Source organism: Bdellovibrionales bacterium, assembly GCA_016714165.1.
Classification (GTDB): domain Bacteria; phylum Bdellovibrionota; class Bdellovibrionia; order Bdellovibrionales; family UBA1609; genus JADJVA01.
The window spans coordinates 1-115,343 of record JADJNU010000004.1; the positions used below are offsets into that span (position 1 = coordinate 1).

The 115,343-nt window shown below is 45.5% G+C and carries 100 protein-coding genes and 1 tRNA gene (1 of these 101 running past the window's edge); 62 read left to right on the forward strand and 39 right to left on the reverse strand.

The features are described from left to right. Window positions 1–384, reverse strand: a 384-nt coding sequence (locus IPJ71_17040) for a hypothetical protein (protein ID MBK7845354.1), incomplete at its 3' end; no start/stop codon positions are given. A gap of 1,310 nt (window positions 385–1,694) precedes the next feature. Here IPJ71_17040 and IPJ71_17045 point away from each other — a divergent pair. From IPJ71_17045 to IPJ71_17055, 3 genes are all read left to right on the forward strand, one after another. Then, entirely contained in the window at window positions 1,695–4,382 is a 2,688-nt protein-coding gene (locus tag IPJ71_17045; GenBank protein ID MBK7845355.1) for an AAA family ATPase, read from the forward strand. Between the two features lie 99 nt (window positions 4,383–4,481). After that, on the forward strand, window positions 4,482–11,465 hold the full coding sequence (locus IPJ71_17050) for a hypothetical protein (protein MBK7845356.1): 6,984 nt from the start codon (window positions 4,482–4,484) through the stop codon (window positions 11,463–11,465). Next, window positions 11,462–14,722, forward strand: a complete 3,261-nt coding sequence (locus IPJ71_17055) for a SpoVR family protein (protein MBK7845357.1) — start codon at window positions 11,462–11,464, stop codon at window positions 14,720–14,722. The genes IPJ71_17050 and IPJ71_17055 overlap by 4 nt, the downstream gene beginning before the upstream one ends. A 63-nt stretch (window positions 14,723–14,785) precedes the next feature. Here IPJ71_17055 and IPJ71_17060 read toward each other — a convergent pair whose 3' ends face one another. After that, window positions 14,786–15,739, reverse strand: a complete 954-nt coding sequence (locus tag IPJ71_17060) for an HD domain-containing protein (GenBank protein MBK7845358.1) — start codon at window positions 15,737–15,739, stop codon at window positions 14,786–14,788. 79 nt (window positions 15,740–15,818) lie between these two features. Between IPJ71_17060 and recG the strand changes: the two genes are divergently transcribed. The 3 genes from recG (at window position 15,819) to IPJ71_17075 (ending at window position 20,232) form a co-directional block, all read left to right on the forward strand. Then, entirely contained in the window at window positions 15,819–17,888 is a 2,070-nt protein-coding gene (gene recG / locus IPJ71_17065; protein MBK7845359.1) for an ATP-dependent DNA helicase RecG, read from the forward strand. Window positions 17,889–18,057: 169 nt separating this feature from the next. Further along, window positions 18,058–18,216, forward strand: a complete 159-nt coding sequence (locus IPJ71_17070) for a hypothetical protein (protein ID MBK7845360.1) — start codon at window positions 18,058–18,060, stop codon at window positions 18,214–18,216. Between the two features lie 15 nt (window positions 18,217–18,231). Then, window positions 18,232–20,232 (forward strand): S8 family serine peptidase, encoded by a 2,001-nt coding sequence (locus IPJ71_17075; GenBank protein ID MBK7845361.1) that lies wholly within the window; start codon window positions 18,232–18,234, stop codon window positions 20,230–20,232. A gap of 64 nt (window positions 20,233–20,296) precedes the next feature. Here IPJ71_17075 and IPJ71_17080 read toward each other — a convergent pair whose 3' ends face one another. Together IPJ71_17080 and IPJ71_17085 are read right to left on the reverse strand one after the other, a co-directional pair. After that, entirely contained in the window at window positions 20,297–21,043 is a 747-nt protein-coding gene (locus IPJ71_17080; protein MBK7845362.1) for a DUF1275 domain-containing protein, read from the reverse strand. A gap of 4 nt (window positions 21,044–21,047) precedes the next feature. Beyond that, window positions 21,048–22,739, reverse strand: a complete 1,692-nt coding sequence (locus IPJ71_17085) for a glutamine--tRNA ligase/YqeY domain fusion protein (GenBank protein ID MBK7845363.1) — start codon at window positions 22,737–22,739, stop codon at window positions 21,048–21,050. Between the two features lie 58 nt (window positions 22,740–22,797). Here IPJ71_17085 and IPJ71_17090 point away from each other — a divergent pair, with 58 nt between their 5' ends. From IPJ71_17090 to IPJ71_17140, 11 genes are all read left to right on the forward strand, one after another. Further along, window positions 22,798–23,310, forward strand: a complete 513-nt coding sequence (locus IPJ71_17090) for an asparaginase (protein ID MBK7845364.1) — start codon at window positions 22,798–22,800, stop codon at window positions 23,308–23,310. Window positions 23,311–23,554: 244 nt separating this feature from the next. Then, window positions 23,555–24,043 (forward strand): CarD family transcriptional regulator, encoded by a 489-nt coding sequence (locus IPJ71_17095; GenBank protein MBK7845365.1) that lies wholly within the window; start codon window positions 23,555–23,557, stop codon window positions 24,041–24,043. Between the two features lie 108 nt (window positions 24,044–24,151). Then, window positions 24,152–25,645 carry a glutamate--tRNA ligase gene (locus IPJ71_17100; GenBank protein MBK7845366.1) on the forward strand — a complete coding sequence of 498 codons (1,494 nt, stop codon included), beginning with the start codon at window positions 24,152–24,154 and terminating at the stop codon, window positions 25,643–25,645. A gap of 65 nt (window positions 25,646–25,710) precedes the next feature. Next, window positions 25,711–27,168, forward strand: a complete 1,458-nt coding sequence (locus IPJ71_17105; GenBank protein ID MBK7845367.1) for a cysteine--tRNA ligase — start codon at window positions 25,711–25,713, stop codon at window positions 27,166–27,168. Window positions 27,169–27,219: 51 nt separating this feature from the next. Then, entirely contained in the window at window positions 27,220–29,361 is a 2,142-nt protein-coding gene (uvrB, locus tag IPJ71_17110) for an excinuclease ABC subunit UvrB (GenBank protein MBK7845368.1), read from the forward strand. Between the two features lie 39 nt (window positions 29,362–29,400). Continuing rightward, entirely contained in the window at window positions 29,401–31,299 is a 1,899-nt protein-coding gene (gene uvrC / locus IPJ71_17115; GenBank protein ID MBK7845369.1) for an excinuclease ABC subunit UvrC, read from the forward strand. Beyond that, complete coding sequence (locus IPJ71_17120) at window positions 31,292–32,326, forward strand: hypothetical protein (GenBank protein MBK7845370.1); 1,035 nt, start codon at window positions 31,292–31,294, stop codon at window positions 32,324–32,326. The genes uvrC and IPJ71_17120 overlap by 8 nt, the downstream gene beginning before the upstream one ends. Before the next feature lie 112 nt (window positions 32,327–32,438). Beyond that, window positions 32,439–35,384 carry a fused MFS/spermidine synthase gene (locus IPJ71_17125; protein ID MBK7845371.1) on the forward strand — a complete coding sequence of 982 codons (2,946 nt, stop codon included), beginning with the start codon at window positions 32,439–32,441 and terminating at the stop codon, window positions 35,382–35,384. 50 nt (window positions 35,385–35,434) lie between these two features. Continuing rightward, on the forward strand, window positions 35,435–35,923 hold the full coding sequence (locus IPJ71_17130) for a hypothetical protein (GenBank protein MBK7845372.1): 489 nt from the start codon (window positions 35,435–35,437) through the stop codon (window positions 35,921–35,923). A gap of 136 nt (window positions 35,924–36,059) precedes the next feature. Next, window positions 36,060–36,650, forward strand: coding sequence for a hypothetical protein (locus IPJ71_17135; GenBank protein MBK7845373.1), 591 nt, complete (start codon window positions 36,060–36,062; stop codon window positions 36,648–36,650). A 1-nt stretch (window position 36,651) separates the two neighbouring features. Next, entirely contained in the window at window positions 36,652–37,200 is a 549-nt protein-coding gene (locus tag IPJ71_17140) for a methylated-DNA--[protein]-cysteine S-methyltransferase (protein ID MBK7845374.1), read from the forward strand. A gap of 12 nt (window positions 37,201–37,212) precedes the next feature. Here the strand turns inward: IPJ71_17140 and IPJ71_17145 are convergent, their stop codons facing one another. The 6 genes from IPJ71_17145 to IPJ71_17170 all read right to left on the reverse strand — a co-directional run bounded on the left by IPJ71_17145 (window position 37,213) and on the right by IPJ71_17170 (window position 44,022). Then, window positions 37,213–37,779, reverse strand: coding sequence for a hypothetical protein (locus tag IPJ71_17145; protein ID MBK7845375.1), 567 nt, complete (start codon window positions 37,777–37,779; stop codon window positions 37,213–37,215). A gap of 28 nt (window positions 37,780–37,807) precedes the next feature. Further along, window positions 37,808–39,637: a DUF1152 domain-containing protein gene (locus tag IPJ71_17150; GenBank protein MBK7845376.1), complete on the reverse strand. Its 1,830-nt coding sequence runs from the start codon at window positions 39,635–39,637 to the stop codon at window positions 37,808–37,810. After that, window positions 39,594–40,277 (reverse strand): hypothetical protein, encoded by a 684-nt coding sequence (locus IPJ71_17155; protein MBK7845377.1) that lies wholly within the window; start codon window positions 40,275–40,277, stop codon window positions 39,594–39,596. The genes IPJ71_17150 and IPJ71_17155 overlap by 44 nt, the downstream gene beginning before the upstream one ends. Before the next feature lie 176 nt (window positions 40,278–40,453). Further along, window positions 40,454–41,917 (reverse strand): NAD(P)(+) transhydrogenase (Re/Si-specific) subunit beta, encoded by a 1,464-nt coding sequence (locus IPJ71_17160; GenBank protein ID MBK7845378.1) that lies wholly within the window; start codon window positions 41,915–41,917, stop codon window positions 40,454–40,456. 8 nt (window positions 41,918–41,925) lie between these two features. Further along, the gene (locus tag IPJ71_17165) at window positions 41,926–43,503 is read right to left on the reverse strand and encodes a Re/Si-specific NAD(P)(+) transhydrogenase subunit alpha (GenBank protein ID MBK7845379.1); all 1,578 of its coding nucleotides are present in this window, start codon (window positions 43,501–43,503) and stop codon (window positions 41,926–41,928) included. 267 nt (window positions 43,504–43,770) lie between these two features. Further along, entirely contained in the window at window positions 43,771–44,022 is a 252-nt protein-coding gene (locus IPJ71_17170) for a hypothetical protein (GenBank protein MBK7845380.1), read from the reverse strand. A 42-nt stretch (window positions 44,023–44,064) separates the two neighbouring features. Here IPJ71_17170 and IPJ71_17175 point away from each other — a divergent pair, with 42 nt between their 5' ends. After that, window positions 44,065–44,781 (forward strand): hypothetical protein, encoded by a 717-nt coding sequence (locus IPJ71_17175; protein MBK7845381.1) that lies wholly within the window; start codon window positions 44,065–44,067, stop codon window positions 44,779–44,781. A 14-nt stretch (window positions 44,782–44,795) separates the two neighbouring features. On the opposite strand, the gene IPJ71_17180 is transcribed toward IPJ71_17175, so the two are convergent. After that, a complete protein-coding gene (locus IPJ71_17180; protein MBK7845382.1) occupies window positions 44,796–45,941 on the reverse strand; it encodes a hypothetical protein in 1,146 nt (381 codons plus the stop codon). A gap of 685 nt (window positions 45,942–46,626) precedes the next feature. Then, entirely contained in the window at window positions 46,627–47,868 is a 1,242-nt protein-coding gene (locus IPJ71_17185; protein ID MBK7845383.1) for a M48 family metalloprotease, read from the reverse strand. A 638-nt stretch (window positions 47,869–48,506) separates the two neighbouring features. Between IPJ71_17185 and IPJ71_17190 the strand changes: the two genes are divergently transcribed. From IPJ71_17190 to IPJ71_17225, 8 genes are all read left to right on the forward strand, one after another. Next, entirely contained in the window at window positions 48,507–49,286 is a 780-nt protein-coding gene (locus IPJ71_17190; GenBank protein MBK7845384.1) for a hypothetical protein, read from the forward strand. A gap of 86 nt (window positions 49,287–49,372) precedes the next feature. Next, window positions 49,373–50,008: a hypothetical protein gene (locus IPJ71_17195; GenBank protein ID MBK7845385.1), complete on the forward strand. Its 636-nt coding sequence runs from the start codon at window positions 49,373–49,375 to the stop codon at window positions 50,006–50,008. Between the two features lie 119 nt (window positions 50,009–50,127). Then, the gene (locus IPJ71_17200; GenBank protein MBK7845386.1) at window positions 50,128–50,784 is read left to right on the forward strand and encodes a hypothetical protein; all 657 of its coding nucleotides are present in this window, start codon (window positions 50,128–50,130) and stop codon (window positions 50,782–50,784) included. Between the two features lie 116 nt (window positions 50,785–50,900). Then, window positions 50,901–51,773 (forward strand): tyrosine-type recombinase/integrase, encoded by an 873-nt coding sequence (locus IPJ71_17205; protein ID MBK7845387.1) that lies wholly within the window; start codon window positions 50,901–50,903, stop codon window positions 51,771–51,773. 157 nt (window positions 51,774–51,930) lie between these two features. After that, complete coding sequence (locus IPJ71_17210) at window positions 51,931–53,082, forward strand: ATP-binding protein (protein MBK7845388.1); 1,152 nt, start codon at window positions 51,931–51,933, stop codon at window positions 53,080–53,082. A gap of 19 nt (window positions 53,083–53,101) precedes the next feature. Next, window positions 53,102–53,386, forward strand: a complete 285-nt coding sequence (locus tag IPJ71_17215; GenBank protein ID MBK7845389.1) for a hypothetical protein — start codon at window positions 53,102–53,104, stop codon at window positions 53,384–53,386. 80 nt (window positions 53,387–53,466) lie between these two features. Then, window positions 53,467–53,540 (forward strand) — tRNA-Cys (locus IPJ71_17220). 85 nt (window positions 53,541–53,625) lie between these two features. Beyond that, window positions 53,626–53,784, forward strand: a complete 159-nt coding sequence (locus IPJ71_17225) for a hypothetical protein (GenBank protein MBK7845390.1) — start codon at window positions 53,626–53,628, stop codon at window positions 53,782–53,784. Between the two features lie 6 nt (window positions 53,785–53,790). Here IPJ71_17225 and IPJ71_17230 read toward each other — a convergent pair whose 3' ends face one another. Then, window positions 53,791–54,831, reverse strand: coding sequence for a hypothetical protein (locus IPJ71_17230; GenBank protein ID MBK7845391.1), 1,041 nt, complete (start codon window positions 54,829–54,831; stop codon window positions 53,791–53,793). A gap of 510 nt (window positions 54,832–55,341) precedes the next feature. Between IPJ71_17230 and IPJ71_17235 the strand changes: the two genes are divergently transcribed. The 8 genes from IPJ71_17235 to IPJ71_17270 all read left to right on the forward strand — a co-directional run bounded on the left by IPJ71_17235 (window position 55,342) and on the right by IPJ71_17270 (window position 60,027). Next, window positions 55,342–55,644 carry a hypothetical protein gene (locus IPJ71_17235; GenBank protein ID MBK7845392.1) on the forward strand — a complete coding sequence of 101 codons (303 nt, stop codon included), beginning with the start codon at window positions 55,342–55,344 and terminating at the stop codon, window positions 55,642–55,644. Next, on the forward strand, window positions 55,641–55,997 hold the full coding sequence (gene tnpB / locus IPJ71_17240) for an IS66 family insertion sequence element accessory protein TnpB (GenBank protein MBK7845393.1): 357 nt from the start codon (window positions 55,641–55,643) through the stop codon (window positions 55,995–55,997). Before IPJ71_17235 ends, tnpB (IPJ71_17240) begins: the two co-directional genes overlap by 4 nt. Window positions 55,998–56,029: 32 nt before the next feature. After that, on the forward strand, window positions 56,030–56,359 hold the full coding sequence (locus IPJ71_17245) for a transposase (GenBank protein ID MBK7845394.1): 330 nt from the start codon (window positions 56,030–56,032) through the stop codon (window positions 56,357–56,359). Window positions 56,360–56,432: 73 nt separating this feature from the next. Further along, a complete protein-coding gene (locus IPJ71_17250) occupies window positions 56,433–56,813 on the forward strand; it encodes a hypothetical protein (GenBank protein ID MBK7845395.1) in 381 nt (126 codons plus the stop codon). Window positions 56,814–56,822: 9 nt separating this feature from the next. Beyond that, window positions 56,823–57,269: an IS66 family insertion sequence element accessory protein TnpB gene (tnpB, locus tag IPJ71_17255; protein MBK7845396.1), complete on the forward strand. Its 447-nt coding sequence runs from the start codon at window positions 56,823–56,825 to the stop codon at window positions 57,267–57,269. After that, window positions 57,229–58,779 (forward strand): IS66 family transposase, encoded by a 1,551-nt coding sequence (locus tag IPJ71_17260; GenBank protein ID MBK7845397.1) that lies wholly within the window; start codon window positions 57,229–57,231, stop codon window positions 58,777–58,779. Before tnpB (IPJ71_17255) ends, IPJ71_17260 begins: the two co-directional genes overlap by 41 nt. A 4-nt stretch (window positions 58,780–58,783) precedes the next feature. Continuing rightward, window positions 58,784–59,449: an IS66 family transposase gene (locus IPJ71_17265; GenBank protein ID MBK7845398.1), complete on the forward strand. Its 666-nt coding sequence runs from the start codon at window positions 58,784–58,786 to the stop codon at window positions 59,447–59,449. Then, the gene (locus IPJ71_17270; protein ID MBK7845399.1) at window positions 59,446–60,027 is read left to right on the forward strand and encodes a transposase; all 582 of its coding nucleotides are present in this window, start codon (window positions 59,446–59,448) and stop codon (window positions 60,025–60,027) included. Before IPJ71_17265 ends, IPJ71_17270 begins: the two co-directional genes overlap by 4 nt. Here IPJ71_17270 and IPJ71_17275 read toward each other — a convergent pair. Both IPJ71_17275 and IPJ71_17280 read right to left on the reverse strand, forming a co-directional pair. Next, window positions 60,018–60,869 carry a transposase gene (locus IPJ71_17275; protein ID MBK7845400.1) on the reverse strand — a complete coding sequence of 284 codons (852 nt, stop codon included), beginning with the start codon at window positions 60,867–60,869 and terminating at the stop codon, window positions 60,018–60,020. The two genes, IPJ71_17270 and IPJ71_17275, sit on opposite strands and share 10 nt — an antisense overlap. A gap of 545 nt (window positions 60,870–61,414) precedes the next feature. Next, complete coding sequence (locus tag IPJ71_17280) at window positions 61,415–62,083, reverse strand: GNAT family N-acetyltransferase (GenBank protein ID MBK7845401.1); 669 nt, start codon at window positions 62,081–62,083, stop codon at window positions 61,415–61,417. A gap of 396 nt (window positions 62,084–62,479) precedes the next feature. Between IPJ71_17280 and IPJ71_17285 the strand changes: the two genes are divergently transcribed. From IPJ71_17285 to IPJ71_17295, 3 genes are all read left to right on the forward strand, one after another. After that, on the forward strand, window positions 62,480–63,637 hold the full coding sequence (locus IPJ71_17285; protein ID MBK7845402.1) for a hypothetical protein: 1,158 nt from the start codon (window positions 62,480–62,482) through the stop codon (window positions 63,635–63,637). Between the two features lie 862 nt (window positions 63,638–64,499). Further along, window positions 64,500–64,985, forward strand: coding sequence for a hypothetical protein (locus IPJ71_17290; GenBank protein MBK7845403.1), 486 nt, complete (start codon window positions 64,500–64,502; stop codon window positions 64,983–64,985). Window positions 64,986–66,016: 1,031 nt separating this feature from the next. Further along, window positions 66,017–66,988: a magnesium and cobalt transport protein CorA gene (locus tag IPJ71_17295; GenBank protein ID MBK7845404.1), complete on the forward strand. Its 972-nt coding sequence runs from the start codon at window positions 66,017–66,019 to the stop codon at window positions 66,986–66,988. A 36-nt stretch (window positions 66,989–67,024) separates the two neighbouring features. On the opposite strand, the gene IPJ71_17300 is transcribed toward IPJ71_17295, so the two are convergent. The 4 genes from IPJ71_17300 to IPJ71_17315 all read right to left on the reverse strand — a co-directional run bounded on the left by IPJ71_17300 (window position 67,025) and on the right by IPJ71_17315 (window position 73,112). Beyond that, window positions 67,025–68,326, reverse strand: a complete 1,302-nt coding sequence (locus IPJ71_17300) for a TolC family protein (GenBank protein MBK7845405.1) — start codon at window positions 68,324–68,326, stop codon at window positions 67,025–67,027. An 8-nt stretch (window positions 68,327–68,334) separates the two neighbouring features. Then, complete coding sequence (locus IPJ71_17305) at window positions 68,335–68,781, reverse strand: hypothetical protein (GenBank protein ID MBK7845406.1); 447 nt, start codon at window positions 68,779–68,781, stop codon at window positions 68,335–68,337. Then, on the reverse strand, window positions 68,778–71,912 hold the full coding sequence (locus IPJ71_17310) for an efflux RND transporter permease subunit (protein MBK7845407.1): 3,135 nt from the start codon (window positions 71,910–71,912) through the stop codon (window positions 68,778–68,780). The genes IPJ71_17305 and IPJ71_17310 overlap by 4 nt, the downstream gene beginning before the upstream one ends. A gap of 147 nt (window positions 71,913–72,059) precedes the next feature. Then, window positions 72,060–73,112 (reverse strand): HlyC/CorC family transporter, encoded by a 1,053-nt coding sequence (locus IPJ71_17315; GenBank protein ID MBK7845408.1) that lies wholly within the window; start codon window positions 73,110–73,112, stop codon window positions 72,060–72,062. Window positions 73,113–73,172: 60 nt separating this feature from the next. Here IPJ71_17315 and IPJ71_17320 point away from each other — a divergent pair, with 60 nt between their 5' ends. Beyond that, window positions 73,173–73,400, forward strand: a complete 228-nt coding sequence (locus tag IPJ71_17320; GenBank protein ID MBK7845409.1) for a hypothetical protein — start codon at window positions 73,173–73,175, stop codon at window positions 73,398–73,400. A 157-nt stretch (window positions 73,401–73,557) separates the two neighbouring features. Here IPJ71_17320 and IPJ71_17325 read toward each other — a convergent pair whose 3' ends face one another. After that, window positions 73,558–75,255, reverse strand: coding sequence for a hypothetical protein (locus IPJ71_17325; protein ID MBK7845410.1), 1,698 nt, complete (start codon window positions 75,253–75,255; stop codon window positions 73,558–73,560). Between the two features lie 308 nt (window positions 75,256–75,563). On the opposite strand from IPJ71_17325, the gene IPJ71_17330 reads away from it, so the two are divergent. From IPJ71_17330 to IPJ71_17365, 8 genes are all read left to right on the forward strand, one after another. Continuing rightward, window positions 75,564–75,749, forward strand: a complete 186-nt coding sequence (locus IPJ71_17330) for a hypothetical protein (GenBank protein MBK7845411.1) — start codon at window positions 75,564–75,566, stop codon at window positions 75,747–75,749. After that, on the forward strand, window positions 75,665–76,732 hold the full coding sequence (locus IPJ71_17335) for an outer membrane beta-barrel protein (protein ID MBK7845412.1): 1,068 nt from the start codon (window positions 75,665–75,667) through the stop codon (window positions 76,730–76,732). The genes IPJ71_17330 and IPJ71_17335 overlap by 85 nt, the downstream gene beginning before the upstream one ends. A 99-nt stretch (window positions 76,733–76,831) precedes the next feature. Further along, a complete protein-coding gene (locus IPJ71_17340; protein ID MBK7845413.1) occupies window positions 76,832–76,915 on the forward strand; it encodes a potassium-transporting ATPase subunit F in 84 nt (27 codons plus the stop codon). 11 nt (window positions 76,916–76,926) lie between these two features. Next, entirely contained in the window at window positions 76,927–78,618 is a 1,692-nt protein-coding gene (gene kdpA, locus IPJ71_17345; GenBank protein ID MBK7845414.1) for a potassium-transporting ATPase subunit KdpA, read from the forward strand. Window positions 78,619–78,628: 10 nt separating this feature from the next. Beyond that, the gene (gene kdpB / locus IPJ71_17350) at window positions 78,629–80,722 is read left to right on the forward strand and encodes a potassium-transporting ATPase subunit KdpB (GenBank protein ID MBK7845415.1); all 2,094 of its coding nucleotides are present in this window, start codon (window positions 78,629–78,631) and stop codon (window positions 80,720–80,722) included. A gap of 16 nt (window positions 80,723–80,738) precedes the next feature. Next, window positions 80,739–81,341: a potassium-transporting ATPase subunit KdpC gene (gene kdpC, locus IPJ71_17355; GenBank protein MBK7845416.1), complete on the forward strand. Its 603-nt coding sequence runs from the start codon at window positions 80,739–80,741 to the stop codon at window positions 81,339–81,341. 2 nt (window positions 81,342–81,343) lie between these two features. Further along, a complete protein-coding gene (locus tag IPJ71_17360) occupies window positions 81,344–84,034 on the forward strand; it encodes a sensor histidine kinase KdpD (protein MBK7845417.1) in 2,691 nt (896 codons plus the stop codon). Further along, window positions 84,031–84,714, forward strand: a complete 684-nt coding sequence (locus IPJ71_17365; GenBank protein ID MBK7845418.1) for a response regulator — start codon at window positions 84,031–84,033, stop codon at window positions 84,712–84,714. The genes IPJ71_17360 and IPJ71_17365 overlap by 4 nt, the downstream gene beginning before the upstream one ends. A gap of 20 nt (window positions 84,715–84,734) precedes the next feature. Here the strand turns inward: IPJ71_17365 and IPJ71_17370 are convergent, their stop codons facing one another. The 3 genes from IPJ71_17370 to IPJ71_17380 form a co-directional block, all read right to left on the reverse strand. Then, entirely contained in the window at window positions 84,735–85,355 is a 621-nt protein-coding gene (locus IPJ71_17370) for a DUF3095 family protein (protein MBK7845419.1), read from the reverse strand. Further along, window positions 85,274–85,849, reverse strand: a complete 576-nt coding sequence (locus tag IPJ71_17375) for a DUF3095 family protein (protein MBK7845420.1) — start codon at window positions 85,847–85,849, stop codon at window positions 85,274–85,276. The genes IPJ71_17370 and IPJ71_17375 overlap by 82 nt, the downstream gene beginning before the upstream one ends. Window positions 85,850–86,008: 159 nt before the next feature. Then, window positions 86,009–87,130, reverse strand: coding sequence for a trypsin-like peptidase domain-containing protein (locus tag IPJ71_17380; GenBank protein MBK7845421.1), 1,122 nt, complete (start codon window positions 87,128–87,130; stop codon window positions 86,009–86,011). A gap of 206 nt (window positions 87,131–87,336) precedes the next feature. Here IPJ71_17380 and IPJ71_17385 point away from each other — a divergent pair, with 206 nt between their 5' ends. From IPJ71_17385 to IPJ71_17415, 7 genes are all read left to right on the forward strand, one after another. Further along, window positions 87,337–88,641, forward strand: a complete 1,305-nt coding sequence (locus tag IPJ71_17385; GenBank protein MBK7845422.1) for an aromatic amino acid hydroxylase — start codon at window positions 87,337–87,339, stop codon at window positions 88,639–88,641. A 77-nt stretch (window positions 88,642–88,718) separates the two neighbouring features. After that, window positions 88,719–89,114 carry a hypothetical protein gene (locus tag IPJ71_17390; protein MBK7845423.1) on the forward strand — a complete coding sequence of 132 codons (396 nt, stop codon included), beginning with the start codon at window positions 88,719–88,721 and terminating at the stop codon, window positions 89,112–89,114. 192 nt (window positions 89,115–89,306) lie between these two features. After that, on the forward strand, window positions 89,307–90,044 hold the full coding sequence (locus IPJ71_17395; GenBank protein MBK7845424.1) for a hypothetical protein: 738 nt from the start codon (window positions 89,307–89,309) through the stop codon (window positions 90,042–90,044). 37 nt (window positions 90,045–90,081) lie between these two features. Further along, the gene (locus IPJ71_17400; GenBank protein MBK7845425.1) at window positions 90,082–90,444 is read left to right on the forward strand and encodes a hypothetical protein; all 363 of its coding nucleotides are present in this window, start codon (window positions 90,082–90,084) and stop codon (window positions 90,442–90,444) included. 132 nt (window positions 90,445–90,576) lie between these two features. After that, complete coding sequence (locus tag IPJ71_17405; protein ID MBK7845426.1) at window positions 90,577–91,506, forward strand: hypothetical protein; 930 nt, start codon at window positions 90,577–90,579, stop codon at window positions 91,504–91,506. Next, window positions 91,503–92,162, forward strand: a complete 660-nt coding sequence (locus IPJ71_17410) for a hypothetical protein (GenBank protein MBK7845427.1) — start codon at window positions 91,503–91,505, stop codon at window positions 92,160–92,162. The genes IPJ71_17405 and IPJ71_17410 overlap by 4 nt, the downstream gene beginning before the upstream one ends. A gap of 59 nt (window positions 92,163–92,221) precedes the next feature. Further along, window positions 92,222–93,526 (forward strand): cyclic nucleotide-binding domain-containing protein, encoded by a 1,305-nt coding sequence (locus IPJ71_17415; protein MBK7845428.1) that lies wholly within the window; start codon window positions 92,222–92,224, stop codon window positions 93,524–93,526. A gap of 52 nt (window positions 93,527–93,578) precedes the next feature. Here the strand turns inward: IPJ71_17415 and IPJ71_17420 are convergent, their stop codons facing one another. The 12 genes from IPJ71_17420 to IPJ71_17475 all read right to left on the reverse strand — a co-directional run bounded on the left by IPJ71_17420 (window position 93,579) and on the right by IPJ71_17475 (window position 104,873). Beyond that, the gene (locus tag IPJ71_17420) at window positions 93,579–94,736 is read right to left on the reverse strand and encodes a VWA domain-containing protein (protein MBK7845429.1); all 1,158 of its coding nucleotides are present in this window, start codon (window positions 94,734–94,736) and stop codon (window positions 93,579–93,581) included. A 4-nt stretch (window positions 94,737–94,740) separates the two neighbouring features. Next, on the reverse strand, window positions 94,741–95,859 hold the full coding sequence (locus IPJ71_17425) for a hypothetical protein (protein MBK7845430.1): 1,119 nt from the start codon (window positions 95,857–95,859) through the stop codon (window positions 94,741–94,743). After that, window positions 95,856–96,611, reverse strand: coding sequence for an outer membrane beta-barrel domain-containing protein (locus tag IPJ71_17430; protein ID MBK7845431.1), 756 nt, complete (start codon window positions 96,609–96,611; stop codon window positions 95,856–95,858). Before IPJ71_17430 ends, IPJ71_17425 begins: the two co-directional genes overlap by 4 nt. Beyond that, window positions 96,608–97,663 carry a hypothetical protein gene (locus IPJ71_17435; GenBank protein ID MBK7845432.1) on the reverse strand — a complete coding sequence of 352 codons (1,056 nt, stop codon included), beginning with the start codon at window positions 97,661–97,663 and terminating at the stop codon, window positions 96,608–96,610. The genes IPJ71_17430 and IPJ71_17435 overlap by 4 nt, the downstream gene beginning before the upstream one ends. 9 nt (window positions 97,664–97,672) lie before the next feature. After that, window positions 97,673–98,887, reverse strand: coding sequence for an AgmX/PglI C-terminal domain-containing protein (locus IPJ71_17440; protein MBK7845433.1), 1,215 nt, complete (start codon window positions 98,885–98,887; stop codon window positions 97,673–97,675). A 7-nt stretch (window positions 98,888–98,894) separates the two neighbouring features. Beyond that, entirely contained in the window at window positions 98,895–99,233 is a 339-nt protein-coding gene (locus IPJ71_17445) for a hypothetical protein (GenBank protein ID MBK7845434.1), read from the reverse strand. Window positions 99,234–99,236: 3 nt separating this feature from the next. Next, window positions 99,237–102,188 (reverse strand): tetratricopeptide repeat protein, encoded by a 2,952-nt coding sequence (locus IPJ71_17450; protein ID MBK7845435.1) that lies wholly within the window; start codon window positions 102,186–102,188, stop codon window positions 99,237–99,239. An 83-nt stretch (window positions 102,189–102,271) separates the two neighbouring features. Further along, window positions 102,272–102,631 (reverse strand): biopolymer transporter ExbD, encoded by a 360-nt coding sequence (locus tag IPJ71_17455; protein ID MBK7845436.1) that lies wholly within the window; start codon window positions 102,629–102,631, stop codon window positions 102,272–102,274. A gap of 17 nt (window positions 102,632–102,648) precedes the next feature. Next, a complete protein-coding gene (locus IPJ71_17460; protein ID MBK7845437.1) occupies window positions 102,649–103,083 on the reverse strand; it encodes a biopolymer transporter ExbD in 435 nt (144 codons plus the stop codon). Window positions 103,084–103,120: 37 nt separating this feature from the next. After that, window positions 103,121–103,789, reverse strand: coding sequence for a MotA/TolQ/ExbB proton channel family protein (locus IPJ71_17465; GenBank protein MBK7845438.1), 669 nt, complete (start codon window positions 103,787–103,789; stop codon window positions 103,121–103,123). A 196-nt stretch (window positions 103,790–103,985) separates the two neighbouring features. Then, on the reverse strand, window positions 103,986–104,396 hold the full coding sequence (gene arfB / locus IPJ71_17470) for an aminoacyl-tRNA hydrolase (GenBank protein MBK7845439.1): 411 nt from the start codon (window positions 104,394–104,396) through the stop codon (window positions 103,986–103,988). A 72-nt stretch (window positions 104,397–104,468) separates the two neighbouring features. Next, window positions 104,469–104,873 carry a hypothetical protein gene (locus IPJ71_17475; GenBank protein ID MBK7845440.1) on the reverse strand — a complete coding sequence of 135 codons (405 nt, stop codon included), beginning with the start codon at window positions 104,871–104,873 and terminating at the stop codon, window positions 104,469–104,471. Between the two features lie 1,153 nt (window positions 104,874–106,026). Here IPJ71_17475 and IPJ71_17480 point away from each other — a divergent pair. Both IPJ71_17480 and IPJ71_17485 read left to right on the forward strand, forming a co-directional pair. After that, entirely contained in the window at window positions 106,027–106,776 is a 750-nt protein-coding gene (locus tag IPJ71_17480; protein ID MBK7845441.1) for a Crp/Fnr family transcriptional regulator, read from the forward strand. A gap of 83 nt (window positions 106,777–106,859) precedes the next feature. Next, entirely contained in the window at window positions 106,860–107,810 is a 951-nt protein-coding gene (locus IPJ71_17485; protein MBK7845442.1) for a trypsin-like peptidase domain-containing protein, read from the forward strand. On the opposite strand, the gene IPJ71_17490 is transcribed toward IPJ71_17485, so the two are convergent. The 3 genes from IPJ71_17490 to greB all read right to left on the reverse strand — a co-directional run bounded on the left by IPJ71_17490 (window position 107,804) and on the right by greB (window position 109,721). Next, window positions 107,804–108,703, reverse strand: a complete 900-nt coding sequence (locus tag IPJ71_17490; protein MBK7845443.1) for a hypothetical protein — start codon at window positions 108,701–108,703, stop codon at window positions 107,804–107,806. The two genes, IPJ71_17485 and IPJ71_17490, sit on opposite strands and share 7 nt — an antisense overlap. After that, entirely contained in the window at window positions 108,700–109,086 is a 387-nt protein-coding gene (locus IPJ71_17495) for a hypothetical protein (protein ID MBK7845444.1), read from the reverse strand. The genes IPJ71_17490 and IPJ71_17495 overlap by 4 nt, the downstream gene beginning before the upstream one ends. A gap of 158 nt (window positions 109,087–109,244) precedes the next feature. Next, window positions 109,245–109,721: a transcription elongation factor GreB gene (greB, locus tag IPJ71_17500; GenBank protein MBK7845445.1), complete on the reverse strand. Its 477-nt coding sequence runs from the start codon at window positions 109,719–109,721 to the stop codon at window positions 109,245–109,247. Window positions 109,722–109,944: 223 nt separating this feature from the next. Here greB and IPJ71_17505 point away from each other — a divergent pair, with 223 nt between their 5' ends. Both IPJ71_17505 and IPJ71_17510 read left to right on the forward strand, forming a co-directional pair. After that, window positions 109,945–110,415, forward strand: coding sequence for a DUF481 domain-containing protein (locus IPJ71_17505; protein MBK7845446.1), 471 nt, complete (start codon window positions 109,945–109,947; stop codon window positions 110,413–110,415). Between the two features lie 39 nt (window positions 110,416–110,454). Next, window positions 110,455–110,733 carry a DUF481 domain-containing protein gene (locus tag IPJ71_17510; protein ID MBK7845447.1) on the forward strand — a complete coding sequence of 93 codons (279 nt, stop codon included), beginning with the start codon at window positions 110,455–110,457 and terminating at the stop codon, window positions 110,731–110,733. A gap of 65 nt (window positions 110,734–110,798) precedes the next feature. Here the strand turns inward: IPJ71_17510 and IPJ71_17515 are convergent, their stop codons facing one another. Beyond that, window positions 110,799–111,167, reverse strand: coding sequence for a hypothetical protein (locus IPJ71_17515; protein ID MBK7845448.1), 369 nt, complete (start codon window positions 111,165–111,167; stop codon window positions 110,799–110,801). A gap of 234 nt (window positions 111,168–111,401) precedes the next feature. Here IPJ71_17515 and IPJ71_17520 point away from each other — a divergent pair, with 234 nt between their 5' ends. The 5 genes from IPJ71_17520 to IPJ71_17540 form a co-directional block, all read left to right on the forward strand. Further along, complete coding sequence (locus IPJ71_17520; GenBank protein MBK7845449.1) at window positions 111,402–111,809, forward strand: hypothetical protein; 408 nt, start codon at window positions 111,402–111,404, stop codon at window positions 111,807–111,809. Between the two features lie 179 nt (window positions 111,810–111,988). Next, the gene (locus IPJ71_17525; protein MBK7845450.1) at window positions 111,989–113,425 is read left to right on the forward strand and encodes a hypothetical protein; all 1,437 of its coding nucleotides are present in this window, start codon (window positions 111,989–111,991) and stop codon (window positions 113,423–113,425) included. Between the two features lie 48 nt (window positions 113,426–113,473). Further along, the gene (locus IPJ71_17530) at window positions 113,474–113,950 is read left to right on the forward strand and encodes a hypothetical protein (GenBank protein MBK7845451.1); all 477 of its coding nucleotides are present in this window, start codon (window positions 113,474–113,476) and stop codon (window positions 113,948–113,950) included. A 60-nt stretch (window positions 113,951–114,010) separates the two neighbouring features. After that, complete coding sequence (locus IPJ71_17535; GenBank protein ID MBK7845452.1) at window positions 114,011–115,150, forward strand: phosphatidylserine/phosphatidylglycerophosphate/cardiolipin synthase family protein; 1,140 nt, start codon at window positions 114,011–114,013, stop codon at window positions 115,148–115,150. Next, on the forward strand, window positions 115,150–115,343 hold the 5' end (the start) of the coding sequence (locus IPJ71_17540) for an endonuclease/exonuclease/phosphatase family protein (protein MBK7845453.1). Its footprint extends 565 nt past the window's final position; 194 of the gene's 759 nt are visible here — the first part of the coding sequence; its start codon is at window positions 115,150–115,152; its stop codon lies off the right edge, out of view. The genes IPJ71_17535 and IPJ71_17540 overlap by 1 nt, the downstream gene beginning before the upstream one ends.

Sequence of the window (115,343 nt, forward strand, 5' to 3'; positions counted from 1 at the left end):
ACCCCGATATCCAGCCTGTCCAAATTCGCCGCCAGACAGCATTTGTTGTCCCGTCCCACCAGCCATCATGCCCTCCACAAAAGCCACACATTTCAAACCTATGGGATCTTTTCTTATCTCCTCCGGAACAGTCAGAAGGCCGGTATCACTATAATTTTTTAAGACTTCCTCCGGCACATCTTTAACCATGTAGGTACCTATTGCTAGATTAAAATACGGTTCAATATCAAAGTGATTTCTGCATTCCTCAATGCGTGGCCCCAGAATATCACCAAAAAAATCTACTACTTTCCACTCCACCCTATAAACCTCTTGCTTCTCCTCTGCAAAGCTAGAAAATTGCGTTGCAGCCAATATCGCTGCCAGTATCATTGATTTCTTCACAAAATGGTCTCCTTGTTATTCGTTGAAATTTGCTAATTCTGATCCACCAATACCCATTACTGGCAGTCCGATATCTCCTGCGGAGAATCTATACACGTAAGAAACTGAATTTTAATCTTTCACTGCCATATCCATGCCATAGTTTTTGCGGATGGAGGATAGCAGTGGTTCCCGGCGAGAGATTGAATAATGCCTTAATATCAGCAGCTTGGTGGGAAGGGCAAAAACAGCAATAGGATTCCCTCACTCAGCTTGGCTCTCCGTTTTTGAGCGAGGTGCTGCAAAATTGGTCCCTTTGCAAATAAAAATAGTTTTTTATGTGGCATTGCCCAGTCCAATGGACTTGTGAGGAATTTAAGGGATTCAAACCAAATGATGGGAGATTAAAACGGGGATTGATAAAACTATCTGAGCAATTTTATTCAAGTCCTGGTAATCCAGGACACTGCATTTATCAATTGTGCGACTCACAATAAGACCAAAGGATTAGGTCGAGTGGTAAAAATAATAAAGGAACCGAAACAAAAATTTTCATCGCACATACAGCACCGACATAGAACACCAATTGAAGAGTAGGAGATTCATCGACGGTTGCAGAGGTTAAAAGGATCTTTGATAGCGTCAACAATAAAGACAAATTTGTTACAGTTGGAGATAGGGAAGCTGATATTTACGATTTCATACTTCCAGACGAACGCGGCATTAAAACCCACAGATCTTTGAACTTCTCTGCTCGGGAGTTTCACAAAGGGGGGTTGCTAAAATCATAAGAGTCAGTCGTACCAAAGTTGTTCGAAAGCTTCTCATTTTTACCAATTGGTCGAAAATCAAAAATCAAGAGGCTTGGGGATCATATTGTATCGACCTATATGAAGAAAATCTCGATTTTAATACAGCGGCTGGCCGCAAGCCTTCGGTGAATTTGTTGTATCCAAGACACGCGGAGCTGGCTGAACTAAATCTCAGGGGTTCAGGATCGAGTTCGGCTTGGTGCAGTGCTCACAACGGGAGCGCTGCTGCCGGACGCATGTTTGAAGATCCTGGACCCCTAAGATTTGGTTCAGCCAGATACCCTTTGAGTTTGGAACAACAATTAAGCAGGCCAGTTCAAGTCATTTGAGCAGTGCTCTAATGAGACTCATAAATTCAAATTATCATTGGGTATCTTTTTACACTTTGATCAAAGCCCCAGTTCTAGAAAAAATTCATCTTGGGTGCTTGCCTTGACCATCGGTACCTAATCGCAATAGTTCATGCCCCAGGGTTAGGTTAATTGAAACAAGAGCAGCAAAACGGGTAAAGGAGAACTCATGATGGGCAATCGTGGGCAAGGGGTCTTTTTGTCTTTTGGGCTAATTTCAATCTCTCAAGTGGCGAGTCAATTCTTCCAGAAGTGGCTTGTTATCAGTTTTTTTGTAACGCAAATTTTTTTTCCGCAGTCCGGATTTGGTGCAGATGATCCGGTTCCAACAGAGGTCTCAAAGCCCTCAGCCGAGACAACCAAAAAGCCTGGAACTTGTCGGAAAACTGTGGCTTCCGCCGGTGAATCGCTGAAGCCCAAAAAGCCTGTAGGTCGGAAGGCGGCTGCTGAAGGCATTGACGGAGAAAAGGCATCAACGGGTGTTGCAAAACCAGAAAAGCCTTTGGCCCTTGTCAGAGATCCATCTAGTGAAGCACCGCAAATTCTTTTTGAATTAAAGGATCTACTGAGGTTGGAATCTCAAGCTGAGTTAGCCGATAACCCAGCTGTTAAATATCCATTTCTCGTTATGAATGCGGGGGAAAAGGCTGTTGCCTTAATTCATTCAACACCCCCCCAAGCTTCGCGTGATCCTCTTTTTAAGCGAAAGCCTGTCTTGGTTTATCCGACTCTTTCGGGAGTCTTACCTGAATCAGAGAATCGTGGGGTTGTTGGCCAAGAGGGGCCAATAGCGGCTGTTGTTCAATTTCTAATGGCCAAGGCCAGCGGGCAAAATGTTGGCAAGTCACCCGGATTACCAGGGCCGGCTGGGACGGGAAAAACGGAATTTCTCGTTGCCTTAGATAAGTTGCAGAAAAATCTGCCAAAAAAGTCTCCTGTATATCGAGAATACAGTTATGTTTGGAAGAATCTTGATAAGATTCCATCACTGGCTTCTCTGCGATTGAGCCAGACTGTTAAACCTCAGCTTCCGCGATCGCCGTTTACCCTTTTGAGATCAGATATCCAAGATGAAATTTTAAAGGGGGTACTACCTGAAATCAGGAGTCGTCATAAATTCATCGTTTCAACAGGATGGACGCAGCCCGAACCACATTCCACATATTACCTGACAGCTCTTTTTTACCATTTTTTTCCTAAATATAGTCTCGGTACGGCCAGTATCGATGATCTCAGTCGCGAGGAGTATCTTTGGTTTTTGGAGCAACTCAATGAATTTGTCGTTATCGTGCCCCGGTCTTCAGTTGTGCCGGAGTCAAAAGAGCCGTTGATGATTCGTGCTCAACCGGAGGAGGCAAACTTGACCAGAATTTTTGCATCTCCAAACATGAGAAACGTTGCACTGCTGGGAGCCAATCATCCATTGGCTACCGACTATAACGGCAGTTTCTTTAGGGCCGATGGTCGACCCGTTCTGGTTGATGAGATGTATCGGAATGGCAAGGATCTTCTTAATATTCTTCTTGATGTCGTCCAAAATGGGGATGTTCAGACGGATTACGGGGATGTGGTAAAGGCGGATACTTTGGTTATCTGGACATCTAACACCCAGAGCATAGAAAAAGCATCTGAGGATCAGGCTCTCCTTGCGTCTCTGGATCGAGCAGAGAAGAACCACATGAATTTGTTACTTTCCCCAGACCAAATCGAACAAATTGCAGTGACGAGGCAAGTAGGGGCGCAAATGTTTGACATGCGTCCTCTCGATTCAAGCGAAAAAGTGCCCTACAATGCCCTGGATATTTATCCCCTTCCAGATGCAGAGGGTAAGACAGCAACAGCTTATCGAAGATACGCCCTCTACTATAAAGGAGGCGCAAATCGATCGACGTTGGTGAGTCCTCTGACATTAAATTACATGGCTTGGTTGGCTGCAGCCTCAAGGATGGTTGTAGACATCCCAAGTCTTAGAAAACATCAGACCGAACTCAGTTTAGTCACGGCAAATCCACAGCAATTTTTGGATCCAATTTATAGATTGCGAGTGATTCTCGGAGAGATAGATCCTAGCAGTGAAGCAGAATTGGTTGAACTCTCCAGGATGCATCTTTTGCTTAACGAAGGGAATCAGGGTATTACTTCCCGAGATTTTGAAACCTGGATACGCTACCTCGTTCAAGTATCTCAAGAAAAAAATGTGTCGATTACTCCTTTATTGGCAGACATTGCATTTCAGGAGCTCCTGGATCGAAACAAAATTACTCCAGATAAACTTGAGACCAGGGCCCATTGGCAGAATCTCCGCAGAATGATTAAACATCAAGTTCTCTTGCCTCGTCTTGAAAATGATGTTCGGATTATTATTTCGGGTGAAGGTGAAAAAGCAGACCGCATCTACGATGAAGTATCGAGGGAGTTAATTGAGCTGGCGAATCGCCCAGAAGCTGACTACGTGAGTAGCGATTCTGGCGCTCAACAGATTCCTATTAATCGGGATCGGCTGAAGCTGATCTTGGATGCCTACCAGGTCAAAAACAATCTCAGGTTTGAGCCGAAATTCCTTCTCAGAACGATGAGGGGCGCCAACAGGGCTCCCATTCGTGATTCAAAACTAATGGAGGCGGTCAGGCAATTTCTTGCCGATCAGGATTCAAGAACGGCGGATTACATTTCATCATTTGATTCATTTTATCGTGGCGAGACCCATGATCCATCTGTTGTTGAACAGGTTGGAAGAAGCGAGAGAGTTCTCTTCAAATATGGCTATGATGTTCCGTCCTTTCAACAGGCCGTTGGATTTGTTGCTCAGATGAGATCAGAGAAGTTGTTAAAGAACAAAAAAGTAGATCAACCTTAAAAGCGAGTCGATGGCGACTTGAAGAATTAGATTCGATGGTTCAGTGCTCTTGAAGGAAGATTTTATTGTATCTCAAAATCATTTTTGAGTGAGGGATAAGTGATGCAATGGTTGTTCGGTCTTTTGGTTGGATTTGGTTTTTTGACCTACACTCTCAGTTCGGAGGCCGCTCGCTTCGCTTATTCTTCTCAAGGATCTGAAGTCTTCGAAGTTGTGGTCAGAGGGAACGAACCGGAGGATCTGGCTCCTGGCATTTATAAGCTGCATGCCAAATCGGGGGCCTTGGAAATTCTTGTGCCTGGCAATGTGACGGGAGTTCATCGCGCCTATAAGGGTGTGTTGGCTTTTCTAAGCTCTTCAGCTGGTATTGGCTCCTCAAATGAGGCATTGACGCTGGTAGATGGGCGGATGACTCTCTTTAACTACAACTCCCATCCGAAAAACCGTAAGTCATATCTTTCAATCGGCGAAAAGGGCGCGGGTGGAATTGCGTTGGTTGACGTCTTAAGTGGGAGAACGGTCGATTTGCCCCTTCTCGAACACCCGGATGAAATCGCGATTTACGATTCTGGAACTCATGTCCGAGGCTCTGTTACGGAGAGATTGCTTTTGATCTCTGTTAAGGCTCAGAGTTTATTGGGCAACGGACTTACATTTGCTCTTTTAATTCCACTCTCATCTGGTAGCGAAAAGGTGGCCGTGAGAGATGATCGGGCCGTTGTTTTGGCCTACGAACATATGAACGTCAAGCAGCTTGAGAGAATGCTTTTGTCTAGCGGGAACAATGGAAGTGGCTTTACGGTTCTGTCCCCCCTTGTTGTCGAGAACGCAAGAATGCAATTGCCACGTACAGAAGATCAGACGGGAACCATGTATCGTTGGAAAAAGCATCTCGATCGTGTGGGCCCCTACATCGATTCCGGTAAAGTCAAGAACCCAGAGGGAAAGCTCGTTGACTCCGTATCATTCTCATTTGCCGGTGTACCCGCCTACAATCTGACCAGCGGGGGACAGTCATTGAATGAGTATCCCCTTGACCCAGTTGTTCAAGAGTCTTGGGGGCAACTCGGTTTGGTTTACGATCCATTTTCGCGTAGCTACAAGCTAGTGGATATCCCAACTGGCCTAAATGCCAAACTGACCAGCACGGTAATATCTGGTGGGCAGATCACTTTTATCAACAGGGAAATGGCCAAGGAGAGATCCATTGGAGATTTTGGAATTGATCGTGATCTTAAGACGGGAAAGTACCTGATCTCTGGATTGAGTTGGGACGGAGGAGTTGGTGATGGCTCTGCTGTTAGCCATCAGAATGCCACCTTGTTTTTCAGTGGCGGAAATCCAATTTTGGCTGTAAGGGTCGCCGATTCGAATATATTTCAAAGCCTCGATTTAAGGGATGGAGCTTTCGAGAAGAGTCTGGGTACGAACGCTCAAATCGAGATGATTAGATCTGGAACTTTTCGGTTTGGGTCAAGAGTCGTCCATTCCTTCTTGGTGTCGGCAAGAAAGGATCGGGCAAAAAATGGTTCCGTCTGGAGCATTATTGTCGAGGAAACTGGATCTTTGAGACTTTTAAAAACAGAGAATCTCATGGAGAATACTCCTTTTGTCACCGCGAAAGAAATGATCCTAAGACTTGCTCTGCCTCGATCCGGCGAGCCGGTTTTTGATAATGTGACTCCAGTTACTGGAGTCACGGCCTATTTGAAAAGAAAAGTGGCTTTGGCGGCAGAGAGCGAAAAGGCGGGAGTGGCCGCAGCCTCTTCCACTAAGTCAGACCCGACGAAGACTCCGCTGCCCATCCCCTATACCCGGCTGATAAAGTCCGGGCTGGGATTGGACGTGCCGAAGACTGAGTTTGGGTCTCAAGTTTATCTTCGTACTAAAGCTGAGACACCGATATTGCCAAATCAGTTGTATTATATCCAGTATGATTCCACTGGTGCGCCCAAGGACTACACGGGATTTTGGTCATATACGAGTACACCTGATGGATCTCAGGCTAAGCTTGGAGATGATAGATATATGAAGCTTGAGGCCTCAGGGAGGCCTCTTATCAGTCGTACCGAAAGATCGACAAAAGTTGTTCAGCACATCTTGGAAGATCGTTTGCTGCAATTTCCTCGTGTCAACAGAGATAATTTTAAATCAGCCCGAATTACTCTATTGCCCTTTACCATGGCGAAGCAGAATTCAGGTCGTGAATTAGAGTCTCTCAAATCATTTAGCTTAGGAATTGTCGCAACTCCCTTGCAGCCAGGTTCAGCGAGTCCGGTCTTTAAGACAGTTAGCTTTGATATTCCCTATCAGAGTCTTGTATACAGTAAAATTGTGCAGGGAGAAAAAGGGGCTTCTGATGTCTTCCATATCTTTTTATTTTTTCGTGAGGATCCGAAAATTCCAGGTTCAAAGAACGCCGTCTTCATCGTCAATGGAACTTTGGACATGCCAAGCCTTGCTCAAGGAAGACTTCATCTCGTAGCTTCGGACAAGAAAGTCGTCTATCGTAGTTTTGTTGGGGCCTCCGACTATAAGAGACATCTCGCAGTAGACGCTGAGGGAAGATATTATTGGATTGATGATCCCGATGTCGGATTTTTGTCTGCGGAGACAAAAGTAAGAAAACTTTTGGAGCCTGATAAATACATCACTGCCAGAAGTCCCGCGCTTTCTAATCTTCGCCAAGCCGATGGGATAAAGGACACGGATGTTGGGTACGCTAATAAAAGGCTCAACCGAGGGGGAGTTTGGGAGATTTGGAGTCCTTTTCATCTGCGTTCCAGAGTCAAAGGAATGGATGACTTGTTTGAGAAGGAAGGAAGGTTCGGGGAGCCCAGGCCATCAAAGAAGAATGAGAAGAGCGAGAAGATTGACGCTGATGCTGACGAAACTGTGAAGCCAAATCCAAATGGGTCTGTGGACAATCTCGCAAAGAGTAGTGCAACGGGAGAGTCGGCTCTATATGAAGGCTTTGATTCCTTCTTAGAGAGATATGCTGAACAGCCAACTTTTTTAAATCGAATTGAAGTGATTATTGTTGAACCTTCACTAAAGGAAGGGTTCAAGAAGGCGATGTTCAAGAAGCTCATGGGAAAAAAGGGTAGATTTTCCATGAGTAATACAAAAATTGGTTTTTTCTTAGCAGATGAAACACTGGATGATGTTGAGATTGCAGATGAGATGGGTGCTATTCTAGGCAAGGAAGGAAATGGACGTTCTGGAAAAGGGGTTTTACTGCTCGAACCGAGTTTGCTTTCTACGTATGAAGTGACCACCCGCGCTCCCTCAGATATCGAGGAAAGAAATGAGGCAGAGGAAAGCGAGGGATTGTTGCTTGGAGGCAAGCGAGATGAAAACGAAGATGCAATGGAGGACCCTCGGGTTCGCTTTCCGGGTGAGAGTTATAAAACGCAGTCTGACTTTTTGTCTCTCATCGTGTCTGGAGGTAAAGCAAAGACTCCGGCTGGATTGAGAAAGTTGAAGGGAAAATATACGACTCCGACGGGTCTGATGATTGTCACTATGAACGAGTGGAGGGCGATCAAAAATCGGCATAGGAGGGCGCGTGATTTTGGACTTTTGGATCGGTTTTCCACGAATTATGATTTTTTGACTTCAAGTTGGACGATTTGGCCACCAAAATCTGGGAAGTTGCCAGAGGATCTCAAGACTGTTGGGAACTCGAATCTCTATCATGCAGATGAAATGGCCTTATTTCCATCGCTTGATAAACTTCTGAATAGTGCGGCGACAGGTGGGCTTCGCGGAGAACAGGTTGTCTTTCTCGTTCCTCCGGAGCTTCTGCCTGTTGTTAATAAGTTGGTTTGGCTTCGTTGGATGAATGAGGACACTGCACCCTCTCAACCTTGGTCACATGGGAATTCAAAATTGGCTCTTTTTCGGCTTTCCTCAACAGGTACGCAGAGTGAGGTATTGGACAATCTAAAGTCTGTTAAAGGGGCAGCTGTATCACGCAATGCCGTATTGATCGGAAACTTAGAGTCAGTTGAACGCCTAGGGCGTCCTGTCAATTCAAAGGAAATTCCTAACATCATGTTGCGGGATCCGTTGCACCTTAAGAGCAGAAACGATCTCTTGACCGAGTCTAGAATAGGGATGGAGTCTCCGACCGATGGAAGTCAGGTGACTCAAAATCAGGGGGGAGGAACAGGTCTTTTAGAAGATCGATTTGACCTCGAAGAAAGTCTGAATAACATCGGGGCTGAAATCGAGGGAATTCAAGATGAAATTCTATCGCTGAGAGAAAGTCAAGCTCAGCAGAGTTACTCAGAATTGCAAGAGTCAAAGGCAGATTTTGAGCGCTTGGAAGTGCTTGAAAAGGAATTGGCAGAGCTTCAGAAAACCAGAGAAAAGGAGAGAAGCCGCCTGGCGGCTCTGGAAGCTGCAGATGAGGGAAAGCCAACAACAGCATCTTCTTCCGCCGGGGCCGACAAGATTCTGCCTCATTCTTTGTGGTGGCTGGCAACGGAAGGCAAGGCCGTTCAACCGCGTAAGGAAAAAGGATGGAGTTTAGATAATTCAGTTCGTAGAGATGCGACAACCATTCTTATAGGTACTGAAGAGCAGTGGGAACGTCTTCAGGGGGCGCTCATACCTGAAGACAAAATTTACCGTCTGAAGGATCACTATAAAGTTGATCGTTTAGAATCGCCTGATAACAGCATTAAATTCGACCGGGTAAATGCTTTGTTTTCGCAGCCTGAAATTCAGGCGCTTGGTTATGAATTTGTCGTTTTGAACGGGGCTGCTCAAACAAATTCTCGGGATCAACTCATTCAACATTTCATCAATAGGGTGGAAACTATTGCCTACGATTTAAATATGAATCCTACGACGGCTTTTGTGAAGGCCTTCGTCACACTCAGGTCGTCCTTAACCGAAGACACGGCAATGAGGAGGAATCGACGCATAGATGAGAATGTTTTGGGACGTCTTTTCACCAAGGTGTTTCCAATGCCTCTCAACCTAGATATTCTGGATGAGAACGATCCTTTACGAATAACACATAATATTAGGGCGGCGGTTCGCAGCTTTGAGGATTTTGGATACAAAGGATCTTCGGACCTGAAGGCAAGCTTTCTTAACGTATTCAATACTCAAACAAGACCTGCAGACACAAGTCGTCCAATTCCTGCATCTTTCTTACTGTTTGGTGGGACGGGAAGCGGGAAGACGGCACTGGTTAAGGCCTTTTTTAAAGTTATCAATTTGAGGGAGTACGTGAGAGGTCACGCCTCAAATGAGGAGGCGGATTACATCTTCGTCGACGTCGGTCAGTTGACGGAGAAGGAATCCACTGATCCGAAGAAGGTCTCAGTAGAAGAAATCATCGCAGATATCTATGATTTATTATCACAACCCAAAGGTGCTCGAGCCCATTTGGTTTTTGATGATTTTCATAAGGCCACCACTGTCACGGTCAGGAGACGCTTGCACCAATTTATAATGAGTTTATTTGAAGCAAAGGGTGGAATGGTCACCGTGCGTTCGAAAAAGGGTGATAGGGTGCGCGAAATTCCTGTTCAAAATTTGAGCATTTACATGACTCTCAATCCGGCCAACGAAGATCGGCGTAGAAAATACATCGACAATGGAAAGACATATAGACCGGATGAGCTTCTGAAGAAAGAGGTGCTCGCAGCTTTATCGGATAAGGAAATGGATTTGGAGGACTCCACTGTTGCTAGGTGGGCCTATATTATACCCATGGACAATTTCCCACGAGATGCCAAGGTGCCTGAATTGGCGGCAAAAATTCGCGAAGATGCGCGGATATCTCCAAATCATTTCGTGATGGTAGAGCCTTTGGTGATTGACAGTCTGGTTGACGTATTTGAAGGGGCCGATGCGAGGGCTTTTTTAGTTCCAGCCACAGCAGCGCTGACTCATGTTCCAGCCAATGCTGCACCAGCGAGACTCTACTTAGTGACGGCGAGAACAGCATCTGAAGGGGGCAGGCAGAGTATCAAGGACTCTCTCGGATCGATTGCCATGGGGAGAATCAGTCTTGACGATTTCAAAAAGGCAGTCATGGCTCAGACTCAGATTGATCCAATTTTACCGAATGATATGAGATCGCTAGCTTCTTTTATGAGGCTTTTGATTCGTGAATTCAGGCTGCAATTAGGGAATGGTTTGGTTCTTCAGGCAAATCAAACGGAGGCCCTTTCTATTTCGGCTGTTGGTCAATCAAATTCGGTGAGGGATAACTTTATCATTGGATTGACGGATCATCTTGTGACTCATATTTCGATCCCTCAAAGGGAGACGGTTATTCATCCCGAGGAAATGGATTTTCTAACCCATGAGAAGACGTCTGAACTAGTGGAGATTCTGATGAGTGGGTCTAAGCCCGACTTGCCCTATTTTCCCTTTAAAGCAAATTATAGAGTCAGTAGTCAGCCTGTTAATTTGGGAGATTTTCTTGATAATAGACTGGCCACAATTAGTAGTCAGCCGACAAGGGCCCGCATGATCGCTGAGTACACTCAGAGAGTCGAAAATGAACTCTGGGCATATCTGCATCTTTTTTTGAGACTTCCCCAATCAGAAGACATCTCTCGAATTTCGCGATTTGACAATCACAGGCTTGAGAAATGGTTTAGGGATCTGCCACCTGTTGCCCCCGAGGAAGAAGCCAAGCTCGTTTATCTGAGACTTATTCAGATATTTGAGGATTTTCTATATGAATTTTCATCTGAGGATAAATCCGGCACGGGTCAAAGTTTGGGTGACGTGACAACCTATGATAGTGCAAGACTCTTCGGGTTTATTTTGGATCGAGCGGTCGTCGAACTATCTTGGCCGAAAGCAGCAAAATTTCTGATCGACATTATTGAAACTTCGAAGGACCACTCGTTTGGAAGTTCTAGAAACTTCAGAGAGTACATTGGGAAACATAATAACTCTCCTTTTGCTATGACGACGGATGCCTTCTTGAGGGATATGGGAAATGTGGCACAACATGATGCGCGCGTGAGCCCAGAGAATTTGAGGAGTCGTCGTGAAAAATTTGGCGGAATGTGTGCTCGTCTTCTTGCGAGTGGGAGGCAACCGTGATTTTGAGGGTGATTGCATCTTTGGTTTTCATTCTGGGGTTTTCTGCGCAAGTCTATGCTAGCGGCGATAGGTGCATGAAGGAGTTAGCCAAGAGGAGTGATCAGAATGGCAAGAAGGGTCGGACCGGAAGTTCGCATTATAGGATTATTGAAAGTCCTCGTGCGGTTCCAGAGGCTCGAGTTTACAATGAGTATATTGAGGAACTGACAAAGCAGGGAGGAGTATTAGAGCAACTTGGACTTGAGACATCGCCTCAGGTGATTGAATTTGTGCCGCCTCTGGATTTACAGGCGATCGTTTCTGGATCAGCCGGTGGTTATCCAGTTCGACACTATCTGGACGGCGCAGCTGTTCTGAGAGCCATGAGACCATCGGGTGGATTTGCCTTAGAAGTTATTTATCCAGGTGGAGGAAAAGATGGCGAGGAAGGCTATCAGCATGGCCTTTTTAGAGACGACAATCGTTTGAATGAACAATACAGTATTATTGATCACGCCTTTATTGGACACAGTCATTTTGCTAAGCATTCAGGTTTGCCCCATTATCGAGTGGGACAGGGGTTGGAAGCAACTCGCGAACTTGATGAGGTTTTGGAAAGAGCTTATCGGGAGTTCGATCAAGATTATGTCATGAGATGGTATTTGTTCGCCCAGACATTAATGCCTCTCCTTGATTATTCTGCTCCCTATTGGGAGGACGTTGGCGACTTTGCTCCTCAGGTTGGGACAACATCTTGGAGGCCACAGGGAGGGGGTCAAGTGGGGAGGCCCGAGGTATTGCCTCATCCGAGAAGAATTACAGAGAATGTTCTTCAGGCAATCACGGCTAATTTGGGGCCCGAGGAGCCGTCCTGGAAACGGGAAATTCTGGAAAAATTGGTTATTTCGATGAGCTTTAGGCCGGCGTTGGTTCACACTCAGATAATGAACGAAGGCTGGGCGTCGATCATGCAGGAGATAATTCCACGCCATACTGAGTCTCACCACACCTTCGAATATTATTTGAATTCGCAACGTGTGATGCAATCGGAGAATTTTCCAAAAGTAAAGGATCCTTATTCCCTGGGCGTTTTTTGTTGGAGGCGGATTCGGGAACGTTTTGAAGCAAAGCCTGAAATATCGTCTTTGAAATCTCAAATTGAAAAAGATGCGAAATTTATAAAGCATGCTGAAGAGTTGATGGAAAGCATGACGGACGATGATTTTATCAGGTTTGCAGTCGATCAGCGTTTTATTGACAAGACCAAATTAGCCGTTGTCAGAAGGGCGACTCGGGAGGAAATGGATCCAAATCTTCCGCCACCAAGTCCGAGGAACCCTGATGACCCGCCACCAGCACAGTGGATTATCGTGAGCCGTGATCCTGAACGAGTGGCACAAATGTTAGTCGATACAGTTTTGAAGCCCAAGTACACCTACAGACCTCGTGTGAGATTGATGAATTTTCAGCGACCTAATACCGGAGAAATGGAGTTAGTGATTGATGATGATTTTGGAAGGGCAATTCCAATTGATCATGAAACAATCGGGCCGGCTTTGTATGCTTTGGCTAATCTAACAAATCGCTCCATTAGTTTGGAAGCAACTTTCTCAGAAACTGTTGAAGGTCAACTTCCTGATTGGCTTTGGCATATGCCAGAATGGTGGAAAAAACTGTATGGTCACCTCTATGTGACCGATGAAAAGAAATTGATTCGAGGAAGAGTGACCATGTCTCCTTATGGCGATATAAATGCCTATAAGATTGTCAAGGAGACCTATCCTCCTGGTGTACTTGACACAGGAACAGTGAGGAAGCGCAGTTTTACGGAGGAGAAGTCGCCAGAACTGGAAAAGGAGTTTTCGAGTTACCTGGGTGCCTATATCGCTGATCTTTATCTCGAGGACGATCAACAGTTAGAAAAGGCGGTTAGTGGATCGGAGACTCTTAGACAGGAGGTCTCTAAGGGGATTAAGAAGATCTCAGATGATCCCATCCCTCAAGGCTCTTTGGTGCTTCAGTCTCCTAATGCAGCAGGAGCCATTTCCCAATTTGAAATGATGCTCAATCGGCGCATGGCAATGGCCATGGAGAGAGCGAGCAAATTAAAAGGGGGCTTTGTCATAGGATCTGGTGGAAAAGTAAAAATTCGGGCGCTGCCTTCGGAGGTGCATATAGAATTTGATGTTGAATATCTCAACAAAATACTTAACGAGCTTCCTCCTGCACCTGTTAGGCAGGCAGCACCAAACCTTCATATGACTCTTGCAAAATCAGATTCCGATGGTGTGGTGGCGAGCCCTTTCAATCCAGATGCGGGAGGCAACGGGCAGGTTGGCCCCATTGATGGTCACGAAGGTGATCGATTTTGGGGGCCAGGGGATGGTAAAGGTGGAAAGGGGAATAAGCCGGGAGAAGATGAGAATGATCCCTCCTGGATTGACATCCCTGATGAGCTCTACAGTCGATTTTTAGGAGAGAGGGTTAAGCTACCTAAGCTCAACAAAAAGCCGGGACTCTCAAAGAGAAATGCAAAGAAGCCAGGAAAGAGTCGGCGGAGCTTAGGGGGAATGCTGAGAGAAGATCGGATCATGGAGAATGCCGTTGGGAGGGGCGTTACCTCTTTGTTGCAGGATGACAGGGACCCTTTTGAAAATCCAGAAGATATGATTCATGAAGGATTTGAATTGCTTCAACCTTTGGACATCATCGTTAAGTCAACAAAGCCGACAAAGAAACCTGACGTCAAGGCGGTCGTGGTATTTGTTTTGGATGCCTCTGCATCTGTCGCTTCCTATATGGATGCCTTCAAAAGGTTTGTTAATGATATGGAGGCTTTGGTTAGATACAATTATAAGGGTTTCGATTTTCGCTTTATCGCGTTTGATACCGCAGCGCACCTGCTGAAAAATAGGGACGAGTTTTTTAAATTTCCGTTGGGTGGGGGAACGAACTATTCGGCTGGAATAGATAGAGCTAAGAAACTTTTTGAAGACGATTACCCCCGCGCAGCCTGGGATCGGTACACCTTCGTCCTTGGTGACATGGAGGATTTTGGAGATAAGGGCATGGGTTCCATCAAATCACTTCTTGAAGAGAGCGAGTACTTTGGTGGTATTGCTGGGCTCCACGGAAATTACATGCCGGATCTTTTTCAAGGTATTGTTTCAGAGGCTAGTTCAAACGATGCAGTTGGACACACTGTCATCGACAAGGATGGAGGCTACGTGATTAGAAACCTAAGAGAAGTCCTCAGAAATGAAGAAGAATCGAAGTGAACCGAATTGCACTGAACTCTGTCAGGTGACTTGAGCGATAGCGAGAGTCACCTCTCTTCTCTGCTAAGAGGTTTTCGAAGCTTCCGCCTTCATCTGAAAAAGGACGTCGTACATGGCGTTCATCAGGTCTTGGTCATATCTTGCGGCAAGTTTGTGTTTCATGAATTCAAGCGCATTTGTGGGAGTCATTGGTTGATTGTAGGAGCGTTTGGTCGTCAGCGCATCGTAGGTATCAGTGATTGCGACAATGCGTGCCATTGGGTGGATCTCCTGACCAGAGAGCTGCTGAGGATAACCATTTCCGAGAAAAGACTCATGATGTTCAAAACAACAGGCCTTCAGGTTTGTTGAGCCCTTCTGCTCTGTGAGTATCTTGAGGCCATAGGTGGGGTGACGCTGCATTTCAGCCCACTCCGACTCATCCAGGGGACCTGTCTTTGTGATGATGTCGACGTTCACGTTTCGTTTGCCTATGTCATGAAAGAGAGCGCCCAAACCCAGCTCTTTGAGTTCTTCTCCCTGATAGGAGGCCGACTGTCCGAGTCCAAGGCTATAAATAGATACATCAAGTGAATGGGTGTAGGTGTAGAAGTCATGACTTGAAAGGCCAATCAGATAGGAGACTGCTTCAGGTTCAGCATCGATAAATGACACGAACTGGTCGATGATGCCGCGTGATTCCTGAAGTGCTCTTGCAACATTGGGACTCTCAAAGAGTTCCTCAACAAGAGAAAAAGAGCTTTCACGGAGGATAAGGGCTTTGTCTTTGCCGTGGATTTTATCACTGCTCAGTTGCTGGTGGATATAGACCTTATATGGCTGGCGGTCCTCGATTCGAAGAAAAAACGAATCAGGTGCTTTTTTTTCAAGGCTATCGATTTTTGCTGCGGTGATGGTATCACCACTCCTTAGATAGTGAACATAACGTCCGTTGATGCACACATACACATCGAAGGGAAGGGGATGAGATGGATGAATCGACGCCATCCTGATCTTCATGTAGGCTTGATCACTCATGATTTTAGTTTGCCACGTAATTTCAGACTGTCCACTAACTTTATTGACAGTTCACTCACAATGAATAAGTTGGAGCCTCATGTCCTTAACAATTGACACATCAGTTCAATACATCAAGGGGGTTGGCCCTAAGCTTGGTGGTATTTTATCTCGGCGAGGAATCAATACAGTCGGCGATTTGTTGGAATGGTTTCCAAGATCTTACGAAGATCATCGGGCGATTCGCAATATCGCCAGTCTGCAGGTGGAACAGGTCGTTAGTCTGGTCGCTGAAGTGGTCAGCTTGCGTTCCTCAGTTCTTGGACGAAGTGGGAAAAGAATGTTTGAGATGGTGGTGAAAGATCAAACAGGTCGAGTTTCCTGTAAATTTTTTCGGATTCCCCATAAAGGATTTTTTGATAAATTCCAGACATATGACAAAATTCAAATTATTGGAAAGGTCAGCAATTATCGCGGACGGACAGAATTTCTTCATCCCGAAATACATCATGCGCAAATAGGAATTGAAGAGAGTGATTCTTTGGTTCCAATCTATACTGAAACTGAGGGATTGAGCCCCTCGAAGATTCGGAGAGTGATTTCTACGGCTCTAGACTCTTCTTCTCTTGAGGACCCTTTGCCAACCTGGATGTGCCGAGATTTTGAGCTGTTGGAACGGTCTCAGGCCCTTCGCGAAATTCATCAACCTCCGAAAAATGCGGCCGATTTATTTCTGACTTTTAGATCTCCAGCACAGCAACGAATGATATTTGACGATTTTTTTTGGATGGAACTTTTACTTGTCATGAGGCGGGCGGAACTAGAAGGAGAGAAAGCCTATCAAGTGAAGCCTCAATCAAGTCGAGTTGATAACATCAGAGACGGATTGGCCTTTCAGCTCACATTCGCTCAAAATCGTGCCTTTGGTGAAATTGTCACAGATTTGCAGAAGCAGCATCCGATGCACCGCCTGGTCCAGGGAGATGTGGGATGTGGGAAAACAATAGTGGCCTTACTTGCTGCAGCCCAAGTGGCTGATTCGGGATTTCAAACTTGCCTCATGGTTCCTACAGAAATTCTAGCGACACAACACTTTCAGAGTTGGCAAAAAAGACTCGAGCCCTTAGGGCTGCGAGTGGCCCTCCTCACGAGCCAAGCAAAAGAATCAACAAAAAAAGAGATTTATCAAAGATTGGTTTCTGGCGAAATTGATATTGTAATAGGAACACAGGCTCTGCTTCAGTCCAAAGTGCAATTCAAACAGCTCGGTTTGGTCATTGTGGATGAGCAGCACCGGTTTGGGGTAGAGCAAAGAGTGACATTAAAGGAAAAGGGCATTTCACCTCATTTTCTTTTGATGACGGCAACGCCTATTCCGCGATCACTTGCAATGACTCTGTATGGCGATTTGGATGTTTCAGTAATTGATGAATTGCCCCTTGGCCGACAGCCCATCCTGACCCGGGTGACTCATGAAGCAAAGAGAGCTTTGATCTGGGAATTTCTCGAAAAGCAAGTGAACCAAGGTCGTCAGGCCTACGTTGTCTATCCTCTCGTCGACGAAAGTGAAAAAATTGATCTAAAAAATGCAAGGGAGGAATTTGAGAAATTAAAGGCCAGATTCCCTCAATTTTCGTTGGGACTCTTGCATGGAAAAATGAAATCTGTCGAAAAAGATCAAACGATGAAGGAATTTCGTGAGGGAAAAATTCAAATTTTAGTTGCGACAACGGTGATAGAAGTCGGGGTGGACGTTCCCAACTCCAATATCATGGTCATTGAACACGCTGAGAGATTTGGCTTGTCTCAGCTTCATCAGTTAAGGGGTCGAGTGGGCAGAGGCGAATACAAGAGCTATTGCATTTTAGTCTTGGGCTCGGCCGTTTCTGATGAAGCTCGTCAGCGTGTTGAAATCATGGAAAGAAGTGGCGATGGGTTCAAAATTGCAGAAGCTGATTTGGAGTTGCGTGGTCCGGGAGAATTTCTAGGAACTCGTCAATCGGGTCTATTAGGGTTTAAAATGGCTGATCTCGTGCGTGATTTTGGAACTCTTGAAAAGGCAAGAGCTGCGGCTATCAACCTCATTGAAGTTGATCCCAATTTGGAGAAACCCGAGCATCAAAAAATTCAGCGGCAGTTGAAGTTGAAGCAAACAAATTTGTGGGGTTGAATCTGTAACGATCTCTCGCGAAAGAAACTCTTATAGATATAATAATATTATCCGATGTTGTGGAATTTGAAAGGAATCAAAAGAAATATTAACAATTTTCCTTTTTATCTTATCGGTACCATGATTGACTTTTCTTCGGTGCATAAATGTAAACCTACCGGAGGGGAATATGGTTTCAAGGATGATAGTTACCGCAAGCCTATTGGTGTGGAGTCAATTTGGTCTTGCTGGACAGGTGCTGAAGTTTCAGAGGGGAGAGGTTCCAACGATCGACAAAGAAATCTTAGGCGCATTGAGGCTGGAGGCGAGTCGCAGTCAGCCAGTGTAGACGCGATTGTATGTGATGCAGTTTAAGCAAATCATTCGCGATCAAGACAGGAAGTTGCTTCAGGACAGTGGCCTCAAGATTTTTAATTATATTCCAGATGATGCTTATGTTGTAGAAGGATCACCTGACACGATCCTCGCGTTGAGTTTGAGACCTGAAATACAAGCCGTTCTTCCCATGATGCCAATTTGGAAGAAAAGTTCCGATCTCCCGCGCGTCAGCGTTTTCAATCGGAATAACCAAGCCATCGTGATGGTTCAGCTAAACCAGGACAGCCAGGAGCAAGAATTTCGAGATCATCTGAACGGACTTGATGGCGCAGAAATTCTGGACGGTGAGGGCAATGCCTATTATTTGAAAATCCACTTGAGCCAAATTGATCAACTCGCTCACATGGATGAAGTAATTTGGATACAAGCCTTTTCGCAAATGAGATTGCAGTACATGAACTTTCCAGAAAACTCTTCTTTGACCCATTTTGAACTTAACCCCCAAGCGGGAGACTATACAGATCTCACGGGATTTGAGTCCGGTACAAAAATTATGGGATTTGAAGAGGCTTGGAAACGTGGATTTGATGGTCGTGGTCAGCAAGTGGCAATGGCCGATACGGGTCTTGATAGCGGCGACATTTCGTCATTGGTCGGCGAATTTCAAGGACAAGTGAAAAAGGGATATAGCTATGGAATCGGTGCCACCAACTGGTCCGATGTGATGGGGCACGGCACTCACGTGGCTGGATCGGTAGTGAGCAACGGAGTGACTTCTGGCGGTCGGATTCGAGGAGGCGCTTTTGGTGCAGAGATGATCCCAGAGGGGATGTGGTCTCCTATTATAGACAATCTGACGGTGCCGGCAAAACTCAATAAACTATTTTCCTCAGTTTACTCAGACGGAGCTCGGATTCACACAAACTCGTGGGGAGGGGGGCAAATTGCAGGGACCTATGATTCTTATGCTTCCCAGGCCGACGAATTTATTTGGTCTAATCCCGACATGCTCGTTCTTTTTGCTGCAGGTAACAACGGGGTGGATCGAAGCAAAGATGGACGAGTGGATGAAAATTCGATGGCATCTCCGGGATCTGCTAAAAACGTGCTGACGGTCGGGGCCTCAGAGAATCTTATTTCGCAAGGTGGAATTCAACGAAAACTCGGAGAATTAATGGGAGGAGAGCCCTGGGGAGTAGAGCCTCTTAAGAGTGATACCCTCTCAAACAGTGCGGACGGAATTGCCGCTTTTTCCTCTCGGGGACCTTGTCTTGACGGACGAATCAAACCTGATATCGTGGCGCCGGGAACCAATGTTGTGAGCACCTGCTCGACAGTCAAAGGAGCGAGCCCGCTTTGGGGAAACTACAATCCTAGTTATTGCTATTCTGGGGGAACTTCGATGTCGACTCCACTTGTGGCTGGGGCCGCCGCTGTTCTTCGCCAATACCTCAATCAGGAATGGGGAAACGCAAATCCCAGTGCGGCTTTAATGAAGGGTATTTTAATTGCGACCGCCGATGACATGTATCCTGGACAATATGGCATTGGGCCTAGCCAAGAACTTCCAAAATCTGCTCCAAACAATCATGAGGGCTACGGTCGCGTTAATATTGAGCGGGCCACAACGCCAAAGATTTTGGAGTCTTATTATTCTTTGATCGATCAAACCGAAGGACTCGGTACAGGTGAGATTTTCACTGAGAAAGTTAAAGTCTCTGCAGGAAAAGTGAAAGTGACTTTGGTTTACACTGATGCTCCTGGCTCGCCGAATGCGGCAAAGGCGCTTGTCAACAATCTAGACCTTGAAGTTGAGATATCTCCTCCTTCAGGAGTCGGGCAGCTCCCTCCCTCTGGGCAAGGTTCTCTCCCAACAACGCTGGTATCTAGAAATTCCACTGATAACATCGAGCAGCTGATACTCGATCAGGCAGTGGCGGGTGAGTTGACAATCAAAGTTGTTGGGGCGAATATTCCAAAGGGGCGAAATGGGAAGCAGCCTTTTGCCGTGGTGGTTTCAAAATAAGGATTGGCTGAATCCATATTCTAGGACCTGAAGGCTTGTCGGATTATTCTGTTAGCCTTCAGGTCTATTTCTGGTTTGCCTCTAGAACTTGAAACCTCTGGAGGGATTTAGCGAAAAGCCCAAAGGAGATAAACCCGGGAATAACAAAGCCCAAATATTCCCAATTATAAAAGGCCCAAGCTCCCACCATCGACCCAATGCCAAAAAAAATGATAATTCCTGCGCGCATGGTGTTGGCTTTGCTCTCTTCCTCTCCAAACTGAGGATGCTTGTGTCGATGGAGCCAACGCACAATACCAATTCCCAGATCGGTCGTGATACCAGTCAGATGAGTGGTACGCACGATTGATCTGGAAACACTTGTGACCATGGCATTCTGAATCCCGCAGACGAGACATAGGATAGCAAGGAGGGTGAAGTCATGTTGCAATTCCAATGGCTTTCCAAAATCACCAAAAAAACCAATTTGACCGGCTGCTGAGAGAACGAAAATGAGTGCGGAGCATATTCCAAAGGTGACCTCATACAGCGGGCGCCGATGGGTCTTAAGACGTAAGTCAACCAGCACAGCACAAAGAATAGAACCCAAAAGAAAGAACAAAGGTACCGTGAGCATTCCCAAAGCAGCAAACCACTGAGAGCGGGCCGCCTCCATGCCAAAATGACCAGCAAACCCGGTCAAATGGGATACAAAACGGCCGCAAGCTAAGAATCCACCTACGTTGAGAATTCCCGCTTGAGTTGCCAATGCCAACCAGACAACCAGGTTAGTTCGAGAATAGGTCGACATCGAATCAGTTATTGAAAACATTCTTTTACTTTGATTCCCAAGTATTTTTCAAGGTAACGGCTCGATTAAAAACAGGGGATCCGGGCTTTGAATCCACGCAATCTAAACAAAAGTACCCAACCCTCTCAAACTGAAATTGCTCCCCGATCTTTGCAAGAGCCAGCGCTGGCTCAAGAGCGCAATTTGTTTTTATTTCAAGAGAATTTGGATTCAAAAAGTCAGTAAAGTGTCGCTCTTTATCGGCATTGGGGTTCGGGACAGTGAAAAGACGATCGTAAAGCCTCACTTCGGCCCGATGGGCGTGCTGAGCTGAAACCCAATGAACTATTCCCTTTACCTTGCGTCCGACGGGGTTTTTTCCTAGTGTGTCGGGATCGTGGTGACAATGGATTTCGGTAATCTGCCCCTGTTGGTTCTTAACGACCTTTTCGCATTTGACGATGTAGGCGTGTCTGAGACGAACCTCGCCCCCAGGCTTCAGACGTAGGTAATCCCCTGGGGGATATTCCATAAAATCTTCTCTGTCGATATAGACTTCCCGGGAGAAAGGCATCTGACGTTGGCCGAGTTCAGGCTTTTGGGGGTGATTTTGGACAATGAGCTCCTCAACCTTGCCTTCGGGGTAATTGGTGATGACAAGCTTGATGGGGTTTAATACCGCCATCCTTCTCTGGGCTTTTTCGTTGAGATCAGCGCGCAAGCACTCTTCCAACACATCGATTTCTATCAATGAATCACTCTTACTGACTCCTGTTTGCGCGCAAAGCTGAAGAAGAGAGGCCGGAGTAAATCCTCTTCGTCGAATCCCCTTCAACGTGGGCATTCTTGGGTCATCCCAGCCGGAGACCAGCTTCGATGTGACCAGCTCCTTGAGTTTTCGTTTTGAAAAAGTAAAGTATGTGAGCACCAATTTCGAAAATTCAATTTGCTGGGGATGAACAGGAGTCTCCAGCTCATTCAAAATCCAGTCGTAAAGAGGTCGATGGTCCTCAAATTCGAGAGTGCAGATGGAATGTGTGATGCCTTCGATCTCATCCGAAAGGCAATGGGTAAAGTCGTAAAGCGGATAGATACACCATTTGTTTCCGGTCACGGGATGGCTGGCATGACGGATGCGATAGAGAAGCGGATCGCGCATATTCATATTGCCTGAGGCCATGTCAATTTTTGCTCTCAACGTGTGGGCTCCCGATGGGAATTCACCTGCTTTCATACGTTTGAAAAGGTCAAGATTTTCCTCAATTGTACGGCTTCGGTAGGGACTTTCTTTGCCTGGATTCGTCAAGTTCCCTCGGTACTTTCGAACCTCTTCTTCATTTAGGCTACAGACATAGGCCATGCCCTTATGAATCAATTTGACGGCGTAGTCGTAGATTTGATCAAAATAATCGGAGGCGTGGTGAAGTTCTGACCATTCGAATCCAAGCCATCTGACATCCTCCTTGATGGCCTCAATAAATTCAATATCTTCGGCCAGGGGATTGGTGTCATCAAAACGAAGATTGCATTTTCCACCGTATTTGAGTGCGATGCCAAAGTTCAGGCAAATTGATTTTGAGTGACCGATATGGAGATAGCCATTGGGTTCTGGGGGGAAGCGAGTATGGACTCGGCCGCCAAACCGCCCGCTTTTCTTATGACTCTCGATGATATCATCGATGAAGTTCTTGGTCGGGGCTTTTGAATTGTTATTTTCTTTCGTTACAGACCTCGTCAACTTGACTCATAACATGAAATTGGCTGGCTCCAGCAAGTAAATATGATATTTCAGAGTCATGAATAAGAAACGGATTATTGTGCTCACGACCGGCGGAACTATAGAAAAGTCCTACGATGAGCAAGAGGGAGATCTACAAAATCGCGAATCTCTCCTTGAGAGGAAGTTGTTGAGCCGTTTGCGCCTTCCGCATACGGAAGTTCAATTTAGAGTTTTGATGGCCAAGGACTCGCTACATATGACGCCTTCCGATCGCGAGTTCATTTGGCAGGCCATTTTAGAATCCTTTCAACACGGAATTCCCATTGTTGTTCTCCATGGGACCGATACGATGGCCTTGACCCTTAAATATTGTTTTTCAAAGGAAGCTTCACCCCCTGTACCGGTCCTATTTACCGGAGCAATGAAACCTGTGGGTTTTGATGATTCAGATGCCACACAAAACTTTGCAGAGGCCATGGCTCTGGCCCATTATGTTGAACCGGGCTTTTACATCTCTTTTCACAATCATCTGTTCGCAGCACCCAATGTCGATAAAAATAAATCAACAGGGACCTTTGAATCCAACTGACATTTTGTGTCACAGACGAAAAACGGCACTTTATGTCGATGTTCTTATCGGACGGTACGAGTGCCTAATCGTATTATGTGAGAGATCGCGTCGGTATCTAGTATTTTTTTCAAGTATATTGTCGGAATCGTCTTTATATCGTTTGATAAGTCGTGTCAAAAATGCTATAACCCTCTCTTGTTCGAAGGTCTTGGATCTTGTTCGGGGATGGGACTTTTGTTGACCGTAAGCTGGAGGTTAGTGAATGACTTCATTCAATGTTGGTGACAATGCCGTGTATCCTGGACACGGTGTTGGCCAAGTGACTGCAATCGAAACCAAAGAAATACTGGGTTCAAAACAGACGTTTTATACGATTCAGATTGTTGAATCTGGTATGAAAATTATGGTTCCAAGGAATAACGCACAGACGGTTGGATTAAGACCGATTATTTCTAAGGGTGAGGCCGCTCAAGTTCTCGACATTTTGCGTGATACCGATGTAAAGGTCGACAATCAGACCTGGAACCGTCGCTACCGCGAATACATGGAAAAAATCAAAACTGGATCTGTATTCGAGATTGCCGAAGTTTTGAGGGACCTTTTTGTCCTTAAAGTCGACAAGGAACTCTCATTTGGTGAGCGCAAGATGCTTGATACGGCTCGTAGCTTGCTTCTGAAAGAACTTTCTCTCGCGACGAGTACGGACGAGTTGAGGAGAGAGGGCGAGATCGCCGCTATTTTCGGACTTTAATCACCAGAGAAATTTAATATTTTTGTAAGCCCATTTGCTCCTGAATCAAAGATCGGGCATCTTTGGCCATTGTCTTTCATCTGAATTATTAGAAAAGGAACAATGGTCATGAGTATCTCGTCTCCTGCATTCACATCCCCCTTGCGTGTTCGCTTTGCACCAAGCCCCACTGGCTATCTTCATGTTGGAGGGGCACGCACGGCTCTCTACTGCTATTTGATAGCTAAGAATCGGGGCGGGACCTTTGTCCTGAGGGTCGAAGACACGGATGAGGCGCGATCAACAGATGAATCCATGCAGATGCAGCTGGCAGATCTGGAATGGTTGGGTTTGAATTGGGACGAAGGTCCTCATCCAAAGACATTTCAAGATATGGGCCCGCATGGACCATATCGTCAGAGTCAAAGAAAGCATATTTATCGGCAATATGCCAGCCAGCTTCTGGAGAGCGGGCATGCCTACTACTGTTTTATGACAGATGCCGAAATGGAAGCAAAGAGGAGCCTCCTTCATCCGGAAGGGCAAAATGTGCAGTTCAATAGTCCTTACCGGGACATGTCAGCACTTGAGGCGAAACGGCGCGTTGAGCAGGGAGAGCCTGCGACAATCCGGTTTAAAACTCCTCTTCAAAAGAAGAACTATGTGCTGAAGGATCTGATTCGTGGAGAGGTGGTATTTCCATCTGACATGGTCGGAGATTTTGTCCTTGTCCGTTCGAGCGGAATGCCCGTCTATAATTTTTGTTGTGTGGTAGATGATGCGCTCATGAAAATCACCCACGTGCTAAGGGCGGAGGAGCACTTGAGCAATACCTTGCGCCAGATGATGATATACGAGGGCCTTGGGATTCCTCTTCCTGAGTTTGGGCATCTCTCTATTATATTGGGGCCTGACAAACAAAAACTGAGCAAGCGACACGGGGCAACCAGTTGCAATGAATACCGTCTGAGCGGATTTCTTCCCGAGGCCCTCAATAATTTTATCGCTCTTTTGGGATGGAGTTCGCCGAATGGGCAAGAAATCATGTCTATGAAGGAGATGATTGAGCAGATGAGTCTGGATCGGTTCAATCCATCGCCGGCTGTATTTGATGATGTGAAATTGAGGTGGGTCAATGCCACTCATCTGCGGGCATTGCCTCACAAAGAATTATGGGGGCGCCTCAGGCCTTTTCTGGACGAGGCAGGTCTTCACTTTTCTGAGGACCCCGAGTGGCAGAATAGAGCCCTGAGTCTCATGAAATCATACATGGAAACTCTAAAAGATGGGGTTGAACTTTTTCGCCCTTTGTCTAGGGGGGATTTCCAGGTGTTGCCTGAGGCCAAAGAGACGATGGCGTGGGAATCCACTCCGACTGTGATTGCAAAGTGGCGCGAGTTGCTGATTGGCTTTAAGGCTGAATACTTGAGTGAGAGCGACTTTTTGGAAATACAGGAGCAGGTCAAAAGTGATTGTGGCGCTAAGGGAAAATTCCTGTTTATGCCCATTAGAGTTGCGGTTCTTGGTAAACCTCATGGGGCAGAATTAAAGATTCTCGTGCCTTTACTGGAAAAAAGTCTTTTAATCGAACGAGCAGAAAAGGTTCTTTCTGCATTTGGCTGAGGGGAAAAGTACGGCCCCAAGGGGTGGGCTGTATCGGTCAGTATTATGAAGAAAAGGAGTCCACATTGGGGTTGCGGATTTTAAATACTAAAACTCATTTGAAAGAAGACTTTGTTCCCTTGAAGGAGGGAGAGGTTCGCATGTATGTCTGCGGACCAACGGTCTATGATTTGCTTCATGTGGGAAATTTTCGGGGCGCTATATTTTTTAATTTGGTCCGCAATTGGCTTGAACATAAAGGATTTAAAGTCACTTACATTTACAACTATACAGATGTAGATGACAAAATAATCGAACGAGCAAAAAAGGAAGGTGTTTCTGCCAGCGAGATCTCTGAAAAATATATTCGGGAATTTAAACAGGATTATGCAAGTTTAAAATTGCGCCCTCATTCACGAAATCCGCGAGTGACTGAATTTATGGAGGAGATCATTGCCTTTGTCAGTGAGCTGATAGAAAAGGGAATGGGGTATGTCGAAAATGGCGATGTCTATTTTGATGTCCACGTATTTGAGAAGTATGGGCAGTTGAGTAATAAAAACCTGGAGGACCTAGAAGCAGGGCACAGAGTGGGAGTGGACGAGAGAAAAAGGCACCCGGCCGATTTTGCTCTTTGGAAATCAGCGAAGCCCGGCGAACCTTCCTGGGATTCTCCCTGGGGAGCTGGGCGTCCAGGCTGGCATATCGAGTGTTCGGCGATGGCGCGAAGCTTATTGGGAGACACGATTGATATTCATGGTGGTGGTCTTGACTTGGTCTTTCCGCATCATGAGAACGAAGTCGCTCAAAGTGAGGGCTGCACAGGAAAGACTTTTGTTCGATATTGGATGCACAATAACATGATTAACTTCGGTGATCAGAAGATGAGTAAATCTTTGGGGAATGTGCGCACCGGACGAAACTTTCTCGAGCAATACGATCCTGAAATTTTGAAATTCATGATGATTTCGTCTCACTATCGTAGCACTGTTGATTTAAATACCGATCAGATTCATCGCGCGATCTCGGGTTTGGCTCGCATTTACTCTGCGATGGCTCATGCGGAAGCAGCTATAAAAACCAATCTGGAATTGGTGCCTCTCAATGAAAAATTTGAAGTCGCAATTGAAAAGGCTGACAAGGGAATTGAAGAGGCGTTGGACGATGATTTCAATACACCTGAAGCAATGGCGCGAATCTTTGAAATAGTAAGGCTCTACAACAGTTTGAGCCGAACGCCTGGAAAAATGACTCCAGAAAAGAAGGCGATCTCTGAGGTATTTTTTCATTGGTTGAAAAACAAGGGAAATCTTCTCGCACTTTTTCAAGAAGGACCGGCTGAGTATTTACGCCTTCTCGATGATATGCTTCTGACTCAAATGGGCCTCGAAAGAAGGGTGATTGATGGATTGGTGGAAGAACGCGATCGGGCTCGATCGGATAAAAATTGGGCAGAGTCTGATAGAATTCGAAATGATTTGACGGCCAAGGGGATTGCCCTTCAGGACAGTCCAGAAGGGACCCTCTGGGAAGTAGCTAAATAAAGAGAAAGATGTAGGTTTGTTTTGGTCAAAAGCGAAGGGCGAACGCAGGTGCTGGTAAGTAGAAGCTTTCAGCTTGTCACTCCTCTTACACCTGCCGGAGATCAGCCGCGGGCGATCCGTGATATCACTGAAAATATTCGTGCGGGATCCAAACATCAAGTTTTGCTCGGTGTGACGGGTTCCGGAAAAACCTTCACAATGGCAAATGTTATTGCGGAGCTCAACCTTCCGGCCCTGGTTTTGGCTCCCAATAAGACACTTGCAGCGCAGCTTTTTGCTGAGTTCAAAGAGCTTTTTCCTCAAAATGCAGTGGAGTATTTCGTCAGCTACTATGACTACTATCAGCCCGAAGCCTATATTCCATCCACCGATACCTTTATTGAAAAGGATTCGGCAATCAATGAGCAAATTGATCGCATGAGGCATGCGGCGACCCATTCTTTGTTTGAGCGGCGTGACGTCATCATTGTTGCTTCGGTCAGTTGCATATACGGACTTGGGTCTCCAGAGGCTTATGAAGGATTGATGATTCGCTTAGAAAAAAATATGGATCTGAGACGGGATCGTTTTTTAAGGGAGTTGGTCAGAATCCAATACCGGCGCAATGATGTGGATTTTCATCGAGGGACATTCAGAGTACGGGGAGATGTCGTTGATGTTCTACCTCCCTATGAGGAAGAAAAGGCCATTCGCATTGAATTTTTTGGGGACTTTGTTGAGCGAATTTGCTGGGTAGATCCGTGGCGCGGGACTGTCCTTGAGGATATCGATAAAATCGCAATCTATCCCGGAAGTCACTACGTGAGTACGGAAGAAAGAGCCAAGGTGGCCGTTGAAACTATTCGGGACGAACTCCGAGAGAGAATTCAATATTACCGACAGCAAATGAGGGTCTTGGAAGCGGAACGAATTGAGCAGCGCACTTCCTACGATCTAGAATTAATGACGGAGATGGGGTTTTGTCCGGGCATCGAAAATTATTCCCGCCACTTCACTGGGCGCGAGCCCGGACAGGCTCCACCGACTTTACTTGAGTATTTTCCCTCTCAGTTTCTGACCTTTATTGATGAATCCCATGTCACAGTTCCGCAAGTGGGAGGCATGTATCGAGGTGATCGAGCCAGAAAACTGACACTTGTCGATCATGGATTTAGGCTGCCCTCTGCGCTTGATAACCGACCCCTTAATTTTCAGGAATTTGAGAATTATATGGATAAGGTCATTTATGTGTCGGCCACGCCGGGTGAATATGAAATGTCCAAAAGTGAAGGCTTGATTGTAGAGCAGATCATTCGTCCCACTGGGCTACTTGATCCTGTGGTGGAAGTGCGTCCTGCCCGCGATCAGGTCGATGATTTGCTTGGAGAAATTCGGACGCGTTCAAAAAAGAAGGAAAGGGTGCTCATTACCACTTTAACCAAGCGTTCAGCGGAAGATCTTACCGAGTATTTCGAGGGTCTCGGTGTTAAAGTTAAATATCTCCACAGCGATATCAAGACAGTCGAGAGGACGGAGATCATCAGGGATTTGCGATTGGGTATTTTTGATGTTTTGATTGGGATCAATCTTTTGCGTGAGGGTTTAGATATTCCTGAGGTGAGTCTTGTGGCCATTACGGATGCTGACAAAGAAGGATTTTTGCGCTCAGAAAGATCTCTGATTCAAACAATTGGTCGGGCTGCGCGAAATGCAAATGGAATGGTGATTCTGTACGGTGGAACAGTGACAAAGTCGATGCAAAAGGCGATGGACGAGACAAATCGTCGACGCCTTATTCAACAGAACTATAACGAAGAGCATGGAACGACTCCGACGACCATTATTAAGAAAGTCAGCAAAGGTCTCGCCGAGATTTATGGTTTTGACTTGTTGGCGAATATCCAAGGTGAAAAGACGCAGGCAAGAGGGAAGGCCAGGGAGAGTGGCAGAAGTGGGTCAAAATCATACTCAAAGGTCTCTGAGCCTACAAAAAAGTATGGAATGGATTCTAAGGGAATTGCAAAAGAAGTGGAGCGCCTTCGTGGAGAAATGAAAAAAGCGGCCAAGGAATTGGAATTTGAAGAGGCGGCACGAATACGAGACGAAATCAAGCGACTCGAAATGCGCTCCATTCTCATGCAGGAGGGGCAGGTAGACAGCGAAAGTTTAGTGGCTTTGGAGGGTGGATTTGAACCTAAAGAAAACGGTGATTGATCTGTCTTCTTTTTGGGATTCTTTAGAGGCGGGTGTGCCATGAGCGAAGCGAAAAGGGAACTGCTAAAGATAAGTATAAGGGAATTTCCAGAGTCACCCGGCGTCTACTTAATGAAAAATTCGAATGATAAGGTTATTTACGTTGGAAAGGCAAAAAGTCTTCGAGCGAGGGTGAGATCTTATTTTAACCAGAGCACAGACCAGAGTCCCAAAACAGTCTATCTGGTTAACCAAATTGATTCCATTAATTATTTGATCACTCACACTGAGGTTGAGGCCTTTCTTCTTGAGGCCTCCTTGATCAAGAAGTTTCGCCCAAGATACAATATTAGGCTCAAGGACGATAAGTCTTATCCCTATATTCGAGTGAGCATGACTGATGATTTCCCTAGATTTTATTTGCATCGTCGTGTGATCAGCGATGGTTCTCTCTATTTTGGTCCTTATACCAACGGTGGTGCTGTTCGGGACATGATTCGGTTTCTGAATCGGAGCTTCAAAATTCGAGATTGCTCGGATTCATTTTTTGCGGCACGCAAACGTCCTTGTATGATTTATCAAATAGGTCGCTGTTCTGCTCCTTGCACAAATCTCATTACAAAGGCTCAATATCTGCATGAAATTAAGGAGGCCCTTAAGTTTTTGCGCGGCGGGAATAAAAAGCTGGTTCGAGACTTGACCCAGCGAATGCAGTTGGCCTCTAGAGAAGAAAAATATGAATCTGCCGCCAGATTGCGGGATAGTTTGAGAGCGATATCTTCGGTCTGGGAGAGGCAGAGTGTCGTCTCCATTAACGAAGAGGATATCGACGTTGTCGCCTACCACAGTGATTTGGGCAGTACCTTGATTGAGACTTTGCACATTCGTTCAGGTCGAGTGATCGGAAATCGCTCCCATTTTTTTCCGAAACTTGATGTGAAAAAGATAGGTGAAGATCCACGGGAGTGGATGACGTCATTCTTGAATCAGTACTATTTGGATAATGTGATACCTAATGAAATCTTACTTCCTGTCGATTTGGGCGGAGACATCGTTAAACTTCTGGGTGATGTGTTTTGGGAGCGTGGAAAAAAGCGACCCCGCTTGATTCATGCGTTGGATGAAGAGGGGCGAAGACTGATGAGCATGGCCGAATCCAATGCCATAAGCCATTTTAAAGACCAAGTTAAGAAAAGAGAAGATCATCTCGCGGGTCTGGAGGAAATTAAGCGGAAGTTGCTTCTTCCGGAGTTTCCGCGTCGGATAGAGTGTTTCGATATTTCTAACTTTCAAGGATCTCAAACTGTTGCCTCTCAGGTTGTGTTTGAGGAGGGGCAGCCGCGGCCGGAGGAGTATCGGAAATACAGAATAAACACGGTGATAGGTCCGAATGATTTTGCCTCAATGAAGGAGGTCTTGTCCCGGCGTCTGTCTCATGCGGAATGGGAGGATCCTCAACTGATCGTGGTCGATGGAGGAAAAGGACAATTAAAAATTGCGACCGAGGTTTTGCAGGAGCTCGGTCGGCCAGAAATTCCGGTAGTTGGGTTGGCCAAGGCGCGAACCGAGGGTAAGTTTACAGATCAGGAGGTCCATGAATCGCAGGAGCGCTTCTTTCTTCCCGGACGTCAAAATCCGGTGACCTTTCGTCGTGGATCGAGTGGCCTAAATATTTTGGTGCAACTGAGAGATGAGGCTCACCGGGTGGCCATTACCTTTCATCGCGGCCTCAGAGGAAAGGAGCTTCTCTCCTCTTCTCTTGACAAGGTGCGAGGTCTGGGCGAGAAGAAAAAGAAATTCCTCCTCACCCAGTTTTCTTCCCTCGAAGAGATTCGGAGGGCAGACGTCGAGGAACTTGCGGCCTTAAAGGGATTCAATCGAGCAATTGCTGAGGGTATCGTCGCTGCACTCAATGAATCCGACCCTGCTAATGAAAGGGAGAAAATTGAGGATGTTTAGGGTGATTTCCCCAGTCTTATTATTCGTGATCATCTTCATGGCGACATATCTCCCCGCTTCGGCCGAGGAGGATGTGAACCGGACGCTTTTTGCCCTGGCTCAATCCTTGGCAAAACATGCCGATCACGGTCCCGCTTCTCCCATGAATTGGGCCCTTCTGACTCCCACGAATAGAAGCGAGATCTTGGTTAATAATCGAAAAAATATGCTGAGTGTCCTGGAGCCGCGGGAAGGACAAGTTGTCGAGCTGGCGCTGAGTCACCCCGTATTGCTTCTCTCAGAGGAGCGTAAGCCTATTTCACTCGAACCTCGGGTGGACTCTATCCAAATGGCAGCAGACTCATCTTCGTCTTTGGTGATTAACAAGGGCCAACTTCACGCTGTTTTGCGGTGGGAAAAGGAGTTTTTTATTATGGCTTCCTCCTTCGGTCCTAGTTGGGCTGACTATTATTCTGGTAGCAATGGGGCCGGCGAAATTGTGATCAGTTTTGGTTACAGATTGGACAAAGTGGAAGACCCTCTCGGAATATCCCAGCCTCTGCTAGGGATAGTTCACGAGACGTTTCAAGGCATCGAAGATCCCGCACAGTATGAGGCTTTTGTTGCTGGCAGAATTCGAGATATACCGAGGCTTGACCAGATACCGAAGTTCACTCGAGATAATGTAAGATTTTATTTGAACATGGGATTAAGAGATTTTGCAGCTGATCACAAAGATTTTTTAATGAAATCAATGAGCTCATTGAGCGGAGCGAGAATAGGGAGTTCTGAGAAAAGGATGAAAAAACGCTTCGAAGAGGGCGCTCATCAAGGGGTCGGGTACCTTCTTGACAATCGTGGCGAGCAGTATTTGCTTTTTAACATATTTATAGAAGCTTATGATTTTCGAGATGCCTTTGGCGCAGCATTTCTAAAAGCTTTGTTTCAGACTCCCGCTCCTCAAAGAATTGAGGAGAGATTTTTGGCGTCTGGAGGTGGATATCTTTGCACTCGACAATTGTCGAGTTCATCAAGAGTTCTGCACTGAATTGGATAATTTGCTGGCCGGGAATAATAATTTGTTCAATATTTACTCTTGAATGATTTGCGGGATCTTTGAATTTGTTGATTCCAAATTCCTTTTTAAGAGTTTTTAAGGGATGATGAAAAAGCATTTCTGGCTTTATTTGGCTTTCTTCCTTTCTGGGGCTACGAGTCTTGTTCTTGAAATTACTTGGTCAAAAGAATTATCCTATATATTGGGTAATTCTCTTTATAGCAGTGCCACGGTTGTTGCGGCCTTTATGTGCGGACTTTCTTTGGGGAGTTGGCTTTTGCCCAAAATTTCCTGGGCCCTTCGGAAACCACTCCGAACCTACGGATTTTTACAGGTTGCCATAGGCCTACTTGGTCTTATCTCTATTCCGATTTTTCGATCGACGACTCCTCTTTTTGCCTGGCTCTATGGGATGAGCACAGAAAGTCCAGTTTTGTTTCTTGCAATTCGCTTCGTGATAACGTTTACGATGATGGTTTTGCCCGTTCTCTTTATGGGAATGACCTTGCCGGCGGTGGTAGGTTCCTTAGCACAAAAAGGGGGAGAATCGAGCTCTTTGGCAGGTCGCCTGTATGGGGTGAATACAATAGGAGCACTCGTAGGAACCTTGTTGGCAGGGTTCTTTTTTATTCCCAATTGGGGTTTGTTAAGGACCTGCATAGGAGTCGGGATCTTTGATCTTCTGATTGGTTACTGGGCCATCATGATTGGCCCACAGACACTCAAGTTGGAACCAATTCAAGCAGGTAGAATGATCAGTGAGGGAAATTCAAGTCTCAAGACACGTGGTTTTGAATTATTGTTCTTTGTTTCAGGGGGCCTTTCGATTGTCTTTGAATTGTCGTGGTTTCGGATGTTGAGTGGAATACTGGGTGCGACTGTCCACGCCTTCACAAATATGTTGGTGGTATTTTTGCTCGGAATAGGACTTGGAAGTGTCGCGGGTTCGGCCCTTTTAAAGCGTTCAAAAAATTGGCGAGTAGAGGTATTTTTTATTCAAGCCATGATTGGAATCTGTGCGCTTGTGACTCTGTCATTTTATGATGAACTGCCTTATTGGTACGGTCATTTGTATTTGACATTATCTGGAGGAGAATCAGGTTTTGGGTACATTCTCTCTCAATTGCTGGTTTCCTCTCTGATTGTTTTACCAAGCACCTTTTTTATGGGAGCCTTTTTTCCCTATGCCTTGCATTTGTATCAAGAGCTTCGCGCGAGCGATTGTCTTTCGATCTCGACGGGGAGAATTTATGCCTTCAATACGATTGGAGGTGTTATTGGGAGTTTGTTGACAGGTTTTTTTCTTATTCCTTCACTTGGGGTCTCAAGCACCATAAGTCTAGCTTCAATCACGGGTTGGCTCGTCGCAGCTTCTTTTTTATTCTTTCTCATTCCGGGGACTGCTTCCAGAGTAAAACTCAAGTATTTTTCTTTGGTGTCTTTTCTGACCTTCGTTTGTGTTCTTGTTGTTCCTCCTCATGATCCCTTAGCGACGAATCAAGGCATCTATATGTCTATGGCAACAGAGGGAGCATTGGAGGAGTTAGAAAAGCAGAGAGAAAACACTCCGGCCCGACTCCTTTATTACAAAGATGGTGTTCACGGCAGTGTTGCGGTGACAGCTAATGAGTTTTCAACGGGAAAAATTGGCTTGCGGATTTCGGGAAAACCAGTTGCAGGAGCTGGACATGGGGATCGCAGGCACTTGATGCTTCTGGGGCAGGTGCCGCTGCTTCTTCATGAAAATCCGAAAACTGTCGCCGTTGTGGGTTTGGGAACAGGGATCACGGCGGGTCATGTGCTCTCTCACCAGAGTGTTGAAAGTGTTGAAATCTTAGAACTTGAGAAGAGTATCGTTGAGGCGAGTCACTATTTTAATCACGTCAACGGCCAACCCTTAGCCGATCCCCGTACAAAGGTGATTTTTGAAGATGGACGCATTTATCTTAAATACACAAATAAAAAATATGACGTCATCACATCTGATCCAATCAGTCCCCTGGTCTCGGGTGCTGGTAATCTTTATTCGCGCGAATATTACATGGAGGCCGCAAAAAAGCTAAACGAAGGTGGAGTTTTCTGTCAATGGATTCAGAACGAGGGGCTTTCAGAGAATTCATATAAAATGGCTTTGAAAGCTATTCAGGAGGCCTTTCCCTATACTTACCTATTTATTTATGGCTATGATTCTGTGGCCGTTGGGTCCAATCACCCCATAAGCCTAAATTGGAACAGGCTTGAGAGAGTTTATCAATCACCAAGCGTTCAAAAAATGCTTGATTCAGAAGGTCTGACTTCAATTTATGATCTTTTTGGATATTTTTATGGTGGCAAAGACCAGATCAAGGCTTTTCTTAAACAGTCGAGTATTCCCAATACTGATGACAACGTAAAGTTAGAGCACAATATCCCTTTTGATTTTTATAGTAAAAATCGAGAGAGTGTTTCACAGTCTTTGATGATTGAGACCTCAGTCGGTCGCTTAGAGGCATTCAAGGAAATGATTCCGGGGGGCGATCCGATTCAATTTCTGGCCCATGTGATCAAATATCCACCCATATTTTTCTCCGAGGTACATGAACCTATTTTTACTGCGCTCAAAGCAAGTGCAGAAAAAATGAAATTGCCGATTGAATCAGCGACGCTCAATCAATGGCAGGCCGTCAGATTAAAAAAAGAGGACATTGCCGTTGAGTATGAAAAACTCAATCGGTCTGTAAAAGAAGCCATGGGGGAGAAGGATAAGAATCGCCTCATGGGCCTCCTTGAGACAGCACTGTCTTTTCGGCACGGAACGGGCTACTACACGGCCGGAATTTTGCTGGGCGAAATATTGATAGAGAAAGCTCAATTTGCAAAAGTGATTGAGGTGTCCCAAAAAATTAAGCTTGATCATCCAGCTTATCCAGAAGCTTATCGGTTAGAGTCTGAGGCCTATATACAGACAAATCAATTGGCACTGGCTAAGGCAACTCTGGCCGAGGGACTTATTTACTCGCCTGACGATCCTGGGCTAAATAATTTGCATAAATCAATTCCAATACAATAGAATGAATGAGAGATGTCCAGAATATCGAACTGAGCTTTTCGGGGGAGTTTATGAGGTTGAAGACAATTTTGATGTTTTTGTGTTCGGCTTGTTTTGTCAGCTTGGCTTTAGGTTCTAGTAATGGCGTAAAATCGGGATCTGATCCCAAACCGAATGAAGCGTCGAACCCCGCAGATGCATCGGTGGGGCCATCAGGGGCAAGCTATAACTACGAAGTAAAGGCGCAGATATTTATTGAAGGAAATCTTGTAGCTGAGCCACGGCTTGATACAATGTCGGGCGATAAGACGGAACTCATTCAAACGACAAAGGATCAAACAAAAAAGATGCGATTTTCTGTTGTTGCCACTGAGAAAGAGCATCACAATATTAAGGATGCCATCAGCCTTAAGATTGAGTTGGAATACAAGGATGGGAAGAGAATGGCTTCTTCGAAGCCTGAGATACTTGTGCCTCCCGGAAAGGAAGGCAAAATTAGTCAACAAAGAGGTGGAGCTCAAGGAGAGCTTGTCATCACTGTCGTGGCGAATCGCAAATAGAATTTAGCAGTTTAGTGAAATTGGGCGGTTGACTCAAAAATTGAATTGCCTGCTTTCTAATTCAAACAGGAATGGCTTTTAAATTGCAATCAGTTGTCGCAAAGACAATGTAAACTCCTCTAGGGAGCCTATTCCGATGTTGAAGTCAGCGGTCTGTATATTTTTAACATTCTCATTTGTATTTTGTTCGATTTACTCGTCAGCCTACCAGAAAAAGGTTCACATCTTGATAGGAGACGTTGAAGGGGCGAAAAAATCTCACTTTGATAACATGGAGATGATTTCTTTTTGGTTCAGAGAAAGGCACATTGGCGTGGTGACCCATTTTTCTGCAGTTGAAAGTGACTTAGAAGAAGTGCTTCGCCACTACTCCACTGTTGGGGTTGTTTGGATAGGTCATTCCGATCCTCTTGGAGGAGTTTTAGGCGCTGATGGCAGAAAGATTCCTAAATCTTCGTTTTTTGATATAAGTCCATCAGTTGCTACAATAATGTTTATTTCTTGTTGCGCCGAGTCCGTTGTTCTTCCCCATTATAGAATAAGAGAGAGTCGCCCTGAAATCGATCTGCTTTTTTTTAATGCCCCTGAAACAGGTGGTGTCATATATTTTCAGAAGCACATGAAGGCTTTTTTTGGTCGCGAACGGTTGTGGAGTGAATTGTTGAGCTCAATTGAGAATCACCAATGGCGGTCGCCGAGCTGCCGAGAAACCATAAATGAGTTCTGACATGACTTTTTTAAATTTTGTTGCGAAAGCACAGTCCAAAGATTTTGCTTACAGCAGGGCGAGCAGTCCGGTTGGAGAACTAGGCATCTTGGTTTCTGATCTCGGCTTGCATGCAGTTTTTTGGGAAAAAGAACTGGATAAGGAAAATAACAAATCGAACATTCAATCGATTAAGTATTCTGAAACTCACCCCATGATGGCGCTAACTCGCAAGCAACTTTGTGAATATTTTACGGGCAAACGATTTGGTTTTTCCCTTCCTCTTGTCATGGAGGGAACAGCATTTCAGAAGAGTGCCTGGGAGCAGCTTCTGAGAATTCCCTATGGCGAAACCATTTCTTATTTGGAACAGGCAACGCGCCTGGGGGATTCGAAAAAGGCCCGCGCTGTTGGGGTGGCCAATTCTAAAAATCCGATCTCGATTGTTGTCCCTTGCCATCGGGTGATCGCCAAGAGCGGAGAATTGGCCGGATTTGGGGGAGGTATTGAAAATAAACGAATACTTCTAGACCTAGAAAGAAAGTCCAAGCGACTTGAAGAGCCTGTGTAACCGATTGGCAATTTATTTGTCGTTCCCAACGGGCAAACAAAAGAGCTGGTATTCGACCGGCCCAGCACTTGGTGTATACGCACCACTCATCGAGCTCATCTGGAAGCCATTTCCACAACTGAACCAACCGGAGAAGAGAACTGCGCCAGAATGTTCTCGGCGGTCGTTTCTGCCTTGGTTGGGAATGCATACAACTTGAGATCTTTGGTCTGGAAACATTCCCGATCTATAGATACTTGCCCTGTATTTTTCAGGACATCTCAAAAACACAGCTCCGTATTTATTTCTTACAGCAGCATCAGGTTTGGCTGGGACGTATTCAATATGAATTTGAGGGTCACTGATTCCTCCTATTCCTAAGACCGGGGAGATGGCTGTTTCAGGCAATTTCGCGCAGCGCCCGTCAGCGGGCAATTCGATCTCATTGTTGCAATCGAAAATGATTAAGGGATTCGATGTCCCTCCTTGGTAATGGTCTACGTCCTCCCAGCGAGGAAATGCTAGGGCAGCTTGGGTGAGCGAAAGCAAACCAAAACAGAAGACAGAGAGGATATTGGGAGTTCGTCTTGGATCTATCACAACAGGATTCCTTTCATATCGTACTATACTAAGGGTCAATCACATTCAGATGCGAATCAAGTTGCATAAAAAAGATTCCACTCATGCTTTGGTCGATAAATACAAATGGATTCCAGGGATTCTTCTGATCCACTACAACCTTTGTAGGCAAAGGCATTACTTGCATTCCAAGTTGGTTTGTTAAAGCCAACTGCCAAGCAAGAGGAGTTTTACCAAATCGGTTTTCATTAGTGCCGTCCATCTGCCAACGGGTATAGTTTGCCATCACCGATGCCTTTTGCGAACCAGAGAGTGAATAATATTTTGCCCCCGCCTGTTGCAAAATTGACTGGGCATTTAATGGTGAATCCACGCCTGCAGCCACAATTGCACTCAATCGGTAGGCAACCGGTACTCCACGCAAAGATGAAATAACCCTTAAATCCTGATCAGGAGTAGAACGACCTTGGTTTTGTTTTTCACTGTTCGAAGGAAAAAGTGCATCTCCGCCTGTATCGACGGCAATTAGAGTGTCGACTCCACCAAACGAACTAATTAAATCTTGAAACTGAGAATGTAAGGTGTCATTTTGTCTGTCTAAAATCAAATACATGTGGAATTCATCAGCTGGCAAGTTCTCCAGAAACCTGCCACTGCCAGATGAGTCTGACAACACACGATAGACGCCGTCTGAAATCATGCCCCCGTGGTTATGTATGGTTCGGTTTTCACCGATTTTACCATCAGCACCTTGTGAGCCGGTTTTGTCCGTACGCACCGACCCGATGAACTTCACATTTTTACCTGCGGATCTTAGCATCAAGGCCAGTTGTGCCGCTTGGACTCCATCTGATCCTCCACCAATCCCCACCACTGCAAATGAATTTCCAGGCAGATCGACTAAGTCATTTATCTGTACGAAGAGAGCCGAGTCGATTCTTGAATAGGCAGACAGCTTGACTCCAGACTGGTTGGCGTCGCTGCCATTTTGAAACAGCTCATAATGCAGGTTGAGTAAAGTGTCAGGATTATCTATATATTCATCGGACAGCGCGAACTTAGCGAGTGATTCAAGATTCACAGTGTAGATGCCACTACTCTGACGACTTTTTAAATGGATCCTAGCCTCTTGAAATACTCTCGCAAGAGATAAAAATACGGTGCGCAATGCTACAACAGATCCACCTGGAGTTTTAGATAGGCTCCCTAATGCATTGCTGATCAGGGCCGGAGCATAGTAGGGTAAGGTGCCCCAACCATCATCAGTACCATCTACGTTAAGTTCTGAGACGAGAATAGCTCGAGCATTTAAGGGCAATTTAAAAAATACTTCATAGAGCTCTTCTGCTTGTTCGCGAGTTGTTGTCCGTCGAAGAGTCAAAAGTCGCAAGATAGCTCGCTCTACCGAACTCTTAACATCTAATGAATGAAACCCTTTTCCGACAAGTGCCTTGTTCCTTTCAATAAGAATTTGATCATAACCGTCACGCACCGACCGCCCATCGATGACTTCTTGTAATGCATTTCGCGCTAACATGAAGTTTCGATAAACTGGCTCAATCATGACCTTCGCGCCACCAGAATCTAAATGACCGTTTGCTCCGGCCACATCTAGCAATAATTCAATAAACTTAAATTCGAAGGCCCCGGGCTTTCCAGTTAAATATTTAACTCCCAAAAGGTTTGCAGGTAGATTTTCGGCCTGCGCAAATTGACCTATATTTAAGTTTGATCCCATTTTTAACCCATCGATAATCCAGCTCCTCTTCTCGGATGAAAGCCTCATGAAGTTTGGAGAAATCTCAGGCCACTCACCAAAACCGACGAATAAAACCTCATCGTGATCGACAACAGCACGACCAACTGCTTTTTCTGTCAACTCGTGGTAACTTTTTTATTTTGCCCAAATCGTTCGTCAAGATCATTACGATCATGGCATCGAAATCTTCCGGATTTTTCAAAGTTGCAAGAACATAGCTTCGTAATTCCGAAAATGATTCAAGAGAAAGCCGGACAGGTGGTGCTTGATTTTGCGTGAAGGTCTCATAGTCGTTTGCAAGAATCCATTTAAGGGCAAGGTATCCAACCGCAGTACGGTTTACTTCTACAATGTCCTCTGCAAATAGAAATACAGATGGAGTCAAATTTTTGTTTGGACCAAAAATTCCCTTTGGAGTCGAAGTGCCGCCCTCAGCTGTTGTATCAGCCTTCTGACTTAACCAGGTGAGTAGTTCTGAATAATTTGCTTTCAGCAAAAGAAGGGCTTGATCATCCGTGATGTGGGGTAAAATTTCGGCTAGAGCTCTGTGCGGATTCAACAGCACTGCACATTTTGACGTGTGAGCCGTAACTCTCGCTGACTCGGATAGATTATGAGCCGCACGGATTGGCAGACCAAAAAAAAGGCTGAGAGCTGTCAAAGCATTAAACAATGAGCGGCGTTTCGTGCTAAAAAAGTGGGAATAATATCGCAAAATCACAAATAAAATAATATTAGGTCCAAAAGTTAAATAAAGCATCACGCTTTAAGTAAACAAATTCGCAGCCACTTCTTCTGCTCTCAGGAACTTAAATGAAAGGCGTACTCAGAAACACTGCTCCCAAGTTCCTAGCAGTGAGCACGCCGCTTGAGTACTCTAGGCATCATTTGTTGTCAAGAAGATAATTGAGGTCTCATAAAAACGAGGTTCTGCCCCTAATGAGCACCTGCCCTATCAAGCTGGACAGTCGAGTCGGACCGCAGTTGGTGAGATTGAATTTGAATTGAGTTTAAAATATTGGATACTTTCTGTTTTGCATCGCCAAAAAGCATCTTTGTATTGTCATTGTGGAAGAGGGGGTTTTCGATCCCTGAGTAGCCTGAAGCCATGCTTCGCTTCATGACGATGACGTGCTTTGATTTCCAACATTCAAGGACCGGCATTCCGAAAATTGGACTTGAGGGGTCATCTAGTGCCCCTGGGTTGACAATGTCGTTGGCCCCTATAACGAGCGTGACATCGACATCGGGGAAGTCGCGATTGATTTCATCCATTTCAAATACAATATCGTAGGGAACGCTGGCCTCCGCAAGAAGCACATTCATGTGACCAGGTAGTCTTCCCGCAACAGGATGTATTCCAAATCGGACGTTGATCCCTCGATCTCTGAGGAGAGAGGTGATTTCTTTAATAGGGTGCTGAGCTTGTGCCACGGCCATTCCGTATCCAGGGATAATCATGACATTGTGGGCATTGAGCATGAGGTCTGCGGTTTCTTCTGCGCTGATTTCATGGACAACACCTGGGGAGGCGGAATCTTTGGTGGGAGCTGATTTTGCGGGGCTAGCACCGAATCCTCCAAAGATCACACTCCAAATCGAACGGTTCATGGCCTTGCACATGATATAACTAAGAATGGCACCTGAGCTTCCAACGAGCGCTCCAGTCACAATGAGGAGATCATTGGAAAGCATAAAGCCCGTCGCTGCAGCAGCCCAGCCAGAATAAGAGTTGAGCATAGAAACAACGACCGGCATATCAGCTCCCCCTATGGCCATGACCAAATGCCAGCCCATAAAAAAGGAAATGAAGATCATGCTAATGAAAAGAATAGAGCTCTTTTCTTGCCCCATTGTCTGTGAGATCAAGATGCCGAGAACGACACAGCCAATGAGAGAAGACAAATTCAAAAAATGCCTGGCCGGTAGGAGCAAGGGTCTGCCACTGATGGATCCCCGAAGCTTAGCAAATGCGACGATAGAGCCTGTGAAGGTAATTCCACCGATCACTACACCAGCGAAGATTTCAATTTCATGAATGAGCCGTGCCATGCCATCGAGTATTTGAAGATCTCCACCAAAAAAACTCGAAGCCCCCACCAGAACGGCCGCAAGTCCAACAAAACTGTGCAGGATGGCCACTAACTCTGGCATGGCAGTCATGGCCACTCGCGCTGCTATGAGGGCCCCAATGGCTCCACCCAATAAGATGGCCATGATGGAAGAGATCAGTCCCAGTCCATGAGCGCCAACAAGACTGACCAATATTGCGATTGCAATTCCAAAAACGCCATAGAGGTTGCCTTTGCGTGCAGTTTCTTGGTGAGAAAGTCCTCCGAGGCTTAAGATAAAGAGAAGGCTTGCAGCAAGATAAGAAACAGTGAGTAGTCCTTTGGACATCTTTTCTCCTACTTATGAAACATTTTGAGCATGCGTTTGGTTACTAAAAAACCGCCAGCAATATTAATCGAAGCAATAACGACGGCAACCAACGAAAGTGCACCGGCAATCCCAAGAGAGTCACCACGCAACTGAACAAGCGCTCCGATGATGATAATGCCACTGATTGCATTGGTTACGCTCATGAGAGGGGTGTGGAGAGCGGGAGCTACGTTCCAGACCACTTGCCACCCAATTACGATTGCGAGAATAAAGACACTAAAATGGCCGAGAAATTCTGAGGGTGCATTTTGGCCAAGGAAAAAAAACAGGACGGCCAAACCAAGCAAAGTGAAATCAACTCCTGAGAATCGTTTTGTCTTTTTTAACTCTGTTGTGACTACGGGCCTTTTGGTTTCGGAGGAAGTGGTCGAGAGAGCAATTGGCGGAGCGGTTGGCGTTGCAGCAGGAGGAGGCCAGGTGATCTCACCACTTTTTAAGATGAGGGCTCCACGAATAATTTCATCTTTCATATCGACGTGGTAACCGTTCTCCCCTTTTGTCATGTCTGTCAGAAGGTGAACGAGGTTTGATGCAAATAGTTCGCTGGCTGTGGTTGCGAGTCGGCTAGCAAGATTTGTATAGCCAATGATGGTCACTCCAGATTTTTTAACGATCTGGTCAGCTTGACTGAATTCGCAATTGCCGCCCTGTTCAGCAGCCATATCGACGATGACAGATCCCTCTTTCATGAGAGCGACCGTTGCACCATCAATCAAAAGAGGCGCTTTTTTCCCAGGGATAAGAGCGGTGGTAATAATGATATCGACTTCCTTTGCTTGCATTGCAAAGAGTTCCATTTCAGCTTTAATAAATTCGGGACTCATTACTTTTGCATAGCCGCCTCCACCCGAACCTTCCTCTTTGAATTTGAGTTCGAGAAACTCAGCGCCCATGCTCTTGACTTGGTCTTTCACTTCTGGACGAGTGTCGAAGGCCCTGACGATAGCTCCAAGAGCTCGAGCGGCCCCCACAGCGGCAAGTCCTGCAACTCCTGCGCCGATAACGAGTACTTTTGCAGGAGGCATTTTGCCAGCGGCAGTTATCTGCCCGGTAAAAAGACGGCCAAATTGATGAGCGGCCTCGATGACAGCGCGGTAACCTGCAATGTTTGCCATCGAACTTAGTACATCCATCTTCTGGGCTCGGGAAATCCGTGGGATGCAGTCCAGGGCAAGAGCGGTAACGTTGGATTGGGATAATTTCTTGAGCAAATCTGAATTCTGAGCTGGCCAAATAAAGCTAATGAGGTGTGCTTCCTTTTTGAGGAGATCTGCTTCGTGGCAATTGCATTGAGGGTTCCATTGAGGCGGATTGATTTTAAGAATGAGGTCGGCTTGGCTCCATACGTCCGCAGGACTCTCAAGAACACAGGCTCCAGCTAGGCTATAGCTCGAATCAGAAAAACTTGCGGGCTCCCCAGCACCCTTTTCGATCTGGACCGAAAATCCCATTTTTATCAGCTTCGCAGTACTCTCTGGCGTGACTGCAACTCGGGCTTCCCCTGATTTTATTTCTTTGGGTACTCCAATGACTATTTTGTTCATAAATATGGGTCTTCCTCAGTGACTACAGCCAGTGCAAAAACAAAAACGAGTTTAAAATAAACCACATCAAACCAAAGGGTTTCAGGATTTGTTTTCGACTTATTTTTGGAACGCGCACTGCTCACGCGTCCCCCCATTTCCGAGGAGAGCGTATTCATTAACGCTCAATTTTAATTACTTATAGCGAGGTAATTGGCTCACTGTCAGTAGATAGAAGGTGGCTAGCGCAGCGCTTCCACCTGATATGATTATTTTTCTTATCGTCTGTTATTGAAGGCCGTGGTGATTTTGCCTTGTGCGAATGTTGCACTTCGTACAATACGACTCTTCTTGGACGTGCAAAGCAACAAAATCCGTTACGTGGGTAAACAAGAGTTCGCTTCCACAGAGACAGCAGTGGTTGTAGTCCATCAGGAATTGATCCGTCTGGGTTGGCACTCTGTTGATGTGGAATTCTGCTACAACCTGGGGCTCATTGGCCGGTAAATTCGTTTCTTTTGCCTTTTTTAAGTTATCCATTTCCCCTCCTTCTCGAAATAGGATTCACAGCTTAGTTATCGGATGTCATTTTTTGTTCTAAAGGCACTCAATGGAATACGAATCAATTTGGTCCTGAGGCGGAGGAAAACTTTGCCGACCTGGCCTTTATTTCGATGCCTCAGTCTCTCTGGCTGTTCAGTGGTTCCTCCCTGTTCCGTTCAAGCGCAAGAGGTCTATGATGATGCGCTGGGGTATTCAGTGACGTGCAAGATCCCTTTTGTTAGCTTGGCGCTGATGGATAGAGTGAATGTCAGTTTTTCGCCACAACAGGTTTATTTGGCACAGGTTTTAGGCCTCACTCACGTCATTCGCCCGCATTTTCTGTCGAAGAGCTTTTCAAAGGCTAGCTCTGTTTCTTCGAATTGGCGAATCGAAGGCAATCCCGACTCGGCCAGTATTATTGTTTATATTCCCGAACCAATGTCTGGCGAAATCCAAGAACTATTCACGAGGATAATGACAGCCTTGTTTTCCAATCAAGTGCTGTATTTACGAGGATCGGGTTCGGAGGCTGACTTAAGGTCTTTGTTGGAAAACATACGAATACCATCGGGTCTGATCTTTGGTAGACAGTGGGCCGATCAGTTTGGAATCGCACATGCTCACCTTGGCGCCGACGTGATCTACGCCGAGCGCCGGTGGCGAAAGACCCACTCCCTCTCGGAGATGCTTGGTGCTGGGGCCGAAGTAGCTGAGAGAAAGAAGCAGGCTTGGGGACACATGAGAAATCTGATTTAAAATGGTAACTTCATTTATTTATTGAGATTATGCTTGATGGCTTCGATGGCCCTGAGTACCTGATCTCTTCTTCGAGTGAGTGTCTCCGGGAGTTCTGCCGCATCAGGTTCGAAACTGAATTTAAAATCAGAATCATTTTGGTGGAGGTTGGAAAAGGCTTCAAGTTCCTCGGACAGTCGCCTTGAAATGATCTCCATATCCTCCTGGGTTGAGCCTGCGGGCCAACGCCTTGTAACAGACTTGATTACCTCGGCAACATGTTCTCCGGAAGTTTTACCGTCAGAGCAATTTGATCCAAATTTTGCAACAAGCATAAAGGAGAATGAATTGTCTTCGCCGTTCAACAGCCTCGGAAAAAGGGCCGTTGCTGCATCGATATGTTTTCCCTGCGCCGTAAGAAGGAGATTTTCTATTCTCTTAATATGATCCCTCTGTGTCTGACTTTCAAAAGATAAGGAAGTTGAAGAGAGGTGTTCAACGAATTTCAAAATAAAACGAGTTTGAATCCTCATCAACTTGATCACAACTGGTGGCGTAATAATGGACGAGAAATGGTAGGAGAAATCGTGGACGAGGGAATTAAACTCACCGGAGATCGGCAGAGATCCGGAATCGGAAAACAAAGTGAGATAGGGAACAATATCTTGCAGGCCCACGTTGGGAGGCAATTGATAAAATTGGATGGGCAAGGGATCGAGGTTCATCTTGATCATTTGTTGATTTAAAGTAGTGACGACATTTCTTGCTCTTTCGCCATCAAAAATTGTCATTGTACGCTCGCCCAACTGGCGGACTCCCATCCATTCAGCGGCCTCCAATCCAAAGGCAAATAAGATCCACTGAGGGTTGCCCATCATATCCTGTGCCCCTGGAGACCGATGGTTGGAGCCCCACCCCCACCTGTGGATTCTTGCGATCTCAATGAGGCCATGCTGATCCCTTGAAGACTCGACAACTGTGGGTTTATCTGGATATTCAGTTTGTCTGATCTTAAATAAGCCGCGAAAACCGGAGTCTTTTCGTGGCGGTTGCAAAAGGGTGGAGAGGCAGGGACTCACTTGAGAGGCACTTGCTTCCGGGATACTTCCTATGTTCAGAGTCAGGACTGCGAAGACTGAGGCTAAAAAATGAATCCGAACTTTCAGTTTTCTACAAGACATTAAGATCACCAACTTGATGAAAGCGTTACCTGATAAACTACAGCCGCAAACACACAAATCAGGGTGGAGAGGTATAGGTGCAATTTCTGTACCTCCGAGAGCTGTGCATAAGAGGGATGGACCTTACCGCCGGTGTGGTTAATGGAGAGGAATGCTAGACTCGCAGAAATTCAAGTCGCGGAAGAAAACGGAATGAAACTTGTGGGTAATTGAAGGTCTACTGGACAGGCATTATGGATTTCTTTGTTGTTGCTCAAATAGGTTTGTTCCTGGATTTGGAATGCAAGTGCAGGACCTGCAACCACTCGAATTGTATGTGCACTCTTTCCTTGCACCTAGAAATGCGCAATACGGTTCATAGTCGGAGCAATTCGAGCCCGGCCGCTCCCTAAATACTGAACAACCAATAAGCGAAATATATAAGAAAAAAACAGAAAACCACCCGAGCACTAAGTAAGCAATGGACGGACGTTTCCGCCCAATGCTCCTCTGATAATCGGACAGACGTGACTTATGCATCCTGCTCTTAGATAGGTGTTTCAACTCAGCTCCAAAATTACTGGTGACGTCATTTAATTCACAATCAAATGCGGTTATTGGAAATAGCATAGGGTCACATATCGTGCGGCAGATACGACGATCGCCAGCAAAAATCATGGCTTTTAAGGCCGAGAAATTTTGAAGTTTACTTTGAAAGTCTTTCATGATCTTTTCCCTCCAATTTGATTCTCTGCAAGCGATTGTTGGTTTCATGAATATTTACTTTTTCACCAAATGACCAACCCTCTTGCCTTAAATATTCAATCTCTTTCGCCAATCTCCAAGCCCTCCAGCAGTGGGTTGGATGACTCTGTTCGATAAGGAGTTTATTTCTAATCTTGAGAGGGTAAAGTACGGCTGGGGCTTTGTCCAGTGGCACAGGCCGGTTACAAGTTATTCCCGTCAACCATGACGCTGAATTTTCTCTTTTCACCCAGAGATCTAGCAAAGCATTTGGGTCAAAGCCCGCTCGTGAATAATATCGAAGCCCAACAAGATCAGCTTCTATTTCCATCCAATATTTGAATTCGGTATCGCCAATAAGTCTCTTCAACCTGGAAATATAATTTGAGAGAGCATTATTTAATTTACTTTCATCCAGTTGTCGAATTTGATCGGCATAATTGTGGTAAACAAGAGAATCAAGTTGACCAAGAAAAAACTCAGTATCCGCTGAATAAGAAGGGCGATCCCAATCATTTTTGGCGGAGTCAACTGCAACTCCAATCTGAGTGTCGGCCATTAGCTTCAAATTCGAAAAAACATCTCTATGTTTCCGCGCAGATTGCTTGAGCGTTTCCGGCAGATTCTGATGTGACGCAAGCTTTGTAAGAATCGACAGGTATTCCGTTGAGAATTTTGACAGTTCCTTAAAATAAATCTTTTGTAGATTTGCAATCTCTTGATCGTTTACTCCAGGATGAAGAAAGGGAGTCCCAAGATAATGTTGCAGAGTTACATGAGCCAACTCATGGGCAATGACTGCCGCAACTTCGGCGTCACTCTCAAATTCATCAACAAAATTTGAAAACTTGAGAGTTCCATTTCCCATGTTTCCCGCGGATGCCATGCTTCCCCTAGCGGCTTCGCCCTTGAGCACGAATAGACAAAATTCGCTTTTCGCGTATTCCGACCTAAATACGTCAGGGTTTGCATCCATAACGAGTTCAACTACATCACCTAGGTATCTTTTAGTTTCTATCAATCTATCATCGCTCTGTTCGTCATCCTTACATTCCCATAGTTTATAGTTGTTATAGACACGTCTCTCAGTTAGTTGCACCTTTTCGCCAGACAAAAGCGACTGATATTTGGCCCAGACTGAATTGGTATTGGCTAAGGTAGAAACAAAAATTGGTATAACTACAAGTGCTCGTCTGATACCCATTTTTTCCCTTCCTCTGGAAGTGTATCGCAACGAGACCTTTGCAATTCATAGGCCACAGTTTGAGGTATAATTCTGCGCCACTATTTGAGTTCCTGTGCATTAGACACCCAAAAAATGGGCGATCAAAAACCCTGATTGGTTTTTTATTAGGTTCGCCTATCGTTCGGGTCTCAACCCATAACGCCGATGATGACCTTCACTACAAAAAAGATGACCGCACACGCTGCAAGAAGGCTCGCTGAGTTTATTTTAGTCATTGTTCGAACTCCCTAAGTCCTGTGTCGGCAGAATTGACAAAACCTTTAGCTTTTTTCATTCCGTTAATAATGATCTATGCGGATGCTGCCAAATGCAAGATTCTGGGGGCTCAGGTGACTCTGGAACTAAAGTCAGCTTTCAGTCAGACTTCGAAGTTTTCTATGCCATTGTAAATAGAGGGGTTTCACAGAAATTGACAATTTATGTCTGGACACCGTCTGTTTGACACTTCTTCATGGTGTCTACCAATGTGCTCAAATTGAGTATTTATATAATAATTTCAAGCAGTTAAGCATATTTGTCTCACTTGGGCACGGGCCTGGCACTAACTGGTTGTTAGAAACGAGCCTGGTTTGTAGGGCTTCACAGAGGTTGTGATTATGATGCGAAGAAAAAACATTCTGGTAGCTTTCGTTGGTCTGGCGGTACTAGCTGGCTGTGCGAAGGAAAAGAAGAAAGAGACTCCTCCAGATGCTGCACCTCCTGTTGTTGAGGTCCCGCAAGGGCCGTATGTTCCTCCTGGAAACGGTCCGGGACAAGGTCCAGGATCCAATTGGGAGTGGGGAGGATCAGCAGAACTTAAGATCAATGGTGCTGATCAGAGAGCAAAAAATAAGCTCATGGGAGAGTACACTGGCCGTCCAATGAACAGCCCAAAAGACATTCGCCTGAATGTGAATCTGACCAAAGCTGGCAATGGGTACGGTGGCGTTGTCACTATCAGCTACGTTGATAATGGGTACCAAGAAGAAGGTTACTTCACTTCAGGATCTAGCGAGAAGGAAGTTCAATTTAATATTTGGCAACATAAGGATAACAAGTACGCCTACCATGGCTTCTTCGAAGATTTTCTTGGAGGAATTATTGTTGTTATGGATGAGTGGATTGATCTTGGTGATGGAAAAGGTCCTGAAGACCTTGTGGGTGGGAAAGTCTATTTTAAGAATTTCGGTTTGACTTATGCTCCTCATCCCCCCACCCGATGTTGGTTTGTCTCTCTTGGACCATATGATTGTCGGGCATGGAAAACAGATCGTTCAGTAGAAACGACTCGGAGTATTTATCCAGACGGTGGTTATGTTGAGCTCGGCAGTTTTGCTGGAATGATCTTAGATGAGGCCTTTAATGGCGAGGTTACGGAAATATTGGATAACTATTGACAGTTAAATGATTGAACAATTTGCGATTTTTTTAAACAGGTAAACAGGTAAACAGGTAAACAGGAAAACAGGAAATAGGTAGTAATATGAAGAATCAAAAATACCAAATAAAGAACTTTGTTGTCTGGAGTTTCTTTGCCTTTCTGATGGTTTCATTGGCCATGATGACCACCGCTTGCGGCAAGAAAGATGGCAAGACGGCGACAACTCCCGGGAATACATACAATCCAAGTTGTCCTGGTTGCGTTGCTGATGGGACCCTGCTAGGAGCGGCACTCGGATTCAATGGAGGTACGCTGGCCAATTACCGTCTCGAGCTAGGCCTTACATTTTCTGGATCGGCTGGTGCCTCGGGATTCTCCGGTTACAGTGGTCCGGTTTCAGCTGTTGGAATAATGTCGGTGCGAGTTTCCTCTCAGTATTGTCCCATGCCCATCGGGGCCTATCAGGTTGCCACAACGGCAAATGGTCAGTGGGATGCATCGCTGGGTGGATTTCGTGGCCTTTCACTAGAGGCTCGTCATACCGATGGAACGATCGTTCGCTTGCGCTTTGATTATGGAATAATACGAGGTGTTCAGCCAAACCTCATTGATGATGGAAGTCGCGTTTATCCTTATGGTCTCATGGCTGACGTTATCGTTGATTCGGTTAATAGCGTTGTCTGTGTGGCCGGGTACCCGGGTCTTCCGCCTTTAAATAAATTTTTCTTTACCTATTAGATCTATTAAATGGATCTGTTTAAATGCATGAGGAAATAGATCTAGGAGATATAGACCTACGATAAATAGATCTTCGAGAGATTTGATGGCCGAGTAAAGTGAAATAGTTGAGGAAGAAAATGAAAAATGTGAAAGCGAAATGGACATTACTAGGTGGATTGTTAATCGCAATTTTTGCTTCCGGATGCTCCTATCAGTGGCGAGAAGCGGATCCTGGAATTGACGACAAAATTCTTATGGATATGATAGACGAATTTGGACAGAGCTCTGGCGCAGGAGGTATGTCTTCGTTCCTATCTTTGGCGGGACGTGAAAACGCTGTCCTCTATTTTGCGGAAGGCTGGTCCGACCAGCAAGGGACGATGGGCCCCCCTGCCAGCGTTTTGGCTATTTTGGACTTCAGCTTTATGGGACAATCGAGTGACTTGTCACCCCTGGACATGGATAACGCAAGGGCCATTTTTGTAGATTTAAAAAATGAGTCTGGAGAGCACGAGAATGCTCTTCTCATTGATTTTGTGCTTAAGGGAAAGACAGCGCATGTGACAAAGGTATTTGTCAGCCAAAGTGGAAATGGCATTGTGAATGGTGAGGAATTTGAAGTGGAGATGTCTGACGGCAGTGGCAAGCCTATTTTGGTCAGGAGCTATGATCTTGTTGACGGAACTGATGATTTAAAGGGAACAATTCAACTGAGTCTTTGGGATTTTGATGCGAACAACAACGAAGATTTTCTCGGAAAAATTTCAACTTTAGTTGGTTTCGAAGGCGAGTGAGCATTGGTGAGTATTTCTGGAACTAGAAAAAAATAGAAGAGACCAGAGCAGGGATGACAAGGATCCAGAAAAGTCTTTGGTGTTAAAGGTGATTTCTGATATAGTGCGCATTCTTTATGGCACTAAAGTACTGGGTTGAGTTCTTCGATGATTTGCAGCATGTACGAGGACGGTCGCTTAATACCGTTATGGCATACCGTCGTGACTTGGAGCTATTTGAAGAATTTCGAAATAAACATTCCGATATTTCCAGACTTTATGAATTTTTGAGTCAGCGAGGCTTGAGTGTAAGGTCTCAGGCAAGGGTGGTCAGCAGCCTGCGAACCTTTTTTCGCTTTTGTGAAAAGCAGGGAGTGACAGTTCCGGAGTTGAGGCAATTGCGTCCTCCGAAAGTCAATGTCACTCTCCCTCGAGGGCTCACTGCGGACGAGTTTCATCGTCTTATTCAGGCCTGTGAAGTGGAAAATTCCTATCGAACAGCACGCAATCAGATCACGCTCTTGTTGCTTTTTGGCCTTGGTTGTCGGGTCAGTGAACTCGTGGGACTTGATTTGTCTGACATCAATGAAACCGAAGCATGGATTAAGGTTCTTGGCAAAGGTGGCAAGGAAAGATTAATCCCCTTAACGGTCAAGCTCATGCGCGAGCTAAGGGATTACTTGGTGGAAGTGAGGCCTCATCTTGTGAAGGGCGAGAATTCGGCGGTTTTGCTCAATGATCGAGGTCATCGCCCTTCTCGGGTCGACATTTGGCGCTGGTTGTCAGCTTGGTCTATCAAGGCAGGTTTCGACGAACCGATGGGGCCTCACCGATTTCGGCATGGTTGCGCAACGGCACTCCTTGAATCGGGAGCTGACCTCAGATCGATTCAGGTACTTCTTGGACATTCGAGCATTCAAACAACTCAGGTTTATACAACAGTGTCGGCAAAAAAAATTCGAGAAGAGATCGATCGACATCATCCTTTGTCTGAGCCTCCAGAAAAATAAAGGCGAAATCTTAATTTTATCCTTGGGGTTTGGGTTTGTCCGCTCCAATTCGGGCCCTGGACGAGAGTCAAGCCATCACAGAAATAAAGGACTTCTCGCTTCCACCTCCTTTGCATGACTGGAATCCATGAGAATTTATTCATTTGTACGAAAAGGAATGGAATTAGTTTCTATTGAGGTTGAACTGAATCTGCTCCCAGGGGCGAATCAGCTTCAGATTATGGGCTTGCCAGATACGGCGATACGCGAAAGTGGACTTAAGATTAAATCGGCCCTCAAGACTCAGGGGTTTAAGTGGCCGGCCGGGCAACAGATTCTTATTAATTTAAGACCCTCACACTGGAGAAAATCAAGTCGGGGATTGGAGCTCGCAATTGCCTGTGCCTACCTCTGGAAATCGGGCCAGATGAGGCCGCCAGAGGGGCTTGGTGAGGACATTTATGTCTACGGAGAGCTCGGACTAGATGGGAAAGTCTATGCACCTGGTGACCTGGACTCATTGTTTAATCACCCCACTCAGGCTCCGATTTTTACTGGGAATCATGATCAACAGCTTCCGTGGTCGTTCCTCATGATCAAGGACCTTAAGGGCTTGCGATGTCCAGAAAAATTGGAGGCCAAACCCCTTTGTGATTTTAAGTTCGAGGCGACTCCTTTGCCTCAGTTGGATTTTCCGACCGAAGCGGCTAAACTTTTGAAAATAGTTTCACTCGGAGAGCATGCGACATTGGTTGCAGGTCCCGCAGGTTCCGGCAAAACGACTCTTGCAAGAGGACTGCATGCTCTTCTTGGGCCTCCTCCCTCTCACTTGTGGCCCGAGATGGCGCGGGTCAAACGTTGGTTTAGCGATTCAACGCCCTATCGGCCATTTGTGTCGCCTCACCACAGTGTGACTCCAAGTTCGATGATTGGCGGGGGATTCCCGGTATTTCCAGGTGAAATTACTCGGGCGCACGGAGGCCTGCTTCTTTTGGATGAGTTTTTAGAATTTCCGGCTCAAGTAAAGGAATCCTTGCGTGAACCACTTGAAAGTGGAGAGATTATCATTTCTCGCCGAGGTCAAAATCAGACTTTACCGGCCAGATTTCTCTTATTGGCCACGACCAACCTTTGTCATTGTGGGCGTTTGGTTCCAGAACGCAGAGCCCCGTGCCGATTTAGTCTGACTCGCTGTCGATCCTATTTAGAGAGAATGAGTGGTCCCATGTTGGATCGATTTGATGTTTTGGCTTTTAGCAGCGATTGGGCAAGATCGGGGCAAGCTCATTCCAAAAATGATAGAATGGAATCCATGCAAAGCATTTTTTGAACATGTCGAAAGAGCCCGTTTGTTTCAGCGAAATCGTCAGACGACAGAAATTCAAGAAAATGGTTCTTTCGAAGTTAACGGCAGGACGGATGAGACAAGGATCTCCCAGACTCTGCCTCCCTTTGTAAGAGAAAATCTTTTACCCACGATGGGGGATTCTCGGCGCCGCATGCGAGCTCTGATGCGGGTGGCTAGAACATTGGCCGACTTGGATGAAAACCTATCCATCCAACTACCTCATCTCAATGAGGCATCACAGTGGGCGTGGAGAAACTTCGAGAACCTCAATCAGATTTTCGCGTGAGCAACTTATCCGATCCATTGAATAGGACTTGAGTTTTGGAGGCGAATTTGATTTTATCCAACTTTCGTATTGCCTGGTGAGGTGGCGTAGCCAAGTGGCTAGGCACCGGACTGCAAATCCGTGAACGCCGGTTCGAATCCGGCCGCCACCTCCAAATTAACCTGATCTGAAGATTCCGATCCATTCCAAATGTCAGAAGCGTCGTGACAAAGCCTTCCAAAAAAGAAAGGAAGGCGTGCATGAAAAGGAAAAGAATTACGATAGGAGATCACTTTAGTCGTGAGAGTGTTGCCGTAGATGTCGGGAAATCACTGCGAGCATCCCACTGCCAACCGTGGAGAACCGAAATTGCTTGGCTTTACCGACGCGGTTCGCTTGAGTTAAGTCCAAATCACTGATGCGTCTTATTGTCGATTGTAGAGTCTCTTTAGAAGAGCAACAGCTTGTTCGCGCGCCCATTCCCGAGTAACCGGCTGTACTTTATAGCGTTGTATTAGAGGCTCCAGGTCGCTCGTCATTTGATCGAACTGTTTAGGACTGCGGTACCGCAAACGTTCATTTAGGGAGCTGTCTTCCATGCCTGGCTGCAGAATCGCATCGATCTCAAGCAATAGTTTCGTGAGCCCGAAGATGCTTTCCTCCTCCGGGTAGGCGGCTCTTTCATGCTCGGCAATGAACTTTCCGAGCCTGCCTGTGGCTCTATCCCAAAGATACCCAATTCCGCGGTGGCCTATTATCAATCCTTGAAAGCTTCGGAACATGTCATTATCAATTAAGTTGTGAGCAGACTTCAAGGCGAGCCAAGCCTGCTCAAAGTGGGTATAGTGAACCGCTTTGTCAAAAAAAATTCGGGGCATTAATAGCGTACCGACCAGGTGCTCCTCCAGTCGATCATGAAAAAGTAGATCGCCCCTTACTGCCGTGAGTACAAATCCTCGTTTGACGGCACTAATAAAAGCGATCTCAGAAAATGTCTGACTGCCGAAGTAAGGCACGCCCAGAAACTGGATTCCATCTTTATTCAGAATGTTTAACCGATCAATGTCTGGCATCACAATAGTTTGGTTATCGGCATAAAAATCAAATTTTGCAAAGTACTCAGGAAAGGTCCTAATGGCCTGCCATAAAGATGGCAAATAATTGACCGGCGTTGCGGATCTCTTGCTTTCCAGTCTGGTAGCAACAATTAAATGGCCAACTCCGTCCTTGGGTTTAAAAGTGCGGAAACGAAGTGGAAAAGAATCACCGTTATAGCGATATGGAGAATATCGCAGGAACTGACCGTCAACTTGGAAATTCCCCACCTTTACGATGGTCTGGTCAGAGCTTAGAAAGAGACCACAAATAGAAAGAAAATCTGTTCTCGCAGCCCAAGTCTCTCGGCCAACTAAGGTCATTAAAAGGAACGGCAAGAGGATGGGATAATGGCGAAATAGATAAGGCATTTAGAATCACCTTGCAATTGTTATACCAAGCCTTGCTCAATGAGCGCCCCACAGTGGCTCCCGGCGAGTGGTGAATGAATGCTTGAAGTTTCAGCGGGTTCGATTGCGCGATCGTGACGGCGGAAGAATCCAGTGTCCGGTGACAGTACCTAATCTGGTCGCTTAGTCGCGAGATTTTACAATTTTCTTCTTGTAAGAAATCGATCCCCGGTCGTCGTGATCGGTCAGTTTCATAAATGCAATTCTAATATAAACTAATTCTATTTGTCACGATGCCCTTTTTGAAGCACCCGACTCACAAATGCAGAGCCCTTTAGTCTCAAGGCACAAGGGCCTGATTGGCCTTATTTTGTCGCTCTGCTGTCTGGCCTAGGCGCTATTCTCCGCACCTTAGGTTCTCAAACAAACTGAGACTCAATAATTTGGTCGGTCTGGATTGAGCGCTCCATAAACCCTATTTCCCTGACTTGAATTTTTCCCATAAATTACTCCGCATCCAAGGAGGCTTGAGTGAAAAATTCTGAGCAAAGATTAAAAACTAAGGAATATTGGCAGACCAAAATCAGGGAGGCAGAGAGTTTTTCTGGCCCCGAGACCGAGTTCTGTCGGCAAGAGGGGCTGAACAACACAGCTTTCAAGAATTGGAAGTATCGACTATCGAGGGGAAGCAAGAGCGGGGGTAATCGACGTCGAAGGTCCTTGAGCTCAACTTTTGTGCCAGTGGAAGTTAAGACACCAAGAGCAGCTCATTCACTTCCTGACGCGCAGTGGGTGGCCGAGCTGATTTTTTATCTGCAGGGAGGTACCCGATGAAATCTCCCAGCCAATTTGAGGGAGTGTTTCTGCATCGGGATCCTGTGGATTTACGCCGTGGGATTCCGGGGTTGAGTCAGATTGTGGAGAGTGCCCAAATGGGAAAGTTGAGTGGGAAAAATCTTTTCGTGTTCTGTGGTCGACGACGGCACACGATCAAGATTCTGTATTTTGATCGAAGTGGGTTCTGTCTATGGCAAAAGCAGTTGGATGTGGAAAAGTTCCCATGGCCGAAGAAATCTGTGGAGGAAGTCGTCCATATATCCACAGAGCAATTGAGTTGGCTTCTGGAAGGTTATGATGTTTGGAAAATGAGGCCATTTTCAGAAATAAATTTTGAAAGAGTCTGTTGATCTTTCAAAGAAAATGTTGAAGAGTCCCTCGCATGCAAGCGCAGGAGTTATTTTCAAAACAAGAACAGTTGTCCTCGGAAAATGAAGGACTGAGAGCGCGTGTTCGTCTTGATGAAGAGAAGATCAAGTTCTTGCAAAGTGAAGTCACTTGGCTGCATGAGCAGATCCGTTCTCTTAAGCGGGCGCAGTTTGGGAAAAAGTCGGAGACTTGGGTGTCGCCCGAGCAGAAGATTCTCTTCAACGAAGTGGAACTTGAAGCCTCCAAAGGGACACCTGAAGAGGATGAGGCACAGATCGAAGTCACGGTTCCTGCGCATAAAAGGAAGCGGGGTCATCGTCGTCCAATACCCGAGAGCCTGTAACCCATCAACTTGCCCCACATTTTTATATATAAATAATCTGGTAAATTGAATCCACGAACACAGGAGGTGTCGAGTGGATTTAGAGGTTTTGAAGAAGCGAATGAGTTGCTATCGAACGCCAAAGGGGAAGTTGACGCGAGTTCCAGATGAGCTCTTGATAGATATTTTAATGGCATGGGAGCAATGGACAGGCCCGGCCAGCGGATTTCATGCTGCGCTGGGGGCTGACTACAGGAAAATGGCAGGCCTTATTGGACGAGCAAAGAAGTTAAAACGAGAGGGTCACTTTCCAGAAGAGGCCTTCAAGGAGATTAAGTTGCAGGAATCTCCATCGAGTTCAACCTTTTTAGTCAGTGGCCCCTGTCAGGGGGTTGAGATTGTATGGGACAATGGGAAATTGATCAGGTTTAGCCAAGTGGAGCGGTTGGTGGATTTCTTAAAGAGAGTCGCCTAAAGGGAGTAAATGTTAAATTTTAATCGACGAACAAAGATTTTTGTCTCCAAGGAGCCTGCAGATATGCGGGCTTCCTATGACACTTTGTTTTCGAAAGTCCGAGATATTTTAAGTGAGGATCCATTTAGTGGCCATTTGTTTGTATTTATTAATTCCAGAAGATCGGCGATCAAATGTCTGTACTACGACGGCACGGGATTGGTGTTATTATGTAAGCGTTTGGAAAAGAGCACGTTTTCCAAGATCAATCCGATGTTCAGAGGTAAAATTGTACTGACGGCTGCGGAGTTTGCATTATTTTTTGAAGGTGCGAACCTTGAGAAGAGATTTATTGAAAGCCCTCGGGAAATAAATAAAAAAATTCCCAATGAGTCAAGAGTTGCAACAGGCCTCGATGTAGTTCAATTTATTTTATGTGAAGCAAGATCAAATTTTCGAATCCATTCCATGCCATAAATTCGAGTCTCTGACGAAGTTAGAGCTGATCGAGTTTAACGAGGCCCAGGCCCGGGTGATAAAACAGTTTGAAAAAGAAGTGGCTCGTCTGCAGGCAGAGAAAGCCGGGCAGCAGAGTTTGTTGATTGATGATAAATATATCTTCTTAAAAAAGAAGTTTTTTGGTCGCAGTTCGGAAAAGGAACTCCCCTCTGAGTTGGATCTACAGATCCCAGAATATCCTCAAAAGACTCCAAAGACCCGGGTCCTTCTTCCCAGCCAAAGATATCCACATTTAGCAATAGAGGTTGAGGATTTGGAGCTGAAGACGCTGCCAGTCTGTAGTTGTTGTGGTTCAGAGACAATGGACTCTGGAATGTATGAAGTGAGTGAATGTTTAACATTGGATCCGCGGGAGTTTTTTGTACGCAGAACTCGTCGTAAAAAGTATCGATGTGGCAAATGCCATGGATCGATGGTCACTACGCCCACATTGCCACGAATAATGCCTGGTGGAAGTTATTCTGATGAGCTGATGATTGATGTGGCAATGAGCAAGTACTGTGACTTGGTTCCGATTGAGAGATACGTTTCTATCGCTGGCCGCGAGGGTCTGGAAGACCTGCCTCAGAATAGTTTGATTGAGACGACACATCAACTTGCGGATTTTGCCGAGCCGGCAGTTGATAGGATTTTAGACAAAGAGATTAAGCCGAGTCATGTTTTGCATGTCGACGATACAAGACATCGAATGCTGAAGAAGCCTAATCAGGCCCATTACCTGTGGGGTTTTTCAAATAAAATCGCCAGTTATTTTGAAGTTCATGGGACCAGATCTGGTGAGGTGATCAGCGAGCTATTGAAAGACTCAAAATGTGAGTATTTGGTGAGTGATGCATTTAGTGGCAATAACAAATCAGTGAAGGATACGAACGATTATCGATTGCAAAATAAATTGAGTCTTATTCAGCAGGTCTATTGCAATGCTCACGCACGGAGGAAATTTAAAGAGGCCAGGGAGAAGATGATCGATGCCCAGGTGTATATAGATCTATATAAAAAAATTTACTATCTCGAAGGCCAAGCTAAAGAAAAGCCGCCAGATGAGATTTTGGCTTTGCGCAGCCAGATGAAGCCATTATTTGATAGAATTAAATCGTTCTGTGTGCAGAATACAGATAGTTACTCTTCAAAAAGCTCAATCGTTGAGGCGATGAACTATTTTACAAAAAACTATGAGGCATTGACTCGGTTTTTAGACAATCCGGATCTTCCGATTGATAACAATCCGCAGGAAAGACTTCTTCGAAATCCTGTGATTGGCAGAAAGACTTGGTACGGAACCCAGACCGACCGAGGCGCAAAGACAAATGCGATCATGTTCACGATCGTGGAGAGCTGCAAACTCAACAAAATAAGTCCCAGGGAATATTTGAAAAATCTGGTCGTTAGTATCCTTCATAACAAAGAAGTTATAACTCCCAATGAATACAGGATTTTGAAGGAATCAAAGACTCAATCGACGAGGTAAGTTGATGGGTTACGAGAACCTTGAGCGAGAAGTGGTGAAGATCGAGCTTCCAGAAAATGAGCGTTTTTCTGAGGAGGGACAACCTCTCAAGGTGATTGGTTGGGAATTTTCGGAGAAGCTCAAGTATGAGCCAGCTAAAGTCAGTGTGATCCGCTATGAGAGGGCCAAGTATGGAGTGGACAGCGGGGACTATGTGAAGACCGCTCCGCCTGTGCCTTCTGTGATCCCTAAGGGGATTGCCACTCCCGAGTTACTTGCCTTCATTATGACATCCAAATATTGCGATGGACTTCCGCTGTACCGGATTGAGGAGATCATGGATCGTCAGGGAGTTGATCTTCCCCGCAGCACGATGGCCCGCTGGGTGGTGCAAGTGGCGCAGGCTCTTGTGCCTGTCTGGAAAGTTCTTTCAGACCGGTTACTCGCCTCTTTTTATGTGGCCGTGGATGAGACGCAAGTGCAGGTTCTCAAAGAGAATGGCAGGAAGGCCGAAGACAAATCATGGATGTGGGTGAGGAGTACGCCCTACGGGGACAAGAAGATTGTTCTGTTTGATTATCGCATCTCCCGGAGCCAGGAAACGGCCAGGCAGCTTCTGGACGGGATTACAGGATATCTGCAATGTGACGGATTGAATACCTACGATGTGTTGGAGAAACAAGAGGAGTGATCCGCATAGGATGTGGGATGCACTCCCGCAGGAAGTTTGAATCCGCCACAGTGGATGGGGCTAAGTCCGGCCGAAGTCTTGGAGAAACAGGCCTTGGTTACTTTAAAAAACTCTACGATCTGGAAGAGAAGATCGGCGAGAAGTCTTCTGATGAGCGGTATCGCCTGAGGTTGGAAATAGCTGAGCCCATCTGGAAAGAAATGAAGGAGTGGGCTGAAAGACATCAGCCCAAGGTTCCAGCCAAAAGCAAGATTGGAGGGGCCTTCCGCTACTTCTTGAATGAGTATAAGTACCTGACAGGCTACCTCAAGGATGGGCGTCTGGAGGCGGACAATGGCTTTACGGAGAGAGCGATCCGCAAGTATGCCATCGGAAGGAATGCGTGGCTGTTTTCCGACACCCCCGCGGGGGCCGAGGCCAGCAGTCTCATGTACAGCTTCACTGTAACAGCCAAAATCAATGGGGTGAATCCTTACACAGCCATGGTTCGACTGCTTACTGAGCTACCACTGGCCAAATCCCTCGAAGACTTCGAGCGCCTCGCTGAGATCATTTTATCACCTGATTCTCAAGCCTGAAAAATACGGGTTTTGAATCGCTTACTTCGGAACTCGCATTTTCGTACATCATCAAAGACATTGTTTGCATATTCAGCCAGGTGGAATCTATCAATGCAGATTCTAGCGTTGGGGCACATTTTGCGAACGGCCTTGATAAATGGCTCGTGCATATCAAGGGAAAAATACTTTATCTTTGCAAGTTGTTCAGGTGATAGCTGATTTAAACAAGTGAGGAGGGATCTTTCCGATCGCCCAGGAGCGTTTGCTAAAACCTTTGACTGATCATAACAAACAAGATTGGTGACATACTTGATCTCAGGTCGATCAAGGCTATTCTCCTTCGGCATCGTTCGAAAGTGAACCTCATCTCCACTCATTTTTTCCAAATCTATATTTTCTGGCAATCTCAGGAGTGGTTTCAGATTGACCATCCGATTTTGATCCAGTGACCAAAGCGTTTTTGACGATGCATTTAAAAATCTGGCTACGGCCTCGCAGGGCATTTCCTCCATAAGTCGACCTGCAAACTCACAGAAGGAATAAGTCAAAGTGTCGAAGTCTGGATATAGAAAGGGAATGTGAGCCGACCTAATCCTATCGTCACACCCTAAACAGTACCCTCTCAGCTGAAAGAGAATCACCTCCACATACAAAAAGGCCCCAAACGGCGGGGCACGCAAAGATCTCTCTTTCCACTCATGTACATAGCCTATCTGATTGCCGCATTGATGGCAGAGACAGGAGGCTCGATCTTGCCTCACGAATACTTTTAAGCTCAACTCTGACCGGTCAAATTCAAATTTTTCGATAGTCACACCTTGTAAACCAAGGGCCGTCGTGATGAGATAAGAGAAGTCCATCCTTGTACCTCCGCGAGTTTTTTTCTGCAAATTAAAGCTTATGCGAAAGGTCTTGTTTGATGGACTTTTTTATTTCAGCGACAATGCTCGACTTAGGTATTAACAAAATGAGTCACCTTCTATAATTCGGAGAGCCCAGAAGCTTAAAATTAAAGTGAACTGCTGCAGTGAAAAATACCTTACCTGAATTAGAGAGTTAATTTTATACATGAACAAATGTGTTTGCAAATTTTGAACCAATTCGTATCCGGTCCAGTGGGCCAAAATCAAGAACCTTACGTAGAAGATTAGATGTAAGTGGGCTATCGGTCCCATTTTTTTCCAAAAAATAGGAATGGCACCCTATAGCCCGCTGGCAATTAGACCCAATAAATCTCTAGATCTGGTGAATCCTCAAATTCTAAACAGAGGCATCGGTGCTCTCAAAGCTGTGTAACCTAAGATTTCCTGGAGAAACATTGGGATTAGGCTCGGGTGGGGCGGCCAGGAATACTTTTGAATCGGGCCTAAATCGCATTTGAAATCCTTAGCCGTCTACCCGATCGTTAGGGCCGACGAAAGAAATGATCATGTTTGCGGTCAGCAGTTGGAAATCCGCTGAATTCCAATTTTTTGAGGATATTTCTTGAAGCAGCGTTTTTCTTTAGGACAGAAGCATGGACACCGGTGGCATTCAAGTGATCAAACGCAAATTGAAGAACCCGATCCACCACTTGAGTACCGTAACCTCGCCCCCAAACTTCAGGCATCAGGGAATAACCGATGGAGAACCAAGTTTCACTCGGGCGACCAATTTCATAGTCATAGATGGCTTGAAGGTCCGCTCGAACTAACTGAATAGATCCAACAAGTTCGTTGTCAACTTCAATCACGAAATCGATCGCAAGATCTCTGACGGATAAGGCGGAGGCGAGAGTTCTTTGGCCACGACGAAATATAACCTTTACCCTATCGGCATCCAACCGATCCCCACTCATCCTTCTGACCTTTGGGTTTCCGAATAACTTGATCATAAAATTTAAGTCTGAGTCAGGATCTACCGGTCTTAACTGACAACACGCGGTCGCTAATTTAAGTTGCTCTATATTTTCAGACCGGGAAAGATTGAGTGCACCCCCCAGTTGAACATGGCAGATTTCTGCTCCAAGTGAGTCACTAGGTAAGACCAAAGATGTCACAAAAAACCAAATCAGAACAATGAAAAGATCTAACATATCTCCAGATCAAGCAAATTTCGTACCATTGTGTAAACAGAGGCATCGGTGCTCTCAAAGCTGTGTAACCTAAGATTTCCTGGAGAAACATTGGGATTAGGCTCGGGTGGGGCGGCCAGGAATACTTTTGAATCGGGCCTAAATCGCATTTGAAATCCTTAGCCGTCTGCTCTACCTGGCAGTGAAGGATGCGACAGTGAAATGGACTACTCCAAAATGGAACTGGGGACAGGTCATTGCACAGCTCTCAATCCATTTTGGGGATCGAGTTGAACTGGACCTCATTTAAAGCTTTTGGGGGCTAGGAGAGTTACCCCTAGCCTCTTCAAGGTGTAAAAAATTTATGGTTTGAAAGGGTCGCTTTGAAGTCAGAGCTTATCATTGTAGATTCCGTTAATGCAAAAAACATGTTTTTTACTATTTACGCTGCTCACATCGGTATCTTTTGCGACCGCGAATACCGAAGGCTTTTTTAATCCCGGTTATCTGCCTCATTTTCCACTTTCTTCGGTTGAAAATAGTGTCTTCAAAATTGAAATTGCTCCCAAAATGCATGGGACGGCATTTGCAATTTCAAATGAAGTGATGGTTACTAATGTTCATAATGTTACCCAATGCCTAAGAGACTATGGCTATGTAGATACTGGTTACGATGGCTCACGTGGACCTCTAAATTGTAAATCTCTTGCACTAATCCTCCCCGATAGCAGCAAAGCTAAAGGCATCAAATTACTCGGCTCCAATTCTCGTCATGGCAATGGTGGTTGGGACTTTGCAATAATAAAATTATCTGGCCTCAATGCAGTTCCTATCAGCTTAGGCAAATCTGGGCCTGTTGCCGGTGAATCTCTTTTTGTAGCAGGCTTCCCCGGGGCAACATATCGAGGTAAGGAAGCTATTCTTGAGAAGATAGAAAAGTTTGTAGATCTCTTTGAAGCGATTTTCGAAACCCAATCAAAGTTAGGTTCGATTGATACCAATAAAAAGTCTTCGGAAGAGATTTTTCAGCTTTTTCTTAAAGACGGTTTTACGAAACTTCAACCACATACTACTTGGTCTGAATTCTTGTCTGGGTCTCTTATTGGGAGGTCTTGGAATCCCCTGCTTGCCTGGCAAAATGAATCCTCGGCAACATATTACCAAAACCTCATTAGGCACATTGAGCTATTTAAAAAGGACTCTTTTATCCTACTTAGTATGGTTCAAAAAGGCTCCTACATTGCCATCACAGGTTATCCTGATGCGGATGGCTCTCTCAAGGTAAGTAAGGCCGAACTTCATAGGGATGCTGAGCCGGGTGTTAAAATACTACATGGAGACGCAACTCCCGGCTCGTCAGGAAGCCTTGTTGTAAATGAAGCTGGGGTGGCTGTAGGAATTCTGTTTCAAATTAGAGGGCTAGATCCAGACTCAAATGAACTTTGCTCGTTGGATGCAATTATGACTGATTTTGAGTCGATTAATTTCAATTACTGTCCTGCACTGGGACCAACTATTGTTTCAAGTGATATTATTTTGAAAAAGCTCGCTGAATGGGATGTCGAACTCCCGTAGAATTTTAAGCTTTAAATTTCTTTTGCTCTACTCAAATTGAAAGACCACCAGGGAAGATCAAGGCGAGAAATGTCTTGCCCAAATAAGAAAATTTGGCTAGACACTGTGAGTGCAAGAAGTGATGCCGCTCACTCATACACAAAATTTCTTACAGTCTCACTCCAAGCCTTCGAGCCCAAGATTGACCTTCCCAGAACTTAACCTTTTTTGTTTACCCATACATAAAAATCGCGCAATAAAATATCAGAGATCCAATCAGCTACTACTGCACATATAGCGTCTTATAACTTTCGCTGGGATCTTATGGTTGTGTGCTCATCTCACAATTTGTGGCGTTCAGCTCGAGATTTCTGGTCTTCATGTTTAAACTCAAGTATCCGTAGCAATTCTCATGCGGTGCTCTTCGTCCTTGAGAGCCTTGACCCCGGATCCCATCCACTCTCTTTGCCTGAGCGAGCATTGGTATATTTCACTGTCCACTTTTTGATTTATGGCAAAATCGGGGGAAAATTGTTAGTAAATTATCGAGCGCGAATAAAATATCCATGTCCATTTGATCCATCCAATATTATCTTGAGATGTTTTTGATTTTTTTTGCCTAAACGCATGGGTAAATCATTATTAACAAGACTTTTCTTACATCAAATCAGCTTGACTCAGTGAATTAAATTCTGCTAGATTCAGCGACCCTGATTTTGATGCCTCCTCTTAAAGATGGCGACGAATAAGAAGATTTAGGAGAAGTTGTCTTTTTCGGGCCTCATAATGGGGGCAAATCGGTGTCGTCTTTGAGAGTATTGGTTTTTTTTCTGCTACGATCATTCCGGTTTTTTTAGGAAGTTGGTTTGAAGGGAATTGTTTTATGCTTGTCAAATTTTTTGGATGTTTAATTACTTTGAGTTTCTCTCTGAGCGCATTTGCCACCAGCAACCTTGAGAAGTCTGAATGCGTTAAAATACTTAAGCGAGAACAGATTGTTTGGAGCTTCGAATCAAATGAAGTCGTGAACGAAAAGGTGTTGGGGGATTACTTGGATCTGTTGTCGGTCTTCGCAGAACCGTCGCCAAAGACTCTAAAATTGTCTTTGTTCGAATATGAAAGATACATCACGCATTTACTCTCGGTTGAGAGGCTTGAGGGTCCATGGGTGACAGATGAATTATTGCCCAATCTTTTGGTTGCGCATCCTGAGTTAGAGGTCTCCCAGATTCCACCTAACAGTTGGCATAACCTTCAAGGTCCACCTCCTAGAAAATTGTATTTAGCTAAAAACCGAGTCAAGGGAACAGCGGCATATTTTGCCATTTTTTCCCGTCAAGGAAAGATCATAGTCTGGCCTCTTGATTAATGAACCTTGGTCCGATGATGAAAGTTAGGATTTGGTAATGTTCGGATGGTTCTCTGCGTTTTTCCTTTTTTTTTCGCTTGTTGGCTTTTCAGGCTTTAAGAAGCAGCCAAGCCCAAATTGCTCCGACTATGAACCGTATTAGTGATTTACCCGTGTTTTCGGCAAAAAAACGCCATAGCTCCCATTGAGAGCCAATTATTGAGTATTCTTGAGTCGAGACTATGGTAGCATAATTACGTGGACGGTGAAATATACCAATGCCGATGCTTAAGGCAAAAGAGAGAGGACGGGGGCCGGGGCCAAGGCTCTCAAGGACGAAGAGCACCGCATGAGAATTGCTACGGCTACTCAAGTTTAAACACGAAGGCCAGAGAAGACTTGAGCCGAACGCCACACAAGTGAGATGAGCACACACCATAGGGCCGGGCGAAAGTGATCAGTCGCTATATGCGCAGTAGTAGTTTGGGTGCCCATGAGATTTTTGAGTCATGAATTTAAATACGGGTAGCCCTACTGCTCTTCGCTAAATCTTTTCCTCTTCATCTTCGCCTCTCACTTTTTTGGTTTATGATACAGAGAGACTCATCTTTCAACTGGTTCGGTTTTCGGTGGAAAGGTCATCGGGGCCAGAAAAATTCTCTGCCTCCTTGATTTTGGTCTGCCAATATTCTCTGGTCTTAAATGTTTTCTCAGAATTTTTCACTCATACCTCCTTGGGTATGGAGTAATCTATGAGAAAAATTCACATCACAAAAATAGGGTGTATGGAGCGCTCACGGTCTGGATTAAAAACGCAGCCGTGCCAGTCTGAAAGTGGACGTGTTTTATCATTAAACCGTCAAGAAAATGTTGGGCCTCATCCTGCACCTTGAAGTTCATCCGAAGTTATCCTTTCCTATCAAAAGTCAATTAACTGATCGGGATCGAAACGGCCTCAACAGCGGGTGTGTCAAAATAGTCAATTTGATTTACACACCCTGGCACACTCGATAAGAATTAATGCGAGAATCTCCACAGTTTAGGTTGAAAAAATGAATATGGTTGTAAATTGTGTTGCCTACAATAAAGGACAACATCTTAGTGATGTGACCATCGATGACATCAGTGAGGTTGTCAAAGAACCTGACGCTTTCATTTGGCTTGGTCTGCATGAGCCTGACGTGCAAATGTTATCAAAGATCAGAGAGGAATTTGGTCTCCATGAGCTCGCTATCGATGATGCGCTCAATGCCCATCAGCGGCCCAAGATCGAGACGTACGGCGAATCTCTTTTTATTGTGGTAAAGACGGCTCAGCTTGTGAATCAGAAGGTTTCCTATGTAGAAACCCATTTATTTATTGGCTCAAATTTCTTAATATCAATTCGGCATGGGGCTTCGGCGAGCTATAAACAAGTCCGTGAATACTGTGAAAGAAATAGCAAGATGCTGAGCAAGGGCCCGGGATTTGCGCTCTACGCGCTGCTCGACTTTGTCGTCGACAACTACCAACCGATTGTCGTTGATTTTGAAAATACATTTAACGCCTTAGAAGTGGATATTTTCAAAGGCCAATTTGACAGGTTAGTTATAGAACGAATCTATGAACTCAAGCGCGAATTGCTGGAGCTAAGAAATGCGGCCCTCCCGATCAGCGATATTTGCAGTGAACTGATGAGATTCCATGATGAAATTATTCCAAAGGAGCTACGACCTTTCTTTCGCGATGTTCAAGACCATGTTGCACGCCTGGTCAGCGCACTTGATAACATGCGAGAAATGTTGACCACCGCAATGCAAGTAAACCTAGCGCTGGTAGGTGTGGGACAGAATGAGGTCGTCAAGCAGCTGGCAGGTTGGGGCGCGATTCTCGCATTTCCCACGGTCATATTCAGTCTGTATGGGATGAATTTCGAAGTCATTCCAGAATTAAAATGGCGCTTTGGATATCCAATGACTTTGGGTATTACTGCATTGGGCTGTTTTCTTTTATACCGGAGACTTAAAAAGGCAGGCTGGGTCTAATTGGCCATTGGCCTCTCAGTCCATTTTTGGTAGTTCTCACGGAACAGGGTTCTTTGAGACCAAGCTCTCGATTTCAGCTTGAGTGGAGTAAAAGTCTCGATAGTATTCGGTGCGCTTATCGCGAAATTCAAAGTATTTCTGAGCGGCTTCAAGTAAATCGGGTCCATTTTTAACTCCGCGATTATATTCATTCTCGGTTAACCTCAAAAAGCTTTCTGCAACCTGAACATCTTGATCTGCTGTTTTGATGAGCTCGCCAAGGCTGCTCAAATCATGTTTCAAGTCATGAGCCAAGGCCCTGCCCTCACGAATGGCATGGGTGGCTCGTTTTCTGAAAGACGCAGATTCTGCCTGTCTTGCAAGGGCTTCCTTTCGATCTTCAAAACCCTGCCCCAGATCAATGGTCATTCGAACACCTGCCGTCCACTCTTTATTTTTTCTCATAGCCCGGTCATAGTCATTGGAGAGTGAAGGAAGGCCGTATCCGGTATAAAGATCGAGCTTTGGTTTCCACCAATTAGCAGATTGATCGGCTTTTAGCTGCTCAATGGTTTCAAGATCATTTTGAACCTTGGCAGCGAGGTGTTGATCCGAAGAAGCTTCGGTGTCTTGAAAGTCCTTATCCGTCACCCTTGGAAATTCAGAACTTAACTCAATATCTTCGTGCTCATCCAGTGCAAGTGCGACTGCGAGTTGATTGAGGCCAAGGTCCTTTTCGAGCTTCATTTTTGTGATCTCTCTTTCAAGAGAGATTCGATTGAGCTCAAATTGTTTAGCATCGGCAGTCGTGGTCAGTCCAGCCCCAGCTCGCTTTTTTGCTGATTTAAGATTGGACTCATTTATTTTGAGTGCTTCATTGCGATCTTCGATTTGTTTCGTGAGTGCTGTGATTTTCCAATAGGCCAGCCTGGCCTCCTTTAGCTCCCTTTGATATTCCAGTGACAAAAGCGTTTGAGACAAATTCAGGCTAGAGTCCCGAATCCTGTCTTCAAGTTTGTCGCGACCACCTTTATAAAGATTAACTGTCGCTTCGAGTTTCCAGTAGTCTTGATTTGTCGTGTCTCCAGTGCCAGTTTTGAATTGTTCCTGTCCAGCCACAGCCGAAACTTGAGGGAGGAAAGATCGCAACTTTCGTCCCGTTCGATTCTTTTGTCCCTTCATATGGAGCCTCGCGGCTTCAACATTTTCATTTTTTTCAAGAACAAGATTGGACAAATCATCAAATCTGATTTTTCGCATGCTGGAATCACCCGTTTGAGAACTGGAAGCCCAAGTGGGAGCTGTAAAATGAATAAATAAGCTAATTAAGAGACCACTCGATGCCATCCAATCTTTCATAGAAACTCCTAGTCGAGGTTGTCAAATGCTGAAAGTAGTTCTTTGCCGCCTTGCTTTAATGATATGTCAATGTCGTAGGGTTTAGTCTCAGTCTTCGGCATTTTTCCGACAAACAATCCATCTTTTTGCTCAAGACTGAACTCCGTGGTCTTCCATTTTCCCCTGACCTTGGTTTTAAGGCTCGCTGAGGCCTTTAAATCGAAACCCTTGATTTCCAGTGGTTTCATCGTCGTGTCGTAGAGGTAAACGCGAGTGGTTCCATCAGTTGACCTAACGAGCTCAGCTTTGTGAATAAGTGCAGCTTCGGCTCCCTTTTTTGCGTCAGACTTTAGAACGACAGCTGAAACAAGCCCACCGTACTTTCCTGTGTCCGTCAGTTTTGGTCCATGTCCCCCGTCGTGTGCCTGAACCCCAGTTGAAAAGTAAATTGCTAAGCTAATAAAAAGTGCATTCATTTCCAATCTCCTTGATGGTGTTGTTGACTCTGAAATAAATATTTTCGAATGGCATTTTTTCCAAATTTGAGAAATACAGTTGGTGTTACGACGAGATCTAAAATCGTCGATGAAATGAGCCCACCCACTATAACGACTGCCACTGGGTAAAGAATTTCCTTTCCAGGTTCATCTTTGGACAAGAGCAGAGGAACCAAAGCAAGTGCCGCTGTTGATGCTGTCATGAGAACAGGAACAAGCCTTTCAAGGGATCCCCGAATAACCATTCTAGCGTCAAAGTTTTCGCCTTCATCTTTCATTAAGTGCAAATAATGACTGATCAACAGTATTCCATTTCTCGTCGATATTCCGCACAAAGTGATAAATGCGACAAGAGTTGCAACTGAAAGCGTTCTCTCAGTGAAATAAACAGCAAGAATACTACCGATTAAAGCGAGCGGTACGTTCATCATGACTTGGAAACTTAACATGAACGACTTGAAGTGAATAAAGAGGACAAGAAATATTCCCAATAGAGAGAGGAGGCCCAACCAAAGGATGCGCTGTGAAGCCGCTTGCTGGCTCTCAAATTGTCCGCCGAGTTTTAGAAAATAGCCTTCTGAAAGCTTGATTTTTTCATCGAGTGCCTTTTTGATTTCGTCGATAACACTTCCAAGATCACGACCGTGAGTGTTTGCCGAAACGACGATGCGACGCTGCATTTCTTCCCGATTAATCATATTGGGCCCGGTCCCTTGGTAGATATTTGCAATATCACCAAGTCTGACTCCTTGTCCCGTTGGAAGAAACTTAACCAAGGTTTCTGATATTTTATCTGGTGTGCTTTTTGAGTGATCATCAAGTCGCATAAAGACGTCAAATATTTTTTGATTATCCAAAAGACTCGCAACAGTTTCACCGTTGAGCGCAATTTTTAAATCCTCAGCAAGAGTTCCACTTCGGAGTCCATATTTTCCACTTGCTTCACGATCGATGGCAATTTTCAGTTGTGGAATCAAGACCAGGGGTTCAGTCTGTAAATCTACAATGCCTTTGATATTCTGAAGAGCATCAAGGATTTCTCCACCGAGTCGTCTTAGTTCGCCGAGGTCAGGGCCAAAGACCTTCACAGCAATCTGGGCGCGAACGCCAGAAAGCAAATGGTCAATGCGATGACTGATAGGTTGTCCTAGGTTGACGTAAACCTCCCCGACCTTTTCGATTCGCTCTCGAATTTCCTGGAGAACTATTTGACGTGGCCTTCCTTTTGGTTTGAAATCCACATCAATCTCGTGCCAGTGAACTCCTTCAGCATGTTCGTCCATCTCGGCTCTACCGGTGCGCCTCACTGTGGATTTTACTTCGGGTACCGACAAAATCGCTTCTTCGATCCTTATTCCTAGGCGATCAGATGCCGCAAGAGAGATACCTGGGGTCCCGGCAATACCGATTGTTGCAGTTCCCTCATTGAATTCTGGCAAAAAGTTTTTTCCCATAAGTGGGAGGAGTAAGATACTTCCAATCAAAAGGAGAGCCGATGCAAGTAAAACAAGTTTAGGTCTTGGTAGGGTTAGATTTAAGATTGTCAAGGCAAGTGCCTTAAGACGGCTCACCAAGGGTCCATCCTGTTTTCGGTGGACTGCTTTGGAATGAGGAAGAAGGTACGAGCACAATATAGGAGTAACCGTCAGAGAGACCACGAGAGAGGCGATGATCGAAATGATATAAGCGATTCCGAGCGGAACAAAAAGTTGGCCTTCGATGCCGCCAAGTGCGAAAAGCGGGATAAAGACGAGGACCACAATGATCGTTGAAAGGACAATGGAGTTTCGGACTTCACTAGATGCCTCATAAATCACCCTGAGATTGCCTTTTGGTGAACCGCTGAGACGGTTTTCACGAAGTCTTCTAAAAACATTTTCGACGTCAACAATGGCGTCGTCGACAAGTTCGCCGATAGCAATTGCAAGCCCGCCCAATGTCATGGTGTTAATACTGATATCGAGAATGTGAAACACGATGGCTGTAATCAGCAAACTGAGAGGAATTGCCACTAACGTGATTAAAGTGGTTTGAAAATTCATGAGGAATAGAAATAAAATGATCATGACCATGATAATTCCATCCCGCAGTGCTTCCTCTACGTTCCCGATGGATGATTCAATAAAATGAGATTGCTTAAATAAATCCGTCTCGAGCTTTACGCCTTCAGGTAGAGATTTCTCCATTTCTTTGAGCTCGCGGTCGATAGCCCGAGTCAGATCTATGGTACTTGCATTGGGCTGCTTTTGGACTGTCATGATGACAGAGTGTTTTGCGTTAATGCCTCCTTCGCCGCGTTTGATTTTGGCGCCAATTCTAACGTCAGCCACATCTTTGACAAAAACAGGCTGACCAAAGTGTATAGCTACAAGCGAGTTCTCGATCTCCTCAATGCTAGATGCGCGACCCAATGGACGAATGAGAAACTCTTTGTCGTTGATATCAATGAATCCGCCGGTCGTATTTTCACTGATTTCAGAAAGTGCATGTTTTAAATCTTCCAGGGAGACTGCTTTACGTTGAAGCTTTTCGCTCGACACATGAATTTGGTATTGTTTGACTTCACCGCCCATGACCACGACTTGACTGATTCCAGGGATGGCCATCAAGCGTGGTCTTAAGTTCCAGTCGGCTAATGTGCGTAAATCCATAGGGGGAACTTTGCCTTCAGGACTTGTTACTCCAACAAACTGAATTTCTCCCATGATCGATGTCACAGGTACCATCACGGGCTTTATTCCGGATGGAAGCTTGCCTTCTAGAAGTTGCAAACGTTCTGCAACCAATTGTCTGTTGTGGAAAATTGCGGTTCCCCAGTCAAACTCAACATAGACAATAGAAATACCTATGCCGCTACTGGAGCGAAGACGAAGAACTCCAGGGGTTCCATTGAGAATCGTCTCAATCTGGAGAGTGACGAGGGTCTCGACCTCTTCAGGGGCAAGCCCATGAGCCTCTGTCAACACAGTGACGGTTGGACGATTAAGATTAGGAAACACATCCACGGGAAGGCTTCGAAGCAGCCATGCGCCATAGACACAGATAGCGAGTGTCATGAGGCCGACAAGTTGTCGCTTCTTCAGCGAGAATTGAATTAAGTGGTTCAGCATAAAGTCCTTTCCAAGATTTTCAAATGTTAGGACAATTTAGCTTAACAGAACCTGTTGTGAACAACGAAGGCGAGATTCAATTCTCCTCAAATAATTTTGAAAGTTGCTGCGTCAGATCAAGAATCATCCACTTGGATTAGAAGCGTTTCATTTCTCAACAGGAATCACTCGAGACTTTATTTTGGCTGCGTAAACTTTTTGAACCCGTCCGTCATCATCTTCGTCGAAAATGTCTCCAACAACTTCCTCTAAGATGTCTTCAATAGTCACTATACCGAGGCGCTCCCCTTGTTGATTTAGAACAATTGCCATGTGATTCTTCTTTGCTTGCAAAAGCTTCATGACTCCGAGTGCAGAATCGGTCGCGTGAATCTTGACGACTGGCCGAACAATAGACTGCCAGTTTGTATCTCCCAATTCTCGAAGTGCAATGAATTCCTTTGTGTGAAGAACTCCCACTATTTTTCCGCTATTTTTTACAGGCAATCTTGTGTGACCTGAATGAATCACGAGCTGAAAGACTTCATCCATGGTCGCTGAGAGCTCAACCACGACAACTTGCAGCCATGGAAGCATGATGTCTTTGATCTGTTTCCTTTCAATATCCGCCATGTTGAGCATAATTCTCTGATGAACGGGTGAAAAACTATCGATTTCGATAGTGGTATCTTCAGTCGACATCTTTGCTTTTGATCTTGGAAAAAAAACCCTCAAAATTTTTTGTGTCGACCACTCCAGAACTGTGATGACTGGTGAAAAAAATTGGTCGGCCCTAAAGAGCGCGGGTGCACCAAGCAGAACGATGCGTGCAGGATTACGAAGGGCTAAAGTTTTAGGTACAAGCTCGCCGACAACGACACTCAGATATGTAATAGGGAGCACGACCAAGAAAAGCGAAAGGGCTTCCGCAGACCCTTCACTCAGTGAAAAATTCCGAATAAAATAGGGTTCAAGGCTATCTCCCGCTCCCGCGCCGCCGACCGCAGCTGCGATGGCTCCAACCATAGTGATCCCGATTTGAATAATCGATAGCGTACGTTCAGGAACCTCGCGGAAATTAATTAGAATTTTGGCGTGCTTATTTCCTGATTTTGAAAGAGCGCGAAGCTCGGCCCTTGGGATTGAAACGAAGGCCATTTCGTAAGCCGCAAGGAGAGCGTTGATTGCAAGACATAGCAAGATAATTATTACTTCATTCATTTAAAATTCCTGATCATTGTATTTTGAGAGAGGTTGGTTGAAATATGCCCACCGAGACTGATGCTAAGAGCAATGACTGCCGAAATTGTAGAATATTCAGAATGTGAAATAGGCGCGCGACAAATAAGCCACCACCAGGGTCGTCATCCATTCGTGAAGAATAGCGAGCTATCTAGAGTCTGTCAATTTTCTATTGTTCGCACGCAGTCTAGCGGCTTGGTTGCAATTGGACGAAGTCTGGCTGCTTTGCGCAGCGAATCCGAAGGGAATCAATTTTATTTTTCCTAAGTGGATTTCTGTTTTGGTGAGTAGAGCAAGGCCAGATCCACTCTTATGGTGTTCTGATTTTCTCTTGAACAACATTCCTACGAGTTCGGAAGGTGGCTTCTTCCTGCATCATTCAGATGACGAATATGTATAGAGTTCCCCAATAATAGTGGACAGTTTAGTCTAGATCGACGTTCGAGTCTCCTAATTTTATAAATCCCGGATGGGTCATAGGAAACGACGCGGAGCTAGTTTCCGACTGACTCACGAAATCTAAAAATTGGCGCTTAGCGGACATTCCACGCAAGGTGAGAACCCATGGCTGGTTTTTCCGTTCGCCACGATCGAGAAGATCGCCCTCATCGAACTGTTGATTGATATGATAGTAATGTTCGATGGCACTTACTTGCTTGTTCTCTGCAAGTTCTGAACACAAGATGAGCCCTCTCTCCAATGTTTTTAATTGGCTAGTAGAAATATTCGCAAGTGACAAAACCGACATTTCATTTAGAACACCGGGCTTCGCTCGAATGACTGTACAACTCTGCCCGTATTCAATCTGCAATGCGAACGAAGCCTCTTGAAGAATCAGGTACTTGCCTACGATATATTGCCTGTCAAAGGCAGTGGCTTTGATTTCCTCCGTTGTCCAATGTAATTGGATGGTAACGCCCATCGTATCCCTGAATAACCCCATGATTAAACCAAGTGGATTGAGGTTCAATCCTCGTACATACTTCTGGCTAGTTGAAACCGATGTTTTTGACCCCTTCATCGTATGAATATTCATGGTTCTGCCCCCAATGAATTCAGCTGATTTAATGTCGTTAATATTGGCGATTTTTGAAACATCGAACATAGAATACTGAGGATCGGCAAAAGCCCGACTAGAGCATTGATTTAGAAAGAAATCAAAATCAACCTTGATCGGAAGTAAGAATTTAGTGAGCCAGAAGTAACAAATTCTCATCCCGAAATCACCCCTGACGGTTCCATTTTCATAAAGCTCATGCAGGTCTGCGATGGAAGCTGGCGCGACCTTTAACTTTGGATTCACGCGCGCAAGATCGGAGATGGCCGACCGAGCTATTGCTGAGCCGCCTTTTTCAAGATAAGGCTTGTTGAGTACGGCGAGAAAGGAATTTAACTGGTCCCCGTCTTCCATATTGAATTCATCGAGATGCATGGCGCGGGCAAGCGAGCGTGAATTCGCAATCCGTTCCATTTGAATCACGTAGTTGGAGTGGTAGTCCCGTTTCATTGCAATTAAGGATTCAAAACTGTTGAGCGGGGTTTGTTCTGTGCTCAGAATCACGCCGGTTGAATTTTCAGATGGAATCCAAAGTCCCGAGGTCAATGCAGGATGAATTTCGAGCGGACGATTCGAACAACCACTTTCACATCCGGTAAAGTGCTTAGTACGGCCATTGCCCCCGAGAGCAACATACAGTCTATTTCTCATGCGAAGGACTTTCAAATCACGATAACCAAACTCCACCTCAGTCGTCAGAATACCGCCATGGCTCTGTACAATGCCTTCAAGATATTCGATGGGTTCGATTTGAGTCTGGTCCTCGGTTCGACCATCAAGTGCCAATTTAAATTGGTAGTCTCCATTAGGGAGGGGAATATAAGTCCGGACTAATTTTGAACCGGAAAATTCTGGCAATGACAATCTTGCGTTGAACCGCACACGCACCTTCTGTTTCAAAGTCAAATTCAGAAAACGATCAACTTCATAACGTATTTGCAAGGCGTCCAATTTAACTTCATCCAAAGAAATGACCGCCTCGCCGCCGTCACGATAGGACTCGGAGGGCCGGCCCCCTTTGTCAGAGGAGCAACAAATTTGAAAGCTCGCAAATATAATTCCCATACCCATTCGGAGAGAACTAAATTTTAGACTTCTCATGCCGGATACATACCACTGAGAAAATCGTAGCGAGCGTAAAATCGGTGTAAAGAGTGAGGTTGTTTTCTATCGTGCTTTCCGGAGAATTTGGCGTTCACTTATTCTTTTGCTTCAACTATAATGAGATCCGACGATTGTTTGATAGACGTGAGAATGAGCCTATTCATTCAATATTTACGTTATTTTTACGCGCCAGATTCACGCAAACGAATTATAGTTAGAGTTCGAACTCAATTGAAGCATCCATTTAGATTTAGCTAGAGGAGGTGAATATGTTATTCAAAAAGGTTGTTCTCAGCGCTCTGATTTTTGCAACAATTTGCTGTAAAAGCCAGTTTGTGATTGCCGAGGAAAAGACCTCGTCGCCATTTGAATTCAACGGTTATATGGACATTACTATCAAAATAGCCCACAAGCCCACGCTCCTGTCGCGCCTGCAATGGGACCGTCCTATCTAGAGGGCCGGGTATTTGACAACCAACACAATGTGATGACCCTGAACATGGTCGAAGTCTCGGCTAAGCGCAAAGTTGGCGAAGTGTCTTTCCGGATAGATTTAGCCTTCGGTCAAATGGTGGATGGCTTGGCCGGCAGTGGAAGCTTGGCCAATGGTCAACCGGCCACTGCGAACTCCACAGAGCCCACGCGCAATGTGACCCAGGCAACAATTGGATACTCACCTTCCCAAATTCCTAAGCTTACGATCACGGTCGGCAAGTTCTATTCCATGATTGGCTATGAAACAACTAAGGCCAAAGACAATATGCAATATTCGCGCAGCCTTTCGTTTAACTATGCAATTCCCTATTGGCATGAGGGGGCGAGCTTTTCGTATGGAGTTGTTCCCGACAAGTTCAATGCGACGGTCCAGGTTCTCAACTCCTGGGACGGGCGTATTTCTGCGGAAAACAACATGTCTCCCACGCTGGCTCTTGGTCTCAACACAACTCCCGCATCGGGTTTTGCAGCCAACTACAATTTTATGACCGGCAAGGAATCCAGTGATCCTGATGCCACTCGGCAGTTGCACGAATTGAATCTGACTTATGCGATCATCCCTGAGGTCTCGGTTGCAGCTGATTACGTTTTGGCCCTGCAAAAGCACGCCATTGCAACGGACAGTAGTTCCGCCGAGTGGAAGACTCTTGCACTCTATGTCAAATACACACCCGTGAGCTGGTATACCTTGAGCCCACGTTATGAGATTTTTGATGACTCCGACAAAGGCTTTGCGCTGAGTGGATTCAGTGGTGCGGGTGGAATTCAGCAGAAAATCACATCCTTCACTGTCGCCAACAATTTCGCGATTTCTGAAGGCCTTGAGGGTCGCTTAGAATATCGCTCGGACAAGTCGAATAAGGATGGTTATTACAAAGACAGCAATGGTAATAGTACGGACCAACAGGACTCTTACACTGTTTCATTATTGGCCAGTTTTTAGTGAAAAGAGTCCGTAACTACGGATTTTTGCGCTTTTTTTACGGGTGAATTTATAGCATTTTTATGCGCCTTGGGCGTAGATTGAAATGCAGGAGGATTTATGGATTTTGTAATTGTGGGTTTTGTTGGGTTAGGTGTTCTGATTTACCTGGGTATAGCTTTGTTTAACCCTGAAAGGTTTTGAGAGGTGGTCCTATGAAGTTCACCGATGTGACACAAATCATTTTTTATTCGGTTACATTGATTGTCCTGACTCCTCCGCTTGGGGTCTTCATGCACAAGGTCTTTGAAGGTCAAAGGACTTTTTTGACTCCGGTACTTGGGTGGCTCGAAACGCTCACATATAGAATCGCGGGCGTAAACGAAAATGAGGACATGAATTGGAAGGACTATGTGAAGGCTCTTCTGTGGTTCAATTTTTTTGGCTTTCTGGCGGTGTTCCTGCTGCAGATGTTTCAGCAGACTTTGCCACTTAATCCGCAAGGCCTATCGAACCCGACTTGGCACTCTTCGTTCAATACGGCGGTGAGCTTTATGACCAACACCAATTGGCAGGGTTATGGTGGTGAAGTCACAATGTCGTATTTCACGCAAATGCTCGGCCTTGGTGTGCAAAACTTCGTGAGTGCCGCAACTGGTGCCGCTGTATTTTTGGCTTTGGCGCGCGGAATCTTAAGAAAATCTGGAAGTACCATTGGAAATTTCTGGATCGATTTAACTCGCACGACGGTTTACGTTCTTCTGCCGCTCTCTTTTGTGTTGGCACTGGTCCTCATCAGTCAGGGCGTTGTGCAAAGCTTCGGTTCTTATAAAGACGTGGTCACGATGGAAGGAGCCAAGCAGACGATTCCTCTGGGACCTGCTGCTTCGCAAGTCGCGATTAAACAGCTCGGCACCAACGGCGGCGGATTTTTCAATGCCAACAGTTCCGTTCCCATGGAGAATCCAACACCATTCTCCAATTTTCTTCAAATGCTGGCACTCTTGTTGATTCCAGCGGCGCTGACATACACCTACGGGCGAATGGTAAAATCGCAGCGGCAGGGTTGGGCTATTTTCGCCGTTATGTTCTTTGTTTGGTTCGGCGGGTTGGTGCTCTCCATGTATTCTGAGTACATCACTAATCCCGCGTTTCAGCAGTCGGGAATCATGGAGGGTAAGGAGACCCGGTTCGGTGTGGTAAACAGCTTGATCTGGTCGACTGCCACCACCTCGGCCTCTAATGGTTCGGTAAATGCCATGCACTCGAGCCTGTCACCGATTGCGGGTGGGGTGGCATTGTTTAATATCATGCTCGGCGAGGTGATTTTTGGGGGTGTGGGAGCGGGGATGTACGGTATGCTCCTATTTGTTCTTCTCACTGTTTTTTTATCAGGCCTTATGGTCGGCCGTTCCCCCGAATACCTCGGCAAAAAGATCGAGGCGCCTGAAATAAAAATGGCGATACTTGGGATTCTCGCACCTTGCGCGGTCATTTTGTTGGGGGCGTCCTTGTCTGCCGTCATTCCGGCCGGACTATCCAGTTTGGCGAACAAAGGTCCGCATGGTCTTTCGGAAATTCTTTATGCTTTCACCTCAGCAGCCGGCAACAACGGCAGCGCATTTGCGGGGCTGAACGCAAACACCCCCTATTACAATGTGATGTTGGCGCTTGTGATGTTGGTCGGCCGTTTTGTCGTCATCATTCCGGCACTGGCCATCGCGGGTCAGTTGGTTAAGAAAAAGAGCTCACCTTTAACAGCTGGCACTTTCGCGACTGACACACCTATTTTCGGCGTGCTGCTCGTGGGCGTGATCGTGATTGTTGGCGCTCTGACCTTTTTGCCCGCATTGTCTTTGGGTCCGATTGTTGAGCATTTTTTGATGTTAAAGGGACAAACCTTTTAAGGGGAAATTTATGGCTAAAAATACAAGCAACCAATGGACAAATCCTGAAATTTTGATCCCAGCTCTTAAAGATGCCTTTGTCAAATTGGACCCGCGCGTGCAAATGAGAAATCCTGTCATGTTTGTCACTGAAATCGGAGCAATGATCACCACTCTTTATGCGGTCTTTGGAATCGGCGGGGGATCGCATCGCTTTGAGTTTCATATCGCAGTGTGGCTGTGGTTTACAGTCTTATTTGCCAATTTTGCCGAAGCGATAGCAGAAGGAAGGGGAAAGGCCCAGGCGGCGGAATTGCGCAAGACGCGAACCGCGACCCAGGCGCGCTTGTTGAAAAATGGCAGAGAGCCCGAGTTCAAAGTGAATGCATCGGAACTCAAAAAGGGAGACATCGTGATTTGCGAGGCTGGAAACCTCATTCCCGGTGACGGAGAAGTCATTGAAGGAATAGCCAGTGTGGATGAGTCAGCCATTACAGGTGAATCCGCTCCTGTGATTCGGGAGAGCGGGGGAGATCGCAGTGCAGTGACTGGGGGCACTCGAGTTATCAGCGATCGTATCTTGGTGAAGATTACGGCCGAACAGGGACATGCATTCCTGGATCGAATGATCGCGCTGGTCGAAGGGGCCAAACGTCAAAAAACTCCAAATGAAATTGCCTTGAGCATTGTTTTGTCTGGACTGACTATTGTTTTTTTGTTGGCAGTTATGACATTGAAGCCATTTGCAGATTACAGTGGGGCAGCGGCTGGCCAAGATCTTTCTCCTCTTGTGACGGTGCCGGTGTTGATAGCTCTTCTTGTGTGCTTGATCCCGACCACCATCGGTGGGCTATTGAGCGCCATTGGTATTAGCGGAATGGATCGGTTGATACGGCGGAACGTAATTGCCACGAGCGGTCGAGCGGTCGAGGCGGCAGGCGATATCGACGTTCTGTTGCTCGACAAGACCGGAACTATCACGCTAGGAAATCGAATGGCTACTGCATTTCTTCCCATGAAAGGAGTGAGTATTGGACGCCTGGCCGAGGCCGCGCAACTGGCTTCGCTTTCAGACGAGACTCCAGAGGGACGTTCAATCGTTGTTTTGGCCAAAGAAAAATTCTCCTTTAGAGCCGAAGCCCTGCAGCCTCACGATGCCAAGTTTATTCCCTTTACGGCGCAAACTCGAATGAGTGGAATCGATCTTGAGGAAAACGGAAAACTGCGCTCCATTCGCAAAGGCGCAGGAGACTCAATCAAAGCTTTGGTTCAGTCGAAGGGTGGCGTGCTTTCCCGGGAACTCGATATCGTGATCGAAGATATCGCTAAGAAAGGCCAGACACCCATTGTGGTCTCTGAGGGAAGTGAAGTTCTTGGAGTTGTCCAGCTAAAAGACATTGTCAAAGGTGGAATCAAGGATCGCTTTGCAGAGCTGAGAAAAATGGGCATTCGCACAGTGATGATTACGGGGGACAACGCGATGACTGCGGCCGCCATCGCCGCCGAGGCCGGCGTTGATGATTTTATGGCTCAGGCTACTCCTGAAGCAAAGCTAAAGCGCATTCGAGAGGAGCAGGGCAAAGGACATTTGGTGGCCATGACTGGCGACGGCACGAACGATGCTCCCGCCTTGGCACAAGCGGATGTGGGAGTGGCCATGAACACTGGCACCCAAGCTGCGCGTGAAGCTGGAAATATGGTCGACCTCGACAGCAATCCGACCAAATTGATTGAAATTGTGGAAATCGGCAAACAGCTGTTGATGACTCGCGGGTCGCTAACAACTTTTAGTATTGCCAACGACGTCGCCAAGTATTTCGCAATTCTGCCAGCCCTCTTTAGCTCACTGTACCTCATGGGCGGTATGAAAGAGGGGCCCCTTGCGGCCTTAAACGTGATGGGTTTAAATTCTCCGGAAAGCGCCATATTGAGTGCTGTGATCTTTAACGCACTTATTATCGTGGCTCTCATTCCTTTGGCATTGAAGGGAGTCCAATATCGCGCAATGGGTGCCTCCCTGGTATTGCAGCGAAATCTCTTGATTTATGGACTGGGCGGTTTGATTGCTCCATTTGTCGGCATTAAAATCATCGACGTCGTGATCAATGCCATTGGCCTTGTGTGAACGGAAAGGATTTTTTATGAAACAAATTATTACTGCAATTCGGATGTTGATCTTTATGACAGTTCTGACCGGCATTGTCTATCCGCTACTCGTCACATTTGTTGGACAAGTTCTATTTGAAAAACAAGCCAATGGCAGTATGGCGCTCCGTGGAGATCTAACAGTTGGTTCATCGCTTGTGGCGCAGAATTTTGAAGATCCCAAGTATTTTTGGCCAAGGCCTTCCGGCGCAAACTTCAATCCACTGCCTTCGAGCGGAAGCAACCTGGGTCAAATCAGCGCCAGTTTAAAATTGGCGGTTGACGAGAGAAAAGCAAGGTTGAAGGCCGCTCATCCTGAAATGGGCGAGCCTCCGCAGGATTTGCTGTTCGCCTCAGGAAGCGGTTTGGACCCTGACATAAGTCCAGAGGCGGCCCGCTATCAGCTCTCAAGGGTCGCGAAGGCCAGAGGAATAAATGAGGCCCAAGTTAAGAACCTGATTGACAAAATTCGAAAAGATCGCCAGTTCGGATTTTTTGGGGAACCGCGCGTGAATGTCTTGGCACTGAACCTGGCCCTTGATGAGAGTCAAGGAATCAAGAATTCGCCGACTGGCGAAACTCCGCCAACTGGAGAATAGAAATGACGAGCGATGGACGTCCTGATCCCGATGCTCTCCTTCGGGCCATAGGTGAGGAAGAGCGGAGAACTAAAACAGCCGGCTTAAGAGTTTTTCTCGGAATGTCGCCCGGGGTTGGCAAGACCTACGCGATGTTGCGAGCGGCTCGGGAACGTCTTAAAGAGGGTATCGATGTTGTTATAGGAGTGGTGGAAACCCATGGCCGCGTTGAGACCATGGCATTAGCGGAGTCTTTGCCGATCATCGCGCGAAAAAATATTGAATATAAGGGAGTCTCACTTCAAGAAATGGACTTAGACGCCATTCTTGCCAAAAAACCAAAAATTGTTCTCGTTGATGAACTGGCTCACACCAATGCACCAGGTTCCCGTCACCAAAAACGTTATCAGGATGTTATCGAACTCCTCGATGCGGGAATTGATGTCTATACCACCGTGAACGTGCAACATTTGGAAAGCCGCAAGGATCTTGTCGAACAGATCACTGGCGTTCCCATAAGGGAAACAGTACCGGACTCCATTCTGGAGCGGGCCGCACAAATTGAACTTGTCGACATTACCCCTAATGAACTTTTGCGGCGGTTAAGCGAAGGCAAAGTTTACCTGGGCGACAAGAAGGAAAGGGCAGCAAAAAATTTCTTTAGGCCGAATAGCTTGACTGCCCTCCGCGAGATTGCACTTCGGGTCACGGCCGAACGGGTGGATCAAGAGCTTCAACAGTTTCAAGGTCTGAAGCAAAATTCAGGTCCCTGGCAAACCAATGAGCGATTGATGGTGGCGGTGAGCCACAGTCCTTATTCAGAGCGACTCATCCGAACCACGAGGAGGCTCGCCTACAACCTTGAGGCGCCTTGGATCACAGTTCACGTCGACACCGGAGTTCCTTTAAATGATGAAGATCAGGCCCAATTGGCAAAAAACATTGCACTGGCGCGTGAGCTTAAGGCTGAAGTGGTGACTACGACCGATACCGACGTACCAGCAGCTCTTCGCCGTATCGCGCGACAAAAAAATGTCACTCAGGTTGTTGTTGGCCGCCCCACAAAAAGATTTTTTCGAGATCTGCTGGAGGGTGGGACACTTCTTGATCGACTGGTACGGGAAATCGGCGAAATCGACGTGCATGTCATCAGACAAGACGAGATTTCAAACTATAAGCCTCTTTTGATCACAAAAATCGAACACTTCAGCGGCCCCTTCACCTATTGGAATGCATTTTGGTTTCTGCTCGGAACTTCGTTTCTGAACGGGATCTTAGAACCTCTCATCGGTTATCGCGCCGTTGGTTTTCTATTTTTACTTGGCGTGCTAGGGGTGGGATTGGTTTCGACTATTGGTCCAACGTTTTTCGTTGCAGCGCTGAGTGCACTAGTATGGAATTACTTTTTTATTCCGCCACGGCTGACTTTTCAAGTCAATGAGCCAGAAGACGGGGTTTTGATTTTTATCTACTTGGTGGCGGCGCTGGTCACAGGTTATCTCACCAACAGGACTCGGGCTCACGAACGAATATTGCGGGAGCGGGAGGACAGAACCAACGCGTTATTCGAGGTGTCGCAAGATATCGCGGGCAGCCGGATTAAGGACGAATTCATAGCTAAAATCAATGCGCGCGTTGGCCGACTTTTAGACGGAGAATGCGGAATTTTGCTGGCATCAGATGAAGGTAAACTCGCTGTTAACGGATACAAAAACTATTCGCCGCGCCCTCAACTCTCCGAGAAAGAACAAGCAGTGGCTGTGTGGGCATTTGAGTCTGGAAAGGTGGCCGGATGGTCCACCGATACTCTGTCTGAATCAAATGCGCTCTACGTCCCTTTGAAAGCACCCGACGAAACGGTTGGAGTGTTAGTTTACCAGCCAAGGACAAAACGAAAGCTCAATTTGGAACAGGAGAATATTCTCCATTCGATAGCCAGCCAATTGGCTGTTTCTTTGCAGCGTCACTTTTTTGAGAAGCGGTTGCGAGAATCGGATCGTCTCAAGGAGTCAGAGAAGATTCATGAGACACTTCTGAATTGCATTTCTCATGAGATGCGAACGCCGTTGACTGCAGTTATGGGTACAGCAACTGCCTTGGACGACGAAGTCAATTCAAAAAATCCAGAGTATGTGCGTGCGCTCGCGAAAAATCTTCTAGAGGCAAGCGACCGCCTCAACCGGGTTATTGAGAATCTACTGGATATGAGCCGACTCAACTCTGGCGCCCTGGCTCTTAAGCTGGAATGGCATGATATATCTGATCTTGTAGGTGTGACATTAAATAAACTTGGAAAAAACTTGAATCACAACAAGGTCGAAATTGAATTGCCCAAGGATCTTCCGTTGGTGCAAATGGATTTTAGATTGATGGAGCATGCGCTGGCCAACCTCTTGCTGAATGCCGCTACCTATAGTCCGCTTGGTACATCCATTCGGATTTCGGCCAAAAAAGTGGATTCTACCTTATGCCTTGCAGTTGAAGATCAGGGGCCAGGAGTTCCTGAAAATCTTTTGGACAAAGTTTTCGAAAGATTTTTTCGAGTACCCGGCACGCCGACAGGCGGAGTGGGACTCGGACTTTCCATAGTTAAAAATATTGCTGAATTTCATAAAGGGAGGGTCGGTGTGGAGAATTGCCCTCAGGGAGGTGCTCGGTTTACAATCGAGTTGCCGTTCAAGGAGCCGCCACCTGTTCCGAAGGAGGATTCATGACTGAAACAAAGCCACGAATCTTGGTGGTTGATGATGAGGCCGCCATTCGAAATATCTTACATCTCAGTTTAGCGAATCAAGGTTTTGAAATCGCAGAAGCGGACAGCGGTAGGAGCGGGCTCGATAAGGCTGCGGAGTTTCATCCGCATCTTGTTATTTTGGATCTCGGGCTACCCGACATCAGTGGATTGGAAGTCCTTAAGTCGCTTCGAAAATGGACAGCTATCCCGGTGATCATATTGACCGTGACTGACGACGAGTTGACTAAGGTTTTGCTTTTGGATGCGGGAGCGGATGACTATTTAACGAAGCCTTTTGGAACTCCCGAACTCCTTGCTCGCATCAGAGTGAGCCTGAGGCATCATGACTCAATCGAGGCCACGCCGATTTTTAGGTCTGACGATCTTGAAGTGGATCTCAATAAACGCCAAGTGAAGGTGGGGCTGGAGATCGTCAAGTTAACAGCTACCGAATATGATCTCTTGAGTGCGCTCATTAGAAATCAAGGTAAAGTGGTACCGCAAGCTCAGCTTCTTGAGGGGGTGTGGGGCAAAAATGCTGCAGACCAAACTCATTATCTCAGAATCTATATAGCACAGCTCCGTAAAAAAATAGAGGTTGATACCTCTCATCCAGCCCATATACTAACGGAGCCGGGCATTGGATACAGGATTGTCTAGTTGTCTAGTTGTCTAGTTGTCTAGGGAGAAGGCCGATTCCTTTCTGCCTCCCTTTTGATTTGTTCCTTCAGCTGCTTGGCAGCCATCGCATAACCCCCATCTCCGCCGTCTATGAAATGGATATGCCCTCCATCTGCCAGATTTTGCACAAAGCAAGTCATCAATGATGTGTCCGACGAGAACAAACCATAAAATATTTTTCCGTCCACATATTTCTTGTCTAGCAAGATCGAGATGTGGTTGGCTTGCTCGTCGGTGCAGTCAACGACCATCCTCACAACCTCATCAAACTTCCTAAAGTCTGAATGACTGCCCAGCTCATCAAGATACTCATTTCGAGAAAAGCCGAAAGCCGGAAATCTGAATCGAAATATAAATACTGCAAATATCATAAAGGCCAATCGTTTGAATAAGATCTTGCTAAGTTTTCTATCAGAATATCTGATCTCATCGCGAAAGCACTTAATCAAGCTCTTGTATTTCATGAGTTTAGTTTCTACAGGATTTGCATTTTCTATTCCTCCACCAAAGATCCTTTCCATCTCTTTGACAATCGATTTCAGTTCTGAAAAATCTGAATTCTCACGGTTTCGAATGAGTATGGAGAGTATTTTTCCCTTTTGCTCTTGATTGGCTGCCATCGACAGGATAATCCATCCAAATCGGCGCTCGAAGCATCACCCTTTAAAAGGTATGAACCATCGCCATCCTTAATGAGTTTCTCAGCTAGGCTGAAGCCTCCACCTCTAAAGAAGGCGATGCATTTATTTGGATTTATTGCAAATTTCCCAACCAAAAGGACTCCTTTGGAGTTCTTAATGTCCCTCACGGGAACTATGCCGATTCGCAATTCCAACCCAAACTCAATTTTCGCCAATTTTTGCAAGCCGATCAGAGATCGAGCGACATCATCGACCCATTTGGAAGGAATCAAAATCGATGCACCATCGCCACCGAATGAGTAAGGAAAGGCAAAATTCTTTACCGCATTTTGAACAACAATGATACTGGCGGCGCCGACTGTGTTGATGTCGCGATATCTGCCAGACTCGATTGCCCTTGTTGAATCCTTTATGTCAGTGATAACGACGTGCCAATCGTCTGGCGCCTCGAAATAGTGACGTTCGTCAGTCAAGGATGAAAAATCAGTAAATTGTGGAAGCTTTTCAAAAAAATCATCCGTACTCATGTGATATCCCTTTTATATAGTCATACGATTTCAGTCAGCGTGTTTGCTTATGTCAATTAGTGCGTTTGCTCAGGTCCCGTATTTTCAAAGTCACATTTTAGCAGACTATTTAGCGCCCGTTTGGCCAGCAACCAATCTGCTCAAGCTGAGGGGTTTCATGGGAGGAATAGCAAGGCCGATGCTCCCAGAATGAATGGCAATCAGTTCCCCTTTCGCATTGAGAAGGGGTCCCCCCGACATTCCATGTTCACCTGAGGCAGAAATGAAGATCACATTTTTTTTCATTAGGTTCATTTCATCTTCGTCGAGACTCAGATTCTTCAGGCTCAGACTGTCGTTGGAAATGGATTGCGAAAAATCAAGGGATTTCCCTCTGGAGCAATAAAACGAATTTCCGTCAGAATCTAATCCGCCAAAAAATTTCCAACCGCTGGTCTTACGAGGAAAGCCAAATTGCCACATATCTTCTCCTGGTATTGGAGGACTCGTTGAAATGTTAATCCCAGGGCCGAGGGCTCGATCTATCTTAAGAGTGACTAAGTCAAGATGCGGTGGAAAAAGTTTACCCTCTTCCAAGGAACTCTCAGTCCTTTGGACATATTTCTTAAGGGATGCGATGTCTCCCCTGTTAATGTTATCCACATGGACAGCCAAATTTTCTGGAGTGCCAACAAGATTTCCTTGACTGTCATAGATGAAGGCCAGCAACTGAATTTGTCGCAACTGTTCCATCCCTTCATTGGTTTCTAAGCGCAGACGAGGGATTGATGAAAGGATTGAAAATATTTCCTGTTGAATAACATGAGCAGCTCCAAAGGCTTTTGTGCCATCCTCTATGAGTACAATTGAGGAGTTTCGATAGGAATCGAAAAGCCTGCATTCTTGAAATTTCTCCCTCAAACATATTTCGAGCTCCCTTATGTTGAGGTCATCTGTGGAAGGAGGGGGTTCTCTTCGTGCCTTTAATTTAAAAAGTAATCTCTCTCGGATCTCGAAGTTATCGTCACCAAAAACCTCCCTCACACTCTTTCCTCTTTCGCCAGGAAGAATCATTCGGAAGGTCGACCTTCGTGCGGATTCAGACGAAATCTGACACAATTCGGAAGCAACAGGGTGAAATCCCAGATTGGAAGTTGCATTGTCTGGCTCTGATGCGGAAGCAAAAGCAGCTTGGATTACAAGTAGAACAAGTGAAAATAAGATGGTCGTTCCAGCAGATGGTGTCATGGGCTTCCTTTTAGTTGCAGGTCCTCGGCAACAATCGCCGCTTCCGGGAGACTACCACACATTTGCTCCTTATAGCGCATTCATACCGTCTATTTTTTTGAAGTGACTGGCGGAGCTTTGAATGTTGCAAACATAATAGACGGAGATGCTTGTTTTACGAACGAATTATAGATATTTGTGAGAGGGGCTAGATTTCAGGTGAAAAGATGAGGAGGAGAATTATCGTGAAAACAGATTTTAATCAAATTCAGCTTCCCACACATCTTAAAAAGTATGTTGTGAGTCAAGATTACGGACGTTACACCTCCGAAGACCAAGCGGTTTGGCGCTATATCTTGCGCAGACTGACTAACTTTTTGTCTGAAAAGGCTCATCCTTGTTACTTGGAGGGCATGGAGCGATCTGGAATTTCAGTTGAGTTTATACCGCGAATAGAAGAGATCAATAGCAGGCTCGCTGAATTTGGATGGGGAGCGGTTTCTGTGAGTGGTTTTATCCCTCCGGCGGCCTTTATGGAGTTTCAATCGTTAGGTTTACTTCCAATTGCTTGTGACATGAGAACGATCGATCATCTGCTCTACACTCCTGCCCCCGACATTGTTCATGAGGCCGCTGGACATGCTCCTATGCTCGTGGACCCGGCCTACGCGCGCTACCTGAGGCGATATGCCGAGATTGCAAGCAAGGCAATCATCAGTAAAGAGGACTTGGCTCAGTACGAGGCCATCCGGATATTGAGTGACTGCAAAGAAAATCCTGATAGTGAACCCAGTGAGATCGCGGAGGCATTGGAAAAGCTGAATGAAGCAAGTCTTGCGATTTCCTATGTTTCAGAGGCGGCCTACTTGGGACGCATGAATTGGTGGACAGCAGAATATGGACTTATTGGAGATTTAAATGAACCCAAAATATTTGGAGCCGGGCTTCTTTCATCATTAGGAGAATCACTCACTTGTCTAGATGAGAAAGTACCGAAACTACCCTTAACATTACATTGTCTTGATTATTCTTACGATATTACTGAACCTCAGCCACAGCTTTTTGTAACTCCATCTTTTGAAGTCCTTGAGAACGTACTGAGGAAGCTCGGCTCTCAAATGGCATTCAATCAGGGAGGACTTATTGGTCTAGAGAAAGCTCTCGCGGCAAAAACAGTTAACACGATCGAACTCAATTCAGGCCTTCAGATTTCGGGCATTCTTTCGTCCTATCGTTCGGCTCAGGTGGCAGGTCTTGTTGAGCCCATTTTTTTCTGTTTCAAAGGGCCGTCACAGCTTTGTTTGCAGGGAAATCAGCTTGATGGACATGGGACTGACTACCACTCTGAGGGTTTCAGTTCTCCTGTGGGCTTGCTTAGAAATGAAAACAGGTGTCTTTCGGTTATGGACAGCCAGGATTTGCAAAGACTTGGCTTGGTGGTCGATACGACAGCGACTCTTTGTTTTGCCTCGGGAATCATTTTGACCGGTCTAGTGAGAAAAATTGTTCGGAAAAATGGCAAATTATTCTGATTAGCTTTGATCAATGTACAATCTCTCTAGGAGATGAATTTCTTTTTAGGCCAGAGTGGGGAGCTTTCGATCTGGGAGTGGGAAGTCTGATTTCTTCTGTTTTTGGAGGACCTGCAGATCGAATACAACACGGCAAACTTGATGATTTTGTTGCGAAGAGAGTTCAGAATAGAAAGTATTCACCTGAACAAATCGCGGCATTTTCTCTTTATCAGGAAATTAGAAGCGCACGGTTGAAAATCAATGATTCACTTTCTGAAACTGAAAGTGTGGTGAGGTTGGTGAAGACATATTTCGATTCGTTTCATGGTCATTGGCTCATGGGGGTGGAGCTACTTGAGTTATGTTTGGCACTGAATTTATCTGAAGCTACGAACCAGCTAGAGGCTCATTTGAAAAATAATTTTAATGGATGCTCTTCTGATGTACGTGACTGTATCCAAGTTGGAATCCGTTTGGCTCGAGAGATATGAATATCGGCTCGACTCAAGTCTAGATTGGATTAAAAGGCTAAGTGCCTAGTTGCTGGACACGATACCGGCCATTTAACCTGGTCCTGCCAGCTATTCCGTAATTTTCAGATGTGGTTTTCGTCGCGCACTTCGCGATTGATCCGATTGCAGTACTTTGTAAAAGTAGAGTGATCTGTGGTCAGAGAGATGTCAATGGCCCTTTTATCGGTCCGAGTCAGTTTCATTTTTTGTTCACTTTTTGTTTTCGTTGCAGCAGCTGAAGAATCGGGAAATTCGGTTCGTCTTGTGCCAAAAGTAACAAGTGTCTTTCCAATATTTTTGGGAGCCGGACCTGAGCTGATCTTCAATGAACGCTATCAAATTGGAATTAATTATGGTGTCACTCCACAGCCCTACTACTCAACGATTGGACAAGTGGCAGCTAGTGTCGGAGGCAATCCCTCCTATAAGGACGTGATCCAGGCTTCATTTCAGAACAATGCGCTTTGGCGAATTGGTTTTCAATACAATTTTAATACGCCAAGATCTGGATGGTGTTCAGGAATTTCCGTTTCTAGATTAACTTCTACGGGCAAAGCAGGAATTGATGAGGTCCTTCGCGCTGCCACGGGAAACGACTTCACTCAGCTCAAAAATCTCCTGACGGCCGCCGGACGAAGCACGGATGTCAACTTAGAGGGAAGCTTAGTTATCGGGGAGGTTTCGGGTGGATACTCATGGGGTTTTATGGAAAATGCCTCAATCACATTGACCGGCGGAGTGGCGAAGGTTGTGAAGACAGATATACGATTAAAGACTGGACTTCCAAATTTTGAAGCAACAAACCTTGGAAACTCTCTGATGAGGTCCAGCGAAGATGAGCTTGAGTCGATTGTAAACAAATACGGATTATTTCCAGTTGTCGGTGTTGGTGCGGGTTATTATTTTTGAGAGGTTATCGTTTAATTCACAAAAAGGGAGAGGAAAAATGAAAATATTAGTTGTGATGATGGGAATAGCATTTATAAGCGCACATGCTGCAGCTGAGGGCTCTTGTGCTAAGGACCGGGAATCATTCTGTGCAGGTATTCAACCCGGAGAAGGCCGCATCGTAAAGTGCCTAAAGGATAACGAAGATAAGCTCTCAGCTGAGTGCAAGTCATCCTTTGAAAAGACTCAGGCCCAGAGAAAGGAAATCAAGCTGGCCTGTCACGACGATGCTGAAACGCTCTGTCCCGGTATGAACAAGAGGGAATTATTGAAGTGTTTACGGTCGAAGAAGGACGAAGTGTCCGAAAAATGCAGAAGCGAATGGAAGGAACTGAAGGAGATGAGAAAGGGACGAAGATGAAGATAGAGGAATAAGTTGAGAGATCAATGCCAAAAGGCCAGGCCTAATCGGCACTGGCTAAAGGGCGAGGGCTAAAAGTTCAGTTTGCCCGAGCTAGACTTGGCCCGTTGATGAAAATGCCGATCTATATGTGTGATAAATTTCATTTTCTCCTGTCTTTTGATCGCTTTCATATTTGTTAGCACACTTGCCTGTGAAAAGAAGGAAGGAGCCTTCTTTGTCGGGGCTTTGGGGTTGGACTCTGATCGCATAATTTTGGCGAGCCAATCAGCGACCGTTCTGACGGTCACGTCCTACGATTTAAATGGAAATTTAATCGCTACTTTAGCGGACTATTATGCAGAAACAAACGGTCCGCGTGGCTTAGCTATATTTGATAGCCTTCATTTTCTTTTGAGCTTAGAAGGAAACGATCGAGTGGACCTGGTTCACATGGGTGGAGGCGGACATCTGCCCTATCTCACCAGCTCCTTTTTGACGGGTACGATCGGAAAGCTGATTCGTCATCCGACAACCAACGATCTTTTTATTATCGAGGCGGGAACGGCCATTGAGCGGTTTGATCTTTCAGGGACAAGAATCCCACAGACCGGTAATGGCTTTATTCAGGGCGCATTGGCTCCCTGTGCGGCTCCAGCAACGGCCCGAGCCATGGTTGTGAATAACAACGGCGAGCTTGTGGTGATTCAATCCGGAGCGACGGCTGCTTTTCGACTCACAATAGGTCCAACTGTCGCATCCGCCTGTGCCGTTGCGACATTGACGAACGCTGCCAACGATCTCGTGAATCACTCAGATGGAAATATCTACTATGCCGGAACGAACAGTAGCATCTATCGGGCGAGTCAGACTCTTACGGGATCGACAGTAATCTTCAACAACGCAGCGACGATTGCTGTGCCGACGGCCATGGCCGAGCTTCCAAACGGGAACCTCATAATTGCCTCCGATACAACCGACTCGGTTGAGGTCATCACGACCAGCGGAACTTACGTTGGCAGTCTTATTAAGAACATTCACACACAACTGGTTCACAGTATTCTTGTGGTGCGTGGCCAATGACGAAGAAAATAGCTCTTGTCATCCTGCTTCTCTCTTTAAATGGACAAGCTGGCGCAAAGGCCCCGGCTGCGTCTCCCAAAGCTGGTGGGAGCAAAGCAAGTGCTGGAAAATACTCTTTAGGAGCTGAGGTTCAAATTGGCTATCCATTTATGAATCTGAAAAATCCCGACGGAGAGAAGGCCTATTACGACGGAGTTGGGATGCGCCTCAATGTCAACATTCCCATTTTAGATCTTGTCGACACAGACGTCTATCTCGTCGCGGGTGTGAAATATTTTGATCTTGTTAATACGGCAAACAGTGCAAGTCAATATGAGGCGTCCAATCTCATAGGACCAGGCGCGGGAGTTTCTCTGCGTTACACAAAGGTCATTATCGGCGCCCAGTACTATCAAATGTGGGGTCGGCATTTCGCAACGGGGGCCTTCTCTGATCGCGTCAGCTATGCTTTTCAGGCCGTTGATTATTTTGGAGGTCTGAATTACCAATTTGGCCGCTTAGGTGTCGGGCTTATCTATTTCACTTCATCGGCAGTGATTGACAAGAGTCACACGGGCCTCGAATCCGATACGTCACTTCAAAGTAGCATGATTTCATTGCAGTTCACTTTTAATATGGGCGAGACTTTGTGGCAAATTCTCGGGGGCCTCTTTTGAAGTGGTTCGGAGTGAATTCTCTTTAATGAACGTACCGGAATCGTGGGAGGGGAGAAGAAGTGGGTAGAAAGGGGCATGGGTGGATCATTCCTCTAAAAATCATCACGGCCCTGATCGTTGCTGGTTGGCTTCCTGTGCGTATTGTATTTTTGTCCGATGTTGGCTTTGTCGATCGACTTTTTGACACTTTTATTTTTGTTTTGGTTTTTGGTCCCTATTTTGTGCGCGCTCAAAAATTACCAGTTCATGGCAAGCAAATTGAGGAGGATTCGTTTTGGCAGCGCATGGGTTCAGTAACAGTCGATCTAGCCGTAGGCCTTCCCCTTTTTTCAATAGCCGCTGTTATGGGGATTCAATTAGGAATTTTGTGGTGGCTTCCGAAACTCATTCTTTTGCGTCACATTTCAGGAATTAAGAAGGTTCTCGAGTGCTACGATAGTCTTCATCCCATTTTGCAAAGGCTTCTTCCGCTGGGTTTTGTTATGCCGACAGTTGTTCACCTGGCGGCATGCGGATGGGTTTGGATGGGAGGCGGTACTGCAGGGATAACGGGTAATGCCGTTGAGGACTATGTGAAATCCCTCTATTTCATTATGACAACCTTTACCACCGTTGGTTATGGTGACATTTCGGCAAAGACTTTGCCTCAAATGGCTTACGCCATGTTAACTCAAATTGTTGGGGTTGGCTTTTTTGGATTTGTTGTAAGTAATGTGGCAAGCCTGTTGGCTCGTATGGATGCAGCTCGAGAGAATCATCTGAGTACTCTTGATCGGATTGAGGCATTTATGGGACACAACGATCTTCCTCATAGCCTCAGAGTTAAAGTCCGTTCCTATTATCGTTATCTTTGGGATACGCGGCATGGCTATGACGATAAATCCATTTTAAATGATCTGCCGAACAAACTTCGTAGCGAAGTCTCTCTTTGCCTCAATGCTGAGATCATGCAAAAAGTCCCCCTTTTTAATGGAGCAGACACCGACATGTTAGAGGATGTTGTCTTGCAACTGCGCCCTAAGGTAGTTGTGCCAGGTGAAAAGATATTTCACGCGGGAGAGCCTGGTGATTCAATGTACTTTATACATAAGGGCTCAGTTGAAATCGTAACGAGGGAAGGAGGCGTTTTGGCTACTTTGTTGCCGAGCTCCTTTTTTGGGGAAATGGCCCTTCTGACGAGCAATCCTCGGAGTGCTAACGCTCGGGCAACTGAATATTGTGACATGTTTGAGCTAAGCCGAGAAGCTTTTGAGAAAGTTCTGGGTCGATATCCACTTTTTGAAAAGCATATTCGGGACATTGCAGTTGAGCGTGGTATCAAGCCACCAGCACCTTTGAATCCTAAGGAACAGAAGGTTTCCTAGTGCAGCACAGCTGCAAACTGCGCGACAACGAGATTCAAAGCTTTCTTAGTCCTCACTGAATTGGCTTTGCATGATTTCTACGGATGGCATTTTCATCGACTTTGACGTAATCCACCCAAAATTCAGAATTGGGAGCATAGGGTATTTTCAATTTTTCGTTGATGGTCACGGTCAGAGTTCTCGGATTGTAGCTCCATCCGGGGCCTGGTGCGACTTTAGAATTTCCGTAGTACAAAATCAAGGTTCCTTCCTGTGGGATAGACTGCAGAACTATTTGCAACTTCTTAAATTTTTTCCTAATATCGGATCCAATTCTTGCTAAATGGCTTCCAAAATTTTCATCGCAGATGGGGAACACTCTGCCTTCAATAGTCCCATGTGCTCGATTGATCGCTTGCAAAATCTTGTCTGGACGATGAGCGTAGGATTCTATGTGACATGGATTTATTCCAACAACCGCGTAGAGGTCTGTTCGATTGACCCCCACAAGTCTGTCGATCCCCGCGATAAATGATTCTACACCGACATGATTACTCGAATCTTCTTCATCTGAAACGATAACAATGACTAATTGAGAATCGGGGCGAATAAAATCTCCATTGATTTTGTTCATTTCGGGACTTAGTGCTTTGAGGATGGGCGAGAACATCTCTTCGATCTCAGGACCTCCCTCGCTGGTTTTTAGGGTTCCAACTCGAAGGGCGCTCCGCAAAGCCTCTTTGTCGCCTTCAGAGCGTGTGATAAAAGCCGATCGCAGCTTTCCTTCAGGGTAGCATTCGACGACTTTACCTGATTCATCTACGGAGCCGTTTTTGAGTCTAACAGGAGTGTTACATAGGCTTTGCTCAAAATGGGAATCGTAAACAGTCAGGACTCCCACTCTGTAATCAATAAAGGCATTTTCTCCGAAGCTGTCTACAAATTTATCAATACCTGCGATGAGCAGGTCCTGCTCATTGAGCATGCTCTCGGAGTTATCAATGAGAAAAACAATATCCACTTTGGACTTTAGTTCAAATTTTGGTGACTCGCCTCGAGATCTCGCAGCCTGAAATTCTACAGGAGGGGCTGCCAAATAGGCAGAAGGGCTTCCTTGACAGCCAAGGCAGATTGAAGCAAGAAGGAGAAACATTCCAAGAAGTGAAAAATTTTTTGAATTTTTGCGGAGATCAATCATTATTTGAACAAGATCCAGTGTATTATTTTTCATATCTTCAAGCTCCACCTGCATCTTTGGGGCATCCCTTAGATTGAACCTGGTAGGTGTCTAGTTCATCTATCCAGACTTCACCGTTAAATGGGAAAAACAATTGGTCGTCTTTGGCTTTGAATTGTCCCAAGCTGTTGCGTTTGTTTCCGTTTACCTTTTCAGCTAAATGAATTCGTTGCATCACCTCTGCCTCGACAAGTTGTAACTTGTTGAGGTTGCTCTTGATGTCACTCAAATCTTCATTGGCTAGTTGAGCGACTCGAGAAAATAGGGCAAAATTATTCATTCCGTTCGGTGATTTCTGGATTTGGTCACGAACAGTGAAATCCAGATGAAAGGAGGACGGAAGAAGGTTTGCAATCTTCGCATAGGAAATGCTGTTATAGCCTTTTGATTTTAAATCCTGACTTGCAGTTAAAATAAAGCCATCGGCTTTTCCATTTGCTACATTTGTGAGGTCATTGATGCGATTTTTCATTCTCTCCTTAAAGAGATTGAGAGTTTCAAATACCTTGCTGTACTGGCACAATCGAAGATAAGTGATGGCAGCTGTAAAGTAGGCCTCGGGACCCAAAACGGGCTCAAAAACGGGAGAAAAGAGTGTTGTTAAATCAGCAAGTGCTTTCTCGTATTTTCCCGATCGACCTTGGGTGTGAGCTCGCTCTTCGATGGCCACAATCCAGAGATCTGAGGACTGTGGAATTTTTGAGTAGGTTGCAATCGCACCTGCAAAATTCCTATCTTGATATTGAGCCCGAGCTTGAGTTAGCAGCAGGCGATCTGAAGGCAATCCGGCTCTTTCAAATGCCGAAGGAGTTGGTAGAATCTTCAATGCCATCTTTGGCTTATTTTGTCTGAGGCTAGCGAGAGCCATTCGATATCGCTCGACGAGAGATTCAGCTGATTTTCGTTCCTTTCCGAATTTTAAAGCCAGTGCTTTGTTGTACGCTTTTAAAAATGACTTATAATTGCCAAAATTGTCTCGAAGGGACTCGTTGTTAAGTTTGAATTCATTTGATAAAGGCTTCGTGGCCGCTAGGGCCACAGAATTTGGACTCGCACCAAAAGTGGCGATGCAAAAATAAGTCAATAGAATAAAGTGCGAAGCCAAGTTTGTTTTCATAACAAAAATCCAAGCCCAAAGGAAAAGGCGGTAATGGCCTGCTCGCGTGTTCCGGTATTAATGACGTCTTGATATTCCTGGTAGCGAACTTCAAAACGTGAAGTAAAGTGCTGAGACCACCAAATTCCGACGCCCCCACCAGCTATCCAAGTGGGTGTTTCACCGGACACAAGCTTCATGGTTCCGTATCCGCCTGTCACAAAGAGATCAAATTGACTGATTCCAAGATTGAAAAAGTTTAATTTTCCATAAAGTGGATAGACTGTGAGAATTCCAATGGAAGAGGAGAGTGGGGTATCCAAATCGGGTCGAAGTGAATTGTCCCCGTTGGCCCTGCGCTGATTGGCATCAGAAAAAATGCGTTCTCCTTCAGGGGTAAGTTTACTGAGAGAATCGTAGTAGCGACCCCCAATTGAAACTTTTGGCGTGATATGGAAGTCAAGTGCGTAACCAAGGTTATTTGTCTTAATATAGGAATCGCCTCCGGTGACACCATCATAACTGATTCCAAATTCGAACCGAAGATTTCGATCAACGGACCGATTCTGAACAACTCGAACTCGATTTTCACCGTCAATAGCTTTGGCTCGTTCTGCAATCGCTTTATTGGAGCCCAAGGAATCTAATTCGCTACCAATAGCAACAGAACGACCTTTCTCCCCAGCCAGTGCAGTCGTTAAGGCAGAGTCTGCCATGAAGGCAGCCCATGTGACGAGAACTGAAAATAAAAATGACATGATTGTGTGATTCATTTCTTACCTCTCCCTCTGAAGCTTTTTCCTTTGACGGGCTTTTGAACTGGTTTGCTTGCAGCAACAGGATTCCCTGCGCCTACAGTCGTCGGAGCAGCGGCGGTGGAGTTGCCGGAAAGTACGGTCACACTCGAGGCAGGTGATGCTTCAGGTAATGGCCGCACAATCTTTATCACAAGATTTTCGTGTGGTGAAATCAGAGGGGGCTGTTGCTCTTGATTTGAAACTGAGAAGCGAACAAGCCCGTCAAGGGAGTTTCTAGTCGGATTTCTTTTAAGGAACTCGCTGTTCACCTTCAGGAATTGGACAATAATAGTTTGTAGTATGTCAGGATCAATGTCTAATATAAACCGGTATGTATTATTTCCTAATGATAAGGGGTGAGTTCCTTTTATGGCTGGAGCCAAGTTGATCACCGGATTCTCTTTCGAAACTGCATTTCCATCAAAATCCCAGTTGAGATCGAGTGCTTGGCTGTCTTTAAGTCCCGTCGCCACAACATCAAGTCTGATCGACGAGGGGCTGGCAGAGGTTGGATTGATTTTATCGGGAGCGCTGATCTCCTTGATCATTGGCACTTCAGATGTACTCGAGACAACAATTCCCATCTGTGTTTGGCATTGTTCTGTTGCAATCGATTGGCTATTTGGAACAAGTTCAATTTGGAAGGATTTAAAACTCTTTCCAACCTCAACAGTGCCTCTGGGCGGCGCATATTTTATCACAAACATCAAACCATTTGGAGTCATGCCACTTTTTACAGGCTGTTCAAATCCGACGGGAGCCTCGTTGATAGAGATGGACTGAGTCGATGTGGCATAGGAGCCACGGACAAAGATTTCTGCGCTTGTGAGTTTTTCTTCAACCGCAAACAGGGTGGGTGGAGCTATGATATTAATTCCGCACCCAGACTTGTAGGTCTGGTCCTCCGTCTTCAGGTTCACGGGCGGGATGTCCGACTTCACATTTGGATATTTCTCGAGAGGATCCTTAGATCCACCACATCCAGTAGTGATAAGACTCGCGAATATAATTAAAGAAATATTTTTCATATGAGTCCTTTAGCCTTGGTTTAATCGCTTGAGTAAGAACGGATAGGTGACCTTTACAGCAACATTTCCTTTTGGTTTGGGAAATCTCCAAGCGCGAAGTTTCCCCAGAATACATGATTCCACTTGTATTGCTGAGAGGCTTGTGTGAGCAACTTTTGCGACAGTCACTTGGCCACCAGGAGAAATCACAAAATTGACTGCAACGCGGCCAGACAGATCTGGCTTTGTCTGTAATCCTCTTTCGTAACAATAAATAACTTGCCCCTGATTCCGGCGAATGACCGCATTGATCTGATCGGGGTGGAGTCCGCCTTCAACCGTAGCTTCCTCACTCATTGGGAGGTAATAGCCTCCCGAGCTTCCGGCCATCTTCATGGAGCCGTAACCAGCTTGTCCCTGTCCCTTCCCCTTGGTTCCATAACCGCCATAGCCGCTTAAGTTTTCGCCACCACCAATACCAGCTTGAACTAATCCATGGCCCAGAAGCCCCCGTTCGGATCCTCCCCTCGCTCGAGAAGAATCAAATCCATAGCCACCAGACTTCGAGGCGGACTTGGAAAGTCCTCCCGGTCCGTTTGAGTTCTTATCCATTCCGCCTAGTGCGCTGAGAGCTCCCATTCGATTGAGATCGTTCCCGGCTCGTTCATTACGTGTTTTGACCTTGGTCGGTTGGTTTATGACAACCTTCTTGGGTTGTACTTTTGGCGATTTTTTCGGAATAACCTGTGCTTGCTGTGGTACCGGTTTGATTTTCTGAGTACTTGGTTTTACAACCGGCACCTTTTTTTCGATCAAGTCTTCCTTCTTAAATACAGTTACCACTTGGGATTCCGGTTGTTCTTGGCGGTGAATCCACCAGCCAATGAGAAGTGTCAGAAGAAGTAAGCTCACCTGAATTCCAGCTGTCCATTTAATGAAGAAGATGAAATCACGGTTCTGTTCTTTGCGTTCAGAGACATCAGGTGTCACTTGAGCAACTGATTGAACGTGCCGAATTTGTCCCCAGGCTCCCTTCATAACAACCTGATCGACAGGACTCGACTTCGCTATATCTCCCAACTTATCAACCTGAATTCCTTCATCGGTCAGTTCTTTACTGTCTCGTACAATTTCAATCCGTTTAAGGTCATGACGATAGATAATTTCCAGCTCCTCCCGCGTGAACGGAAGTACGCGAGCTGTTTCTCCGTGGGAATTCTGCAAAATCAAATAGCTATTTTTCATATCGCCTCTACCTTCCTGATGCGGAGCGAACCGCACGATCCTGAAAATCCCATCTGTAATCAATGAGACGTGGAATATCTTTTTCATTCTCAACGGTTGTTGTCATTCCAAGGGGAGATTGGCGTAAGCCTCGAACAGTCAAATCATTAAAATTAATATCCGTGCTCAATTTTGAAACTTCGGCATTATGGTTGGATACCACTTTCTGCTTCTTCATACCCTTATTTGGCCTTCCCGATTTAACTGAGCCGGAAGAGGATTTGGCTTCGCAAACTGACAGCCTGTCGGTCGTACCGAGAAAAAACAACAGGGTCGCAAGTTCAAGAGTGACAATTAATGGCCTCATCTTCTATCTCCGTGTCTCAGATTTAATCTGAGATAATCTTTCATCTAAATATGCAATCAAAGGACCGTTTGCACGTTTTGCTTCTAACTCACGAAGGTCTTCAAGTGTTGATGGGTCCAATGGATTTTTCTCGACATTTTGGCGTGCTTTTTCTATTCGTGAAGGATTCACTTTCAAATTTTGAATTTCGCTCTCGAATCGAGAAACCTCACTGCTTGGGAGGAATTCCCGGAGGGCCCTGTAATCACTCAGAGCGACAATGCGAGCCACCGGATCTTCGCTACCAATTGAGTTCCTCAGTTTATCAATGTTCTGCGAGTTAATAGAAAAGAAATTGGACAACAGAGTTTCAGCCTCTTTGGAAGCCAGTTGATAAGGCTGTGCTCGCTCCTGAATCAGCTTACTGTAGGTTGCTCTTTCCAATTGAGAGAGACCCTTAGGGGTTGGGAGGCCAGTCAGTTGGCGATAAAATCGATTATTTTCTCTGACAATTGTTTTGAGAGCGAGAACTTGTAAATAGATATCTCCGTGTTGATTGGCTTCATTGTATTCGTTCTTTAGCTTCTCAAGAAGCTGCATTCTTTCCTTGATTCCTTTTTGGAGACCTCGATCTGAGGTTGTTGCAATGCTGTGACGGTGCACCCGATCAGAAAACTGCAGAAAATTCTTTCGGAGCTTTAGATTTGATAGGTAGATTCCTTCTGGTGTGGCACGCACGCCGGGAACAGAAAGGGCTCTATCAATTTTTGCAGGACGAGGATCTTGTGAGTGAATTTCCAGGGTGATTTGGGCCAATAGATCCGGATTTGACTTCAATTGACCTATCATTCTGTCATAGACCGCCCATTTGTAATGACTTCGGCGGATCAGCTTGATGCGAATGAGGTTGGTGTTGCGTGTGGATCGAGCTGTTCTGAGATAATCATTGAAGTGCTTTTCAGGGTTGAGTCCTGCCAACTCGGCCAGAAGTCCCAGGCGCAAAGACCTTTGTTCTTGAGTTAAATTTTTCATTGGCATGTCGCTGGCGACATTATAGGCTTCCATAAATTCCAATTTAAGTTCATGAACCCAGAGCAGACTTTTCTTAGCCAATTCGATGTCAGTCTTTGTTATGCCTCTCACGGCTAAAAGTTTCTTGCTAGACGAAGAAATTGTTTCGAGATCTTTAAGTTTTTCAGAACTCAAAATCATGGTGCGATAATGAGTTGCCTGATCAAAAGCAGACAAATGTTTAACTGGATAAGATGTTAGGATTTTTAACTCAGAACGAACCAGTGAATCGTCAATGGGCGTTGATTTCAAAGCTAAGACAATCTGGTTGATTGTAACCTTGCGCCCAATTTCATTAAAATGATCGGAGCGATTGGGAAACTTGGGAGCATAAAGTCGGGAAAAATCACGGATCTCGCGATCATTTTTGATAAGTTTCAAAGCGTCAAGTGAGAGTTCAGCAGACTGCAAGCGAAGTTTGCTATCCTTGAAATCGCTATCCAGAGCTAAGAGTTTGAACGCCTCCGCAGCTTCTGCATACTTGTTGGTCTTGTAGAGAATATAGGCAAGCTGATAGCGAACGGTGTAGGCCAAGGGTCCATTTGAATTAAGTTCGAGATATTTTTTGAGAGCCCTCTCATAAAGCGATTGATTGTGGCTTTCTTCGGCAATCTCAATGGCGATGACCAGAGAGGATTCCAATTCCTTTTTCATTTTCTTTTTTGCAGAAATAATCGCCGCTTGCTCGTAGAGTTCGTAAGCAGTAATTCTATCATTGCGTTGTTTTGCCACTTGAGCAGCCCAAACGATAACTTCAAAATCCTCAGGATTGCAGGAGATATACTTTTGATAAGCCAATGAGAGATTTTTCGTTGGGGCGGTCTTTTCCTTTTTTGTCCAAGTAACTAAAAGGGATTTAAAATCGTTTTTGACACTCTCACATTTTTTGTCTGAACAGTTCTTTTTTTGAACGAAGACAACAGTCTGATCGAGATGATGGAGAGCTTGAGGATAATTTTCAAGGTCATAAAAGTTCTGCGCGAGCTTCAATTGGATTTCGGCACTGTCTTGGCTTGAGCTATCTTGTCGCAGCAAAAGGGTCCAGATAAGAAGAGAACCTTTCTTGTTCCCAAGACGATCAGCTTCTTCGCCAAAAAATTTGAGATTTTCGATTCTATCCTTTTCTGGAGAATGTGCAAGATAGGTATCTACATCCTTGGATGTAAAAGGGTTTCGTGCCTGCATGGTTGCATAATCTCGCATGAGATCTTTGTGGAATGCAGTGAGAGAAAGTCTTTCGGCCTGTCTGATGGCCTTTTGTATTGTTCGTAGCGCTTCATCGTTGCGTCCAAGATTGTAGGCTGTCCACGATTGGCGAAAGACGATGTAGGCCCGGTCTTCAGGCGTGGCTCTTCGAAGTGCTGAGTCGTAGGAGATCGCAGCTTTACGATAGTCCCCATTTTGGAATAACATTTCTGCTATGCCGAGGTGGGCTTTTGAGTGAATTTTGAACTGTCGATTATCCTTAAGTATTTCCTTATAGGTCTTCTCCATACTTTTGCTCTGATTTGTCAACTTGTAAAGATTAGCCAACTGAAGGTTGACCCTTTGAAGATCTTCAACGTGGTTTAGGATCATTCGTTTTGTTGCCAGGTAGTACGCGATCGCCTTCTCGCGATCCTTTTTTGCGTCTTTGCATTCGGTGCAATTTTTTTCACCAGCTGCAATGTCTTTAAGGCGGGCGCGCTCAGAATAGAGATCACCAAGCCGAATCTTTATGGTGGTTGCCTGTTCTGAGTTATTCGGCAAACTGGGCAGTACAGCTGTGAGTTTTCCAATCAGGGCGTCATGAGTTTGCAGATCCATTCTTGCAACGGCAGACGACTCCGATTCGGAGCTGTAGCTTTGAAGTGACACGAGGCTTGAAAAAATGAAGGCAAGAGCCATCAGGCTTGAGCGACTCACATTTTCTCCTCTTTGATAACTGCAAATTGAACTTCAGAAAAGCCAGATTGCAGACCAGCCACAACGACGGGATTAAGCTCACTTTAGGTCAGTTGACGGTCAGCTTGAATGACGATGGCCTTTTTGTCGGGGTTGTCGGTTTGTAAGTCTGAGAGCTTCTTTAACTCTTCTCCCAATTCTTGGAGAGCGATCGTTCTTCCTGAGATTTGGTAGGATTGATTTTTGTTAACAAGAATAACGAGCGAATTCGTCAGGGCCTGTGCTTGACTGGCCTTTGGAAGGACCATTCCGTTTGGCATATCGAGATCGATTTCGCCAAATGAGGTCGCCAATAGCAAATAAACCAGAATAATGGCGAAACAATCAACCAATGAGGTCAAGTTGTGTCCGCTGTGTTCTCCAGAGTGGGACTTAGATTTCTTAAACGAATTGGCTTTTCTCATATATAGGGACCTCACTGTTATAAAGGAGCAATGCCGATGTCGACAAATTCGGCCTTCTTTAAGAAATTCATCGCTTGAATCAGATCTTCGTAACTAGAGTTTGTTTGTGGAAATACAATGGCCGTTCGGAGTTCTGGGTTTTCCATCTTTTTGGATCCCGCGTAATCAGCAAGATCGTCAAAAGTGATACGCTTCTTTTTATCATTAACTTTAAGACCGTGGGTCGAAACTAGAATACTGTCCTTGGATTCCAGTTCCACCCACATTGATTTTGGATTTTCATCTTGAGATTGAGCTTCAGTACCTAAACCCTGCTTGGAGGACATGACCCCTGCTTGAAGCCAAACAGCAGTGAAGAGCAAAAAGCTGATGCATACAGACAGCAGGTCGATAAACGGGACAAGATTGACTTCAGCGGAAGCATGAGATTTTTTCTTGTTACGGGAAAACATTTGTCACGTCCTTATAAATAAATATTAAAACTATTTACTATATAGATTTCCGTTTAGCGCGCGGTACATTTTCGAAGCTATAGCAAAGCCAGTTGAGAACTTTCGTAGAAGCCTGATTCAAATCCTCTTGTAGCTCATTGGTTCTGTTAGAAAGCACTGAATACATGACAAGAGCTGGGATGGCGACGACAAGTCCATAGGCCGTACAGTTCATTGCTTCCGAAATTCCTGTTGAGAGAATTGTCGCCTTTTCAGCTCCATTCGCTAAACTCACAGCTGAGAACGATTTGATCATCCCTGTAATTGTACCCAGGAGGCCAATGAGGGTTGATACGTTTCCTATCATCGACAATAAAGATGTCCTCTTTTCGAGTTTTGCATTTTCTGATGAAAGCACTTCTTCCATCTTTGCATGAATTTCATCTTTTCCGCCCAGGTTGATCGCCGATTGGATTCCTGCGACGGCCACTGAACCCAATGCATTTGATTGGGAGATGTTTCGAGCCTTGCTTAAGGCTTGATCGATTTGACCTTTTTTGATGTCGTCTTCAAAATGTCGAGCTAGCTTCTTTTGTCCTGGAGATCTCCTCAGATACAAGAAATAAGCTCTCTCGATAATGATAGCAATGGAAAATATGTGCACGCCCAAAATGGCATACATCCAAATTCCGCCATGAGTGAAAGCCTCTGAAATATACGTAAACATTTGATACCACCTCTCTCTGGGTTTAGTTCCTCAGTTGTCTATCGCAATGGCGATGCCAGGCTAAAGCCACCGTTTAATGGCAATAGAAAGAAAAGAGGCTAAATGAATTTCAAAAGGAGTGACAATTATGGGAAGTTCGTTGCCTAGAATAGGATTAGGCCGTTTTGAGGAGATTCAGGTCGAGTGACGCAAAAGTTCAATATCTGTATTTTTTGCGGGTCTTTTTGATTTCACCGCGCTGTTTTTTAGATTCAATACGTTTTGTTTTTACAGCTTTTGAGGGCTTTGTTTTTATTCTCTTTTTTGGAATAGACAGGGCCTTCTCAATCATTTTCTTCAGTTTTGAAATGCAGATTTCTTTGTTCTGTTCTCTGCTTCGATACTCTTCTGAAGTGAAAATAATGTATTCTCCCTTTTTTATGAGGGTTTGAAGCTCAGCGAGAGCTCTGGCCTTTTGGAATTGGGTCAACGCATGAGTTTTCGCGAGATTCCAACGGACTTCAGCTTTTGACTCAGTTTTATTGACGTGCTGACCGCCGGGACCTGAGCTGCGGCTATAGCGAAAATCCAGTTCGTCCAAGATTCGTTTCCATGTGAAAGGAGTCACTTTTACCTCAAGTGCGAAAATGCTCTCTCTTCGAATATAAGCATCGAGCGCAAATACCCATGAGAATAAATTCTATTTCGTAGACGGGCGTTTGGCTACAAATTCTTCTCGGGGTCCGCCAAGGCTCCCTGAAACTCTAAGGATGAGGCCGTCCTGATAGCATTCGAAAAAATCCGTGGATTTTATTCTTGTCGCAATCTCCTTTTCGTACTTTCGCATCTTGATTTGGTTGCATTCAGGAGATGGAGTCTCATCCTGTGCAGCGTCTGTTGAGTACCAGCATTCTTCCGAATTTCTCTCGTGGCTTGAAAAGCGAAGAACGGTCGCTGTGCGATCTGATAAGACGGCATTTCCAAGGCAGACTTCGGTCACAGCACTTCCGGCGACTATGTTGTCCCCGCACCAAATCCAATTCAGGAGAGAGCCCCTCCTCTGCTGGCAGGTGGAGTTGAGAGTTTTTTGGGCTTGTGTCTTCATCAAGAAGCCACCTTGATCGCATGAAATGGAGAAGAAGATGAAGGGCAGGAAGAGGATGAATCTCAAAGGGGCCGCCTGTCGTCTTTGAGCTGAGGAACAAAGGTTAAGTTTGAATTGATGTTGCGGCGAGGGACCTTTTGCATTTTAATCAGGCTACCATCACATGATCCGTCTGAGCAGGTTTTGATTGTGATTGAGACTTAGGTACAGGAAGGAGAGATTATTGCGTATGATGCTGTATCTGAGCGACCTATAGACCGTTTTGTCTGGAGCGTGAAGAGTTGTACACAAAAACGTCATTAGGTGAGTTACCTGCCACTATCTTTGATTTAATTTTTTTAACGAGAACCGGACGCAAACTTCGTTTCCTAAAGTTCTTAGACACAAATTTTCGCTTTGGCCGGGAGTTTTTGTCTGATTTCACTTGAGAGCTGGGCATAAACTGATTCGGTGTTGTTCGTGTAGTCAGTTGTTCCTGGTTCTTTGCAGTCGTACTTGACACTGGTTTGAGTGGATCTTCTGGAGGGAGAGTAAAGACAAGGCCGGCCGCAGACAACGCTGTTGCGAGTACAATTAAAACAAACTGAAAGAGTCTGACGTCTTTATGTGCCAGTGTCCTATCCCCTTATTTGTCTCGATTCAAATGCTCCACATTCACTTCAGATAGAATTCAAATTCCAGTCCAAGTGAAAAAACATAACCCATTGAAATCAGAATAGAAAATGTCCTGTAATGAAATCGAGATGCAAAACAAGTGAGCATTTATCTGTTTCACTTCGGGACATGTATTTTTCAAGACCATGGAAATACGGATGATTTTACAAGTCCAATCGATATCGTAAACCGATTCATGGTGTCGAGTTGCTGCACGTTCAAAACTGGGACCACATGGGACCTGTCACTTCAGTTTTTTATTATGACCAGGTCATAACTTTCTGGAGACTTGAGGCCTCTCAATTTCACTCAGATTAGTCAAAATATTGATTCGAATCAGTAAATTAATTTTACTTAACTGAGAATATTGATTTTGATCGAAATACCTAACTCAAGGTTCAGTCTAAGCAGAAATATTTTGTTATGAGAGAGAGGAATTCATATCATCATTGGGCAGGGTGCGATCACAAATTTTGCGAATAAATGGAGGTCATAAAATTTGAAAATGGGAAGTGACGACAGTGGCGGAGGGAGTGGATCCAAAGGGCTTTTGATGGGTCGGTCAATAGACGGACGGGCTGATCTGGCAAGAGCTTTGGATGAACTGAATCGTGATCGAGTAATTTTAAAACTTTCTCCCGGTGAGGTGGTTTCATCTGATGATATGGAAGTTTTGAAGGTGGGATATGTCATGGAAGGATCCATTTCTCGCAAAGTGAGTAATGGTGGTAACCGATATTTTGTTGCCGCCATCATGGTTTCTGGGGATCTGATCGGGATTGATTGTCTGTTTGAATCACGGCATTCTCAGTGCGTTTACATTTCCAGGGAAGCGACGAGATTATGTCTTTTTCCAAGTGTCCGTGTGCGGGAGGTGATGGAGATTTCCAGTCAATTAGCGGAATCTTTTCTCGAGATGCAGTCGCGCTGTATTCAAGAGTTTCTGAGTCATATGCAAGTCATGTCAAACAAAAGTCTCAGAGCTCGCGTTGCCGCGGGTATTCTTTATTTTAATGGAAAATTGGGATCGCGTCCTTGGACGAACAAGGAATTGGCAGCATGGGCAGGAGTGACTCAAGAGGGTGTCGGACGTTGCTTTACTGATTTTTTGGCGAAGGGGGTGGTGAGAAAGACAGGTCGGCGTACCCAAATCCAAAATCGTCAAGTATTAGAAGAAATTGCGAGCGAGTTTAAGGCCGACAAGGCTCCCCATTTGGTTTCTTACCTGGTTTCGACAAAAGAGGGGTAGATTATTTTTTGACACTGTGAAAGCATTGAACAGTGGATTAAATATTCGGGCTAATTTTTTCCAAATGAAACTGGGGGGTGACTATGAAAAGGGGATTTTTCTTTCTTCAAGCCGAATTGATTGTGTTATTGACATCTGCTCTTGTTTCGCTTCAGTCAAACGCTCACTCTCCTCAGAGCATTTTTGATAAAGATGGAAATCGGCTCCCTGACGATCAGGCTAACTCCAGTCGGGTTGCATGGGAATTGCTGTCTTTTGATCGTTCTCCAGAATGGGGAAGCATGGGACTTCTCAGTCAAGGATCATTTGGAGGCGGATGTTCAGCCACTTACATTGATGTGGGCGGGGCGGATGATGCACCGGTTTATGTTGTTTCCAATGGACACTGTCTGATGGACGGCTTTCCACAGCCGGGAGAATTTTTGGTTGACCGAGCTCCCGCACGTGGATTGAGCTTTACGGCGCGTTTTTATGAAGATGCCGGAAATCGTAAAATTAAATATTTGGTCGAGAGAATCGAATACGCCACGATGACCGGGACTGATTTGGCCTTGATGAGACTGAGAGGAAAGAGAGTAGATTTGCGTTCGGTTGGTTTAAATGGCTTTCCGATCGCATCGGATGCCCCAATTTATGGAGAGAAGGTGGCAAATGTGGGAATCCCTCAAAGTGGCCTTTGGAGTCGTTACTTGAGAAAGAGCGAATGCCAAATTCTTGAAGTTGTTGACTTACTCGAAGGAGATTGGAGATTCGGGGGTTCAATGCGGAACAAGTGCAGTGTAGTGGGTGGGTCTTCTGGGTCATCTCTTGTTTCTTTGGTCACAGGTAAAATTGTAGCTCTGATCAACACGGGAGTGGATGATAGAGTGAGAACTCCCTGTCAGGAAAATCATCCCTGCGAAATTGAAAAGACGGGGAAAACATCCTCCCATCCTGAATTTAACTATGCGCAGAGAGTTCAGGAGCTAGCAACCTGTTTTGACGGACAAGGCGCATTTCGTCTGAACGATCCTCAGTGCCACTTAGTTCACTGATTGCTCACTGTCTGGAACAACATTGTTCGCTGGCCCGAGCCCTGTCCAAGACCCTCATGAGGGCGAGGTGGCTTCATCGACTTCGTGTGGGGATAGAGATTTGCGATGGCCATTGCATCGTAGAGAGAACATTGGGATTCCTCAGGCTTGTAGGACATGACACTTTCGAGTTCGAATTGGTGGTCGAGGGTTAAGAGATGTCCAAATTCGTGCCTGGCGGTTCGAACAAGACTTTTGATATAACCAAAAAAATCTCCATATTTTTCCCGCTCCTTTGCAAAAATAAAGATGTCGGAATCCTGCATTTGGTTGGTAATGAGATTCGACGTGCCAATAGTGATGGCCTCTTTTGCAATTTGGGGATTTTGTTCCACTAAATAGTTGTCAACAATTTGAATACAATGAAAATTCAGGTCAGAAAATGGCGGGTAAATATCCACCGCCTCGAGTTTGATTTCAAGGCGGTCGGTGAGTAACTGAGTCCAGCTGGCTACGGCCTCCCGAATGGTTTTTTCAATCTTCCTGGTCTCGGCTCCGCAAATCTTCACGGGGAGTGGGGATTTGTTGTTCCAGGGAATCTTCACTCCTTTTCCAAAAATGTAATTAAATACCTTTGTGCCAATGGGAATTGGAGGAGTTGGTTCATTTTTTGTCCAATAAAAAGCAACAAGAGTGGAGCCTGATTTTTGAGTTTCATAACGACCAAGAAAGCTCATCATTTGACAATCCTGAGAACAGCTAAAGTGAATGGGGGTAATAATAAGCTTCGTATCTTCATTTTTCTGCAGGGCGAAAATCTTAAGTTTTCCATTGGGATCAAAATTCAGTAAAAACTTAATTTGACTCGGATCTTGCGATTCAAAACTCCAGACACCATTGGTTTTTTCAATCATGTTATAGGTTTGTGAAACCTCAGGTTTCTTCTCCTGGCTTGGGTCCGTATCATTGGGGGCATTTTCTTTTCTAGATTCCGAATGGGTTTGGGAGGAACAACAACTTCCTTCTCCTTAAACTGGATAATTGATCTTAAAAGGTAGTTGTTTGTGTTGCGAATCTGATTCCCATCAAAAGGAGTTGAGGGTTCACCAGTGCTTCCGGAAATAAGATTCATGGGATCGCCATTAACAAAATAAGTCTGAACTTTCGGCCCCCCCTCATTGGATCTCTTCTTCTCTTTTGCACAACCCATGAAAAATAAACTTGAGATGAGGGAGATAAGGCTACAGGCAAGAATTGCCTTCAAGGGACTTTTTGATTTACCGGTGATTCCAATCATTATTTCTCCGTGCCAACTGCTTGGGCGGCTTATTCGATCTGGAATATAACTTTTACGCTATGAGTCAAAAAAGGGCAACTGGGAAGCGAGTTATTTCATATTTTTGAAAAATATTCAAAATTAGAAATCGACAGTAACCGAAATCGACAAGCCTATTTCTAGAGGTATTCGATTCGGATAATTTCAACAATTGAATCTCCCGTTGGTTTATGAATGAGTGCTTCCTCACCTTGCTTTTTGTTTAAAAGGGCCTTGGCCAATGGAGACTTCCAGGAAATCTTTCCGCGAGAGACATCAATTTCGTCCTCCCCCACGATTTGATAGGTTTTGGGTTCATTTTGTTCGTTGAGTACAGTGACTGTCGCACCAAAGAGAACTTTGTCGGCTGAGACAGACTTTGGATCAACCACTTGTGCCATCTCAATGCGTTGTCCAAGAAAATGCAAGCGACGGTCAATTTCTCTCAAGCGTCTTTTGCCATAGATATAATCAGCATTTTCGCTCCGATCGCCATTGCCTGCTGCCCAAGCAATTGTTTCTACGAGCTTTGGACGCTCTTGGTGAAAGAGTTCGCGGTACTCGTTTCGGAGGGCCTCGAGACCAGAAGGAGTGATGTAGTTAGGGGCATTGGCCATAGTGGCGATCTCTTCTCACAGCTCTCGTTGTTTCACAAGCTGAGAACAGAGGCTTGTAAAAGGGGAAGCGATGGGGAGATATGTTTTGGTCGAATAATGGTTTTGGTCGGTTAGTGGGTCGAGTTCTTCTAGGTGTGAAGAGGATGTGGGTGTGCAGGGGATTTTTGGAAAGTAGATTAATTGTTGGCAGAGAGGAATTGAATTGATAGGGTCCGGAGCCCTGATGACGAGGACGGCTTTGATTTTTCTTTTCTTTCTTCTTGTGCTTGCTGGCTGTTTTTTTGAGAATCCGGGCGCAAGCGCTCAGAATATCGTCAATGTTGAGGCTGTGAGGCCTCGCGTAGAGGATCTTGGTTACAAAGGCGAAGCCAGATTTGAGTTAAATGGTGGAGCCGGAAACAGTGACAGAATATACGGTGGGCTCGGACACAGCTCCGTTTGGAACTCTGGCTTGTCCCAGCAATTTATCCTAGTCAACTATAGGTATGGTGAAAGTCAGGGAATCAAGGATACAAGCGAGAGCCTTGTTCACTTGCGACATGTTAGACCGGTGGCCCCTCTTCGTTTTTGGGAGGGCTACATACAGTCCCAAACAAACCAGTTCAATAGGCTCCGCTTTCGAGGATTGGCAGGTGGAGGCTGGCGTTGGGAGTTGCCAGAAATAGAGTGTATTACTTATGCCTTGGGAGCCTGAATCTATTACTCCCATGATGAGGTTTATGAGACTGGGTTATTGAGCTCTGAACAGGAAAACACAGCTCGTGCCAATTTTTATTTTTCACTCCGCTCAACTGACTTGAAGGACGTAACAGCAATTTTTGTTTTATATTTCCAACCTAAAGTTGAAAAACTTGATGATTACCTGCTCCTTTCGAGTGGCATCCTAAAGATGAATTGGACAGAGAACCTGGCTCTTGCGCTGGAAGCGACCGTCACCCATGACAACTATCCTCCGGCCACAGTGAAAAAAACCGATATGAACTACATTTCAAGCTTAGTGGTGAAGTTTTAAATGTACTTTTGGGCTTTTGCTTTTGGATAGCTGACTCAACCCCGACGAATGCTTTAAAGGATAATTTATTTTAACTGGAAGTCAAAGTCCTCTACTTGATCTGGCGTCATCACACGTATGTTAAGATCGACCGGCTCCACCTTGTCCCGCGTGATCAAAAACTCTCCTTGTTGTTTGGTGACTGTCAGCCGCTTTTTGACCTTTCCAAAACCGTAAGTTGCCTCTACTGAAACCTCGCCCATTTTAACACTTGCAGCTTCATTTCCCACAAGTTTAAGGCGGAGTTGTTTTCCCTTTGGCACCAGCTCAAGGCTAACCAGCTCTCCACTCTGTCGGAGGCCAGCAAAGCCCTTGCTCTGAGCGTCTAAATCCACGCTCTGAGAAAAGCTGGGAAAAGATATTCCAAAGCTCATCAAAACAAGAAACAATCTCATGAGAATTTCTCCAATCCGCCCATCTTGCAACCAATTTAATTCAAGAGGTCTCAGATGGCCATCCAGAATATTGACTCATCTTGTCAACAGATAAGTCTCGTGAGGAGCAATAAAATTGAGACAAATATACCCGTATATTTTTTCATGGTTGATTTATAGATGTTTCAAAATGGAACAATCATTGCTTACTATCATTTGTAGGTTCGCAATTTAAATTTTTAAAAGGGGGAAAATATGAGAAATCGGATTTTGTTTGCTGTTGCTGTGGTTTTTACATTGGCTATTCCATTTTTGGATGCCGGGGCATCCACGCCTCCAAGAAAGGAAAAGGAAGTTGTCGTTGGTGTTAACGATGCATTTATACCGAGTGGTTTTGATGCCGAGTCAGAGGCTTATGTTGTTGTGGCAGGCTTATTTTCAAATACTTGCTATCGTTGGAAAAGAGCAGATGTCGGGCATGACTGGGCCACCAAGATACACGAAGTGCGAGCTGTTGCGGGAGTGAGCGAAGGCATGTGTTTGATGATGATGGTGCCATTTACGCAATCTGTGACACTTGGCAAGCTCGGAGTTGGTGAGCACAGAATTAGATTCATAGATGGCAACGACAACTATCTCGAGAAAACACTCACCATCGAGTAATGGGCTGAGCTACGGCGGAGAAGAAACCTTCGCCTTTGTTCTGGAGTTTGGAATTGCAGTGCTCCGAAAGTGTGGGGGGACTCTCAAACGTCTCCCCACATGATTTGGATCTCAGATTTTGGGTTTACGGGCCTATAGGTAAGCAGGTTTCCAGACTTTAAGAATCGGCGGGAGTTTTTGTGTTTTTTATTTGCACTCATGGAGCCGAAGATGAAACTTTTGTAAGGTTTATTTTCCTCTCTCTCATGCTAGCTGTGCCAGTCCTTGGTTGCAGTGTTCAGGATAAGTTCTCTCGTGTTCGCTGGAGTCGTGCCTCTCAACAAAATTTGACGCCTGAATTGGCTACGCTCATCTCATCTCCTCACAAGTCTCAATCTGAGAATGTCGAGATTTCAGGTTATAAAATTGAACATTGGCGAACAATGAACGGAGGTTTTCCCGTTGAGGGAAGTTGGATAAAGGTACTGCGCGATAGTTCGGGAGCGCCAAAGCTGATTGAAGGGGATGTTTCTACCGATCACTTGTCTGAGAGTGACACAAAGAAGGCACAGCAGTTGGTATCACAGAAGGAGAAAGTCCTGAGTTTGGCTTGGCAGATCTATCCGGAACTTCGAGAGGCAAAAAAGATCTTTCCTTCTCAGATTGTTTTGAAATCAAGTCTTACAGGTTATGAGCCTTTTGTTGAGTTGAGTTATCTTCTTCACAATGAATCAGATGTCGTACAGGCGCAGATATCTCAAAAGGGCCGGATTATCGAGCGTCGCTCTGTCACAAATCACTTGATTACTGGCACCGCTCAAGTTTTCCCGGGGTCTCCATTTCGAACTCCCTTGGCCGATGTGATTCTTTCAAATTTGGTGGGTGATGGGACTCTGACGAGTTCTCTGCTCAAAGTTGAATCAGAGGGGGGGAGCCGAGCTTTTAATCTAGATCATCAGTTTCGTTTTCAGCCTGACGAGAGCGCGTTTGATGAGGTGCAGGCCTATTACTTTGTTGAGCAAGCCTTGGTTTGGCTGAGATCTCAGTATTCTCTTTCCTTGCCCTTTCAGCTCAAAGTGAAGGTTCACGTCGGAGGAGTTGTTCCTTCAAATGCCGCATTCTACTTCAGCGGAAATATCTATCTGGGAGATGGGGACAATGTGATCTACAAGAAAATTCCACAGGATCCATCTATCGTGATCCATGAAGTCGGACATTCGATAGTGCAAATTTTGGCCGGCCTTCCAAATGACAAAGAAGGTGGATCGCTCAACGAAGGATTTGCCGATTTTATTGCGGCTTCGTTTTTAGATAGTCCACGTATGGCTGAGTATAGCTATTTAAAAGCTCCGTTTCGTCGCAACTTGGAGAATTCTTTGAATTATAGGACGGACGCGAAAGGCTCTCTCTATCACGATTCTACGATTGTGAGCGGAACTTTGTGGGAGATTCGTCAATTTCTTGGCAAAGAGTTGACAGGTCGACTGGCTTTGCAATGCTTGGGACGATTGGGGGCTGGTTCTTTATTGAAGGATTTTCCTGCTGTCTTGCAGGAAGCTGTTGAGGACATTTCTTTGGATGATAAGAGCGCTGGGCAAATCAAGGCCGTTTTGATAAGAAGAGGTTGGGTATGGTAGGCAAGGCCACGATATGTTTGGATGGGATAGGAATACGAGAAGGTGGATGTGAAGAACTTCAGAGTGGTTTTTGTTGTTGTCATTTTTTTCTTTTCTGCGGTTGGTCGTAGTGAGTCGGTGATTTGTGAGGGAGAATCGATTGTTGGAAAATGGGTTTGGGACAAGTACATCTATCAGGGGGTTGAATCACCAATTCCTAACCCGGACCTTAATTTGGTTTTTGAATTTTTTCCTGATGGGAAAGACCGGGTATTTTGGGATCGTCGGGGACAGCAGGGGTTTTGCGAGCGGCATGGAGAGTATGTCTTTAGCGGTTGCAGGTTAAAGGATCGGGTGACCTGGATCAATCCAAAAAATGCGATTGGTTGCGCCACTGATCCGGACATGAGGCAGGGAAGAGAAACCGAAACTCAGGCAGAAATTCGGAATGGCGATTTTTACCTTTATTTTGAGGTGAACGGTAAGCCCTTTGTTTATGTCTGGAAACGAATTGACGTGCCGGCCCCAGAAAGCCAGGGGCGATAGAAAGATTCCCTGAACCCGCGCTGATCGGGTATATTGACAGCTATGCAGGGCGAATCACTGATGGGTCCGATAGCATGGACCACTGAGAAACTCTTTCTTTCAAGCCAAGAGTATTTCTACGAGATACTTCGCGCATGTAGTCATGCAAAACAGTCCATTGACGTCGAAGTCTATATTTTTTCAAGCGATGAGGTCGGTAGGCGATTGATCACAGAACTGGCGAAAGCGGTGAAAAGGGGCGTTGAAGTCAGGCTCCTTGTTGATGGAATTGGTTCTCCTCATTGGGTACATGGTCCACTGGAGTCTCTTCCTGAGCAGACGGGAATTAAAACTCGGGTTTATCACCCCTTGGCGAGTCCCTGGAGCAGATGGGGATTGCGAAATTTTCCCCATTTCTTTTGGATTCTCAAATTATTGAACTCAATTAACAGAAGAAATCACAAGAAGGTTTTTCTGATTGATGGAGAAAAGGCTTTTGTTGGTGGTGTCAATATCAGCGAGGCCAGTTTGAAATGGAAGGACGTGGGAGTCATGGTTGAAGGGCCGGGAGTTTGTGATCTTAGTTCGGCTTTTTCATTTAATTGGACTCGTTCTGCGTCTTGGATAATGGATTCGGTGCGACAACCAAGGGCGGTAAGACGCATTTCAAGATCTTGGCGGAATCCTTATGTCGAACTCAATCACACTTTGTTATTGAGAAGAAATCGTCTGCGCTTGCTCGTGGCACGCGTGAATCTCGCAACGATACGTGTCTGGATAGCGAACCCATATTGGGTGCCTTCTCCAAAGCTATTAAGGGCCTTGATTAGGGCGGCACAGCGCGGGGTGGACGTGCGTCTGTGCTTTCCGGGGTTTACAGACGTATTTTTTACTCGTTGGGTTGGCGAAATTTTACTCGCCCCTCTGATCCCTCTCGGTGTGAAACTATATGAGTTTCGAGACGGATTTGCCCATGCGAAATTTATGGTGATAGACAATTGGGGTAAACTGGGAAGCACAAATCTCAATTATCGGAGCCAATATCATGATCTCGAAGCAGACGTAGTCCTTTCCCGTTCGGAGAATATTGACTCATTGGCGAAGAATTTCACACAATATTGTGAACAATCGAATCTCGTTTCTGTGGCTGATGTGAGTCGACGTCCCTGGGTTCAGAGGTTGATCGGAAGATTCATTTTGATTTTCAAGAGGTGGATTTAGTGAAAGCTCATCAGAATAATTTGCGGGTTCTCAGCTATAACATTCACAAAGGGGTTTGCTTTTATTCTCGAAAACAAGTGCTTTTGAACATCAGGAATCTCATCCGTGAAGTCGACGCCGATTTGGTTTTTCTTCAGGAAATTCGAGGTCCTGGTTCACTGGGCCTGCATGACATAGAGAATTCGGAGGAATT

Bases quoted from the DNA above. Each gene is read 5' to 3' on its own strand.
- IPJ71_17465 (MBK7845438.1), bottom strand. From the start codon at position 103,789: ATGTTTACGTATATTTCAGAGGCTTTCACTCATGGCGGAATTTGGATG.
- IPJ71_17455 (MBK7845436.1), bottom strand. From the start codon at position 102,631: ATGAGAAAAGCCAATTCGTTTAAGAAATCTAAGTCCCACTCTGGAGAA.
- IPJ71_17135 (MBK7845373.1), top strand. From the start codon at position 36,060: ATGTTGAAGTCAGCGGTCTGTATATTTTTAACATTCTCATTTGTATTT.
- IPJ71_17090 (MBK7845364.1), top strand. From the start codon at position 22,798: ATGAATAAGAAACGGATTATTGTGCTCACGACCGGCGGAACTATAGAA.
- IPJ71_17300 (MBK7845405.1), bottom strand. From the start codon at position 68,326: ATGAAAGATTGGATGGCATCGAGTGGTCTCTTAATTAGCTTATTTATT.
- IPJ71_17340 (MBK7845413.1), top strand. From the start codon at position 76,832: ATGGATTTTGTAATTGTGGGTTTTGTTGGGTTAGGTGTTCTGATTTAC.
- IPJ71_17440 (MBK7845433.1), bottom strand. From the start codon at position 98,887: ATGAAAAATAGCTATTTGATTTTGCAGAATTCCCACGGAGAAACAGCT.
- IPJ71_17095 (MBK7845365.1), top strand. From the start codon at position 23,555: ATGACTTCATTCAATGTTGGTGACAATGCCGTGTATCCTGGACACGGT.
- IPJ71_17285 (MBK7845402.1), top strand. From the start codon at position 62,480: ATGCAAAAAACATGTTTTTTACTATTTACGCTGCTCACATCGGTATCT.
- tnpB (MBK7845393.1), top strand. From the start codon at position 55,641: ATGAAATCTCCCAGCCAATTTGAGGGAGTGTTTCTGCATCGGGATCCT.
- IPJ71_17320 (MBK7845409.1), top strand. From the start codon at position 73,173: ATGCTAAGAGCAATGACTGCCGAAATTGTAGAATATTCAGAATGTGAA.
- IPJ71_17175 (MBK7845381.1), top strand. From the start codon at position 44,065: ATGTCATTTTTTGTTCTAAAGGCACTCAATGGAATACGAATCAATTTG.
- IPJ71_17325 (MBK7845410.1), bottom strand. From the start codon at position 75,255: ATGGGAATTATATTTGCGAGCTTTCAAATTTGTTGCTCCTCTGACAAA.
- IPJ71_17180 (MBK7845382.1), bottom strand. From the start codon at position 45,941: ATGTCTTGTAGAAAACTGAAAGTTCGGATTCATTTTTTAGCCTCAGTC.
- IPJ71_17070 (MBK7845360.1), top strand. From the start codon at position 18,058: ATGGTTTCAAGGATGATAGTTACCGCAAGCCTATTGGTGTGGAGTCAA.
- IPJ71_17045 (MBK7845355.1), top strand. From the start codon at position 1,695: ATGATGGGCAATCGTGGGCAAGGGGTCTTTTTGTCTTTTGGGCTAATT.
- IPJ71_17060 (MBK7845358.1), bottom strand. From the start codon at position 15,739: ATGAGTGATCAAGCCTACATGAAGATCAGGATGGCGTCGATTCATCCA.
- IPJ71_17190 (MBK7845384.1), top strand. From the start codon at position 48,507: ATGATGCGAAGAAAAAACATTCTGGTAGCTTTCGTTGGTCTGGCGGTA.
- IPJ71_17485 (MBK7845442.1), top strand. From the start codon at position 106,860: ATGAAAAGGGGATTTTTCTTTCTTCAAGCCGAATTGATTGTGTTATTG.
- IPJ71_17310 (MBK7845407.1), bottom strand. From the start codon at position 71,912: ATGCTGAACCACTTAATTCAATTCTCGCTGAAGAAGCGACAACTTGTC.
- IPJ71_17195 (MBK7845385.1), top strand. From the start codon at position 49,373: ATGAAGAATCAAAAATACCAAATAAAGAACTTTGTTGTCTGGAGTTTC.
- IPJ71_17380 (MBK7845421.1), bottom strand. From the start codon at position 87,130: ATGACACCATCTGCTGGAACGACCATCTTATTTTCACTTGTTCTACTT.
- IPJ71_17230 (MBK7845391.1), bottom strand. From the start codon at position 54,831: ATGCCTTATCTATTTCGCCATTATCCCATCCTCTTGCCGTTCCTTTTA.
- IPJ71_17315 (MBK7845408.1), bottom strand. From the start codon at position 73,112: ATGAATGAAGTAATAATTATCTTGCTATGTCTTGCAATCAACGCTCTC.
- IPJ71_17460 (MBK7845437.1), bottom strand. From the start codon at position 103,083: ATGTTTTCCCGTAACAAGAAAAAATCTCATGCTTCCGCTGAAGTCAAT.
- IPJ71_17290 (MBK7845403.1), top strand. From the start codon at position 64,500: ATGCTTGTCAAATTTTTTGGATGTTTAATTACTTTGAGTTTCTCTCTG.
- IPJ71_17125 (MBK7845371.1), top strand. From the start codon at position 32,439: ATGATGAAAAAGCATTTCTGGCTTTATTTGGCTTTCTTCCTTTCTGGG.
- IPJ71_17520 (MBK7845449.1), top strand. From the start codon at position 111,402: ATGAGAAATCGGATTTTGTTTGCTGTTGCTGTGGTTTTTACATTGGCT.
- IPJ71_17430 (MBK7845431.1), bottom strand. From the start codon at position 96,611: ATGAATCACACAATCATGTCATTTTTATTTTCAGTTCTCGTCACATGG.
- greB (MBK7845445.1), bottom strand. From the start codon at position 109,721: ATGGCCAATGCCCCTAACTACATCACTCCTTCTGGTCTCGAGGCCCTC.
- IPJ71_17075 (MBK7845361.1), top strand. From the start codon at position 18,232: ATGCAGTTTAAGCAAATCATTCGCGATCAAGACAGGAAGTTGCTTCAG.
- IPJ71_17360 (MBK7845417.1), top strand. From the start codon at position 81,344: ATGACGAGCGATGGACGTCCTGATCCCGATGCTCTCCTTCGGGCCATA.
- IPJ71_17425 (MBK7845430.1), bottom strand. From the start codon at position 95,859: ATGAAAACAAACTTGGCTTCGCACTTTATTCTATTGACTTATTTTTGC.
- IPJ71_17495 (MBK7845444.1), bottom strand. From the start codon at position 109,086: ATGATTGGAATCACCGGTAAATCAAAAAGTCCCTTGAAGGCAATTCTT.
- IPJ71_17120 (MBK7845370.1), top strand. From the start codon at position 31,292: ATGTTTAGGGTGATTTCCCCAGTCTTATTATTCGTGATCATCTTCATG.
- IPJ71_17210 (MBK7845388.1), top strand. From the start codon at position 51,931: ATGGAATTAGTTTCTATTGAGGTTGAACTGAATCTGCTCCCAGGGGCG.
- IPJ71_17265 (MBK7845398.1), top strand. From the start codon at position 58,784: ATGGGTTACGAGAACCTTGAGCGAGAAGTGGTGAAGATCGAGCTTCCA.
- IPJ71_17330 (MBK7845411.1), top strand. From the start codon at position 75,564: ATGTTATTCAAAAAGGTTGTTCTCAGCGCTCTGATTTTTGCAACAATT.
- IPJ71_17100 (MBK7845366.1), top strand. From the start codon at position 24,152: ATGAGTATCTCGTCTCCTGCATTCACATCCCCCTTGCGTGTTCGCTTT.
- IPJ71_17280 (MBK7845401.1), bottom strand. From the start codon at position 62,083: ATGTTAGATCTTTTCATTGTTCTGATTTGGTTTTTTGTGACATCTTTG.
- IPJ71_17080 (MBK7845362.1), bottom strand. From the start codon at position 21,043: ATGTTTTCAATAACTGATTCGATGTCGACCTATTCTCGAACTAACCTG.
- IPJ71_17170 (MBK7845380.1), bottom strand. From the start codon at position 44,022: ATGGATAACTTAAAAAAGGCAAAAGAAACGAATTTACCGGCCAATGAG.
- IPJ71_17305 (MBK7845406.1), bottom strand. From the start codon at position 68,781: ATGAATGCACTTTTTATTAGCTTAGCAATTTACTTTTCAACTGGGGTT.
- IPJ71_17365 (MBK7845418.1), top strand. From the start codon at position 84,031: ATGACTGAAACAAAGCCACGAATCTTGGTGGTTGATGATGAGGCCGCC.
- IPJ71_17160 (MBK7845378.1), bottom strand. From the start codon at position 41,917: ATGTCCAAAGGACTACTCACTGTTTCTTATCTTGCTGCAAGCCTTCTC.
- IPJ71_17185 (MBK7845383.1), bottom strand. From the start codon at position 47,868: ATGGGTATCAGACGAGCACTTGTAGTTATACCAATTTTTGTTTCTACC.
- tnpB (MBK7845396.1), top strand. From the start codon at position 56,823: ATGTTAAATTTTAATCGACGAACAAAGATTTTTGTCTCCAAGGAGCCT.
- IPJ71_17205 (MBK7845387.1), top strand. From the start codon at position 50,901: ATGGCACTAAAGTACTGGGTTGAGTTCTTCGATGATTTGCAGCATGTA.
- IPJ71_17445 (MBK7845434.1), bottom strand. From the start codon at position 99,233: ATGAGGCCATTAATTGTCACTCTTGAACTTGCGACCCTGTTGTTTTTT.
- kdpA (MBK7845414.1), top strand. From the start codon at position 76,927: ATGAAGTTCACCGATGTGACACAAATCATTTTTTATTCGGTTACATTG.
- IPJ71_17155 (MBK7845377.1), bottom strand. From the start codon at position 40,277: ATGCTTTATTTAACTTTTGGACCTAATATTATTTTATTTGTGATTTTG.
- IPJ71_17435 (MBK7845432.1), bottom strand. From the start codon at position 97,663: ATGAAAAATATTTCTTTAATTATATTCGCGAGTCTTATCACTACTGGA.
- kdpB (MBK7845415.1), top strand. From the start codon at position 78,629: ATGGCTAAAAATACAAGCAACCAATGGACAAATCCTGAAATTTTGATC.
- IPJ71_17385 (MBK7845422.1), top strand. From the start codon at position 87,337: ATGAGGAGGAGAATTATCGTGAAAACAGATTTTAATCAAATTCAGCTT.
- IPJ71_17410 (MBK7845427.1), top strand. From the start codon at position 91,503: ATGACGAAGAAAATAGCTCTTGTCATCCTGCTTCTCTCTTTAAATGGA.
- IPJ71_17535 (MBK7845452.1), top strand. From the start codon at position 114,011: ATGGGTCCGATAGCATGGACCACTGAGAAACTCTTTCTTTCAAGCCAA.
- uvrC (MBK7845369.1), top strand. From the start codon at position 29,401: ATGAGCGAAGCGAAAAGGGAACTGCTAAAGATAAGTATAAGGGAATTT.
- IPJ71_17490 (MBK7845443.1), bottom strand. From the start codon at position 108,703: ATGATTGAAAAAACCAATGGTGTCTGGAGTTTTGAATCGCAAGATCCG.
- IPJ71_17475 (MBK7845440.1), bottom strand. From the start codon at position 104,873: ATGAAGACACAAGCCCAAAAAACTCTCAACTCCACCTGCCAGCAGAGG.
- IPJ71_17130 (MBK7845372.1), top strand. From the start codon at position 35,435: ATGAGGTTGAAGACAATTTTGATGTTTTTGTGTTCGGCTTGTTTTGTC.
- IPJ71_17140 (MBK7845374.1), top strand. From the start codon at position 36,652: ATGACTTTTTTAAATTTTGTTGCGAAAGCACAGTCCAAAGATTTTGCT.
- IPJ71_17200 (MBK7845386.1), top strand. From the start codon at position 50,128: ATGAAAAATGTGAAAGCGAAATGGACATTACTAGGTGGATTGTTAATC.
- IPJ71_17275 (MBK7845400.1), bottom strand. From the start codon at position 60,869: ATGGACTTCTCTTATCTCATCACGACGGCCCTTGGTTTACAAGGTGTG.
- IPJ71_17225 (MBK7845390.1), top strand. From the start codon at position 53,626: ATGAAAAGGAAAAGAATTACGATAGGAGATCACTTTAGTCGTGAGAGT.
- recG (MBK7845359.1), top strand. From the start codon at position 15,819: ATGTCCTTAACAATTGACACATCAGTTCAATACATCAAGGGGGTTGGC.
- kdpC (MBK7845416.1), top strand. From the start codon at position 80,739: ATGAAACAAATTATTACTGCAATTCGGATGTTGATCTTTATGACAGTT.
- IPJ71_17165 (MBK7845379.1), bottom strand. From the start codon at position 43,503: ATGAACAAAATAGTCATTGGAGTACCCAAAGAAATAAAATCAGGGGAA.
- IPJ71_17505 (MBK7845446.1), top strand. From the start codon at position 109,945: ATGACGAGGACGGCTTTGATTTTTCTTTTCTTTCTTCTTGTGCTTGCT.
- IPJ71_17245 (MBK7845394.1), top strand. From the start codon at position 56,030: ATGCAAGCGCAGGAGTTATTTTCAAAACAAGAACAGTTGTCCTCGGAA.
- IPJ71_17420 (MBK7845429.1), bottom strand. From the start codon at position 94,736: ATGAAAAATAATACACTGGATCTTGTTCAAATAATGATTGATCTCCGC.
- IPJ71_17295 (MBK7845404.1), top strand. From the start codon at position 66,017: ATGAATATGGTTGTAAATTGTGTTGCCTACAATAAAGGACAACATCTT.
- IPJ71_17370 (MBK7845419.1), bottom strand. From the start codon at position 85,355: ATGGCAGCCAATCAAGAGCAAAAGGGAAAAATACTCTCCATACTCATT.
- IPJ71_17395 (MBK7845424.1), top strand. From the start codon at position 89,307: ATGGCCCTTTTATCGGTCCGAGTCAGTTTCATTTTTTGTTCACTTTTT.
- IPJ71_17515 (MBK7845448.1), bottom strand. From the start codon at position 111,167: ATGAGATTGTTTCTTGTTTTGATGAGCTTTGGAATATCTTTTCCCAGC.
- IPJ71_17400 (MBK7845425.1), top strand. From the start codon at position 90,082: ATGAAAATATTAGTTGTGATGATGGGAATAGCATTTATAAGCGCACAT.